At 70.5% G+C, this 115,343-nt stretch carries 74 protein-coding genes, 5 tRNA genes and 50 pseudogenes (1 of these 129 running past the window's edge); 36 read left to right on the top strand and 93 right to left on the bottom strand.

Translation table 11 applies throughout. From position 1 onward, the window contains the following. Positions 1-116, bottom strand: the beginning of a protein-coding gene (locus L2X98_RS00605) for an HdeD family acid-resistance protein (RefSeq protein WP_259612016.1). 448 nt of this gene lie to the left of the window's left edge; only the first 116 of its 564 coding nucleotides appear in the window; it begins with the start codon at positions 114-116; its stop codon lies off the left edge, out of view. A gap of 108 nt (positions 117-224) precedes the next feature. Between L2X98_RS00605 and L2X98_RS00600 the strand changes: the two are divergent. The 5 genes and pseudogenes from L2X98_RS00600 to L2X98_RS00580 all read left to right on the top strand — a co-directional run bounded on the left by L2X98_RS00600 (position 225) and on the right by L2X98_RS00580 (position 4,066). Beyond that, positions 225-2,571: pseudogene (locus tag L2X98_RS00600) on the top strand (ATP-binding cassette domain-containing protein). Positions 2,572-2,688: 117 nt separating this feature from the next. Continuing rightward, a pseudogene (locus L2X98_RS00595) lies at positions 2,689-2,874 on the top strand (type II toxin-antitoxin system VapB family antitoxin); the annotation flags it as partial. Between the two features lie 67 nt (positions 2,875-2,941). After that, positions 2,942-3,349, top strand: coding sequence for a type II toxin-antitoxin system VapC family toxin (locus L2X98_RS00590; RefSeq protein WP_259612015.1), 408 nt, complete (start codon positions 2,942-2,944; stop codon positions 3,347-3,349). A gap of 196 nt (positions 3,350-3,545) precedes the next feature. Continuing rightward, positions 3,546-3,809, top strand: a complete 264-nt coding sequence (locus L2X98_RS00585; RefSeq protein ID WP_259612014.1) for a type II toxin-antitoxin system Phd/YefM family antitoxin — start codon at positions 3,546-3,548, stop codon at positions 3,807-3,809. Next, entirely contained in the window at positions 3,806-4,066 is a 261-nt protein-coding gene (locus tag L2X98_RS00580; RefSeq protein WP_259612013.1) for a type II toxin-antitoxin system RelE family toxin, read from the top strand. Before L2X98_RS00585 ends, L2X98_RS00580 begins: the two co-directional genes overlap by 4 nt. Positions 4,067-4,111: 45 nt before the next feature. Here the strand turns inward: L2X98_RS00580 and L2X98_RS00575 are convergent, their stop codons facing one another. Continuing rightward, positions 4,112-4,846: an SDR family NAD(P)-dependent oxidoreductase gene (locus tag L2X98_RS00575; protein WP_259612012.1), complete on the bottom strand. Its 735-nt coding sequence runs from the start codon at positions 4,844-4,846 to the stop codon at positions 4,112-4,114. A gap of 120 nt (positions 4,847-4,966) precedes the next feature. Between L2X98_RS00575 and L2X98_RS00570 the strand changes: the two genes are divergently transcribed. The 5 genes and pseudogenes from L2X98_RS00570 (at position 4,967) to L2X98_RS00550 (ending at position 11,229) form a co-directional block, all read left to right on the top strand. Then, positions 4,967-5,533: a TetR/AcrR family transcriptional regulator gene (locus L2X98_RS00570; RefSeq protein ID WP_259612011.1), complete on the top strand. Its 567-nt coding sequence runs from the start codon at positions 4,967-4,969 to the stop codon at positions 5,531-5,533. Positions 5,534-5,843: 310 nt separating this feature from the next. Beyond that, the gene (locus tag L2X98_RS00565; RefSeq protein ID WP_435526230.1) at positions 5,844-7,907 is read left to right on the top strand and encodes a heavy metal translocating P-type ATPase; all 2,064 of its coding nucleotides are present in this window, start codon (positions 5,844-5,846) and stop codon (positions 7,905-7,907) included. A gap of 144 nt (positions 7,908-8,051) precedes the next feature. Next, positions 8,052-8,378 (top strand): annotated as a pseudogene (locus L2X98_RS00560) (FBP domain-containing protein); the annotation flags it as partial. Between the two features lie 843 nt (positions 8,379-9,221). After that, positions 9,222-10,527, top strand: a pseudogene (locus tag L2X98_RS00555) (MFS transporter). A 9-nt stretch (positions 10,528-10,536) separates the two neighbouring features. Next, positions 10,537-11,229, top strand: coding sequence for a class I SAM-dependent methyltransferase (locus L2X98_RS00550; RefSeq protein WP_259612010.1), 693 nt, complete (start codon positions 10,537-10,539; stop codon positions 11,227-11,229). Here the strand turns inward: L2X98_RS00550 and L2X98_RS00545 are convergent. Continuing rightward, complete coding sequence (locus tag L2X98_RS00545) at positions 11,200-11,733, bottom strand: SGNH/GDSL hydrolase family protein (RefSeq protein WP_259612009.1); 534 nt, start codon at positions 11,731-11,733, stop codon at positions 11,200-11,202. The two genes, L2X98_RS00550 and L2X98_RS00545, sit on opposite strands and share 30 nt — an antisense overlap. 53 nt (positions 11,734-11,786) lie before the next feature. Between L2X98_RS00545 and L2X98_RS00540 the strand changes: the two genes are divergently transcribed. Next, positions 11,787-12,410, top strand: coding sequence for a phosphoribosyltransferase (locus L2X98_RS00540; protein ID WP_259612008.1), 624 nt, complete (start codon positions 11,787-11,789; stop codon positions 12,408-12,410). A 3-nt stretch (positions 12,411-12,413) separates the two neighbouring features. On the opposite strand, the pseudogene L2X98_RS00535 reads toward L2X98_RS00540, so the two are convergent. Together L2X98_RS00535 and polA are read right to left on the bottom strand one after the other, a co-directional pair. Beyond that, positions 12,414-14,112 (bottom strand): annotated as a pseudogene (locus L2X98_RS00535) (DUF885 domain-containing protein). A gap of 40 nt (positions 14,113-14,152) precedes the next feature. Further along, positions 14,153-16,786 (bottom strand): annotated as a pseudogene (polA, locus tag L2X98_RS00530) (DNA polymerase I). Between the two features lie 49 nt (positions 16,787-16,835). Between polA and L2X98_RS00525 the strand changes: the two are divergent. After that, positions 16,836-17,298 (top strand): annotated as a pseudogene (locus L2X98_RS00525) (hotdog fold thioesterase). Positions 17,299-17,348: 50 nt separating this feature from the next. Here the strand turns inward: L2X98_RS00525 and L2X98_RS00520 are convergent. Beyond that, a pseudogene (locus L2X98_RS00520) lies at positions 17,349-17,966 on the bottom strand (ANTAR domain-containing response regulator); the annotation flags it as partial. A 55-nt stretch (positions 17,967-18,021) separates the two neighbouring features. On the opposite strand from L2X98_RS00520, the gene L2X98_RS00515 reads away from it, so the two are divergent. Beyond that, positions 18,022-18,107, top strand: a tRNA-Leu gene (locus L2X98_RS00515). A 48-nt stretch (positions 18,108-18,155) separates the two neighbouring features. On the opposite strand, the gene L2X98_RS00510 is transcribed toward L2X98_RS00515, so the two are convergent. The 40 genes and pseudogenes from L2X98_RS00510 to L2X98_RS00325 form a co-directional block, all read right to left on the bottom strand. Further along, positions 18,156-19,031, bottom strand: coding sequence for a transposase (locus tag L2X98_RS00510; RefSeq protein WP_259612007.1), 876 nt, complete (start codon positions 19,029-19,031; stop codon positions 18,156-18,158). Positions 19,032-19,472: 441 nt separating this feature from the next. Continuing rightward, entirely contained in the window at positions 19,473-20,633 is a 1,161-nt protein-coding gene (locus L2X98_RS00505) for a low temperature requirement protein A (protein WP_259612006.1), read from the bottom strand. Next, positions 20,630-21,313, bottom strand: a complete 684-nt coding sequence (locus L2X98_RS00500) for a pyruvate kinase (RefSeq protein ID WP_259612005.1) — start codon at positions 21,311-21,313, stop codon at positions 20,630-20,632. Before L2X98_RS00500 ends, L2X98_RS00505 begins: the two co-directional genes overlap by 4 nt. Before the next feature lie 118 nt (positions 21,314-21,431). Beyond that, positions 21,432-22,057 (bottom strand): annotated as a pseudogene (locus L2X98_RS00495) (pyruvate kinase); the annotation flags it as partial. A 135-nt stretch (positions 22,058-22,192) separates the two neighbouring features. Next, positions 22,193-23,656 (bottom strand): annotated as a pseudogene (locus L2X98_RS00490) (glutamate synthase subunit beta). Further along, positions 23,649-25,618 (bottom strand): annotated as a pseudogene (locus L2X98_RS19570) (glutamate synthase-related protein). The pseudogenes L2X98_RS00490 and L2X98_RS19570 overlap by 8 nt, the downstream one beginning before the upstream one ends. Positions 25,619-26,018: 400 nt before the next feature. Next, a pseudogene (locus tag L2X98_RS19565) lies at positions 26,019-27,257 on the bottom strand (glutamate synthase central domain-containing protein); the annotation flags it as partial. 74 nt (positions 27,258-27,331) lie between these two features. Continuing rightward, a complete protein-coding gene (locus tag L2X98_RS19560) occupies positions 27,332-28,222 on the bottom strand; it encodes a hypothetical protein (RefSeq protein WP_354002858.1) in 891 nt (296 codons plus the stop codon). Positions 28,223-28,295: 73 nt separating this feature from the next. Continuing rightward, a complete protein-coding gene (gene lgt, locus L2X98_RS00480; protein ID WP_259612004.1) occupies positions 28,296-29,264 on the bottom strand; it encodes a prolipoprotein diacylglyceryl transferase in 969 nt (322 codons plus the stop codon). 10 nt (positions 29,265-29,274) lie between these two features. After that, a complete protein-coding gene (trpA, locus tag L2X98_RS00475) occupies positions 29,275-30,027 on the bottom strand; it encodes a tryptophan synthase subunit alpha (protein ID WP_435526291.1) in 753 nt (250 codons plus the stop codon). A 6-nt stretch (positions 30,028-30,033) separates the two neighbouring features. After that, positions 30,034-31,292 (bottom strand): annotated as a pseudogene (trpB, locus tag L2X98_RS00470) (tryptophan synthase subunit beta); the annotation flags it as partial. Continuing rightward, positions 31,289-32,075 (bottom strand): annotated as a pseudogene (gene trpC, locus L2X98_RS00465) (indole-3-glycerol phosphate synthase TrpC). The pseudogenes trpC and trpB, both read right to left, overlap by 4 nt. Positions 32,076-32,077: 2 nt before the next feature. Further along, positions 32,078-32,308 (bottom strand): DUF6704 family protein, encoded by a 231-nt coding sequence (locus L2X98_RS00460; RefSeq protein WP_259612003.1) that lies wholly within the window; start codon positions 32,306-32,308, stop codon positions 32,078-32,080. Between the two features lie 47 nt (positions 32,309-32,355). Further along, complete coding sequence (locus L2X98_RS00455) at positions 32,356-32,955, bottom strand: Trp biosynthesis-associated membrane protein (RefSeq protein ID WP_259612002.1); 600 nt, start codon at positions 32,953-32,955, stop codon at positions 32,356-32,358. After that, positions 32,952-33,311, bottom strand: a complete 360-nt coding sequence (hisI, locus tag L2X98_RS00450) for a phosphoribosyl-AMP cyclohydrolase (RefSeq protein ID WP_259612001.1) — start codon at positions 33,309-33,311, stop codon at positions 32,952-32,954. Before hisI ends, L2X98_RS00455 begins: the two co-directional genes overlap by 4 nt. Further along, positions 33,308-34,092 (bottom strand): annotated as a pseudogene (gene hisF, locus L2X98_RS00445) (imidazole glycerol phosphate synthase subunit HisF). Before hisF ends, hisI begins: the two are co-directional and overlap by 4 nt. Further along, positions 34,092-34,929, bottom strand: a pseudogene (gene hisG / locus L2X98_RS00440) (ATP phosphoribosyltransferase). Before hisG ends, hisF begins: the two co-directional pseudogenes overlap by 1 nt. Before the next feature lie 38 nt (positions 34,930-34,967). Next, on the bottom strand, positions 34,968-35,231 hold the full coding sequence (locus tag L2X98_RS00435; RefSeq protein WP_259613397.1) for a phosphoribosyl-ATP diphosphatase: 264 nt from the start codon (positions 35,229-35,231) through the stop codon (positions 34,968-34,970). Positions 35,232-35,288: 57 nt separating this feature from the next. After that, complete coding sequence (gene rpe, locus L2X98_RS00430; RefSeq protein WP_259612000.1) at positions 35,289-35,957, bottom strand: ribulose-phosphate 3-epimerase; 669 nt, start codon at positions 35,955-35,957, stop codon at positions 35,289-35,291. A 13-nt stretch (positions 35,958-35,970) separates the two neighbouring features. Continuing rightward, a pseudogene (locus L2X98_RS00425) lies at positions 35,971-37,376 on the bottom strand (RsmB/NOP family class I SAM-dependent RNA methyltransferase). After that, positions 37,334-38,255 (bottom strand): annotated as a pseudogene (gene fmt, locus L2X98_RS00420) (methionyl-tRNA formyltransferase). The pseudogenes L2X98_RS00425 and fmt overlap by 43 nt, the downstream one beginning before the upstream one ends. Before the next feature lie 158 nt (positions 38,256-38,413). Next, positions 38,414-40,165, bottom strand: a pseudogene (locus L2X98_RS22590) (primosomal protein N' family DNA-binding protein); the annotation flags it as partial. Between the two features lie 90 nt (positions 40,166-40,255). Next, positions 40,256-41,441 (bottom strand): annotated as a pseudogene (metK, locus tag L2X98_RS00410) (methionine adenosyltransferase). A 96-nt stretch (positions 41,442-41,537) separates the two neighbouring features. Further along, positions 41,538-41,792 carry a DNA-directed RNA polymerase subunit omega gene (rpoZ, locus tag L2X98_RS00405; RefSeq protein WP_259611999.1) on the bottom strand — a complete coding sequence of 85 codons (255 nt, stop codon included), beginning with the start codon at positions 41,790-41,792 and terminating at the stop codon, positions 41,538-41,540. A gap of 86 nt (positions 41,793-41,878) precedes the next feature. Further along, the gene (gene gmk, locus L2X98_RS00400) at positions 41,879-42,775 is read right to left on the bottom strand and encodes a guanylate kinase (RefSeq protein ID WP_259611998.1); all 897 of its coding nucleotides are present in this window, start codon (positions 42,773-42,775) and stop codon (positions 41,879-41,881) included. Then, on the bottom strand, positions 42,768-43,601 hold the full coding sequence (pyrF, locus tag L2X98_RS00395) for an orotidine-5'-phosphate decarboxylase (RefSeq protein WP_274638279.1): 834 nt from the start codon (positions 43,599-43,601) through the stop codon (positions 42,768-42,770). Before pyrF ends, gmk begins: the two co-directional genes overlap by 8 nt. Further along, positions 43,598-46,893: pseudogene (gene carB / locus L2X98_RS00390) on the bottom strand (carbamoyl-phosphate synthase large subunit). The gene pyrF and the pseudogene carB overlap by 4 nt, the downstream one beginning before the upstream one ends. Then, positions 46,893-48,046: pseudogene (carA, locus tag L2X98_RS00385) on the bottom strand (glutamine-hydrolyzing carbamoyl-phosphate synthase small subunit). Before carA ends, carB begins: the two co-directional pseudogenes overlap by 1 nt. Next, positions 48,043-48,276 (bottom strand): PH-like domain-containing protein, encoded by a 234-nt coding sequence (locus L2X98_RS00380; RefSeq protein WP_494337249.1) that lies wholly within the window; start codon positions 48,274-48,276, stop codon positions 48,043-48,045. Before L2X98_RS00380 ends, carA begins: the two are co-directional and overlap by 4 nt. Further along, on the bottom strand, positions 48,185-48,550 hold the full coding sequence (locus L2X98_RS00375; RefSeq protein WP_259611996.1) for a hypothetical protein: 366 nt from the start codon (positions 48,548-48,550) through the stop codon (positions 48,185-48,187). The genes L2X98_RS00380 and L2X98_RS00375 overlap by 92 nt, the downstream gene beginning before the upstream one ends. Continuing rightward, a complete protein-coding gene (locus L2X98_RS00370; RefSeq protein ID WP_259611995.1) occupies positions 48,547-49,860 on the bottom strand; it encodes a dihydroorotase in 1,314 nt (437 codons plus the stop codon). Before L2X98_RS00370 ends, L2X98_RS00375 begins: the two co-directional genes overlap by 4 nt. A gap of 43 nt (positions 49,861-49,903) precedes the next feature. After that, positions 49,904-50,846, bottom strand: a pseudogene (locus tag L2X98_RS00365) (aspartate carbamoyltransferase catalytic subunit); the annotation flags it as partial. Further along, positions 50,843-51,388, bottom strand: a complete 546-nt coding sequence (gene pyrR / locus L2X98_RS00360; protein ID WP_259611994.1) for a bifunctional pyr operon transcriptional regulator/uracil phosphoribosyltransferase PyrR — start codon at positions 51,386-51,388, stop codon at positions 50,843-50,845. The gene pyrR and the pseudogene L2X98_RS00365, both read right to left, overlap by 4 nt. A 65-nt stretch (positions 51,389-51,453) precedes the next feature. Further along, entirely contained in the window at positions 51,454-53,028 is a 1,575-nt protein-coding gene (locus L2X98_RS00355; protein ID WP_259611993.1) for a Rieske 2Fe-2S domain-containing protein, read from the bottom strand. Positions 53,029-53,138: 110 nt separating this feature from the next. Further along, positions 53,139-54,548: a DEAD/DEAH box helicase gene (locus L2X98_RS00350; protein WP_259611992.1), complete on the bottom strand. Its 1,410-nt coding sequence runs from the start codon at positions 54,546-54,548 to the stop codon at positions 53,139-53,141. Positions 54,549-55,447: 899 nt separating this feature from the next. Next, on the bottom strand, positions 55,448-56,080 hold the full coding sequence (locus tag L2X98_RS00345; RefSeq protein ID WP_259611991.1) for a hypothetical protein: 633 nt from the start codon (positions 56,078-56,080) through the stop codon (positions 55,448-55,450). Positions 56,081-56,090: 10 nt separating this feature from the next. Continuing rightward, a complete protein-coding gene (gene nusB, locus L2X98_RS00340; protein ID WP_259611990.1) occupies positions 56,091-56,501 on the bottom strand; it encodes a transcription antitermination factor NusB in 411 nt (136 codons plus the stop codon). 19 nt (positions 56,502-56,520) lie between these two features. Beyond that, positions 56,521-57,081, bottom strand: a complete 561-nt coding sequence (gene efp, locus L2X98_RS00335) for an elongation factor P (RefSeq protein WP_259611989.1) — start codon at positions 57,079-57,081, stop codon at positions 56,521-56,523. 228 nt (positions 57,082-57,309) lie between these two features. After that, positions 57,310-57,564 (bottom strand): TetR-like C-terminal domain-containing protein, encoded by a 255-nt coding sequence (locus L2X98_RS00330; RefSeq protein WP_259611988.1) that lies wholly within the window; start codon positions 57,562-57,564, stop codon positions 57,310-57,312. Further along, positions 57,561-57,776, bottom strand: coding sequence for a TetR/AcrR family transcriptional regulator (locus L2X98_RS00325; protein WP_259611987.1), 216 nt, complete (start codon positions 57,774-57,776; stop codon positions 57,561-57,563). The genes L2X98_RS00330 and L2X98_RS00325 overlap by 4 nt, the downstream gene beginning before the upstream one ends. Positions 57,777-57,832: 56 nt before the next feature. Here L2X98_RS00325 and L2X98_RS19550 point away from each other — a divergent pair. Both L2X98_RS19550 and L2X98_RS00320 read left to right on the top strand, forming a co-directional pair. Continuing rightward, a pseudogene (locus L2X98_RS19550) lies at positions 57,833-58,657 on the top strand (MFS transporter); the annotation flags it as partial. Positions 58,658-58,745: 88 nt separating this feature from the next. Continuing rightward, positions 58,746-59,273 carry an MFS transporter gene (locus L2X98_RS00320; protein ID WP_259611986.1) on the top strand — a complete coding sequence of 176 codons (528 nt, stop codon included), beginning with the start codon at positions 58,746-58,748 and terminating at the stop codon, positions 59,271-59,273. A gap of 15 nt (positions 59,274-59,288) precedes the next feature. Here the strand turns inward: L2X98_RS00320 and L2X98_RS00315 are convergent, their stop codons facing one another. The 12 genes and pseudogenes from L2X98_RS00315 to L2X98_RS00260 form a co-directional block, all read right to left on the bottom strand. Next, positions 59,289-59,747: a type II 3-dehydroquinate dehydratase gene (locus L2X98_RS00315; protein WP_259611985.1), complete on the bottom strand. Its 459-nt coding sequence runs from the start codon at positions 59,745-59,747 to the stop codon at positions 59,289-59,291. Positions 59,748-60,535: 788 nt separating this feature from the next. Then, positions 60,536-61,619 (bottom strand): annotated as a pseudogene (gene aroB, locus L2X98_RS00310) (3-dehydroquinate synthase). Positions 61,620-61,862: 243 nt separating this feature from the next. Further along, positions 61,863-62,132: pseudogene (locus L2X98_RS00305) on the bottom strand (shikimate kinase); the annotation flags it as partial. A gap of 29 nt (positions 62,133-62,161) precedes the next feature. Next, entirely contained in the window at positions 62,162-63,379 is a 1,218-nt protein-coding gene (gene aroC / locus L2X98_RS00300; RefSeq protein ID WP_259611984.1) for a chorismate synthase, read from the bottom strand. A 30-nt stretch (positions 63,380-63,409) separates the two neighbouring features. Beyond that, positions 63,410-63,742 carry a hypothetical protein gene (locus tag L2X98_RS00295; protein WP_259611983.1) on the bottom strand — a complete coding sequence of 111 codons (333 nt, stop codon included), beginning with the start codon at positions 63,740-63,742 and terminating at the stop codon, positions 63,410-63,412. Beyond that, on the bottom strand, positions 63,691-64,122 hold the full coding sequence (locus tag L2X98_RS00290) for a hypothetical protein (protein WP_259611982.1): 432 nt from the start codon (positions 64,120-64,122) through the stop codon (positions 63,691-63,693). The genes L2X98_RS00295 and L2X98_RS00290 overlap by 52 nt, the downstream gene beginning before the upstream one ends. Positions 64,123-64,239: 117 nt before the next feature. After that, positions 64,240-65,277 (bottom strand): endolytic transglycosylase MltG, encoded by a 1,038-nt coding sequence (mltG, locus tag L2X98_RS00285; RefSeq protein WP_259613395.1) that lies wholly within the window; start codon positions 65,275-65,277, stop codon positions 64,240-64,242. Positions 65,278-65,774: 497 nt separating this feature from the next. After that, positions 65,775-66,152, bottom strand: a pseudogene (gene ruvX, locus L2X98_RS00280) (Holliday junction resolvase RuvX); the annotation flags it as partial. Between the two features lie 17 nt (positions 66,153-66,169). Next, positions 66,170-68,831: pseudogene (gene alaS / locus L2X98_RS00275) on the bottom strand (alanine--tRNA ligase). Between the two features lie 72 nt (positions 68,832-68,903). Next, positions 68,904-69,206, bottom strand: a complete 303-nt coding sequence (locus L2X98_RS00270; protein WP_259611981.1) for an ATPase — start codon at positions 69,204-69,206, stop codon at positions 68,904-68,906. Between the two features lie 116 nt (positions 69,207-69,322). Then, positions 69,323-69,952, bottom strand: a complete 630-nt coding sequence (rpsD, locus tag L2X98_RS00265; RefSeq protein ID WP_259611980.1) for a 30S ribosomal protein S4 — start codon at positions 69,950-69,952, stop codon at positions 69,323-69,325. 171 nt (positions 69,953-70,123) lie between these two features. Then, a pseudogene (locus L2X98_RS00260) lies at positions 70,124-71,402 on the bottom strand (replication-associated recombination protein A). A gap of 162 nt (positions 71,403-71,564) precedes the next feature. On the opposite strand from L2X98_RS00260, the gene L2X98_RS00255 reads away from it, so the two are divergent. The 4 genes and pseudogenes from L2X98_RS00255 to L2X98_RS22585 all read left to right on the top strand — a co-directional run. Further along, positions 71,565-71,855, top strand: coding sequence for a dioxygenase (locus tag L2X98_RS00255; RefSeq protein WP_259611979.1), 291 nt, complete (start codon positions 71,565-71,567; stop codon positions 71,853-71,855). 271 nt (positions 71,856-72,126) lie between these two features. Then, positions 72,127-73,317: pseudogene (locus L2X98_RS00250) on the top strand (DUF349 domain-containing protein). A gap of 67 nt (positions 73,318-73,384) precedes the next feature. Further along, complete coding sequence (locus L2X98_RS00245) at positions 73,385-73,573, top strand: hypothetical protein (protein ID WP_259611978.1); 189 nt, start codon at positions 73,385-73,387, stop codon at positions 73,571-73,573. A gap of 29 nt (positions 73,574-73,602) precedes the next feature. Then, a pseudogene (locus tag L2X98_RS22585) lies at positions 73,603-73,722 on the top strand (hypothetical protein); the annotation flags it as partial. Between the two features lie 198 nt (positions 73,723-73,920). On the opposite strand, the pseudogene L2X98_RS00240 reads toward L2X98_RS22585, so the two are convergent. The 11 genes and pseudogenes from L2X98_RS00240 to pdxS form a co-directional block, all read right to left on the bottom strand. Beyond that, positions 73,921-76,173: pseudogene (locus tag L2X98_RS00240) on the bottom strand (RelA/SpoT family protein). 70 nt (positions 76,174-76,243) lie between these two features. Next, positions 76,244-77,233, bottom strand: coding sequence for a protein translocase subunit SecF (secF, locus tag L2X98_RS00235; protein WP_259611977.1), 990 nt, complete (start codon positions 77,231-77,233; stop codon positions 76,244-76,246). A 61-nt stretch (positions 77,234-77,294) separates the two neighbouring features. Beyond that, positions 77,295-78,988 (bottom strand): annotated as a pseudogene (gene secD, locus L2X98_RS00230) (protein translocase subunit SecD); the annotation flags it as partial. A 33-nt stretch (positions 78,989-79,021) separates the two neighbouring features. Further along, entirely contained in the window at positions 79,022-79,447 is a 426-nt protein-coding gene (locus L2X98_RS00225) for a preprotein translocase subunit YajC (RefSeq protein WP_259611976.1), read from the bottom strand. Positions 79,448-79,524: 77 nt separating this feature from the next. Then, a pseudogene (gene ruvB / locus L2X98_RS00220) lies at positions 79,525-80,547 on the bottom strand (Holliday junction branch migration DNA helicase RuvB). Beyond that, a pseudogene (ruvA, locus tag L2X98_RS00215) lies at positions 80,540-81,157 on the bottom strand (Holliday junction branch migration protein RuvA). Before ruvA ends, ruvB begins: the two co-directional pseudogenes overlap by 8 nt. A 49-nt stretch (positions 81,158-81,206) precedes the next feature. Next, positions 81,207-81,775, bottom strand: a pseudogene (gene ruvC / locus L2X98_RS00210) (crossover junction endodeoxyribonuclease RuvC). 66 nt (positions 81,776-81,841) lie between these two features. Further along, entirely contained in the window at positions 81,842-82,600 is a 759-nt protein-coding gene (locus L2X98_RS00205) for a YebC/PmpR family DNA-binding transcriptional regulator (RefSeq protein WP_259611975.1), read from the bottom strand. 20 nt (positions 82,601-82,620) lie between these two features. Then, positions 82,621-83,172: a DUF1697 domain-containing protein gene (locus L2X98_RS00200; RefSeq protein ID WP_259611974.1), complete on the bottom strand. Its 552-nt coding sequence runs from the start codon at positions 83,170-83,172 to the stop codon at positions 82,621-82,623. Positions 83,173-83,182: 10 nt separating this feature from the next. Then, positions 83,183-83,785: a pyridoxal 5'-phosphate synthase glutaminase subunit PdxT gene (gene pdxT, locus L2X98_RS00195; RefSeq protein ID WP_259611973.1), complete on the bottom strand. Its 603-nt coding sequence runs from the start codon at positions 83,783-83,785 to the stop codon at positions 83,183-83,185. Next, a pseudogene (gene pdxS, locus L2X98_RS00190) lies at positions 83,782-84,679 on the bottom strand (pyridoxal 5'-phosphate synthase lyase subunit PdxS). Before pdxS ends, pdxT begins: the two are co-directional and overlap by 4 nt. Positions 84,680-84,766: 87 nt before the next feature. Here pdxS and L2X98_RS00185 point away from each other — a divergent pair. The 6 genes and pseudogenes from L2X98_RS00185 to thpD form a co-directional block, all read left to right on the top strand. After that, positions 84,767-86,109 (top strand): annotated as a pseudogene (locus L2X98_RS00185) (aminotransferase class I/II-fold pyridoxal phosphate-dependent enzyme). Next, positions 86,106-86,958, top strand: a pseudogene (gene pdxY / locus L2X98_RS00180) (pyridoxal kinase PdxY). The pseudogenes L2X98_RS00185 and pdxY overlap by 4 nt, the downstream one beginning before the upstream one ends. Before the next feature lie 129 nt (positions 86,959-87,087). Next, on the top strand, positions 87,088-87,645 hold the full coding sequence (gene ectA, locus L2X98_RS00175; RefSeq protein ID WP_259611972.1) for a diaminobutyrate acetyltransferase: 558 nt from the start codon (positions 87,088-87,090) through the stop codon (positions 87,643-87,645). A gap of 11 nt (positions 87,646-87,656) precedes the next feature. Next, positions 87,657-88,922 (top strand): diaminobutyrate--2-oxoglutarate transaminase, encoded by a 1,266-nt coding sequence (ectB, locus tag L2X98_RS00170; protein WP_435526229.1) that lies wholly within the window; start codon positions 87,657-87,659, stop codon positions 88,920-88,922. Positions 88,923-88,961: 39 nt separating this feature from the next. Then, positions 88,962-89,357, top strand: coding sequence for an ectoine synthase (locus L2X98_RS00165; RefSeq protein ID WP_259611971.1), 396 nt, complete (start codon positions 88,962-88,964; stop codon positions 89,355-89,357). A 25-nt stretch (positions 89,358-89,382) separates the two neighbouring features. Next, positions 89,383-90,249 (top strand): annotated as a pseudogene (gene thpD, locus L2X98_RS00160) (ectoine hydroxylase); the annotation flags it as partial. A gap of 41 nt (positions 90,250-90,290) precedes the next feature. Here the strand turns inward: thpD and L2X98_RS00155 are convergent. From L2X98_RS00155 to L2X98_RS00125, 8 genes and pseudogenes are all read right to left on the bottom strand, one after another. Beyond that, positions 90,291-90,848: an HIT family protein gene (locus L2X98_RS00155; RefSeq protein WP_259611970.1), complete on the bottom strand. Its 558-nt coding sequence runs from the start codon at positions 90,846-90,848 to the stop codon at positions 90,291-90,293. Then, positions 90,845-92,828, bottom strand: a pseudogene (gene thrS, locus L2X98_RS00150) (threonine--tRNA ligase). The gene L2X98_RS00155 and the pseudogene thrS overlap by 4 nt, the downstream one beginning before the upstream one ends. Before the next feature lie 28 nt (positions 92,829-92,856). Beyond that, positions 92,857-93,228: an ACT domain-containing protein gene (locus tag L2X98_RS00145; RefSeq protein WP_354002857.1), complete on the bottom strand. Its 372-nt coding sequence runs from the start codon at positions 93,226-93,228 to the stop codon at positions 92,857-92,859. After that, entirely contained in the window at positions 93,194-93,367 is a 174-nt protein-coding gene (locus L2X98_RS19545) for a hypothetical protein (protein ID WP_354003093.1), read from the bottom strand. Before L2X98_RS19545 ends, L2X98_RS00145 begins: the two co-directional genes overlap by 35 nt. A gap of 10 nt (positions 93,368-93,377) precedes the next feature. Then, positions 93,378-94,079 (bottom strand): acyltransferase family protein, encoded by a 702-nt coding sequence (locus L2X98_RS00140; RefSeq protein ID WP_259611969.1) that lies wholly within the window; start codon positions 94,077-94,079, stop codon positions 93,378-93,380. A 67-nt stretch (positions 94,080-94,146) separates the two neighbouring features. Further along, positions 94,147-94,584 (bottom strand): annotated as a pseudogene (locus L2X98_RS19540) (acyltransferase family protein); the annotation flags it as partial. 124 nt (positions 94,585-94,708) lie between these two features. After that, positions 94,709-94,855, bottom strand: a complete 147-nt coding sequence (locus L2X98_RS00130) for a hypothetical protein (protein ID WP_259611967.1) — start codon at positions 94,853-94,855, stop codon at positions 94,709-94,711. Then, positions 94,852-95,364: a hypothetical protein gene (locus L2X98_RS00125; protein ID WP_259611966.1), complete on the bottom strand. Its 513-nt coding sequence runs from the start codon at positions 95,362-95,364 to the stop codon at positions 94,852-94,854. Before L2X98_RS00125 ends, L2X98_RS00130 begins: the two co-directional genes overlap by 4 nt. A 195-nt stretch (positions 95,365-95,559) precedes the next feature. Between L2X98_RS00125 and L2X98_RS00120 the strand changes: the two genes are divergently transcribed. The 3 genes from L2X98_RS00120 (at position 95,560) to L2X98_RS00110 (ending at position 97,357) form a co-directional block, all read left to right on the top strand. Next, positions 95,560-96,291: a histidine kinase dimerization/phosphoacceptor domain-containing protein gene (locus L2X98_RS00120; protein ID WP_259611965.1), complete on the top strand. Its 732-nt coding sequence runs from the start codon at positions 95,560-95,562 to the stop codon at positions 96,289-96,291. A gap of 242 nt (positions 96,292-96,533) precedes the next feature. Continuing rightward, positions 96,534-96,692: an ATP-binding protein gene (locus L2X98_RS00115; protein WP_259611964.1), complete on the top strand. Its 159-nt coding sequence runs from the start codon at positions 96,534-96,536 to the stop codon at positions 96,690-96,692. Further along, complete coding sequence (locus L2X98_RS00110) at positions 96,689-97,357, top strand: response regulator (protein ID WP_259611963.1); 669 nt, start codon at positions 96,689-96,691, stop codon at positions 97,355-97,357. The genes L2X98_RS00115 and L2X98_RS00110 overlap by 4 nt, the downstream gene beginning before the upstream one ends. A 36-nt stretch (positions 97,358-97,393) precedes the next feature. Here the strand turns inward: L2X98_RS00110 and L2X98_RS00105 are convergent. The 3 genes from L2X98_RS00105 to L2X98_RS00095 form a co-directional block, all read right to left on the bottom strand. Beyond that, positions 97,394-97,466 (bottom strand) — tRNA-Val (locus tag L2X98_RS00105). Between the two features lie 39 nt (positions 97,467-97,505). After that, positions 97,506-97,579 (bottom strand) — tRNA-Cys (locus L2X98_RS00100). A 66-nt stretch (positions 97,580-97,645) separates the two neighbouring features. Further along, positions 97,646-97,717, bottom strand: a tRNA-Gly gene (locus L2X98_RS00095). 147 nt (positions 97,718-97,864) lie between these two features. Between L2X98_RS00095 and L2X98_RS00090 the strand changes: the two genes are divergently transcribed. Further along, a tRNA-Val gene (locus tag L2X98_RS00090) sits at positions 97,865-97,937 on the top strand. A gap of 60 nt (positions 97,938-97,997) precedes the next feature. On the opposite strand, the gene L2X98_RS00085 is transcribed toward L2X98_RS00090, so the two are convergent. The 6 genes and pseudogenes from L2X98_RS00085 to zapE (L2X98_RS19530) form a co-directional block, all read right to left on the bottom strand. Next, complete coding sequence (locus L2X98_RS00085; RefSeq protein WP_259611962.1) at positions 97,998-98,969, bottom strand: aldo/keto reductase; 972 nt, start codon at positions 98,967-98,969, stop codon at positions 97,998-98,000. Continuing rightward, entirely contained in the window at positions 98,966-99,658 is a 693-nt protein-coding gene (locus L2X98_RS00080) for a TetR/AcrR family transcriptional regulator (RefSeq protein WP_259611961.1), read from the bottom strand. Before L2X98_RS00080 ends, L2X98_RS00085 begins: the two co-directional genes overlap by 4 nt. Before the next feature lie 52 nt (positions 99,659-99,710). Then, complete coding sequence (locus L2X98_RS00075) at positions 99,711-100,328, bottom strand: type II toxin-antitoxin system PemK/MazF family toxin (RefSeq protein WP_259611960.1); 618 nt, start codon at positions 100,326-100,328, stop codon at positions 99,711-99,713. A 22-nt stretch (positions 100,329-100,350) separates the two neighbouring features. After that, the gene (locus tag L2X98_RS00070) at positions 100,351-101,658 is read right to left on the bottom strand and encodes an ammonium transporter (protein WP_259611959.1); all 1,308 of its coding nucleotides are present in this window, start codon (positions 101,656-101,658) and stop codon (positions 100,351-100,353) included. 97 nt (positions 101,659-101,755) lie between these two features. Continuing rightward, positions 101,756-102,076, bottom strand: coding sequence for an AFG1/ZapE family ATPase (gene zapE / locus L2X98_RS19535; RefSeq protein WP_354003087.1), 321 nt, complete (start codon positions 102,074-102,076; stop codon positions 101,756-101,758). Positions 102,077-102,167: 91 nt separating this feature from the next. After that, a pseudogene (zapE, locus tag L2X98_RS19530) lies at positions 102,168-102,722 on the bottom strand (AFG1/ZapE family ATPase); the annotation flags it as partial. A gap of 214 nt (positions 102,723-102,936) precedes the next feature. Between zapE (L2X98_RS19530) and L2X98_RS00060 the strand changes: the two are divergent. Together L2X98_RS00060 and L2X98_RS00055 are read left to right on the top strand one after the other, a co-directional pair. Further along, positions 102,937-103,841, top strand: a pseudogene (locus L2X98_RS00060) (sulfurtransferase). Positions 103,842-103,863: 22 nt separating this feature from the next. After that, positions 103,864-104,310: a SufE family protein gene (locus L2X98_RS00055; RefSeq protein WP_259611957.1), complete on the top strand. Its 447-nt coding sequence runs from the start codon at positions 103,864-103,866 to the stop codon at positions 104,308-104,310. Here L2X98_RS00055 and L2X98_RS19525 read toward each other — a convergent pair. The 3 genes and pseudogenes from L2X98_RS19525 to L2X98_RS22580 form a co-directional block, all read right to left on the bottom strand. Beyond that, the gene (locus L2X98_RS19525) at positions 104,307-104,636 is read right to left on the bottom strand and encodes an alpha/beta hydrolase family protein (protein WP_354003092.1); all 330 of its coding nucleotides are present in this window, start codon (positions 104,634-104,636) and stop codon (positions 104,307-104,309) included. The two genes, L2X98_RS00055 and L2X98_RS19525, sit on opposite strands and share 4 nt — an antisense overlap. Before the next feature lie 49 nt (positions 104,637-104,685). Then, positions 104,686-104,958, bottom strand: a pseudogene (locus L2X98_RS19520) (alpha/beta hydrolase); the annotation flags it as partial. 232 nt (positions 104,959-105,190) lie between these two features. After that, positions 105,191-105,388 (bottom strand): annotated as a pseudogene (locus L2X98_RS22580) (DUF8805 domain-containing protein); the annotation flags it as partial. A gap of 157 nt (positions 105,389-105,545) precedes the next feature. Here L2X98_RS22580 and L2X98_RS00045 point away from each other — a divergent pair. The 4 genes and pseudogenes from L2X98_RS00045 to L2X98_RS00030 all read left to right on the top strand — a co-directional run bounded on the left by L2X98_RS00045 (position 105,546) and on the right by L2X98_RS00030 (position 110,765). Further along, on the top strand, positions 105,546-106,124 hold the full coding sequence (locus L2X98_RS00045) for a DUF3000 domain-containing protein (RefSeq protein WP_259611956.1): 579 nt from the start codon (positions 105,546-105,548) through the stop codon (positions 106,122-106,124). Then, positions 106,117-107,314, top strand: a pseudogene (locus L2X98_RS00040) (HRDC domain-containing protein). The gene L2X98_RS00045 and the pseudogene L2X98_RS00040 overlap by 8 nt, the downstream one beginning before the upstream one ends. Before the next feature lie 73 nt (positions 107,315-107,387). Next, positions 107,388-108,593, top strand: coding sequence for a thiolase family protein (locus L2X98_RS00035; protein WP_259611955.1), 1,206 nt, complete (start codon positions 107,388-107,390; stop codon positions 108,591-108,593). Positions 108,594-108,598: 5 nt separating this feature from the next. Continuing rightward, positions 108,599-110,765: pseudogene (locus L2X98_RS00030) on the top strand (3-hydroxyacyl-CoA dehydrogenase NAD-binding domain-containing protein). 9 nt (positions 110,766-110,774) lie between these two features. Here L2X98_RS00030 and L2X98_RS00025 read toward each other — a convergent pair. After that, positions 110,775-110,972: a hypothetical protein gene (locus L2X98_RS00025; protein ID WP_259611954.1), complete on the bottom strand. Its 198-nt coding sequence runs from the start codon at positions 110,970-110,972 to the stop codon at positions 110,775-110,777. Beyond that, the gene (locus L2X98_RS00020) at positions 110,972-111,241 is read right to left on the bottom strand and encodes a hypothetical protein (RefSeq protein ID WP_259611953.1); all 270 of its coding nucleotides are present in this window, start codon (positions 111,239-111,241) and stop codon (positions 110,972-110,974) included. Before L2X98_RS00020 ends, L2X98_RS00025 begins: the two co-directional genes overlap by 1 nt. Before the next feature lie 97 nt (positions 111,242-111,338). Here L2X98_RS00020 and L2X98_RS00015 point away from each other — a divergent pair, with 97 nt between their 5' ends. Continuing rightward, positions 111,339-111,809, top strand: coding sequence for a hypothetical protein (locus L2X98_RS00015; protein WP_259611952.1), 471 nt, complete (start codon positions 111,339-111,341; stop codon positions 111,807-111,809). Positions 111,810-111,843: 34 nt separating this feature from the next. Here L2X98_RS00015 and dxs read toward each other — a convergent pair. Together dxs and L2X98_RS00005 are read right to left on the bottom strand one after the other, a co-directional pair. Beyond that, positions 111,844-113,801, bottom strand: a pseudogene (gene dxs / locus L2X98_RS00010) (1-deoxy-D-xylulose-5-phosphate synthase). A 126-nt stretch (positions 113,802-113,927) separates the two neighbouring features. Continuing rightward, positions 113,928-115,231: pseudogene (locus tag L2X98_RS00005) on the bottom strand (IS30 family transposase). Positions 115,232-115,343: the final 112 nt, after the last annotated feature.

Below are 115,343 nucleotides of genomic sequence, written 5' to 3'. Positions count from 1 at the left end.
CCGGGCCAGACGAGAATGAGGATTCCGACGATCAGCGCGATGACGCCGCCGACACCGAACGCCGTCCGGATGCCGTTGACGGCCGTCTTGCCGGCGGAGGATTCTGCGGTGGACATTGGGCTCACCTTTCTGAGAGATTCCTGTGAAGTTGTGCGTCTCACAGGTTAGACCGATCGCGGGGCAGCGGCCCACCCGACACGCGGGCGCCCTCTAGGCTGATCGCCATGCGTGACGCAGACCGACATGACCTGATCCGTGTGCGCGGTGCACGGGAGAACAACCTCAAGAACATCGACGCGGACATTCCGAAGCGCCGGCTGACGGCGTTCACGGGCGTGTCCGGATCCGGGAAGAGCTCGCTGGTCTTCGGCACCATCGCCGCAGAATCGCAGCGCATGATCAACGAGACGTACAGCGCGTTCGTGCAGGGTTTCATGCCGGCTCTGGCACGCCCCGACGTCGATGTGCTGGAGGGGCTGACCACCGCGATCGTGGTGGACCAGGAGCGCCTCGGGGCCAATCCGCGCTCGACCGTAGGCACCGTGACCGATGCCAACACGATGCTGCGGATCCTGTTCTCGAAGCTGGGGGAGCCGTACATCGGCGGCCCGACCGCCTTCTCTTTCAACATCCCCACGCAGAAGGCCAGCGGCATCATGACCTCGGCCAAGGGCGAGAAGAAGATCGTCCGCGACGCGATCTACCTCGGCGGAATGTGCCCGCGCTGCGAGGGGCGCGGGCAGGTGTCGGACATCGATCTCAGTCAGGTCGTGGACGAGTCGCTGTCACTGGCCGACGGCGCGATCCTGGTGCCGGGATACACGGCCGACGGCTGGATGGTGCGGGGGTTCGCCGAGTCCGGGTTCTACCCGGCCGACCGGCCGATCTCGACCTTCACCGAGAAGGAGCGGCATGCGTTCCTGTACAGCGAGCCCACCAAGGTCAAGATCCAGAACATCAACATGACCTATGAGGGTCTCATCCCGAAGATCACGAAATCGATGCTGTCGAAGGATCTGGATGCGCTCCAGCCGCATATCCGCCGGTTCGTGGAGCGGGCGGCGACGTTCGCGGTCTGCCCGGAGTGCGACGGGACCCGCCTGACCGAGGGGGCCCGGTCGTCGAAGATCGACGGGGTGAGCATCGCGGACGCCTGTCGGATGCAGGTCACGGATCTGGCCGAGTGGGTGCGCGCGTTGGACCGGCCGGGGGCCGGCCCGCTGCTGGCCGGGCTGGGCGCGAATCTGGACGCGTTCGTGACGCTGGGCCTCGGATATCTGAGCCTGGACCGCCCGTCCGGGACGCTGAGCGGGGGAGAGGCACAGCGGATCAAGCTGCTGCGCCACCTCGGGTCGTCGCTGACCGATGTGACCTATGTGTTCGACGAGCCCACGATCGGCCTGCACCCGCACGACATCCAGCGGATGAACACCCTGCTGCTCCAGCTGCGCGACAAGGGCAACACCGTGCTGGTCGTCGAGCACAAGCCCGAGACGATCGCCATCGCCGACCACGTCGTCGACCTCGGGCCGGGCGCCGGCACCGCGGGGGGCGAGATCTGCTTCGAGGGCACCGTCGACGGTCTGCGGGCCAGCGACACGATCACCGGCCGGCATCTGGACGATCGTGCGCGGCTCAAGGAGTCGGTGCGGGCCGGATCCGGGGTGCTGTCGGTCCGGGGGGCGAGCGCGCACAACCTGCAGGACGTCGATGTCGACATCCCACTCGGCGTGCTCGCCGTGATCACCGGCGTCGCCGGGTCGGGAAAGAGCTCGCTGATCCAGGGCTCGGTGGTGCCGCGAGACGGGGTCGTGTCGGTGGACCAGAGCGCGATCAAGGGTTCGCGGCGCAGCAACCCGGCGACGTACACCGGGATGCTCGAGCCCATCCGCAAGGCCTTCGCCAAGGCGAACGGGGTCAAGCCGGCACTGTTCAGCGCGAACTCCGAGGGCGCGTGCCCGTCGTGCAAGGGGTCAGGCGTGATCGTCACCGAGCTCGGCTTCATGGACACCGTCGAGACGCCGTGTGAGGACTGCGGCGGCAAGCGGTTCCAGGCCGCGGTGCTGGACTACACGCTCGAGGGCAAGGACATCACCGAGGTGCTCGACATGGCCGTGTCCGAGGCGCAGGAGTTCTTCACCACCGGACAGGCGAAAATTCCCGCGGTGGCGACGATCCTGAATCGACTGGCGGATGTCGGACTCGGATACCTGACACTCGGTCAGCCGTTGTCGACGCTGTCCGGAGGGGAGCGGCAGCGGGTCAAGCTCGCGATCCAGATGGCCGACGACGGAGACGTGTATGTGCTCGACGAGCCGACCACCGGACTGCATCTGGCCGATGTCCAGAACCTGCTCGGGCTGCCTGGACCGGCTCGTGGATGCCGGCAAGAGCGTGATCGTCATCGAGCACCATCAGGCGGTCATGGCGCACGCGGATTGGATCATCGACCTCGGTCCGGGCGCCGGCCACGACGGGGGCCTGATCGTCTTCGAGGGAACGCCCGCCGACCTCGTCGCCGACGGCTCGACGCTGACCGCTCAGCACCTGGCGCAGTACATCGGAGGGTGAAGCGTGGGGGATGGGACTCGAGGCACCGATGTGACTGTGGCTGTCGGTTTGTCTGACTGTCCGTAGGCCCGAAGTGTATATACGATGCGGTAGTCTTATATATGCGAGGAGGCCCGCATGGCATTGAGCATCAAGGATCCGGAGGCGGATCGGCTCATCCGCGAGTTGGTCGCCGAGACGGGGGAGAGCATCACCGAGGCCGCGCGAAAGTCCTTCGAGGAGCGGTTGCAGCGGGTTCGCAGTCAGCCGGGTTCGGCGTCACAGCGGCGCAAGCGCATTCAGGCGATCATCGACGCCGCACGCCGCGAGCCGATGCTGGATGACCGCACACCCGACGAGATCCTGGGCTACGACGAGTCGGGCTGCCGACGTGACCGAGCGCATCGCCGTGGACACGTCCGCAATCGTCGCGGTCGTCTTCGGAGAAGAGGATGCCGGTCTCTACGCCGATGCGCTCGCTTCGCACGCCGGTGGTCTCATGTTGTCGGAGGTGACCCGGTTCGAGTTGGGCGTGGTCGTGGAATCCAAGCAGGGCGCGCCCGGCGTACTGCGGCTGAGCGCGCTTTTCGACGACCTGGATGTCGAGTGGGCCACGGTCGATGCGAGCATCACCGGTGGTGCGCTCGCTGCGTGGCGCGAGTTCGGGAAGGGGCGTCACCCTGCGCGTCTCAATCTCGGTGACTGCTTCTCGTACGCGCTCGCAATGCAGCTGGACGCTCCGCTGCTGTACAAGGGTGACGACTTCGCGCTTACTGATGTCCGCTCTGCCCTGGAGTGAACAAGCGTCAGTTGCCGCCGCGGTCGACCGATCCTTTGCATTCGATCAGTCTCGCATTCGTGGGTAAACCTGATCGATGTGGGCCGGTAGAAGAACTGCCGATAATGCCCATTATGTCAGCTCGAAGCTGAGACACCTGAGTTGCGAGACACATCGCGTGCATCCCACATGTGTACACAAGTGCTACCATTACTGCATGGACACTTTGACGAGCGAGGTCTCGACGCGTGAGCTGCGAAGCCAGCTCTCGGATGTGCTTGGACGAACGATGTACGCGGGCGAGCGCATCGGTGTCACCCGCAATGGGAAGCTCGCCGCCGTGATGGTGAGCGTGGCCGATCTTGAAGCACTTGAAGAGTTCGAGATGGCACAGGACGTGGCCGCCTACCGTGAGGCCAAGACATCCGACGATGGCACCCGGGTCACGCTTGACGAGTTGCGTGCCGACCTCGCTTCGTGACCTATAGCGTCGAATTCACTGCGGCCGCGGCCAGGCAGGTGAAGAAGCTCCCCCGCCCAGCGCGCGATCGCGTACTCGATGCGATCGATGGCCTCACTGATGACCCTCGGCCGCACGGAGCGAAAATGCTCGTCGGTGAGCAGACGGCCTGGCGCATCCGCATAGGTGACTACCGAGTGATTTATGACGTGTTCGACGTGGAGCTGACGGTCAGCGTCGTGCGGGCTGCACACCGCCGCGAAGTTTACGACCGGTAGCACCCGGACTCCGGACGAGATTTCACCAGTGGGGTGTCGGCCAGTTCAGGGGGCGATGGGTTGCGCGGGGTAGCTGGCCTCATTGTGGGCTTTCGTGCTGTGCATGCTCCAGAGCAGCTCGGCGAGTTTGTCCGGGTGTACGTTCGGAAAATCGGGCACCGACGCGCCCGCAGCCTTGGCGGCCTCGCGCTGAAGGTAGAACGGCGTGTTCTCAATCGCGGCGGCAATGTAAAGGCGGCCCACGTAGACGCCGCGGTCGGCTACCTCGGCTTGTAAAGACTGTAGGTAGTTGCGCTGTGCCGCGAGGGCAAGCCCCGGGCCGCTCATCCCGGGTCGACCCTGCAGAGCCGCGGCCCCTACTGCGGCGAGGATGCCTCCTTCTCCTTGCTCGAGCATATGTGGGAGAAACTCCTGCACCAGCGCTATGAGCGTGTAGACAGCCAAAGGCATCGAGTTCCGCACTGGCTCGGGGGTGAGAGCGCTGGCCGCTGTGAACCCCGCGTTCTGGCCGCCGGGCTGCGACGCATAGTAGAACGCGTCGAGAGGCCCAACAGCAGTGCGGATCTGTGCCGCGATTCGAGGCACGCTTTCGGTGTCGGCGAGGTCGGCAACCACCGGGTACGCGACCGCGCCGCTATTCGCGAGTCTCGTTGCGAGGTCTTTGAGCGGTTCGGGACGTCGGCCAACGAGCACTATTTCGTAGCCTTCACGGGCGTAGCGGTGGGCTACCGCTTGGCCGAGGCCGGGTCCGGCGCCGAATATAGCGAGAGAAGGTGACACGGTTTCTCCTAATTCGTTGGGCTAGTGAGGACAGGCAACTTGACGTTACCGTCAATTTGACGCATGGGTCAAGTTGATAGGCTCGCTGCATGACGAACGCAACTCCGTTGGCTCGCCACGATGTCGACGCACCGCTTCGGGCGGATCGCAGCTCGCAACGTCGAGCAGATTCGACGCGCGGCCATCTCGGCATTCCACGGCAGGGGCCTTGACACCCCACTAGAACAGATCGCTGCCTCGGCTGGGGTAAGCAAGGGCACCATCTACCACCGCTTCGGTGGCCGCTCCGGTCTCATTGATGCCGTCATCGGCGAGTTGGTCGGAGTCGAAATGCACAAGATCATCAACCGCGCCCTCCAGACAATTGACCCCTGGGCAAGCGTTGCCACCTATATCGCCGACCGCCGCGCCCTGCACTACCGCGAACCAGCGGCAGTAGATTCGCTGATCATGGCCTACCCGCAATCCGAGCAACTGGCGCTGCTGGCCGCGGCCGCCACAGAAGCGACGGACAAGTTGCTGCAGCGAGCCAAAAACGCGCACACCCTCCGCAACGACTTCACAACATCGGATCTCTTCTACGCCGACGCGGGCAACGGGCTCGCGATGCGGCAATTCGGTAGGCCGTCGCTGCCCGACTATAACCGCCGGACCGCGCTCTTCATTGAGAGCCTCCGAGAGCGCTGACGCAGGCCCGGCGGGAGTCTCGCGAATCATCGCCCGAACTGTCCGCCTCCGACGAGTTCTCGGAGCTCAAGCTCGGGCGCCGCCCGATCACTCACTATCCTCACGACGATGCCGGCACGTCCCAGATCGGCGACCCGCCACAGCATCCTCGACCCCCTGTCTGACAGGCGCTTCGCACACCGAGTGGAATACCCCTAGGGGGTATATGGTTGCGAGTGGTGGACATCCACAGGCCGCAACGGCAGCACGCCGCGTCGACGCTTCGAAAGGGATCGAGACCATGGACAGCCATTCCGCGCATCACGAGCCAATGACCGACCACGAAGATGCGGCACACCTCGAACACGCTGCTCACGGAAATCATCACGACGACCACGGCGACCATGCCGGCCACGGTGACCACGTCGCCCAATTCCGGCGACTGTTCTGGATCATGCTGGTCCTGGCCGTCCCGACGGTCGCGCTGTCGGGGATGTTCTCGACGATCCTCGGGTACCCCCTCCCCCAGGTCCCCGGGCTGACATGGGTCTCGCCGGTGCTCGGCACCATGATGTACGTGTGGGGCGGCCAGCCGTTCCTCGCCGGCGGAGCGGCGGAGCTCCGGTCGCGTCGTCCGGGAATGATGCTCCTGATCGCCCTCGCGATCACCGTCGCCTTCGTCGCCTCGTGGGGCGCCAGCATCGGCCTCCTGCATCACGAACTGGACTTCTGGTGGGAGCTGGCGCTCCTGATCGTGATCATGCTGCTCGGCCACTGGATCGAGATGCGTTCGCTGGCCCAGACCACGTCGGCTCTCGATTCACTGGCTGCACTGCTGCCGGACGAGGCCGAGCGACTGGAGGATGGGCAGGTCGTCACCGTCTCCCCCGCCGACCTGGTCGTCGGCGACACCGTCGTGGTGCGGCCGGGCGGCAGCATCCCGGCCGACGGCCGCGTCATCGAGGGACGCGCCTCGATGGACGAATCGATGGTGACAGGCGAGTCCCGTACGGTCTCGCGGACGGCGGGCGAGACGGTCACCGCCGGCACCGTCGCGGTGGACTCAGGGCTTCGCGTAGAGGTCACGGCGATCGGCCAGGACACGGCGCTCGCCGGAATCCAGCGCCTGGTGACCGACGCGCAGAGCTCGTCGTCGCGCGCGCAGCGCCTCGCGGACACCGCAGCGGGCTGGCTGTTCTGGTTCGCGCTCGGGGCCGCCGCGATCACGGCTGTCGTGTGGACCGTCATCGGGCTTCCCGACACCGCGGTCGTCCGCACCATCACCGTCCTGGTCATCGCCTGCCCGCATGCGCTCGGCCTGGCCATCCCCCTGGTCGTCTCCATCGCGACCGAGCGTGCCGCGCGCGGCGGCGTCCTGGTCAAGGACCGACTGGCCCTGGAGAGCATGCGGACCGTGGACACCGTGCTGTTCGACAAGACCGGCACCCTCACCAAGGGCGAACCCGTCGTCTCCGCAGCGTCAGCGGTCGACGGCTACGACGTGGATCGGGTTCTCGCCGTCGCCGCGGCCGCCGAGGCGGACAGCGAGCATCCGCTCGCACGGGCCATCGTGCGAGCGGCCGCCGCCAAGCACCTCACGATTCCGCAGAGTCGCGACTTCTCATCGTCGCCGGCGGTGGGCGTCACCGCCTCCGTGAACGGGTCCATCATCCGCGTGGGCGGACCGCACCTGCTGACCGAGGAGAACGCACAGGAGCTCCCCGCCGCCCAGCAGTGGCGTGCCGACGGGGCGATCATCCTCCACGTGCTCGAAGATGACCGCGTCGTCGGCGCCCTCAAGCTCGCCGACGAGGTCCGTCCGGAGTCTCGAGACGCGGTGGACGCGCTGCACGCGCTCGGCCGGCAGGTCGTGATGATCACCGGCGACGCGGAAGCCGTCGCACAGGGGGTCGCCCGCGAGCTCGGAATCGACCGCTACTTCGCCGGCGTGCGCCCCGAGGACAAGTCCGCCACGGTCCGTCAGCTCCAGCAGGAAGGGCACAAGGTCGCGATGGTGGGCGACGGGGTGAACGATGCCCCGGCCCTGGCGCAGGCGGACGTCGGTCTCGCGATCGGCGCCGGCACCGATGTCGCGATCGCGTCTGCCGGCGTCATCCTCGCCGGCGACGACCCCCGCTCCGTGCTCTCCGTGATCGAGCTGTCCCGGGCCGCCTACCGCAAGATGAAGCAGAACCTGTGGTGGGCGGCCGGGTACAACCTGTTGTCGGTCCCTCTCGCGGCCGGCGTGCTGGCCCCCGTGGGATTCGTGCTGCCGATGTCGGTGGGGGCGATCCTGATGTCGCTGTCCACGATCGTCGTCGCCGTCAACGCGCAGGTGCTGCGACGGCTGGACCTGCGCCCCGAGGTGACGGCGCGGACGATCCTCGGGCGGTGACGGGCCGTGGATCGTCAGCGGGCGATCACCGGCACTCCCCCGGACGGTTCGGCGCCGTTTCACGAGCGACTACGCTCGAGGACGGGCAGGATGTCGCGTGCCTGTGCGGCCCGGCCCGATCAGTGAACGACTGAAGGACCTCTCATGTACGCCCTGACCGCCGCCGACATCCGCGGCTCCTTCGTGAACGCGTCGGTGCGCGAACGCAACGGCCTTGCCCTGCCCGCGGACCTGGACGACCTGGACTGGGAGCGCCTCGACTTCCTCGGCTGGCGTGACCCGAAGATCGCTCCCCAGGGCTGCGTCGTGGTGCCCGTCGACGACGATGTGGTCGGCATCATGCTGCGGGAGGCCACCCAGCGGGCGCGGACGCGTCCCCAGTGCTCGTGGTGCGAGGATGTCACGCTGCCCAATGACGTCGTGTTCTTCGCCGCCAAGCGCGCCGGACGTGCCGGCCGCAACGGCGACACGGTCGGCACCCTCGCGTGTGCGCGGTTCGAGTGCTCGCAGAACGTCCGCAAGCTTCCCCGTTGGCCTACCCGGGCTTCGATCGCGAGGCCGCACGGCAGCGGCGGGTCGCCGCCCTGCAGGCGAACGTCGCCGGGTTCGCGCGCGACATCCGCGACAGCCGCTGAGACCCGACGTTCGCCGGGCCCGCCGCCGCCGTCCCGGCTGTGCCACGCTGTCAGGGTGAGAGAACAGCCGCTCCGGCCGCCGACCCGTTGGGGTGGTGTGCTCGTCTCCGAAGAGGCGGTCTACGGTCTCATCCTCGTGACCGGCATGATCATCGTCGGTTCGAGCCACACAGACGAGCCCTGGGAGACGCTGCTCACGGTGCTCACCACCGTCGTGGTGTTCTTCGCCGCGCACGTCTACGCCGGAACGGTGTCGCGGATGGCGGGCGGGAGCCGACCGTCGATCCCGGCCGCGCTTGCGCGGGGCGCTGCAGCACTCGATAGGCCTGCTGGCCGTCTCCGTGCTCCCCCTCGCCGCCCTGCTGCTGGGCGGGTTCGGAATCCTCAGTCCGCGCACCGCGGTGTGGGCGGCGCTGGTCGTGGACGTGGTCCTGCTCGCGCTGGTCGGCTGGCTGATGGCCGTCGTGCGCAAGCCCATCCTTCTGGGTCCGCATCTGGGGCGCGGTCATCACGGGTGCGTTCGGAGCGGTTCTCGTCGCTCTCAAAGTGCTCATCCACGGCTGACCGCGCTCACCGCGTCGCCCGGGTGCAGGAACGCGCCATGACCGGGGCTACGCTGGGAGGCGCCTCATCCTGCGAACGGAATCATCGCGTGACCACTCCCTTCTCCCCGGCACCCATGTGGCGCGCGTGGCTGATCTGGGGCGTGGCCGTCGCCGCCTATGTGCTCGCCGTGATGAACCGCACCTCGCTCGCGTCGGTCGGCGTGGATGCTGCTCATCGATTCGATGCGGATGCCTCGACCCTGTCGATGTTCGCGGTCCTGCAGCTGGCGGTGTACGGCTTCATGCAGCTGCCGGTCGGCATGCTTCTCGACCGCGTGGGCACCCGCCCGATCATCGTGACCGGCATGGTGCTGATGGCCGCGGGACAGCTCGTCATGGCGTTCTCCACCGATGTCGGCATCGCGATCGGCGCGCGCATGCTGATCGGCGCGGGCGACGCCGCGATCTTCCCGAGCGTGCTGCGCGTGGTGGCCACGTGGTTCCCCGCCCAGCGCGGCTCGATCATGGTGCAGCTCACCGGGATCGTGGGACTGTCCGGGCAGCTGCTGGCGCTGATCCCGCTGGCCGCCCTCGTCCATTCCACCACCTGGACGATCGCCTTCGGGGCCGTGGCGGGCCTGGGCGTGCTGTTCGCCGTCCTGCTGCTGGCGATCGTGCGCAATCATCCGCCGGGTGTGCCCGCGGATGTCTCGATCAACACCGACACCGGCGCCATCCGGGTCGTCACCTCCGCCGTCGACACCCGGGTCGGGGTGCGCGCGACCTGGAGCCACCCGGGGACGCGCCTCGCGTTCTGGTCGCATTTCACCACGCCGTTCGCCGGCACCGCGTTCATCATGCTCTGGGGCATCCCGTTCCTCACCGCCGGCGAGGGCCTCTCGCCCGCACAGGCGGCCGGCGTGACGGCGGTGTACGTCGTCGTCGGAATGATCCTCGGGCCGGTGATGGGGCTGCTGTCGGGCAGACTGCCGAATCACCGCTCCCGCGCGCTCGTCTTGCCGACCGTCGCCCTGCAAGCTCATCGCCTGGCTGACTGTCATCGCGTGGCCGGGCCCCGCCCCGCTGTGGCTGCTGTTCCTCCTGGCGATCGCCATGGGCACGGGCGGGCCGGCGTCCATGGTGGCCTTCGACCACGCGCGCACCCACAATCCCAGTCACCGGCTCAGCACCGCGACCGGCATCACGAACACCGGCGGGTTCCTGGCCGGCCTGATCGCCATCTTCCTCATCGGCGCCGCGCTCGACCTGCTGGGCGCGGGCACGCCCGAGACGTACAGCCTCGAGGCGTTCCGCATCGCGTTCCTGACCCAGGTGCCGCTGTGGCTGGTCGGCGCGTTCTTCATCGTCTACGAGCGCAAGCGCACCCGCGTCCTGCTCGGGATGGACCCAGCCCGCCCGCGCAGAGTGCCACGCGCGTAATCTGAGGGCATGTCGCGACTCCGTCCGTACGGCTCCTACGGCACGGACGCCCCCTGGGTTCCCTGGCTGTGGCTTGCGATCGGAGTGCTGTACGTCGTCCTCGCGGTGTGCGGCATCGTCTGGTGGAACGTCTCCGCATGGGGAAACGCGATCGTCGCGATCGTGGCCGTGGTGTTCGTGGCGGGTGCCGGCGTGTACTGGCACACGACCCTGCGCGGCAAGTTCGCCGTGTGGCGAGACATCCTCGAGCAGCCTCGGCCACCGTCCCGAGTCCTCGACATGGGCTGCGGTCGCGGCGCCGTCGCGATCATGACGGCGCTCCCCTCCCCCGATGCCGCGTTCGAGCTGGTGACGGCGAGCATGTCCATCCACAACATCCACAGCGCGGCCGGGCGCGCACGGGCCATCGACCAAGCCGGTCACCTGACACGCGGTGCGCGTCAGCCCTCGCGAGGGGCGATCGGCACCCAGTCCGGGTACTTCGTGCCCGACCGTCACCCGAGGACGTGTGCGTCATCCGCCGCTGCACCCACGGCAGCACATGCGAGCGGTAGTACGCGGCCGTCTTCAGCCGTTCGGCCTCGATCTCGGGGAGGGACCACCAGTCCACCGGCGGGTTCTGTCCGACCGCCGACAGCACCCGCGCCGCGACCCGGTGATGGCCGCGGACGTTCATGTGCAAGCCGGTCCGCAGACCAGTAGGGCGGCGTGCTGAGCTCGTGATCGGGCCAGTTCCACGCGGTGACGACGTCCGGCCGATGCGCCAGCCGCTGCTCGACGGCGGCCGACAGCAGGTCGCCGCGGCGCTGGATGACGCGGCGCAAGCGGCAGCTGACCGGACGGGTTCGCCCCCGACAGGGCCAGAAGGGTCACGCCCTCCTCGTCGCAGCGCCGCAGCACGTGCGCGAACAGATCCGCGACCTGCGCGATCGACGTGCGCGGGCGGAGCATGTCGTTGCCGCCGCCGTTGAACGACAGGTGCGTGGGCTTCAGCGCCAGCGCCGGCTCCAACTGCTCCGCGACGATGGGCTCGATGAGCTTGCCGCGGATCGCGAGGTTCGCGTACTCGATCGGCTCACCTGCGGCATCCGCCCAGCCCTGGGCCGCGATGTCCGCCCAGCCGCGCACGCGCCCGTCCGGCAGCTCGTCGCCCACCCCCTCCGTGAACGAGTCGCCGATCGCCACGAATCGCACCGAGGATGTCACCCTCACAGCCTACGGCCGATCCCGACCGCGCCTGAACGACGTAGGGTGACGTCATGGCGCTGTTCGCCGATCGGTCCCACGCGGGGCGGGAGCTCGCCGGCTCGCTCGCCGCCTGGCGCAGCCAGGATGCCGTCGTCGCCGGGATCGCCCGCGGCGGCGTCGCTGTGGCCGCCGCCGTGGCCGACAAGCTCGCCCTCCCGCTGACCGCCGTCGCGGTGCGCAAGCTCGGCGTCCCCGGGCATGAGGAACTCGCCCTCGGCGCGATCGCCGCCGGTGTGCGGATCGTGGACGAGCGGGCGCTGCGCGCGACCCGCACCTCCGCGCGCGAACTCGACCAGGTCGAGAAGCGCGAGCGCGAGCGCCTCGCTCGCCGACACGCGCTCCTCGACGCGGATGCGCCCACGGTCGGCGGCCGCGCCGTGCTCCTCGTGGACGACGGCATCGCCACCGGCGCGACCGCGAACGCCGCCGCCCGCGCCCTGCGTCGCGACGGCGCATCCCGCATCGTCCTGGCCGTGCCGGTCGCGCCGACGGGATGGACGCCGGAGCCGGATGCGGTGGACGAATACGTCTGCCCGCACCCGATGGACGACTTCTGGGCGGTCGGCAGGTTCTACGACGACTTCACCCAGACCTCGGACGACGACGTCATCGCCCTCCTCGCCCGCGGTCGGTGACGATCAGATCCCCGCCACCAGCGCGCTGCGCAGGGTGTCCAGTCCGACGCCGCCGATGTCCAGCGCGCGCCGGTGGAACTCCTTGATGTCGAAGGCGTCCCCCTGAGCGACGCGGCACTCGTCGCGCAGCCTCCCAGATCCGTTGCCCCACCTTGTAAGACGGCGCCTGCCCCGGCCAGCCGAGATAGCGATTCACCTCGAACTGCACGAACTCGTCCGACATGTTCACGTTGTGGCGCATGAACTCGAGGGCGAAGCCGGCGTCCCAGGTCGCCCCGTCGTCCCCGAGGTGGGCCCAGGCGGCGGGTCGGGGCTTGCCGAGATGCACCCCGATGTCCAGCACCACCCGCGCCGCACGCATCCGCTGACCGTCCAGCATCCCCAGCCGATCCGCCGGGTCGTCCAGATAGCCGAGCTGCTCCATCAGGCGCTCCGCGTACAGCGCCCAGCCCTCGGCGTGGCCGGACGTGCCCGCCAGCAGCCGCCGCCACGAGTTGAGCTCGCCACGGTTGTACACCGCCTGCGCGATCTGCAGGTGATGGCCCGGCACGCCCTCGTGGTAGACCGTGGTCAGCTCGCGCCAGGTGTCGAAGTCCTCGACGCCTTCGGGCACCGACCACCACATCCGCCCGGGGCGGGAGAAATCGTCCGTGGGTCCCGTGTAGTAGATGCCGCCTTCCTGGGTCGGCGCGATCATGCACTCGATCCGGCGCACCGGCTCCGGGATGTCGAAATGCGTGGCGCCGAGCTCGGCCACGGCACGGTCGGCCGTGGCCTGCATCCACTCCTGCAGCGCCTCGGTGCCGTGCAGACGACGCGACCCATCCGCCTCCAGGTGCGTGATGGCCTCTTCGACCGTGGCACCGGGCAGGATCTCCGCGGCGATGGACTCCTGCTCGGCGACCATCCGCGCCAGCTCTTCCAAGCCCCACTCATAGGTCTCGTCCAGGTCGACCGTGGCGCCCAGGAACTGACGCGAGTACAGCGCGTACAGCTCGCGCCCGACGCCGTCCTGGTCGATGGCTGCGGGGGCGAGCTCGGCGCCGAGGAACGCGGCGAGCTTGTCATACGCGACGCGGGCACCGCCGGCGGCATCCGCGAGCGCGCGGGCGAGGGATGCCGGCAGCTGGCCCTCCGCGGGCGCCGCCTCTCCGGCGAACGTAGCGAAGAAGCCGTCGTCGGCGGTGTAGCGAGCGATCTGCGTCGCGACCTCGCGCACCTGGCGGCGGGCGGGCACGACCCCCTCCGAAATGCCGGTGCGCAGGGTCTCGATGTAGCCGTCGATCGCGCCGGGCAGCGCACCCAGCCGCGCGGCGACCGTCTCCCAGTCCTGCACCGTGGCGGTCGGCATCAGATCGAGCACATTGCGGATCTCCTGCGCCGGCGACGCGATCACGTTCAGATCGCGCAGGTGCGCCCGCGCCTCATACACCTCGAGGGTGAGCTCGAGCTCGCGGGTCAGGTCTTCCTTCGTGACCGCGTCGATCGCGTCGACCGGCTCGGCGGCGCGCAGCTCGCTCAGGCGGGCGCGTGCCCGGGCGGCCGCTTCGTCCGCGCCGTCCGGAGACAAGTCCCCATAGCGGTCGTTGTACTCGTCGCGGCCGATGTAGGTCGCGATCGTGGGGAACAGCTCGGCGATGTCGTCCACCCACGTCTCGGCGATCGTGTCGACGGGCGTGGGCGTGCGTTCGGAATCGGTCATGGGGTCGAGCCTACGAGTGCCGCGAGTGCCGGGCAATCCGTCAGTGCGCGGCCTCGTCCCAGTTCGCGCCGCGACCGATCTGCACGTCCAGCGGGACGGAGAGGTCTGCGGCATCCCCCATCCTGCCGCGGACGATGCTCTCCGCGGCATCCCACTCCCCCGGCGCCACCTCGACCACCAGTTCGTCGTGGATCTGCAGCAGGATGCGGGAGGCCAGCCCCTGCGTGCGCAGCTCACCGTGGATGCGGAACAGCGCGATCTTCATGATGTCGGCGGCGTTGCCCTGGATCGGGGCGTTCAGCGCGGCGCGCTCGGCGTTCTCGCGCAGCACCCGGTTGGGGCTGGTGAGATCCGGGAACGGACGCCGGCGCCCGAAGATCGTGGCGGTATACCCGTCCACGCGCGCCTTCTCGACCGAGGCGCGCAGGTAGTCCCTCACCGCGCCGAAGCGGGCGAAGTACTCGGTCATCAGCTGCTTCGCCTCGGACTGCTCGATGCGCAGCTGCTTGGACAGACCGAACGCGCTGAGCCCGTAGACCAGGCCGTACGACATCGCCTTGACCTTCGTGCGCATCGCCGGGGTGACGTCTGCCGGCTCGACGCCGAACACCCGGGCACCGACGAAGCGGTGCAGGTCCTCGCCCGAGCGGAAGGCCTCGATCAGCCCCGGGTCCTCGGACAGGTGCGCCATGATCCGCATCTCGATCTGCGAGTAGTCCGCGGTCAGCAGCGTCTCGTAGTCGGCACCGACCTCGAACGCGGCGCGGATGCGCCGGCTCTCCTCGGTGCGCACCGGGATGTTCTGCAGGTTCGGGTCGGTGCTCGAGAGCCGTCCGGTCTGGCTGCCCGTCTGCAGGTAGGTGGTGTGCACGCGGCCGTCCGCGGCGATCGCCACATCCAGCGACTCGATGATCTGGCGGAGCTTGGTCGCCTCGCGGTGCTGCAGCAGCAGGTCCAGGAACGGGTGCGGACTCGATTCCTGCAGCGCCGCCAGGGCCCCGGCATCCGTCGAGTAGCCCGTCTTCGTCTTGCGCGTCTTCGGCAGCCCGAGTTCCTCGAACAGGACCTCCTGCAGCTGCTTGGGCGAGCCGAGGTTGACCTCGCGCCCGATCGCGGCGAAGGCGTCCTGGGCGATGCCGTCTGCCCGGATCGCGAGCTCGCCGGAGAATCCGCTGAGCTTCTCGTGCGAGACCGCCACTCCCGCCAGCTCCATGTCGGCCAAGGCGATCAGGGTGGGCAGCTCGATGTCGCCGAGCACGGCGGCGACCTCGTCCGGCAGCTGTGCGCGCTGCGCCTCGGCGACGCGCACCGCGTACCAGCTGAACTGGCCCGGCGTCGCACCCTCGGTCTCGGGAACGAGCTGCGTGGGGTCGGCCTCGGGCATCTTCTCGTCGAGGTAGCGCTCCACCAGGTTGCCGAGCGACTTGTCCGGGAAGCTCGGCCGCGCCAGCCACCCGGCGATCAGGACGTCGTAGCCGATTCCCGCGACCGTCATCCCCGCCCGGCGCAGCGCCTTCAGCTGCGGCTTGGCGTCGGCGAAGACCTTCGCGGCATCCGAGGCGAGCCACTCCCCGATCGCCGCGCCGACCTCGGGCGACCAGGTGGCCTCGGCTTGCGGCATCCGCGGTCGCGAACCCGACCCGATGCGGCAGCCCGCCCTCGATCGTGACGGTCACCCCGACCTCGCCGGCCGCGCCGCTCAGCCACGAGGCGAGTTCGTCGGCCGACAGCTGGGCGGCGGTCGGAGCGGTCGCGGCGGGTGCGGCATCCTCGGCGGCCTCGACGGTGCCGGTGGCCTCGAACACCCGCGGCAGCAGCGTGCGGAATTCCAGGCGGGAGAAGATGTCGCGGACGGCCTGCGCATCGATCGGCTTGCGCTCGAGATCGGCCGGCCCGAGCGGCAGCGCGACGTCCTGCAGAAGCCGGTTCAGCGTGCGGTTGCGTCGCACGTCCTCGATGTGCTCGCGCAGGTTGCCGCCCACCACGCCCTTGATCTGGTCGGCGTTGTCGAGGATGCCCTCCAGCGAGCCGAACTGGTTCAGCCACTTGACCGCGGTCTTCTCCCCACCTTGGGCACCCCGGGCAGGTTGTCGCTGGTCTCGCCGACCAGCGCGGCGATGTCGGGGTACTGCGCGGGCTCCACGCCGTACCGCTCCCGCACCGCGGCCGGGTCGTAGCGCTTCAGCTGCGACACGCCCTGCACGCTCGGATACAGGAGCGTCACCCGATCGGTGACCAATTGGATGCTGTCGCGGTCGCCGGAGCACACCAGGACGTCGAAGCCGGACTCGACGCCCTGCCGGGCGAGGGTGGCGAGGATGTCGTCGGCCTCGATGTCCTCTTGGGACAGCACCGGGATGCTCATGGCCGCCAGGCACTCCTGCAGCAGCGGGATCTGCCCGCGGAATTCGGCGGGGCTCTCCGAGCGATTCGCCTTGTACTCCGGGTATTCGCGGGTGCGGAACGACACCCGCGAGGTGTCGAACGCCACTGCCATGTGCGTCGGGTTCTCGGCCTTGATCAGGTTCACCAGCATGGACAGGAACCCGTAGATGCCGTTGGTGTGCTGCCCGTCCTTGGTGGAGAAGTTCTCCACCGGGAGCGCATAGAAAGCCCGGTAGGCCAGCGAGTGGCCGTCGACGACCAGGAGGGTAGGCTTTTCGGTGTCCGTCACCCTGTCAGCCTATCCAGCGGCGCGGACACCACGTCGCGGAAGGAGCCCCATGCCCGCCGACTCGTCCACCGCCGCACACGCCCTGGCCTGGGATGCGCGACCTGCCGATCCGCTGGAGTGGGCGCGGCTGCGCGGCAACGGCGCGCTCGCCGACAAGATGGGCTTCACCTGGATCGAGTTCACAGACGAACGGTGCGTCGCCTCGATGCCGGTGGCGGGCAACACGCAGCCCGTGGGACTGTTCCACGGGGGCGCATACGTGGTGCTGGCGGAGTCGCTCGGGTCGATGCATGCGAACTGGCATGCCGGGCCGGGACGGCTGGCCGTCGGCGTGGACGTGAACGCCACGCACACCCGTTCGGCGACCTCGGGTCTGGTCACCGGCGTCTGCACGCCCGTGCACCTGGGGCGCAAGCCTCACCGTCCACGAGATCGTGGTCAGCGACGATCAGGGACGACGCTGCTCGACCGTGCGCATCACGAACCACATCAAGGACGCCCCGCGGGGCTGAGGCATCCGCCTCTCCGGCTCGGTCGTCGACGCGAGCCGGCCGCGCTCAGGCCTTCTTGGGGCGAGCTGCTCGATGATCGCCTTCGCGACATCCTGCATGGTGAGGCGCCGATCCATCGACGCCTTCTGGATCCAGCGGAACGCCTCGGGCTCGGTCAGGCCCATCTTCTCGTTCAGCAGGCCCTTCGCGCGGTCGACGAGCTTGCGTGTCTCGAACCGCTCGACCATGTCGGCGACCTCGGCTTCGAGCGTGATGATCTGCTCATGCCGCGCCAGCGCGATCTCGATCGCAGGCAGCAGGTCGTTCGGGGTGAACGGCTTGACGACGTAGGCCAGTGCGCCGGCCTCGCTGGCGCGCTCGACGAGCTCCTTCTGGCTGAACGCGGTCAGCAGCACCACCGGGGCGATGTTGTCCTTGCTGAGCTTCTCGGCCGCGGAGATGCCATCCAGCTGGGGCATCTTCACGTCCATGATCACGAGGTCCGGACGCAGTTCGGTCGCCAGCTGGACGGCGGTCTCACCGTCGCCGGCCTCGCCGACCACGTCGAAGCCGTTGTCGCGCAGGATCTCGACGATGTCCAGCCGGATCAGCGATTCGTCCTCGGCGACCACGACCCGACGGGGTGCGGATGCGGATGTCGACCCGGGGTTCTGTTCCTGCTCAGTCACCCTAAGATCCTACGGTATCGTCAGTGTTCGGCGTGCGAGCCGCACATCCACGTGCGCCGGTGTGGCGGAATGGCAGACGCGACCGACTCAAAATCGGTTGCCCGCAAGGGCGTGTGGGTTCGAGTCCCACCACCGGCACCAGATTTCTTCTCCCGAGTCGGCGGACGTGGCGCGAAGCGTCCACCGGGCTCACTGGGTCTCCCCACTGCTTCCCTCGAGCCTCGCGAGCGCGCCGCGGGCGGTTTCGAGCGCGCGACTCGCCTTCTCGGCTGCCAGCTCCGCCGCGGCATGCTGCTCGTCGGCATCCACGACATCCTCCCGTGCGCTCTGCAGGCGGGCCTGCACGTCCACGAGGTCTGCCTTCAGCTTCCTCTCCCGCTCGCCGAGCTGTTCGCGGCGTCGTGTCGCCGTGCTGAGCTCGCGCTCGGCCTTGTCGAGCTCGCGCTGTGCTCGGATGACATGCTGCTCCGCGTCGTGCACGGCACGTTCCGCTGCCCGACGCTCGCGTCGCGCCTTCACCTCGTCGACAGGTGGTGGAGCTGTGGCTGGCGAGGGCGCGCCCAGTCCGCCGCCCACGGCGTCTTCGATGTCTGCAGGGCCATCGGCGGACGGCTCGAGCTCACGGATCAATCGCCCGGAGGCGACGGCGATCGCGGCCTCGGCGTTGAAGAACGCGGCGGCGATCGTCTGCTGCACCGCCTCGATCGTGGATGCGGTGACACGTTCGCCGCGTGCGGTCGCCAGCTGGGCCGCTTCCTGAGCGAGCCGCGCAGTGAGGGCACGACGCTGGCGACCGAGCGTCGCCAGAGCGGGCGCGTCCAGCTCTGCCTGCGCCTCCCGAAGCTCGTCCGCAAGCCGCAGCGCCTGGCCGAGTTCGTCGCGGCGTTCGCGGGCGAACACGTTCACCACCCATGCGGCGACCGACGGCTTCCGCAGCGCACGGATCTGCTCCCCGACATCCCGCTCCCCCGCCTGCTTCGCGCGCGCGTTCCGCTGCGCGACGAAGGCGTCGAGCGGCCCTGCGTACAGCTCGGCCGCGACCTCCTCCAGTGACGACTCAGACATCCGAACCGCCCATCGCGACGCATCCATGCATGCGTCGGAGCCTACGCCGGACGCCCGGGTGACCCGGAAAGCTGAGCGTTTGCTGAAGACTCGGTGGTTGTCCCCAAAAGGGGGACAACGACCCGCTATGGTGAGTCCTGTTCGAACGCTCTGGGGGCGGGAGGACGATGGCATCCGAGACCGGTCCGGCTTCTGGGGAGCGAGACCGGGGATGTCCATCAGTCGGACCCTTGTCATGGAGTGGGTGCCGCGAGCAGAGGCCCGGAAAGCAACGGCTCGCGACACCCACCGGGTAGAACCACGCAGCACGGCACGTCTGGGGAACGGCGCAACCCGAGCTGGGGACTCGGTGTGCTGCGGGTGTCGACCTCTACAAGAGTACCCGTTCAGCGCCGCTTCCGGGACGGATGAGGGACGTCTCACCTCGGCATCGGCCGACGATCAGCGGCGTGCTCGCGGTTCGGCGCGCCGCACCCGGACGAGCCGGGCGTTCACCGCGACCAGCACGGCATAGGCGACGACCACCACCAGCAGCGTGACCAGCACGGGGACGGCGGTCCAGAAGCTGCCGACGGCGACCATCACCCAGGGCAGGACCATGCCCAGCGGCGCCCAGGGCGCGACATCCCGCCACGGCGCACCGTAGCGGAGGGACTCCGCGGCGCTGGCCAGCGCCAGCAGACTGACACCCGCCGCGAGACAGATCACCGCACCGAGCGGGAGGACTGCGGCGCTGTCCGCGATCGCGGTGCCGATTCCGGCAGAGAGCATCACGAGCCCCGCGATCAGCAGGAACGGCAGGTACATCACCGCATCCCGCAGCCGGCCGATCCGCCCCTGCTGCGCCAGCCGGTGCAGGCCGCGCTCGACGGACTCGGGGACGTGCGCGAAGAATGTCCAGGCCAGCACGACGGTGGCCGCGAATCCCAGCCCAGCGGCCACGAGCGGGCGCGGTGCCCAGTGCGCGCCGAGCGTGACGATCACCGACAGCAGCACCTCGCCGAACGCGATCACCACGACGAGGGTCACCCGCTCGATGATGTGGTCCAGGTCGAGCTGGTCCACCATCGTTCCACCCCGGGCGCCGATGCGCGCCAGCAGGGCGATCTCCACCGCGATCGCCAGCAGCCACAGCCCGGTGCGCACCGGGGCCGGAAGCGGGATCGATGCGAGCCAGATCGCCGCCGGCAGCGCGCAGTAGACCACCGGCCGCCACCACGGCACCCGCACTTTGCGCCGCCCGAGCAGCCAGGGCACCATCCACACCAGGCGGATGGCCGCATTGCCGATCGCGAACCCCGCCGCACGGGCGCCGAACGCGTCCGGGGCGGCCGCCGCCATCAGCCCGACGGCCGCCATCGCGAGGCCCACGCAGACCCAGATCAGCGGCGTGACCCGCGCGCCGAAGAGGTTCATCGTGAGACTGGCATTGATCCACGCCCACCAGACCGCGGCCAGCAGCGCGGCCGCCGCGGCGAACTGCGCCGGACCGGGTGCGCCGTGCAGCCCGCGGGCGATCTGGCCGACGGCCGTCACCAGGACCAGGTCGAACAGCAGCTCGACCCAGTGCACGCGCCTGCCCACGGCCGCCGGCGTGCTCATCCGGCATCTTCCACGCCGGCGCCCGTGGGACTACTTCTCGTCGCGGTAGATCGGTGCGGCGCCGTCGCGGGCGTCGCCGACCTTGTGGATGCGGATGTCGTTGGTCGAGCCGATGATCCCGGAGGGGATCCGGAGATCACCACGACCTTGTCGCCGACCTCGGCCAGGTTCCTGCCGAGCAGGTAGTCATCGACCTGGATGAACATCCGGTCGGTGTGCGGCACGTGCTCCACGAGCGTCGAGTGGATGCCCCAGGTCAGCGCCATCCGACGGCGGATGGCCGGGTCGGGTGTGAAGGCGATCATCGGCATCTTCGGGCGCAGCCGCGACATGCGCCGCGCCGTGTCGCCGGACTCGGTGAAGATGCACACGTACTTCGCGTCGATGAACTCGGCGACCTCGAGGGCGGCGGCGGTGATCGCCCCACCCTGGGTGCGCGGCTTCGTGCCGAGCGGCAGGATGCGCTCCAGGCCGTGCTCCTCGGTCGATTCGATGATCCGGGCCATCGTCTGCACGACGACGACGGGGTACTCTCCCACGCTCGTCTCACCGGAGAGCATCACCGCGTCGGCGCCGTCGAGCACGGCGTTGGCGACGTCGCTGGTCTCGGCGCGGGTCGGCACCGGGTTGCTGATCATCGTCTCGAGCATCTGGGTGGCCACGATCACGGGCTTGGCCATCCGCCGGCACAGCTCGACCGCGCGCTTCTGCACGATCGGCACGGCCTCCAGCGGCAAGCTCGACGCCGAGGTCGCCGCGGGCGACCATGATGCCGTCGAAGGCGTCGATGATGGCCTCGAGATGGTCCACCGCCTGCGGCTTCTCGATCTTCGCGATGACGGGGACCCGCCGGCCCTCCTCCGCCATGATCTCGTGCACGCGGGTGACGTCGGCGGCATCCCGCACGAACGACAGTGCGATGATGTCGGCTCCAGTGCGCAAGCCCCAGCGCAGATCCGCCTCATCCTTCTCGCTCAGCGCCGGCACGTTCACGGCGACACCGGGCAGATTGATGCCCTTGTTGTTCGAGACCGGCCCGCCCACGATGACGCGCGTGGTCACGACCGGTCCGTCCACGGACTCGACCTGCACCCGGACCTTGCCGTCGTCGATGAGCAGGAAGTCGCCGGGCTTGGCGTCCTCGGGCAGCCCTTGAAGGTCGTCGAGACGATGTCCTTCGTCCCCACGATGTCTTCGGTCGTGATCTTGAAGACATCGCCTTCGGCCAGGTCGTGCGGACCGTCGGCGAATCGGCCGAGCCGGATCTTCGGGCCCTGCAGGTCGACCAGCGCGGCGACGGCGCGCTTCGCGTCCTCGGCGGCCTTGCGCACATTGGCGAAATTGTTCTCGTGCACGGAGTAGTCGCCGTGGCTGAGGTTGAAGCGGGCCACATCCACACCGGCGTCGATGATCGCGCGGACCATCTCATACGACGACGTGGCGGGGCCGAGGGTAGCGACGATCTTCGCGCGTCTCATACCGGGTTGTACTCCGCGTTTCGTTTTGTTGGGCTTGGGTTTTGTTAAGGGGTTTGGCAAAGAATGGCGCCGCCTGCCAGCCTACGCGGGGCGCACACCGATTGCGACTTCGTCGGGCCCGATGGGAACGGGCAGCGCGGACTCGCCGGCCAGGTAGCGATCGACCTCCGCGGCGGCGGCTCGCCCTTCGGCGATCGCCCACACGATCAGGGACTGCCCGCGACCGGCGTCGCCGGCCACGAACACGCCCTCCTGCGCCGTCTGGTAGTCCTGGGCACGGTCCAGGGCGCCTCGTCCGGTCAGCGGCAGCTCGAGCTCTTCGGCGGCACCGGGCTCGGGGCCGGTGAAGCCCATCGAGATGAGGACGAGGTCGGCGGGAATCTCCCGCTCCGTGCCCGCGCGCGGGACGCGCGAGCCGTCGACGTATTCGGTCTCGGCCACGCGCAGGGCGCGCACCGCACCCGACTCGTCGGTGAGGAACTCGACGGTCGAGGCGAGATAGGCGCGCTCGCCGCCCTCCTCGTGGGAGGACTGCACCTCGAACACCGTCGGGAACATCGGCCAGGGCTGATGCTCGGGCCGGTCGGAGGAGGGCTGCCGTCCGATGGCGAGGTTGGTCACCGACCGCGCCCCCTGGCGGTGGGCGGTGCCGATGCAGTCCGAGCCGGTGTCGCCGCCGCCGATCACGATCACGTGCTTGCCTGCTGCCGTGATCTGGTCGGCGACCTGGTCACCGGCGACCACCCGGTTGGCCTGCACGAGGTAGTCCATCGCGAAGTGGATGCCGTCGGCATCCCGCCCGGGAAGGGGCAGCTCGCGCGGCACGGTCGATCCGGTCGCGATGACGACGGCGTCGTACCGCGCCCGAGCTCGGTCCAGGAGATGTCCCGGCCGATCGCCACGCCCGGACGGAACTTGGTGCCCTCCGCGGTCATCTGCCGCAGGCGGGCATCCAGCACCTCCTTCTCGAGCTTGAAGTCCGGGATGCCGTAGCGCAGCAGTCCGCCAATACGGTCATCCCGCTCGAAGACGGCCACGGTGTGCCCGGCGCGCGTGAGCTGCTGAGCGGCGGCGAGGCCGGCCGGCCCCGATCCGACGACCGCCACGGTCTTGCCGCTGATCCGCCCGGGAAGCTCGGGCTCGATCCAGCCGTTGGCGAACGCCTCGTCGGCGATCGTCTGCTCGATCCGCTTGATCGTGACCGCGGGCTGGTTGATGCCCAGGACGCACGCGCTCTCGCACGGGGCCGGGCAGAGGCGCCCGGTCAGCTCGGGGAAGTTGTTGGTCGCGTGCAAGCCGTTCGCTGGCGGCATGCATCTCGTCCCGGCGGGTCAGGTCGTTCCACTCGGGAATGAGGTTTCCCAGCGGGCAGCCCTGGTGGCAGAACGGGACGCCGCAGTCCATGCAGCGGGTGGCCTGGCGCTGCACCATCGGCAGATCGGTGGGCTGGTAGACCTCCTTCCAGTCCATGATGCGCACCGGCACCGGGCGCCGGGGCGGCAGCTCGCGCTCGGTGATCTTCAGGAATCCCTTCGGGTCAGCCATGGGTCACCTCCAGAATGCGTCCCCAGACGACGTCGCCGTCGGGGTCGAGCCCCTCTTCCATCGCGTCGCGGCGCGTCTGCAGCACCGCGGCGAAGTCGCGCGGCAGCACCTTGACGAACTCGCCGACCACGTCCTCGAAGTCGTCCAGGAACGCGGCGGCGAGGGTCGACCCGGTCTCGGCGCGATGACGTTCGAGCAGATCGCGCAGCATCTCGGCATCCGCCGATCCCAGCTCGGACAGCGAGAGCTCCCCGGTCGCCAGCGCCTCGCGGTTCACATCGTCCGCGCTCAACCGGTGGACGTAGGCGGCGCCGCCGGACATGCCGGCGCCGAGATTGCGCCCGGTCCGGCCCAGGATCACGGCCAGGCCCCCGGTCATGTACTCCAGCGCGTGGTCGCCGACGCCCTCGACGACGGCGGTCGCGCCCGAATTGCGCACCAGGAACCGCTCGCCGACCACGCCCCGCAGGAACATGCTGCCGCTGGTCGCGCCGTAGCCGATCACGTTGCCGGCGATCACGTTCTGCGCGGCGTCGAAGATGGCCGCGCGCGGCGGCCGGACCACGATCTGCCCACCGGACAGGCCCTTGCCCACGTAGTCGTTGGCATCGCCCTCCAGACGCAGGCTGATCCCGGCGGGAAGGAAGGCGCCGAGCGACTGCCCGGCCGAGCCGGTCAGGTCGACCTCGATGGAATCCGTCGGCAGCCCGTTCTCCAGGTGCGCCTTGGTCACCTCGTGCCCGAGCATCGTGCCCACCGCGCGATCGGTGTTGCGGATCGGCCGTGCGATGCGGATGTGACCGCCGTGGGCGATCACGTCGCGTGCCTGCTCGATCAACTGCACGTCGAAGTGGGCGCCGATGTCGTGCTGCTGGTCGCGCAGGTGACGTCGGGGCACGTCGTCGGCGAACGCGGGGCCGTGCAGGATCGGACTGAGGTCCAGCCCCTCGGTCTTGAAGTGGTGCACGGCGTCGTCGACGTCGAGCAGCTCGCTGTGGCCGATCACCTCCTCGATCGACCGGAAGCCCAGCGCCGCCAGGTGCTCGCGCACCTCCTCGGCGATGAACTCCATGAAGTTCACGACGAACTCGGGCTTGCCGCTGAACCGTTCGCGCAGCAGCGGGTTCTGGGTGGCCACGCCGACCGGGCACGTGTCCAGGTGGCAGACGCGCATCATGACGCACCCGGAGACCACCAGCGGGGCCGTGGCGAAGCCGAACTCCTCGGCGCCCAGGAGCGCCGCGATGACGACGTCGCGCCCGGTCTTCAGCTGCCCGTCGGCCTGCACGACGACCCGGTCGCGCATGCCGTTGAGCATGAGCGTCTGCTGCGTCTCGGCCAGGCCCAGTTCCCAGGGCGTGCCGGCGTGCTTGAGGGAGTTCAGCGGGCTCGCGCCGGTGCCGCCGTCGTGACCGGAGACGAGGATGACGTCGGCCAGGGCCTTGGCGGTGCCGGCGGCGACCGCACCGATCCCGGACTGGCTCACGAGCTTGACGTGCACCCGCGCCCGCGGGTTGGCCCGCTTGAGGTCGTAGATGAGCTGCTTGAGGTCCTCGATCGAGTAGATGTCATGGTGCGGCGGCGGCGAGATGAGGCCGACGCCGGCTGTGGCGTGCCGGGTGCGGGCGATCCAGGGGTAGACCTTCGCCGGCGGCAGCTGGCCGCCCTCCCCGGCTTGGCCCCCTGGGCGAGCTTGATCTGGATGTCGTCGGCCTGCGTCAGATACAGGCTGGTCACGCCGAACCGCCCGGAGGCGACCTGCTTGATGGCGCTGCGCCGCCGAGGATCCAGCAGCCGGTCGACATCCTCGCCGCCCTCGCCCGTGTTCGACTTGCCGCCGATCGAGTTCATCGCGATGGCGAGGGTCTCGTGCGCCTCGCGCGAGATCGAGCCGTAGCTCATCGCGCCGGTCGAGAAGCGCGTGACGATGGACGAGACCGGCTCGACCTCTTCCAGCGACACCGGCGGGCGCTGCCCGCGCGCAGCCGGAACATCCCCGCAGCGTCTTCAGCTCGTGCGCCTGATCGTCCACCAGGCGGGTGTACTCGCGGAAGATGTCGTAGCGGCGGGTGCGAGTGGAGTGCTGCAGGCGGAACACGGTGTCGGGGTTGAACAGGTGCGGCGGGCCGTTGCGACGCCACTGGTACTCGCCGCCGGTCCACAGGCGCTCGTGTGCCCGGGCGGCGTCGTCCTCGGGATACGCGTAGTCGTGCCGCACCTGGTTCTCGGCCTCGATGTCCTCCAGCGTGATGCCGCCGATCTTCGACTCGGTGCCGGTGAAGTACCCGTCGATGACCTCGTGGCTGAGCCCGACGGCCTCGAACACCTGTGCGCCGGCATAGGACGAGACCGTGGAGATGCCCATCTTGGACATGATCTTCAGCACGCCCTTGCCCAGCGCGTAGATCACGTTGGCGACGGCCTTCTCGGCCTCGAGTCCCGCGATGGCGCCGGACCGGACGAGGTACTCCACCGTCTCCATGGCCAGGTAGGGGTTCACCGCGGATGCTCCATAGCCGAGCAGCGTGGCCACGTGGTGCACCTCGCGCACGTCGCCCGCCTCTACGACGAGCCCCACCTTCATCCGGTTCTCGTTGCGGATCAGGTGATGGTGGATGGCCGAGACCATCAGCAGCGACGGGATCGGGACGAGGTCCTTGTTCGAGTCGCGGTCCGACAGGATGATGAACTCCGCACCGGCGGCGATGGCGGCATCCACCTCGTCGCACATCTCGGCGAGCCGTCGGCGCATGGTGCCGGGCCCGGCGTCGAAGTGGTACAGCCCGCGGATGGTGACCGCGCGGCGTCCCGGCATGGACCGTTCGATGTTCTGGATCTTGGCCAGCTCGTCGTTGTCGAGCACCGGGAAGTCGATGGTGATCTGCCGGGCGTGGTCCGGCCCCCAGGCCAGCAGGTTCCGCTCCGGTCCGATGCCGGTCTGCAGGCTGGTCACCACGGTCTCTCGGATCGAGTCCAGGGGCGGGTTGGTCACCTGGGCGAACTGCTGGGTGAAGTAGTCGAACAGCAGGCGCGGGCGGTCGCTGAGGACGGCCAGCGGCGTGTCGGTGCCCATGGCGCCGATCGGCTCCGCACCGTGCTGGCCCATCGGGGTGAGAAGGATGCGGACCTCCTCCTCGGTGTACCCGAACGTGCGCTGACGGCGGGTGATCGAGGCGATCGGGTGCACGATGTGCTCGCGCTCGGGCAGCTCGGACAGGGCGAGCTTCTGCCGCAGCCACAGCCCCCACGGGTCGAGCCCCGCCAGCCCGGACTTGATCTCCTCGTCCTCGACGATGCGACCGGCCGCGGTGTCGACCAGGAACATGCGCCCCGGCTCGAGCCGCCCGCGGCGCTGGATGCGCTCGGGCTCGAACTCGAGCACGCCGGTCTCGCTGCCGATCACGACCAGGCCGTCGGTGGTCTGGGTCCACCGGCCGGGCCGCAGTCCGTTCCGGTCGAGTGTGGCGCCCACCAGCGTGCCGTCGGTGAAGATCATCGCGGCGGGGCCGTCCCAGGGCTCCATCTGCAGGTCGTGGTACTCGTAGAACGCGCGCAGGTCCGGCGACAGGTCGGTGCGCCCCTCGTACGCCTCGGGCACCATCATGAGCATGGCGTGCGGCAGGCTCCGGCCGGTGAGCGTCGAGCAGCTCGAGCACCTCGTCGAAGGATGCCGAGTCACTGGCGCCGTCGGTGCAGATCGGCAGCAGCGGGCCGATGTCGCCGAGCAGCTCCGACTCGAGCCTGCGACTGGCGCGCCCGCATCCAGTTGCGGTTGCCGCCGACGGTGTTGATCTCGCCGTTGTGCGCGAGCATCCGCAGCGGCTGGGCGAGCTGCCAGGACGGGAAGGTGTTGGTGGAGTAGCGGGAGTGCACGACGGCCAGCTCGGATGCGAACCGCTCGTCCTGCAGATCCGGGTAGAAGGGCTCGAGCTGCAGGGTGGTGACCATTCCCTTGTAGCCGAGCGTGCGGCAGGACAGGGAGACGAAATACGCGCCCAGCTCATGCTGGGCGCGCTTGCGGACGCGGTACACGCGTCGGTCGAGGTCGAGCCCGGACATCGCCGGTGCACCGCCGATGGCGGGGCGGGACAGGAACAGCTGCTCGAACGCGGGACGGGCGTCCAGCGCCAGCTTGCCCAGGTGCGCGTCGTCGGTGGGCACCGCGCGCCAGCCGAGCACGACGAGGTTCTCGCTGCGCGCGATCTGCTCGATGCCGGCCTTGTGCGCGGCGCGCTCGTCGCGGTCGCGCGGCAGGAAGACCATCCCGGCGGCGTACTCGCCGACGGCCGGCAGGGCGAAGTCGGTCTCGGCGCGAAGGAACGCATCCGGCATCTGGGTGAGGATGCCGGCGCCGTCGCCGGTGCCGGCGTCCGATCCGATGGCGCCGCGGTGCTCGAGGTTGCGCAGCGCCGTCAAGGCGAGCTCGATGATGTCGTGTCCCGGCTCGCCGCGCAGGGTCGCGACCATCGCCAGGCCGCAGGCATCCTTCTCGAATGCCGGGTTGTACATTCCCTGCCGGGGCGGAAGAGCACCCCCTGGGGTGTGCTCGCGTGGGATCGCGGACATACTTGTCGTCCTCACATGAGATCAGGATGGGACGACGTCGGCCCAGAGACAGAGGAGAATTCTGCGCGCAGGACTACTTCACTGCGACTGCGGGGTCGGACGCGGCGTTCGTGGCGCCGGCCGGGGAATCCTCGTCGGCGTCAGGTGCGCTGAGATCGACGAAGTCGAGGGTGTTCCCCGATTGTACAGCCCCCGAGCCCTTCCACTCCCGTCCCGGTCGATACGGCGAAGGCTCGAAGCCCGGATGCCGTCGCGTCTGGACGATCATGATCACCAGACCGACCACGACGCCGACGATCGCCGCCCACACGTTCGTGCGCAGACCGAGGAAGACATCGCTCGGATCGATCCGGATCGACTCCCACACGATCCGACCGGCGCTGTACCAGATCAGGTAGAGGCCGAACAGGCGCCCCCACTGCAGCCGGAACCGCTGACCGGCCCACAGCAGCACGGCCGCACCCAGCAGGTTCCAGATCATCTCGTACAGGAACGTGGGGTGGAACAGCGTGCCCGCCGGCAGACCGGCCGGGAACGCGGGGTTCGTGGCCTCGATCTGCAGGCCCCAGGGCAGGTCGGTGGGCAGCCCGAACAGCTCGTGGTTGAAGTAGTTGCCCAGCCGGCCCATCGCCTGCGCGATGATCAGGCCCGGGGCCAGCGCGTCGGCGAAGGTCCAGAAGCGGATGCCGGTCCACCGGCAGCCGAGGTAGGCCCCGACGGCGCCGCCGATGAGGGCACCGTAGATGGCGATCCCGCCCTCCCAGATGAACAGCGCGCTCCAGGGGTTCTGACCCGGGCCGAAGTAGAACGACCAGTGCGTGAGCACGTGGTAGATGCGCGCGCAGATGATCGCCAGCGGCACGGCCAGCAGCGCGATGTCGATGACGACCCACGGTTCCGCGCCCCGCTTGGTGAGCCGGCGATTCGTCAGCAGCGTGGCCACGATGATGCCCGCGATGATGCACAGCGCGTAGAAGTGGATGCGCAGCGGCCCGACGTCGAAATAGCTGACGGAGGGGCTCGGGATGCTGGCGAACGTCATGGTCTCGAGTCTAAGCGCTCGTCCGTCCGGCCCTGAGCGCGGTGCCGCCGGCCAAGGCGCGCGCGGTGGCCGCGAGGCCGTCCAGGCCGCCGTCGCGCAGCGCACGGACCAGGGCGGTGCCCACGATGGCGCCGTCGGCGTACTCGAGCACGTCCGCGACGTGATCGGCCGTGGAGACGCCGATGCCGACGCAGCAGTGCCCGGCCCCGTGGGCACGCAGGCGCGCCACGAGCGTGCGGGCCGCGGCATCCAATTCCGCTCGCTCCCCCGTGGTGCCCATCGTGGAGACGGTGTAGATGAAGCCGGTGGAGTTGCGCACGATCAGGTCGAGGCGCTCGTCCGTCGAGGTCGGCGCGGCGAGGAAGACCCGGTCCAGTCCGGTGCGCTCGCTGGCCGCGATCCATTCGGCCGCCGCGTCCGGGGTGATGTCGGGCGTGATCAGGCCGGCGCCGCCGGCGGCGGCCAGATCGTCCGCGAACCGGTCGACGCCGTGCTGGAGCACGAGGTTCCAGTAGGTCATGACCAGCACCGGCACGCCGGTCCGCTCGGTGATCTCACGGATGGCCGGGAACAGGTCGCGCACTTTGAACCCGGCCGACAGCGAGGCCTGCGCGGCCTCCTGGATCACGGGCCCGTCCATCACCGGGTCGGAGTACGGCGGGCCGAGCTCGAGGATGTCGGCACCGTTCTCGGCGAGGGTCACCGCCGCCTCGATACTCGTGCGCAGGTCGGGGTAGCCGACCGGCAGGTAGCCGACGAACACGCCGCGTCCGGCCGCCTGGGCGGCGTCGATGGCGGCGGCGACACGCGAGGTCATCCGGCTTGCTCCTTCGTCGTAGAGCTCGAAGTAGCGAGCGGCGGTGTCCATGTCCTTGTCGCCGCGGCCGCTGAGCGAGATCGCCAGCACGGCGTCGGGGCCGAGTTCACGGCCGATCCGGATCGCCCCGGCCAGGGCGTGCGCGGATTCGATGGCGGGGATGATGCCCTCGGTGCGGCTGAGCAGGCGCAGCGCCTGCATGGCCTCGTCGTCGGTGGCGGGGATGTAGCGGGCGCGGCCGATCGAGGCGAGCCAGGCGTGCTCCGGCCCGACCCCGGGGTAGTCCAGGCCGGCCGAGATCGAGTGGGACTCGACGGTCTGTCCGTCCTCGTCCTGCAGCACGTACGTCTTCGCGCCGTGCAGCACCCCCACGCCGCCGCGTTCGATGGATGCCGCATGCCGGTCGGTGTCGACGCCGTCGCCGGCCGCCTCCACGCCGTACAGGGCCACGCCCTCGTCGTCCAGGAACGCGTCGAACATGCCGATCGCGTTCGACCCGCCGCCGACGCACGCCACGACCGCGTCGGGAAGCCGGCCCACCCGCTCCAGCAGCTGCGCGCGGGCCTCTTCGCCGATGATCTTCTGGAAGTCCCGGACCATGGCCGGGAACGGGTGGGGCCCAGCCGCCGTGCCGAAGATGTAGTTGGTGGTCTCGACGCTGGCGACCCAGTCGCGGTAGGCCTCGTTGATCGCGTCTTTCAACGTGCGCGACCCGGTCGTGACCGCGATCACCTCGGCTCCCAGCAGCCGCATCCGGGCGACGTTCAGCGCCTGCCGCTCGGTGTCGACCTCGCCCATGTAGATGGTGCAGTCGAAGCCGAACAGGGCCGCCGCGGTCGCGGTGGCCACGCCGTGCTGGCCGGCACCGGTCTCGGCGATCACCCGCGTCTTGCCGAGCCGCTTGGTCAGCAGCGCCTGGCCGATCACGTTGTTGATCTTGTGCGAGCCCGTGTGGTTGAGGTCCTCGCGCTTGAGGAACACGCGGCCGCCGCCGGCGTGCTCGGCGAAGCGGCCCACCTCGGTCAGCGGGCTGGGCCGGCCCGCGTACGTGGTCAGCAGGCTCGTCCGAGCTCGGCCAGGAACCCAGGATCAGCCATCGCCGCCTCGTACTCGGCGGTGAGCTCGTCGATCGCCGCGATCAGCGACTCCGGCATGTAGCGTCCGCCGAACTCGCCGAAGAACGGTCCGTGCATCTCGCGCAGGCTGCTCATGCCCGCTCCTCTCCGTGCCCCAGGAATGCGCGCAGCGTGGCCACCGGGTCGCCGGTGACCAGCGCCTCGCCGACGAGCACGACGTCGGCCCCGGCGGCGCGGTAGCGCGCGACATCCTCCGGCTGCTGGACCGCCGACTCGGCGATCTTCACGGCGCCGGCGGGCACGCGCTCCACCAGCCGGCCGAACAGGTCGCGATCGAGCTGGAAGGTCGTCAGGTCGCGGGCGTTGATCCCGATCGCCTGCGCGCCGATGTCGGCGGCCCGATCGACCTCGTCCGCCGAGTGCGTCTCGACCAGCGCCGTCATGCCGAGGTCGCCGATCAGCGTGTGCAGGCGCGACAGCCGATCCTGCGCGAGGGCGGCCACGATCAGCAGCACCAGGTCGGCGCCGGCGGCGCGCGCCTCGAGCACCTGGTACTCGGTGGCGATGAAGTCCTTGCGCAGCGACAGGCAGCGACACCGCCGCGCGCACGGCCTCCAGATCGGCCAGGCTGCCCTTGAACCGGCGCTGCTCGGTCAGCACCGAGATCGCGCTGGCCCCGCCCTCCTGGTAGCGGCGGGCCTGCAACGCGGGGTCGGGGATCGCGGCGAGGTCGCCGCGCGAGGGACTGGCCCGCTTGACCTCGGCGATGATCTTCACCCGGTCGGCGGGCGCCAGCGCCGCGCGCGCGTCGACCGCCGGGCGCTGTGCCAGCGCAGCGGCCTCGAGCACCGCCAGCGGGCGCTCCACTTCACGCGAGCGGGCGTCCTGGACCGAGCCGGCCGTCAGGTCGGCGAGCATGCTCAATGCTCTTTGGGGGCGTACTTCGGACCGTTGATGCCGTAGCCCGCCTTGGACACCACCCAGCCGGCGATCAGGCCGATCACCATCAGCACCACAGCGCTCCAGACCAGCCACGGGACGTCCAGGAAGAACGCCGTCGTGCCGATGGCGGCCCCCACCAGCATGATGATCACGGCGGTCCAGGCGGCCGGCGAGTGTCCGTGGCCGGGGTCGGCGATGGGGTTGCTCATGGGGCTCCTTCGTGTGCAGATGCGGCTGCCCGCATCCTCGGGCAAGTCTAGCGGGGGTCCGCGCCGCCGGTGGGATCCTCGCCCCGGGACAGCTCGTCCCAGGAGTCCACCGCGTCCAGCGGTCCGGCGTCATGCGCCTTTGCGGCATCGGTGCGGTATTTTCGGCCCGAGACCGGCCAGCGACGCGCGGTGACCAGGACGAAGACGCCGGCGACGGCCAGCAGGATCCAGACGACCAGCGTGATCGCCGGCCAGGGGCTGGCGGTGATCGAGGCGACCAGCGCCGAGACCGGCTGCTCGCCGGTGATGCCGGTGGCGTCGGTGACGGTGCGCGCCACGGCCGAGACGGGGTGGGTGAAGACCACCTGGGCCGCCAGCCAGCCCTGTGCGACGGCGATCACCGCCGCCAGCGCGCCGAAGATGTACCGCAGGACGACGCCGGCGATCGACAGCGCGATGCCCAGGGCCAGCACGGCCAGGCTCAGCGGGGCCAGGACCGGGACCGCGGCCGCGCCCGAGACGGTCAGGTCGGCGGCCGCCCCGCCGGACAGCGCCACGGTCAGCCACGTCTGCGTGGATGAGATCACACCGAGGGCACCGCACAGGACGATGACGACGACGACGAGCAGGCGCGCTCTCGCGGTCACGGGCGTCCGCCGATCACGGGATCCAGGTCGTCGGCGTCGAAGCATGTGCGGTCGCCGGTGTGGCAGGCGGCGCCGATCTGCTGCACCGAGATCAGCACGGCGTCGCCGTCGCAGTCCAGGCGCGCACCGCGCACCAGCTGGATGTGCCCGGACGTGTCGCCCTTGCGCCAGTACTCCTGGCGCGAGCGCGACCAGAACGTGACGCGCCCCTCGGTCAGCGTGCGCCGCAGCGCCTCGGCATCCATCCAGCCCAGCATGAGGACCTCGCCGCTGTCCCACTGCTGGATGATGGCGGCCACCAGTCCCTGCTCGGTGAACCGCACGCGGGCGATGCGGTCCTCGACGGTCTCGGTCATCTCGACTCCTCACGTCCGGCGGCGCGCACCGGGATGTCGTCCGCGGCCAGAGCGGTCTTCACATCGTCGACGGTCAGCTGCCCGGAATGGAACACGGATGCCGCCAGCACGGCGTCGGCGCCCGCGTGCACGGCGGGGGCGAAGTGCTCGACGGCGCCGGCACCGCCCGAGGCGATCACCGGCACGGACGAGACCTCGCGCATCAGCGCGATCAGCTCGAGGTCGAACCCGGTCTTGGTGCCGTCCGCGTCGATCGAGTTGACCAGCAGCTCGCCGGCGCCCCGCTCGATCGCCTCACCCGCCCACCGGAGTGCGTCGAGGGATGTCTCGACCCGGCCGCCGTGGGTGGTGACCGCGAAGCCGGATTCGACGGCACCCGATCGCTTGACGTCCAGCGAGAGCACGAGGACCTGCGCCCCGAACCGGTCCGCGATCTCGTCGATCAGGGCGGGCCGCGCGATCGCGGCGGAGTTCACCCCGGTCTTGTCGGCGCCCACGCCCAGCAGCCGGGCGACATCCTCGGCCGAGCGCACTCCCCGCCCACGGTGAGCGGGATGAACACCTCTTCGGCGGTGCGCCGCACCACGTCGTAGGTGGTGGCGCGCTCGTCGACCGTCGCCGTCACGTCCAGGAACGTCAGCTCGTCCGCGCCCTGGTCGAAATACAGGCGCGCCAGTTCGACCGGGTCGCCCATGTCGCGCAGGTTCTGGAAGTTGACGCCCTTCACGACGCGGCCGGCCGCGACATCCAGGCACGGGATCACCCGGCAGGCCAGGCCCATCACAGCCTCGCTGCGTGGATGGCGGTGACCAGGATCGCCCGGGCGCCCAGTGCGTACAGCGCATCCATGACCTGGTTGACACCCTTGCGCGGGCTCATCACCCGCACGGCGACCCACTCGGGGTCGCGCAGCGGCGAGATGGTGGGCGATTCGATGCCCGGGGCCACGGCGACGGCCTGGTCGACGAGGGCCGCGGGCAGGTCGTAGTCGATGAGCACGTAGCGGCGGGCCACCATGACGCCGCGCAAGCCGGCGCAGCGTGTCGGTGCCGTCCGCGTCGCGCGGACCGGCGATGAGCACCGCCTCGGACTGCAGCATGACCGGGCCGAACACCTCCAGGCCCGCCTGGCGCAGCGTCGTCCCGGTGGAGACCACGTCGGCCACGGCATCCGCGACGCCCAGCTCGACCGCGGACTCGACGGCGCCGTCCAGCGGCACCAGATCGACGGCCACCCCCTGCTCGTCGAGGTACGCGTCGACCAGGCCGGGGTAGGCGGTGGCCACCCGCACGCCGTCCAGGTCGGCGACCGACCGGAAGCGCCCGGGAGGGCCGGCGAAGCGGAACGTCGAGTCGCCGAATCCGAGAGCCTCGATCTCGCGCGCCCGGGCCCGGGCGTCCAGCAGCAGGTCACGGCCGGTCAGCCCGACGTCCAGCGCACCGGAGCCCACGTAGGTGGCGATGTCACGGGGACGCAGGTAGAAGAATTCGACCCCGTTCTCGGGGTCGATGACGTGCAGATCCTTGGGGTCGCGTCGGCCGGTGTAGCCGGCCTCGGCGAGCATCTCGGCGGCCGTCTCGGCCAGCGAGCCCTTGTTGGGCACGGCGATTCGCAGCATGGGGAGTCCTTCTGGGCGGGTTCGGGCGGTGGCGGACATCACAGATGTCGGTACACGTCCGCAAGCGTGAGCCCCTTGGCGATCATCATCACCTGCAGGTGATAGAGCAGCTGCGAGATCTCCTCGGCCGCGGCATCCGTCGACTCGTACTCGGCCGCCATCCACACCTCGGCGGCCTCTTCGACCACCTTCTTGCCGATCGCGTGGATGCCGGCATCCAACTCGGCGACGGTGCCGGAGCCGGCGGGTCGGTCAGTCGCCTTCGCGGAGAGCTCCGCGAACAGGGAGTCGAACGTCTTCACCATGCCAGGGTACCGAACCCGGGCCCTCCCCCAGGCCGCGTGACGGGGCGCCGGTCTTCAGTGGCGGTGCCCGGCGGCGGTGCGCCGCAGGGCGGCTATGGCCTGTTCCGGGTCGTCCGCGCCGAACACCGCGGAACCGGCCACGAACGTGTCGGCGCCCGCCTCGGCCGCCTGGGCGATGGTGGATGCCGAGATCCCGCCGTCGACCTGCAGCCACACCGACGAGTCGCGGCGGCGGGCCTCGTCGGCCAGCCGGCGCAGCTTGGGCATCGTCTCGGGCATGAACGACTGGCCGCCGAACCCGGGCTCGACGGTCATCACCAGGATCTGGTCGACATCGTCGAGGATGTCGAACAGCGACTCGACCGGGGTCATCGGCTTGACCGCCAGGCCGGCGCGGGCCCCGATCGCCCGCAGCCGCCGAGCGAGGGCGACGGGCTCGTTCGCCGCCTCGAGGTGGAAAGTGACCGACGCCGCGCCCAGCTCGGCGTACGCGGGCGCCCAGCGGTCCGGGTCGTCGATCATCAGGTGCACGTCCAGCGGGACGGGGCTGGTGTCCTGGATGCGCTGGACCATCTGCGGGCCGAACGTCAGATTCGGCACGAAGTGGTTGTCCATCACGTCCACGTGCACGAAGTCGGCTCCGGCGATGCGGGCGAGGTCTGCCTGCATGTTCACGAAGTCGGCGGCCAGGATGCTGGGGTTGATGCGCGGCTGGTGGGGCACCCTCCCATTATGCTCAGCCCCGCCGCAGCAGGCTGATGAACATCGCGTCGGTGCCGTGTCGGTGCGGCCACAGCTGCGCGCGGCCGGAGCCGTCGGCGGGGGCGGCCAGGTCGATCGGCCCGCGCGCCACGGAACGGACGGCCTCACGGGCATCCAGCTCCTCGAACGTCCCGTCGTGGACGCGGCGGACCTCGGCGAGCACCCCGGTGGTCTCGGCGAGGTGCGGCGAGCACGTGACGTAGGCGAGCACTCCCCGGGCGCAAGCGCGCCGAGCGCGGCCGAGACCAGCTCGATCTGCAGCGCGGTCAGCGCGGGCAGGTCGGCCGGCGACTTGCGCCAGCGCGCCTCGGGTCGCCGGCGCAGCGCTCCCAGCCCGGTGCACGGCGCGTCGACCAGGATGCGGTCGTACGCGCCGGGGGCGGATGCTGCGCGGGTGCGCCCGTCCTCCTCCGAGACCGGGACCTCGCCCGGCACCCCGGCCAGCGCCCGGCGGACGAGGCCGGCACGCGCCGGGACCAGCTCGTTCGCCTCGAGCCGCGCGCCGTGCGCGACCGCTTCGGCGGCGAGGATGGCGGTCTTGCCGCCCGGGCCGGCGCACAGATCGAGCCAGCGCTCACCGTCCTGCACCGGCTGGGCGCGCGTCAGCGCGAGGGCGGCCAGCTGCGATCCCTCGTCCTGGACGCGCAGCACCCCTCCGGACGTGCGGACGAGCGGCTCGGGGTCGCCCGAGCCGGGGACGAAGCCGAACGGCGAGGAGGGCGTGCGCGCGAGCCCGGCCGGGATCTCGGCCAGTCCGGGCAGCGCCACCATCGTGACCCGCGGCGCCAGGTTGTCGGCATCCAGCAGCGCGTCCAGCTCGTCCGCGCGCCCCTCTGCGGCCAGCGCGCGCCGCATCGCCCGGATCACCCACACCGGGTGGGCGGTGCGCAGCGAGAGCCGCTCGTCGTCGGATCGGGCATCCTGTTCGATCCGGGCCAGCCACTCGCCGGGCGTGTCCCGCGAGATCCGCCGCAGCACGGCGTTCGCGAACCCGGCGACGGATCGTCCTCCGCTGGAGCGCACCTGCTGCACGGACTCGTTCACCGCGGCGTGCGAGGCGATCCGGGTCGACATCAGCTGGTGCACGCCGAGGCGCAAGCGCGTCCTGCACGGCCGGGTCGATCTCGCTGACGGGGCGATCGGATGCCGCGGCGATCACGGCGTCGTAGGTGCCCTGTCGGCGCAGCGTCCCGTAGGCCAGCTCGGTCGCGAGGGCCGCGTCCGCCGTGCTCAGCCCCGCGCGGACGATGAGGCGGGCGACAGCAGGTTGGCGTACGCGTCGTCGGCGTGCACGGCCCGCAGCACCTCGTACGCGACGCTCCGGGCGGTCGCGGCGGTCACGAGCCGGCCACCGGCTCGTCGGCCCGCAGTCCGCGCCACCAGTCGGCCGCGCCCATCGCGCCCCGGCCCGCCGGCTGGACCCGCTCGACGAGCACCGGCTCGGAGCCGGTGCCGATGAGGATGTCACGGCCCTCCTGGGCGATCCTCCCCGGGGGCAGGTGCACGTCCCGGTCGGCGGGACGCAGCGCGAGGATCTTCAGCCGGGCGCCGTCGACGGTGGTGAACGCGCCGGGCTCGGGCGTGGTCCCCTGCCAGCGCGCCAGCACGCCCTCGGCCGGTTCGTCCCAGCGCAGGCGCGCGTCCTCCAGCACGAGCTTGGGCGCCAGGGTGACCTCGCCGGTCTGCGGATGCGCCTGCGCGGTGTTGTCGGCCACGGCATCCACCGTCTCGGCGAGCAGATACGAGCCGCGGTGCGCCAGCGCGTCCAGGACGTCGGCGGCCGTAGCCGCCGGCGGGATGTCGTAGTCCAGTCGGCCGAGCACGTCGCCGGCGTCGAGCTCGGGCACGAGCCGGAACACCGCCGCGCCCGTCGTCGGGTCTCCGGCGATCAGCGCGTGCCTGCACAGGGGCGGCGCCCCGCCAGCGCGGAAGCAGCGAGAAGTGCAGATTGAGCCATCCGTGCGCCGGCGCCGACAGCAGCGGCTCGCGCACCAGGCCGCCGTAGGCGACGATCACACCGAGCTCCGGCGCCAGTGCCTGCAGCCGGGCGGTGGCCTCCGCATCCAGGCGGGAGACCTTGACCACCGGCAGTCCCAGCTCCTCGGCCGCAGCCGCCACCGGCGACGGCACGAGCGTCCGTGTGCGGCCCTGCGGGGCATCCGGACGGGTGACCACCGCCACGATCTCGTGCGCGGACTCGGCGAGTCGTCGCAGCGACGGAACGGCGGCTTCGGGGGTGCCGGCGAAGACGAGGCGCATCGGTCTCCTCTCGGATTCACAGCTCGGGATCGAGCACATCCAGGCGCACTTTGAGTGTATTGCGCGGCCCGGGCGGTGTGCCCTTCTTCCGGCGCCGGCTTGCGCAGGGACGCCGTGACCACGGCGCCGCGCAGCGCATGGGCGACCGCGCGGCCCTGGGCGTAGCCGAAGCGCAGCAGCGCCCGGCGGGTCTGTGCGCCCTCCACGACGACCGGCCCGAGGACGGCATCCGCCGCCAGCTCCGGGACCGCCGCCCGCACGGCCGCCAGCGCCGCGTCGAGCTCGAACGCCGTGCCCTCCAGCGTCGCGACGCGGACCGTCGGGGGCATCAGCAGCGGCGCCCGCTCGGCCAGCTCGGCCCGCGCATAGGCGGGCTGGGTCCAGGTCGCGAGGGCCCGCGCGAGCGGCCCGGCCACCCCGACCAGGTGCACGGGGGCGCCGGGAGCGGCGAGGGCGGCCGCGTTCGACCACCAGCGCAGGCAGGACTCGCCGATCCGCAGATCGTCTGTCTGCAGCATCCGGTCCCCGTCCAGCAGGAGGACCGCCCGATAGCCGCCCGCGGCGATCGGCTCGGCACCGCGGGTGGCGATCACCAGCGCGGGGCGGCCGTCGACGGCGGTGACCGGGTGATCGCCGTCGGCGAGGATGACCCGGGTCCCGGGGAAGGCCCGGCCCAGCTCGTCGGCGGTGCGCTCGGTGCCCGAGGATGCCATCCGCACGGCGGATCCGCCGCACGATGCGCAGGTCCAGCCGGTGGCCGAGCGCCCGCACCAGGTGCAGTCCGGGACGGCCCCGTGACGGCGTGCGTGCAGCGGTCCGCCGCAGTGCCGGCATCGCGCCGAGTGCCGGCATGCGGCGCACACGAGCGACGGCGCGTACCCGGGGCGCGCGACCTGCACCAGCACCGGTCCGGCCGTCAGCGCCTCGCGTGCGGCGGCGAACGCCGCCGACGGCACGCGCGCGCCCCGCGATTCGCCCTCGCGGGTCGCCGACAGCACGACCTTCGGCGACGCCCGGCGCGCCGCGGGGACCTCGTGCACCCATCCCGCCTCGACCAGTCGCTGGACATCGGTCGTGCGGGTGTGTCCGGCGAACAGGAGCGCACACGGCTCGAGCTCCTGCCGCACCAGTGCCGCGTCGCGTGCGTGCACGCCCGGGCTCAGCGGCTCGGCCAGCAGCGGATCGCCGTCGTCCCACAGGGCGATCAGCCCGAGCGCGTGGACGGGTGCGTAGACGGCCGACCTGCTGCCGACGACGATGCAGGGGACCTCGGCGAGGATGCGCAGGTACCCGGCGTACCGCTCCGGCCCGGAGCGGCGGGCGTCGGCGCGGACCACGGCTCCTGCCGGAGCCAGCGCCGCCAATGCCGCCAGCAGCTGCTCCTGGTCGCGGTGGTCGGGGGCCACCAGGACCGTGCTGCGCCCGTCGGCCAGTGCGACGGCCGCGGCGGCGGCCAGCAGCAGCGCCCACGCGCCGACATCCGCCCCCGCCGGTGTGCGCACGATGCGCGGCGGCGCGTCCAGCGCGACCCTGCCGCGTTCGTCGAGCCGCGCGCCCAGCCCGGGGAACTCGCCGAGGAGCGTCCGCGCGCGCGTCAGCGCGTCGGCGGCGACCTCGGGGACGCTCGGGGCGGGAGCGGCCAGCCAGGTCTTCTCGGCGCGCACCATGCGCTTGGGGATCGCCAGGCGGAGGATGTCGACGGCACCGCCGGCGGCGCGGTCGGCGACCCGGCGGGCCAGGGTGTAGAGCCGCGCGGGCAGGACCGCGACCGAGGAGAGGACCGAGTCCAGCTCGGACAGCGGGCGGTCGACCGGATCTGCTTCGCCCCGCTCGACGACGTAGGCCTCGACGAGCCGCCCGGCCCCGCGCAGCGGGACGCGGACGCGCGCCCCGACGACGGCATCCGCGATCAGCTCGTCGGGGATCGCATAGTCCAGCAGCCGGTCCAGCTCGGCAGCGGCGAGTCCACGAGCACCCGGGCGACGTGGCGCGCGGGCATGTCAGATCCCGGCGGCGCGGCGCAGCTCGTCGACGCGGTCGGTGCGCTCCCAGGTGAAGTCGGGCAGCTCACGGCCGAAGTGGCCGTACGCGGCGGTCTGCGCATAGATGGGACGCAGCAGGTCGAGCTGCGCGATGATGGCCCGCGGGCGCAGATCGAACACTTCGCGGATGGCGCGTGTGATGTCCTCATCCGGCAGGGTGCCGGTGCCGAACGTCTCGACATAGAGGCCGACCGGGCTCGCCTTTCCGATCGCGTAGGCGACCTGCGAGCTCGAGCCGTTCGGCAAAGCCCGCGGCGACGGCGTTCTTGGCGACCCAGCGCATCGCGTACGCACCGGAGCGGTCGACCTTGGACGGGTCCTTTCCGCTGAACGCGCCTCCGCCGTGCCGTGCCGCACCGCCGTAGGTGTCGATGATGATCTTCCGGCCGGTCAGGCCCGCGTCGCCCTTGGGGCCGCCGATCACGAACGGCCCCGCCGGGTTGATGTAGAACTCGGCGTGCGAGGCGTCCAGACCGGTCGCCTCGAGCACCGGATCGATGACCTCGGCGCGTACCGCCGCGCGCAGCGCGGCCATGGAGATCTCCGGGTGATGCTGGGTGGACAGCACCACGGTCTCGATCGTGCGCGGGATGTCGCCCTCGAAGCCCACCGTCACCTGGGTCTTGCCGTCCGGGCGCAGGAACGGCAGCGCCTCGCTGCGACGCGCGTCGCTGAGCCGCTCGGCCAGCCGGTGCGCGGTCCAGGCCGTGATGGGCATGAGCTGCGGGGTCTCGGTGGTGGCGTAGCCGAACATGATGCCCTGGTCGCCGGCGCCGAGCTCGTCGTTGGGATCGGTCGACCCGTCGTCGCGGTGTTCCAGTGCCCGGTCGACGCCGGCCGCGATGTCGCTGGACTGCTCGCCGATCGACACGCTCACCCCGCACGAGTCGCCGTCGAAGCCGGTCTCGCTCGAGGTGTAGCCGATCCGGTTCACGACCGCCCGCACCGTGCCCGGGACATCCGCCCACGCCTCGGTGCGCACCTCGCCGGCCACGTGCACGAGGCCCGTGGTCACGAGCGTCTCGACGGCGACGCGGCTGCCCGGGTCCTTCGCCAGCAGTTCGTCGAGGATGCTGTCCGAGATCTGATCGCAGATCTTGTCCGGATGCCCCTCGGTGACGGACTCGGACGTGAACAGGCGCAAGCTGCGGCATCATGCTCCAAAGGTGCGAAGGCGGACGGGCATCAGTATGCCCCCGGCCGCGGACACTCCGTGGACCGGGGGCACCGAGACGTCAGACTACTCGGCCTGGCGCAGGCGGAGCTTGTCCTCGTTGATCTCGTGCAGCGCGATGGTCAGCGCCTTGTCCTCGACGGTCGAGTCGACCAGCGGTCCGACGTTGTCGAACAGGTTGCCCTCGTGCAGATCCGAGTAGTAGTCGTTGATCTGGCGCGCCCGCTTGGATGCGTAGATGACCAGCTGGTACTTCGAGTCGACCTTCTCGAGCAGGTTGTCGATGGGCGGGTCGATGATGCCCTGGTTCGTTCCGGCCATGGGGACCTCCTGGTTGAGGGACGGGTGTGCGAAGACGCCATCACCCAGTCTACCGGGTGGCGTCCGGGTGCCGGCGCAGCGGCCGCTCAGCGGGCGAGGGCGGCGACTTCGGCGGCGGCGCGGGCCACATCGTCGTTGACGACGCGGTAGTCGAACTCGGCCTGTGCGGCCAGTTCGCCCTTCGCCGTGCGCAGGCGACGTGCGCGCTCCTCGGCGTCCTCGGTGCCACGGCCGACCAGGCGGTGCACCAGCTCGTCCCAGCTGGGCGGCAGCAGGAACACCAGCGTGGCGGACGGCTCCGCCTCGCGCACCTGACGCGCCCCCTGCAGATCGATCTCCAGCAGCACGGTGCGGCCGGACCGCAGCGCCTCTTCGATCGGGGCGCGCGGGGTGCCGTAGCGGTACTTGTTGTGCACGGTGGCGTGCTCGAGCAGCTCGCCGTCCGCGACCATCCGGTCGAAGGCCGCGTCGTCGACGAAGAAGTAGTGCGTGCCGTCGACCTCGCCCGGCCGCGGCGGCCGCGTCGTGGCCGAGACCGACAGCAGGATCTCGGGGTGGGCCTGCTGGATCTGCGCGGCCACGGTCCCCTTTCCGACCGCGGTCGGACCAGCCAGGACGAGCAGCCGGCTGCGGCCGATGCGCGGCGTCGGCTCCGGGAAGCGGCCCCCGAGCCAGTCGCCGAGCGCGTGACGCTGCCGCACGCCCAGCCCGCCGAGCCGTTTGACCGGCGAGATGCCCAGTTCGGCCAGGATCCGGTCGCGCTTGCCTTCGCCGATGGCCGGCAGTGCGGTGAGGAACTCGGTCACGCGCAGCGTGGCCGCCGGCCCGCCCGTCTCGTGCTGCGCGCGGCGCAGCACATCCTGCCCGGTCACCACCCGGGTGGTCAGGTCGCGCTTCAGGCTCGCCCGGGCGCGCCGCGCCGCGATCGCCTTCTGCGAGGCGGCCAGCCGGTCGACCTCGGGGGGATGCTGGGCGTCAACCACGGAGATACTCCTCTGCGCGCGTGCGGATATGGGCGGCCAGGTCGTCGGGGCCGACGCTCAGGATACTGCGGCTCTCGCTGGCGATGACGGCCGACGCCGCCGAGCCGAAGCGGCCCGCCAGGTCGCCGGGCGCCACACCCTGATGGCCGAACCCGGGTGCCAGGATCGGCGCGAGCGGCGCGGGCACGGCCAGCCCGGCGTCGTCCCAGTCGACGGTCGCGCCGATCACGAAGCCGAGGTCGCCCCACTCCCCCGCGGCCGTGCGCTGCGCGTTGCGGGCGGACACCTCGGCGACGATCCCGCCCGAGACGGTCCGCCCGTCCGCGCGGCGGGAGCGCTGCGGCCCGAACGCGTCCGGATTGCTGGTGGCGGCCAGCACCAGCACCCCCTTGTCACCCGCCTCGGCCAGGGCGAACGCGCCGGACAGCGTCTCCACGCCCAGGAACGGGTTCGCCGTCACGGCGTCGACCTCCAGCGGCGCACCCGGGGTGAGCCAGGCGTCCGCGTAGGCGTCCATGGTCGAGCCGATGTCGCCGCGCTTCGCGTCGCCGATCACGACCAGCCCGGCCTCGCGGCCGGCGTGCAGCACGTCTTCGAGCGCGGCGAAGCCGGTCGACCCGTACCGCTCGAAGAACGACACCTGCGGTTTCACGAATCCGACCCGGCCGGCCGCGGCATCCACCACCCGCAGACCGAAGTCCCGCGCTCCCGCGGCGGTCTGGTCCCGTCCCCATGCGGACAGCAGCGAGGGGTGCGGGTCGATGCCCACGCACAGCGGCCCGAACCGACCGATCGCCGCCCGGGTGCGCTCGCCGAATCCGGTCACGCCCGGACCGCCGCCCGATCGGCGGCGTACTCCTGCAGGCTGCGCACCTCGAATCCGTCGCCGGTCGCATCCAGCGCGCTGACCGCGGCGCCGATGGTCGCGATCGTGGTGAACAGCGCCTTGTCGGCGGCCACCGCCGCGGCGCGGATCTCGTACCCGTCGGCGCGCGCCGACATGCCGCTCGGGGTGTTCACGACGATGTCGATCTCGCCCTCGTCGATCAGGTCGACGATATTGCGCTGGCCGGTGTCCTGGGTCTGGCTGAACTTGTTCACCTCGGTGACCGCGATCCCGTTGCGGCGCAGGATCTCGGCGGTGCCCTCGGTGGCGGTGAGGGTGAACCCGAGCCTGCCGAGCCGGTGGGCGGGAAGGATCACGGCCCGCTTGTCCGAGTCGGCGACGGAGATGAACACCGTCCCGCTTGCGCGGGATCCCGCCGTAGGCCGCGGCCTGGCTCTTCGCGAACGCGGTCGGGAAGTCGCGGTCGAAACCCATCACCTCGCCGGTCGAGCGCATCTCGGGGCCGAGCACCGAATCGACGGTCTTGCCCTCGGCGGTGCGGAACCGCTTGAACGGCAGCACGGCCTCCTTGACCGCGACCGGTGCGGTGATCGGCACGGTCGACCCGTCGCCGGATGCCGGCAGCAGGCCCTCGGCGCGCAGCCCCGCGATCGAGGTGCCCGCCATGATGCGGGCCGCCGCCTTGGCCAGCGGGGTGCCCAGCGCCTTGGAGACGAAGGGAACCGTGCGGCTGGCGCGCGGATTCGCCTCGATCACATACAGCACGCCGGCGCTGACGGCGAACTGCACGTTCAGCAGACCGCGCACCCCGACCCCGGCGGCGATCCCGAGCGTGGCCTGCCGGACCCGTTCGATCTCGGTGCGGCCCAGGCTCATCGGCGGCAGGGCGCAGCTGGAGTCGCCGGAGTGGATGCCGGCCTCCTCCAGGTGCTCCATGATCCCGCCGATGAACAGCTCGTCGCCGTCGTAGAGCGCGTCCACATCGATCTCGACCGCGTCGTCCAGGAAGCGGTCCACCAGCAGCGGCTTGCCTTCTCCGATGATGGCGGCCTCGCCGATGCGCACGAAGTAGTCGCGCACGCTCGGGGTGTCGTAGACGATCTCCATGCCGCGCCCGCCGAGCACGAAGCTCGGGCGCACCAGCACCGGGTACCCGATGTCCTCGGCGACGGCGACCGCCCCCTCGACGTCGATCGCGGTGCCGTGGCGCGGCGCGACCAGCCCGGCGTCGTCGAGGATGCCGCTGAACAGCCCGCGCTCCTCGGCGAGGTCGATCGCGGCCGGGCTGGTGCCCAGGATCGTGTAGCCGGCGTCCTCGATGCCCTGCGCCAGCCCCAGCGGCGTCTGGCCGCCGAGCTGGCAGATGACGCCGAGGATGGTCCCGGACCGGGACTCGGCGTGCAGCACCTCGAGCACGTCCTCCAGCGTCAGCGGCTCGAAGTACAGCCGGTCGCTGGTGTCGTAGTCGGTCGAGACGGTCTCGGGGTTGCAGTTGACCATGATCGTCTCGAAGCCGGCGTCCGACAGCGCGAACGAGGCGTGCACGCAGGAGTAGTCGAACTCGACGCCCTGCCCGATGCGGTTCGGGCCGGAGCCGATGATGACGACCTTCGTCCGCTCGGACGGCGCCACCTCGGTCTCGGTGTCGTAGCTGGAGTAGTGGTAGGGCGTGAGCGCCGGGAACTCGCCCGCGCAGGTGTCGACGGTCTTGTAGACGGGACGCACGTCCAGCGCGTGGCGGACGCCGCGCACCTCGGCCTCGGACACGCCGCGCAGCTCGCCGATCTGCGCGTCGCTGAACCCATGGTCCTTCGCGATGCGCAGGGTCTGGACATCCAGCTCGTCCGCCGCCGCGACGTGCGCGGCGACCTCGTTGATCAGCACCATCTGGTCGAGGAACCACGGGTCGATCTGCGTCGCCTCGAACGCCTCCGCCACCGTCGCGCCCTTGCGCAGCGCCTGCCTGCACGACCACGATCCGGCCGTCGGTGGGCGTCCGCGCGATCTGCAGCAGTTCGGAGACCGACCGCGGCTCGTCGCCCCAGTGGAAGCTGGAGCCCCGCTTCTCCAGCGATCGCAGCGCCTTCTGCAGTGCGGTGGTGTAGTTGCGGCCGATCGCCATCGCCTCGCCGACCGACTTCATGGTGGTCGTCAGCGTCGCGTCGGCGGCCGGGAACTTCTCGAAGTTGAACCGGGGCACCTTCACGACCACGTAGTCCAGCGTGGGCTCGAAGCTGGCCGGCGTCACCCGGGTGATGTCGTTGGGGATCTCGTCCAGGCGGTAGCCGATCGCGAGCTTCGCGGCGATCTTGGCGATCGGGAACCCGGTGGCCTTGGACGCGAGCGCCGAGGACCGCGACACGCGCGGGTTCATCTCGATGACGATGATCCGCCCGTCGGCCGGGTCGATGGCGAACTGGATGTTGCAGCCCCCCGTGTCGACCCCCACCCGCCGGATGATGTCGATCCCGATGTCGCGCAGCTTCTGGAACTCGCGGTCGGTGAGGGTCAGCGCCGGGGCGACCGTGATCGAGTCGCCGGTGTGCACGCCGACCGGGTCGACGTTCTCGATCGAGCAGACCACGACCGTGTTGTCGGCGGTGTCGCGCATGAGCTCGAGCTCGTACTCCTTCCACCCGAGGATCGACTCCTCCAGGAGCACCTCGTGCGTGGGCGAGTCGTGCAGCCCTGCTCCGGCGATCCGGCGCAGGTCGCGCTCGTCGTAGGCGAACCCGGACCCGAGGCCCCCCATGGTGAAGCTCGGGCGCACCACGAGCGGGTAGCCGAGCTCGGCCGCGCCGGCGAGCACCTCGTCCATGGTGTGGCAGATGCGCGAGGCGGCGACATCCGCGCCCGACTCCAGCACGAGCTCCTTGAAGATCTGTCGGTTCTCGCCCTTCTCGATCGCTTCGGGGCGGGCGCCGATCAGCTCGACGTCGTACTTGTCCAGGATGCCGGCCTCGTACAGGGCCATCGCGGCGTTCAGCGCGGTCTGCCCGCCCAGGGTCGGCAGGATCGCGTCGGGCCGCTCCTTCGCGATGATCGTCTCGATCACCTCGGGGGTGATCGGCTCGATGTAGGTGGCGTCGGCGAAGTCGGGGTCGGTCATGATCGTGGCCGGGTTGGAGTTGACCAGGATCACCCGCACCCCCTCGGCCTGCAGCACGCGGCAGGCCTGGGTGCCGGAGTAGTCGAACTCACAGGCCTGTCCGATCACGATCGGACCCGAGCCGATGACCAGGACGGAGGAGATGTCGTCGCGCTTGGGCATCAGTGGGCGTCCTTCTTCGAGTCGAGGTGCGCGGTGACCATCTCCGCGAAGCGGTCGAACAGATAGTTGGCGTCGTGCGGTCCGCCCGCCGCCTCGGGGTGGTACTGCACCGAGAAGGCGGGGATGTCCAGGGCCCGCAGGCCCTCGACCACATCGTCGTTCAGCCCGATGTGGCTGACCTCGACCCGGCCGTACCCGTTCGGGCTGTCCACAGCCCCGTCGCGGGGGACGTCGACGGCGAAGCCGTGGTTGTGCGCGGTGATCTCCACCCGGCCGGTCTGGCGGTCCAGCACCGGCTGGTTGATGCCGCGGTGGCCGAACGGCAGCTTGTAGGTGCCGAAGCCGAGCGCGCGGCCGAGCAGCTGGTTGCCGAAGCAGATGCCGAAGAACGGCAGACCGTCGTCGAGGACGGCGCGCAGCAGGGCGACGTGCTCATCGGATGCCGCGGGGTCGCCGGGCCCGTTGGAGTAGAACACCCCGACCGGGTCGATGGCCGCGATCGCCTCGAACGTGGCGTCCTGCGGGAGCAGGTGCACCTCGAACCCGCGGCGGGCGAGGTTGTCGACGGTGGCCTGCTTGATCCCGAGGTCGAGCACGGCGAGGTTGCCGATCTTCTCCCCCTGCGCGGCGGTCACCGCGCTGGCGGTGATCGAGACCGCGGCGGACAGGTTCTGGCCGGCCATCGCGGGGGCCTCGCGGACGATGCGCAGCTGCTCCTGCGCGTCCAGGACCGCAGCATCCCGGAGAAGATCCCGCCGCGCATGCTGCCGGCGGAGCGGATGTGGCGGGTCACCGCGCGGGTGTCCACCCCGCTGATGCCGACCACGGCATCCTGTTCCAGCGCCGCATCCAGGGACGTGGTCGCGCGCCAGTTGGACACCACCCGGGAGGGGTCGCGGACGATGTACCCGGCGACCCAGATTCGGCGGGACTCGGGGTCTTCGTCGTTCATCCCGGTGTTGCCGATGTGCGGTGCGGTCTGCAGCACGATCTGGCCGGCGTAGGACGGGTCCGTGAGGGTCTCCTGGTACCCGGTCATGCCGGTGGAGAAGACCACCTCGCCCAGTGTCGTGCCACGGGCGCCGTAGGCGCGGCCGCGGTGGCGGGTGCCGTCTTCGAGGACGAGGACGGCGGGGTCGGTGTTCAGTGTCATGCGGCGGATCCTGTCTCGGGAGTCGTGATCAGGGGGCGGATGGCCTCGGTCAGCGCCGTGGCGGAGGCGTCCTGCGGTCTCAGATAGCTGTCCACGACCGGGCCGGCGTCGGTGCGCCAGCTCAGCCGGGTCAGCCCGTCATGTTCGACCACGCGGTCGATGGCGACGGTGGCCCGGCCGACATCGACCAGGCGCGCGGCGGACAGCGCGATGGTGTCCTGCCCGGGCATCTCCAGCGCGACGCCGGCCTCGCCGACCCGGATCACCGCCTTCGAGCGCAAGCCCGAGCCCGCGGATCGCGAGGCGTTCCAGAGGCTGGTCGTGCGCCGTCGTGGCCACGTACAGGCCGTTGTAGGCGGCGAACGTCGCATCGGCGGGCAGCGTGTCGTGCGGGGCGGTCAGCGCGGCGTCGCGCCGCGTACGTCGCCACCAGCCCCACGCCATCAGCCCGATCGCGACGATGGCGATCGCGACCACGATCAGCAGCGCGCCCTCGCGGCTCATGCCGGCACCGATTCCGTCGGCTCGACCGCGATGCCGTCCGCGATGGTCGCGGTGCCCCGGTGGACGGTCCACATGACGCGACCGGGCAGCTCCCGTCCCAGGTACGGGGAGTTGTCGCTGCGCCCGTGCAGGTCGGATGCGGTGAAGACCCCGCCGGCGGCCGGGTCGTACAGGGTCAGCTCGGCCGGCTCGCCGGCCGCGATCGGCCGTCCGTGTCCGGCGAGCCGCCCGATGCGCGCGGGCGTGCGCGACATCACCCGGGCCACGTCCGGCCAGTCCAGCAGCCCGGTCTGGACCATGGCGCTGTGCACGACCCGCAGGGCCGACTCCAATCCGACCATCCCGTTGGCGGCGGCCTGCCACTCGCACGCCTTGGCCTCGGCGGGATGCGGCGCGTGGTCGGTGGCGACGATGTCGATCGTGCCGTCGGCCAGCCCCTCGCGCACGGCCTGCACGTCCTCGTCCCGGCGCAGCGGCGGGTTGACCTTGTACCGCGCGTCATAGCCGCGGACCAGCTCGTCGGTCAGCAGCAGGTGGTGCGGCGTGACCTCGGCGGTCACGGCGATGCCGCGCTTCTTCGCCCACCGGATCAGGTCCACCGACCCGGCGGTGGACAGATGGCACACGTGCAGGCGCGAGCCGACGTGCTCGGCCAGCAGCACGTCGCGGGCGATGATCGACTCCTCGGCCACCGCCGGCCAGCCGGCAAGGCCCAGTTCCGCCGAGACGGTGCCCTCGTTCATCTGGGCACCCTCGGTCAGGCGCGGGTCCTGGGCGTGCTGGGCGATGACGCCGTCGAACGCCTTCACGTACTCCAGGGCCCGGCGCATGATCAGCGGGTCGGCGACGCAGAAGCCGTCGTCGCTGAACACCCGGACCCGGGCGCGGGACGAGGCCATGGCGCCGAGCTCGGCGAGGCGCTCGCCGTTCTGCCCCACCGTGACCGCGCCGATCGGCTGCACCGTGACCAGGCCGGCGGCCTCGCCGAGCGCCAGCTCCTGCTCGACCACGCCGGCGGTGTCGGCGACCGGCGAGGTGTTGGGCATCGCGAAGATCGCGGTATAGCCGCCCGCGGCGGCCGCCCTCGACCCGGTGAGCACCGTCTCGGATGCCTCGTACCCGGGTTCGCGCAGGTGGGTGTGCAGATCGACCAGGCCGGGCAGTGCCAGCAGCCCCGCCGCGTCGATCTCGCGGGCGCCGGCGTGCGTGAGCCCCACGCCGACCTCGGCGATGCGCGCACCGTCGATCAGGATGTCGGCGGTCTCGCCGCCCTCGATCCGTGCGCCGCGGATCAGGAGGACCTCGGTCATCGTGCGTCCTCCTTCTCGTCCGTGCGCGGTTGCGCGTCCTGCGGCGCGTCCCGCTCCCCGCCAGCAGCAGGTACAGCACGGCCATCCGCACCGACACGCCGTTGGTCACCTGGTCGAGCACGGTCGAGCGGGGCGAGTCGGCGGCTTGCGCGCAGATCTCCAAGCCCCGGTTCATGGGCCCGGGATGCATGATCATCGTACCCTCCGGCAGCGCCTCGAAGCGCTCCGGAGTCAGCCCCCATCGCCGGGAATACTCCCGTTCGGTGGGGAAATATGCGGCATTCATGCGCTCGCCCTGGATGCGCAGCATCATCAGCGCGTCCGGGGCCGCGGCCACGGCCTCGTCGAGGTCGTAGCCTACCGTGACCGGCCAGGCCGAGACATCCTGCGGGATCAGGGTGGGCGGTGCCACCAGCGTCACCTGGGCGCCCAGCGTTCGCAGGCCACACGTTCGAGCGTGCGACCCGTGAGTGCAGGATGTCGCCGACGATCGTCACGCGCATCCCCTCCAGGTCGCGGCCCCGGCTGCCGGCGCCGTGCCGGCGCTTGCGCAGGGTGAACGCATCCAGCAGCGCCTGCGTGGGATGCTCGTGCGTCCCGTCGCCGGCGTTGACCACGCCGGCGCTGATCCAGCCGCTGGTGGCCAGCGTGCGCGGTGCGCCCGAGCCGGCGTGCCGGACCACGACGGCATCCGCCGCCATCGCCTGGAGGGTCTGCGCGGTGTCCTGCAGCGACTCGCCCTTGGAGACCGAGGAGCCCTTCGCGGAGAAGTTGATGACGTCCGCGGAGAGCCGCTTGGCGGCGGCCTCGAACGAGATGCGGGTGCGGGTGGAGTCCTCGAAGAAGAGGTTGACGACGGTCTTGCCGCGCAGGGTCGGCAGCTTCTTGACCTCGCGCTGCTGGGTGTCGGCCATGTCCTCGGCGACGTCGAGGATGCGCAGCGCGTCGGACCTGCTGAGCGTCTTGGTGTCCAGCAGATGCCTCATGATCCGATCGTCACCTCCTCGGCGCCGTCGATCTCGACGAGCCGGACGTTGACCCGCTCGTCCCGCGCGCTGGGCAGGTTCTTGCCGACGAAGTCGGGTCGGATGGGCAGCTCGCGGTGCCCGCGGTCGACCAGGATCGCCAGGCGCACGGCGGCGGGGCGCCCGATGTCGCCGACGGCGTCCAGGGCGGCGCGGATGGTGCGTCCGGAGAACAGCACGTCGTCCACGAGCACGACCGTGCGTCCGTCCAGGCCCCCGGGCGGGATCTGCGTGCGCTGCGGGGCGCGGGTGGGATGCCGGTGCAGATCGTCGCGGTACATCGTGACATCCACGGATCCCACCGGGACCGCCACCCCGCCCACCTCGCCCACGAGGGTCGCGATGCGCTCGGCGAGCGTGACGCCGCGGGTGGGGATGCCGAGGATGACGAGGTCCTGTGCGCCCTTGTTCGACTCCAGGATCTCGTGCGAGATCCGAGTCAGTGCGCGTCTGATGTCGGCACTCTGCAAAACGACGCGAGGAGGCACGGTGCGCGTGCTCATCGTCGCTCCCTTCTCCGCCTCACGGGACGGGGTTAAAGGTTGCCGGGTGATCCGAGTCTATCGGCTCAGCCGGCGGGCACCGTCGCTTCGCGGCCCAGCTCGTCCTCGACGTCGCGAGACCGGATGGGATGCCCCTGGGTGGTCAGGCAGCGGCCGCTGGCCAGGTCCCACTTCCAGTCGTGCATGCTGCAGGTCAGGACCCCGTCCTCGATCTTCCCGGTCTTGGACAGGTCCGCGCGCAGGTGCGGGCAGCGACGCTGCACCACCCAGTCGCCCAGCTGCACGTCCTCGCTGGTGTCGGTCTGCTCGGAGTACCAGTTCTCCACATATTCGATGCGGTCGGCCGAGAGGCACTTGAAGAACGTGTAGATGAACTCGTTGAACTTGCCCTTGCGACCGGCGCTGAACTGCATCGACAGGAAGATCGAGTTCGACCAGTCGATCTCGTGATCGCGGATGTTGGTCGAGACCAGGTCGGCGCCGATCGTGTACCAGAACTCGCAGTCCTCGCCGGCGTACTCGCGCACCTTCGCGCGGGGGAAGTCGACCACCAGGTCCAGCTCGCCGATGGTCATCCGCACCGGTCCGCCGACGCCGAGCCGGATCGTGCGGGACTTGCGCAGCAGCGGCTCCCACCACTCCTTCAGCGCGGCGAGCATCTCGGTCGGAGCGAGCACGGCGGCCCGGGAGGCCTGCTCGTCGCGCAGCTCCTGCTGGCGTCCCGCGCGCTGCTCGGCGAGGTAGCCCCACTTGTCCGAGAAGATCCGCTCGATCTCGGCATCCGTGTACAGCGTCTGGGTGACCGCGATATCGCCGTGGTCCAGGTCGACCTGGGTGCCCGGGACGAACAGATGCCCCTTCTGCTGCGGACGCTGCTCGCGCATGTGCTCGAGGAACTGCGCCTGGTCGGTGAAGATCGAGTCGTCCTCGCTCCCCCAGCCGTTGAAGCGGAACAGCTCGTCGCGCAGGAACATCGGCGGGCCCGCCATCGGGAACACATGCTCCGCGTCGACCTTGTCGATGTAGTACATCGCGCGCTTGTTCTGCGCATCGCGCTTGAGTTGCGCGAAGTTCTGCTTGGCCTGAAGCGGCAGGTCGTAGACCATCGGCCACCAGATCGCTCCGGAGGTCTGGGTGAAGTACGCGTCGGGCTTGCTGAAGCTCAGCAGCTTCTCGAGGTCGAGCGGGTGCGAGTCGTTCTGGTTCAGGATGCTGGCGGTGCCGTCATCGAGCGACAGCGACGAGTCGCCGATCGGGCCGTCGCTGGGCGCGCGCAGCGGGGTGACCATCAGATTCAGCTCGCCGAACCGCAGGGGCACGCCGGCCTGCGTGTAGACGATGTTCGTGTAGCCGAGGGCGCGGATGTCGTCCTCGAGGTCGTCGGTCGGGTAGTCCGGCAGGAGCACCGGGATGTCCTTGCGGATGTACGTCTGCAGCAGCCGCGGATCGAAGTGATCGCGGTGCCGATGCGAGATGTACAGGAAGTCGGCCTGTCCGAAGCGCTCCCATTCGAGCCCGCGGTTGTCGGGGAACGGGAACCACGAGCCGTAGAAGCTGGGGCCGAGCACCGGGTCGCAGATGATGCTTCCGCCGGCTGTCTCGATGAACATGCCGGCATGGCCGAGGCCGGTGATCCGCATGACACTCCTCCTGGGTCGTCGCCGTGAAAGTCTACGCGGCGCTCGCTGCTCAGGATTCGAACAGACCGCGGATGTCGTCGGCGCTCAGGGTCTGCGCGAAGGCGTCTCCGTCATCCATCACCGACCGGAACAGGCGCGCCTTGCGCTCGCTGCAGGGCGACCACCTTCTCCTCGATCGTCCCCGCCGCGATCATCTTGTACACGAACACGTTGCGGGTCTGCCCGATCCGGTGCGTGCGGTCCACCGCCTGCGCCTCGGCGGCCGGGTTCCACCAGGGATCCAGCAGGAAGACGTAGTCGGCCTCGGTGAGGGTCAGGCCGAATCCGCCGGCCTTCAGGCTGATGAGGAACACTGGCGCATCCCCGGAGCGGAACGCGTCGATCACGTCGCCGCGGCGGCGGGTCGAGCCGTCCAGGTACTCGTGCCGGATGCCGGCGGTCTGGAGCCGATCGGCGGCCAGCTGCAGGAACGACGTGAACTGGCTGAACACGAGCGCGCGGTGCCCTTCCGAGGCCAGCTCGGCGAGCTGATCGATCAGCGCGTCCAGCTTCGCCGACGGAAGACGGGCGTGCACCGGGTCGACCAGCGCCGGGGCCAGGCTCATCAGCCGCAGCAGGGTGAGCGAGCGGAAGACGATGAACCGGTTGCGGTCCAGGTCGTCCAGCAGGCCCAGCACCTTCTGCCGTTCGCGCTGCGAGCGTCGTGTCGTAGAGCGCACGGTGCGCGGGAGCGAGCTCGACCACGAGCGCTGCTCCTGTCGCGGGCAAGCTCGGCGGCGACCAGCTCCTTCGTGCGGCGCAAGCACGAGCGGGCGGATCCGCCGCCGCAGGCGTGCCAGCCGTGCGGCGCGATACGGCGCCCCCTCCTGGTTCTCGGGCACCTTGCCCTTCTCGATCGGCCCGATGTACTCCTCGCGGAAGCGGCGCGCGGAGGGGAACAGGCCCGGCGCCGTCAGCGACAGGATCGCCCACAGCTCGCCCAGTCCGTTCTCCATCGGCGTGCCGGTGATCGCGTAGACGGCGTCGGCGCGCAGCGCCTTGACCGCCTTGTGCAGTTTGGTGGCCGGGTTCTTCACGAACTGCGCCTCGTCGAGGATGATCCCCGCCCACTCCACGCCGGCGTATGCCGCCTCGTCCAGGCGCAGCAGCGCGTACGAGGTGACCACGACGTCCGCGGCGGGTGCGTCCCGGCCCGGTGGGTCCGAGACGCGCCCTGTGGTCTGAACCAGCCGCACGGTCAGCTCGGGGGCGAACTTCGCCGCCTCGGCGCGCCAGGTGGGCAGCACCGAGGTCGGTGCGACGACCAGGAACGGGCGGCGCTCGCCGGTCTCGCGGGCGTGGGCGAGAAGGGCGAGCGTCTGCACGGTCTTGCCCAGGCCCATGTCGTCGGCGAGGATCCCGCCCAGCCGGTGGCGCCACAGGAAGGCCAGCCAGTCGAAGCCGGCCCGCTGATACGGGCGCAGCGGGGCCTGCAGCATCCGCGGCACCGGCGTCGGCTCGATCCGGTCGACGTCGCGCAACCCTTCGGCGGTCGTCCGCCACGACACGGCGGGCTCGGCGACGTCGGCGAGGTCCTCGAAGTCCTCCCAGAGGGTGGTCTGATACCGGCTGATCCGCGGACCGGTCTCCCATTCGGCGAGGTCCGAGGACTCGTCGATCAGCTCGCGCAGACGATCCAGCGCGGGATGCTTCAGCGAGAAGTAGCCGCCGTCCGACAGCAGCTTGGTCCGTCGGGTCGCCAGCGCCGAGAACAGCGGAGCGAACGGGATGCTTGCGCCCGTCGATGGTCACGATCACGCCGAGGTCGAACCAGTCCGCATCGGTGCTCTCCACCGTCGTGACGGTGATCTGCGGATCGCCGGTGAGCTCGCGGTAGGCGCGACGGCGGCCCGTGGTCCGCACCACCACACCGTCGAGTCCTTCGAGCGCGGGCAGCAGCCGGGACGCGAACTCGGCCGCCTCGATCCCGTCGAAGCTCCCCTGCGCGGCCAGCGGGGCGGATGCCGCGGCCTCGCACGCCTGGGCGACCCGGTCCAGGATCGCCGTCTCTGCCTCGCCGTCCCGGTCGGCCGCGGCATCCTCCCCCGGGCGATGCCGGGTGCCGTCCGGGCAGCGCCATTCCAGTTCGTACTCGACGCGGTCGCGCGGCCGGAAATGCACCGCGATCTCGAGGACGGGCGGTTCGAGCTCGGGCAGCGGCAGGGCGGCGTCGGTCGTGATCGTCGTGCGCCGGGCCAGTCGCGGGTACCCGGTGCGCAGGAACGCGTCCACCTCGTCGCCCGGCACGATCAGCGGCGCCGGCGAGGCCAGCAGCCCGACGACGGGCTCGTCCAGGGCGACCGGCGCGAGGGCGAGAGCGACCGTGGAGCGGACCACGGTGTACGCATACAGTCCCGTCCTCCCGACCGGCCGGACGGTCTCAGGCGTGACCGGCGCGCCGTCGACGGTGATCCGAGGCGACAGGACCAGCGCCTCGCCCTCCCGCGCGATGTGGACGGCCGCCGTCGCCGTGTCGGCCAGCCGCACCTCCTGCCCCTTCGCGGTGGGCACCACGGGGATGCCGAGGGCTGCGGCGGCCGCCAGGTGCGGCCAGAGCAGCGACGAAGCGATCGTGTCCAGCGTCAGCCAGTCGGAGGCGTCTGCCAGCGGCCCCAGCGAGACGGTGTCGTGCGCGATGCTGTGCGAGCTCGGCGAGCCAGCGCGTGTGGGCCGGGTCGAACCCGGGGCCGCCGCGGCGGATCGCGTCCCAGGACGCCTCGCCGCGGATCCAGTTGCCGGTCGCGGTGCTGCGCTCGAGCGGCCGGAGTCCGACCAGCAGCTCGCCGCCGACGGTGGCGATGCTGCGCGCAGTGGCGGTCTCGACGCGGCGCGGCGCCCACTGCGTGCGCCCGCGGGGGTGCCGCTGGCGCAGCTCGACGCCCAGCGCGAGGGCCGTCCCTCGCGACCGGGCCGCCGGGGAGGCTTCGACCAGGTCGCGCCAGCCGGGCGCCACGGGGCGGCCGCGGCGACCGGCGTCATCGGGGGCGAGGGGCGCAGACACTGGCACTGACACCGGCGGAGGCTCAGGACGAGCGGGCGATCCGGGCCAGAACTCCATGGACGAACGCGCCGGACTCCTCGGTGGAGAACTCCTTGGCCAGTTCCACCGCCTCGTCGATCGCGACCGCGGTGGGCACGTGCTCGTTGTACAGGATCTCCCACGAGCCGATGCGCAGCAGCGCACGATCGACCGCCGGCATCCGGGCCAGCGACCAGTCCTTGGCGAAGGTGGTGATCTGCTCGTCGATCTCGTCGCGGTTGTCGATGATGCCGTCGACGATCTCGCGCGCGTACAGCCACGAGGCCTCGCGCGCGGGTTCGCCCGCGGCGCGCTTCGCCTCGGCGGCGAGGATGCTGGCGATCGGCTCGTCGCGGACGTCGGACTGGAACAGGATGTCCAGGGCGCGCTTGCGCGCCTTGGTGCGTGCGCTCATCGGCGGTCGGACCGCCGGTTCAGTTCACACGGCCGAGGTAGTCGCCCGTGCGGGTGTCCACCTTGACCTTCGTGCCGGTCTCCAGGAACAGCGGCACCTGGATCTCGTAGCCGGTCTCGACCGTGGCCGGCTTCGTGCCGGCCGACGAGCGGTCGCCCTGCAGTCCCGGCTCGGTGTAGGTGATCTCCAGGATCACCGAGGCCGGCAGCTCGACGTACAGGGGCGAGCCGTTGTGCAGCGCGATGGTGACCTGCTGGTTCTCCAGCATGAAGTTCTTGGCATCGCCGACCACGGTCGCCGGCACGGTGATCTGGTCGTAGTCGGCGGCGTCCATGAACACGAACCCGTCGCCGTCGCCGTACAGGTACGTGAAATCGCGGCGGTCGACGTTCTCGATCTCGACCTTCGACCCCGCATTGAAGGTCTTGTCGTTCGTCTTGCCGCTGACGACGTTCTTCAGCTTGGTGCGCACGAACGCGCCGCCCTTGCCCGGCTTGACGTGCTGGAACTCCACGACGCTCCAGAGCTGTCCGTCGAGGTTCAGGACCACGCCGTTGCGGATGTCTGCGGTGGATGCCATGTGCCGGGGTTCCGTTCGTCGGGGATTCTCACGTGCGGGCGCAGCGCCGTGTGCGCGCGGCCGACAGTCGATTCTACGGGAAGAGCGGCCGGTGCCGGACTCAGGCCCGCACGAGCGGCAGGAAGACCTCGTCCACGATGGCCACCAGCGCCTCGTCGGACAGCGGGGCGGCCGTCATCAGCAGGTCGTGGCGGAACAGATCGGACGCCACCGACCGCACCCGCGGCGTCAGCCGCGCCGGGTCGACCTCCCCCGCGCGATGGCGCGCTCCAGGACGATGTCCATCGACGTCCCGGCGCGCTCACCGAACGCGCTGCGGCGCACGTCGGCGAACGTGCGGCCCGACTCGGCGTAGTACGACCCCATGAAGACGCTCAGCAGCGGTGCGATCGCGCTGCGGGCGGCGTTGGATGTGCGCAGCAGTGCCAGCACATCGCCGCGCAGGGTGCCCGTGTCGGGGGTGGGCAGCCTGCCCTGGTTCAATCCGAACGAGAGGGTCGCGTCCAGCAGCCTTGCCGGTCGGCCCACCGCCGATAGATCACCGATCGGCTCGTCTGCACCCGCTCGGCGACCGCGTCGATCGTGAACCCCGGGTATCCGCCCTCCAGCAGCTGGTCCCAGCCGGCCTGCAGGATGGCCTGTTCGAGCTCTTCACCCCGGCGGCGGCGGGCCGGGACATCCTGTTCAAGATCCATTTGTGTATCTTATCCGATCGGCGTACACTCCCCTTCTAGATACACTCGCGTATCTTATGAAGGAGTCTCCCGTGTCGGACACATCTGCTCCGGTCGTCCCGCGCCGCGCCATCGTGACCGCTCTGGTCCTGATGGTCGGGGGCCTGGCGGTCATCTTCGACAGCACGATCATGAGCATCGCGCTGAAGACCCTCGCCGTCGACCTCGACGTCCCGGTCAGCACCATCCAGTGGGTGACGACCGCCTACCTCCTCGCCCTCGGCGTAGCCATTCCGGTGGTCGGCTGGGCGCAGGCGCGGATCGGCGGGAAGCGGCTGTGGATGATCGCGCTGACGATCTTCCTCGTCGCCTCGATCGCGTGTTCGCTCGCCTGGGATGCCCCGAGCCTGATCGCATTCCGCGTGCTGCAGGGCATCGGCGGCGGGCTCATGATGCCGCTGATGGCCACGCTGGCCGTCCAGCAGGTGCCCGGTGGAGCCGGCCTCGGCCGGCTGATGGCGATGGTGAGCCTGCCCGCCGCGCTCGGCCCGATCCTGGGACCGACGATCGGCGGTCTCATCCTCAACTTCCTCGACTGGCGCTGGATCTTCTGGGTCAACGTGCCGTTCTGCCTGGTCGGCCTCGCGCTCGCGTGGAAGTTCGTCCCGGCCGACGAGCCGCGCGACCGTCCCGTGCTCGACTGGCTCGGCCTGCTCCTGGTCTCCCCCGCCCTGGTCGGCATCCTCTACGGCCTGTCGAACGTGAGCGGCGACGGCGGATTCACGCGCACCGACGCGTGGCTCCCGGTCACGGCGGGTCTCGCCTTCGCGGCCGCCTTCGTGATCTCGCAGGTGCGCCGCCCGGCCGCGGCCCTGGTCGACATCGGGCTCCTGCGCCGCCGCGCCGTGGCCTCGTCATCCGCCGTGCTCTTCCTGTCCGGGGCCTCGCTCTACGGGGCGATGCTCGCTCCTGCCGCTGTTCTTCCAGATCGTGCGCGGCACGGACGCGCTGACCGCGGCGCTGCTGCCCATCCCGCAGGGGGTCGGCGCCCTGCTCAGCCGCACGCTCGCCGGGCGTCTCACCGACTCGATCGGGGCCCGCGCCGTCTCGATCGGCGGGTTCATCGTGATGGGCGCCGCCACGATCCCGTTCGCGTTGGCCGGCGCCGCCACGAACGACTGGTGGCTGATGGCCGTGCTGCTGGTGCGCGGGTTCGGCATGGGCGCGGTCATGATCCCGGTGATGTCGGTGGCCTTCGTCGGCTTGGAGCGCAGCGAGGTGCCGCACGCGAGCATCATCACCCGTCTCGCCCAGCAGGTCGGCGGCGCGTTCGGGACGGCGGTCCTGGCCGTGATCCTGGAGAACGCGACCGGCGGCGCGACCGACCTGGCGGCGCTGGCGAGCGGGTTCGACGTCGCGTTCTGGTGGGCGGTCGGCTTCACCGTGGTCGCGATCGGGGTGTGCCTGACCCTGCCCGGGCGGCGGGTCGTCGCCGTGCCCGCGCCGCAGCCGGCCTGACCGCGGCGCCGGGCCTCAGCCTTCGGCGCGCCCGGCGATCACGTCGACGAGCAGGTCCACCGCGGTCGCGTACCCCTGAACGCCCTCGCCGATCACGTGCACCGCAGCGACGTCGGCCACGTACGAGAAGCGCCGGAACTCCTCGCGCGCGTTGACGTCGGAGATGTGGACCTCGGCCACCGGCAGCGCGACGCCGGACAGGGCGTCGCGGAGGATGACCGAGGTGTGTGTCAGGCCGCCGGGGTTGATGACGATGCCGGCGCAGTCCTGCCGCGCCGCGTGGATCGCGTCGAGCAGGACACCTTCGTGGCTGCTCTGCACCGCGCGGACCTCGAAGCCGTGCCGGGCCGCGGCATCCGTGGCGATCCGCTCGACGTCGGCGAGGGTGGCCGTCCCGTAGAGGTCCGGCTCGCGCACGCCCAGCAGGTTCAGGTTCGGGCCGTTCACGAGCAGCAGGCGGCGCGCAGTGTTCACGCCATCACCCTAGCGTCGCTTTCGGAGCCGCCGCGCTCGGACGACACCCGCGCTCAGCTGCTCGTCGGTCGGGCCGCGCCCGGACTTCGCGCGTATCCGATCCCGCTCCTTCCTGAGGTGGTGCCATGAACCGCCGGGCGGTACCGGGTCGGCGCTGTGCAGCAGCATCTTGACGGTCGGAGTGTCGGGTCGCGCGTGCACGTCGAGGTGCGCGGGCCGGCGCCGGCCCGCTCGATCGCGGAGCACGTCGGCCGGCATCGGCCGCACCTCGCCGCCCTGTCGGTCGACGACGGCGAGGCGCAGGTTCGCGACGGCGAGGATGCGCGCAAGCGTGCGAACATCGATCTCGCCGCAGGCTCTCCACGCGGGCGATCGTCGACTGGCCGACCGCGACGAGCTGCGCGAGATCCCGCTGGCTCAGGTCGGCGAGGCGCCGCGCACGGCGCACGTAGCCGGACACGTCGATCTCGTCGCCCGACGTCGTCTCGGGGCTGTTCGTCTGCGGCATGCGCACATCCTGCCGCTCGCCGCCGACATCGCTCGGCAACCCCGGCTCGGCATTCCCCAGCGCCACGCGAACGCCGGCGCCGCGCGGCCCGCGTTCGCCGGGTCCGTCATGTCCTGTCCCGAGACTCACCAGTTGATCCGTCCCGCGGATCAACTGGTGAGCCTGCGAGAGGGCAATGACCAGACCATGGCCGAACGACCAGACCAGGGCGAAATTGCGCTGGGACGGGGCAGGAACACAGCCCGGGATAGAGCGCGCCCGCGTCGCGGCCGGCGAGGTGCTACGCGCCGATCTCCTGATAGGCGGCGAACAGCAGAGACTCGTCCGGCGCCTGCATCACGGTCGGTCGCCCGATCTCGTCGAGCACGACGAAGCGCAGCATCGCGCCGCGCGCCTTCTTGTCCCGGCGCATGGTGGCCGGCAGGCTCTGCCACGCGCCCGCCCGGTAGGTGGTGGGCAGGCCGAGGCTGGACAGGATGCTGCGGTGCCGGTCGACCGAAGCATCCGAGAGGCGCCCGGCCAGGCGGGAGAGCTCCGCGGCGTACATCATCCCGACGCTGACGGCCGCTCCGTGCCGCCACTGGTATCGCTCGGCGAATTCGATCGCGTGGCCCAGGGTGTGGCCGTAGTTGAGCACCTCCCGCGGCCCGGCCTCGCGCAGATCCTCGCCGACCACCTGGGCCTTCATCCGGATCGCCAGCTCGATGCACCGACGGAAGGCCTCGGTCGTGGGATCCACGGCCGCCTGCGGATCGGCCTCGATGATCTCCAGGATCTCGGGATGCCGGATGAACCCGGCTTTGACCACCTCGGCGAAGCCGGCGACCCGCTCGTTCGACGGCAGCGAGTCCAGCAGCTTCCAGATCGCAGATCACCGCGTGCGGCGGCCAGAACGCGCCGACGAGGTTCTTTCCCTCGGCGGTGTTGATCCCGGTCTTGCCGCCGATGGCGGCATCGACCATGCCCAGGACGGTGGTCGGCAGCTGGATCACCTCGACGCCGCGCAGCCAGGTCGCCGCGACGAAGCCGGCCAGATCGGTCACCGCTCCCCCGCCGAACCCGATCACGACATCCGTGCGGGTGAAGTCGGCCTGGCCCATGACCTGCCAGCAGAAGGCCGCCACCTCGACGCGCTTGCCGGGCTCGGCATCCGGGATCTCGGCCAGCAGCACCTCGCGTCCGCCCTCGGCGAGTGTCTCGCGCAGCTGCCCTGCGGCGGTCGCCAGCGACGGCTGGTGCACGATGAGCACCTTCCGCGCCGCCTCGGGGATCGCCTGCGGCAGCTGCTCCCGCACGATCCCCCGGCCCACCGTGATGTCGTACGGGAGCTCGCCCGCGACGGTGACCACCGTCTGATCCGTCATGCCGTTCCCTCCTGCGCCGCCGATGCGGCATCGTCTTGGCTCCATCGTGTGCGCACCCACCCGGCCACGTTCGCGACGATGTCGCGGATGTGCCCGGTGGAGGTGTCGATCGCCACGTCCGCCAGCCGCGCGTACAGCTCGGCCCGCTCGGCGGCGACCTGCGCCCAGCGGCCGAGGGCGTCCTCGCCCTGCAGCGAGCGGACGCGATGTCGTGCGGATGCGGCCCGAGACCGTGCGCAGATCGACGGTCAGCAGCACCACGGGATGCTGCGCGAGCTCGGTGCGCGTGTCGGGATGCAGGATCGCCCCGCCGCCGAGGGCGACGATCCCGCCGCCGGCCAGTCCTTCGCGGACCGCGACCCGCTCCAGGTCGCGGAAGCGCTGCTCGCCGCCGGTCGCGAAGATCCCGGGGATCGGGCCGTGCACGCGGGCGACGGCGATGTCGGTGTCGAAGAAGCGCACGCCCAGCTGCTTGGCCGCCTTGCGCCCGATGCTGGTCTTGCCGGCCCCCATCGGGCCGATCAGGACCGCGCTGCGCGCCGTCATGGCCGCAGCAGGTCGGGATCGCTCACATCGCTCGTGCGCAGCGTGGCCGGAATGGCCGCGAGGTACGCCTCGACGTTGCGTCGGGTCTCCTCCACGCTGTCGCCGCCGAACTTCTCCAGGACGACCTCGGCCAGCACGAGCGCGACCATCGCCTCGGCGACCACGCCCGCCGCCGGCACGGCGCACACGTCGGAACGCTGATGGTGGGCCGACGCGGTGTCGCCGGTGGCGACGTCCACGGTGCGCAGCGAGTGCGGCACGGTCGCGATCGGCTTCATCCCGGCTCGGGCGCGCAGCACCGTGCCGGTGGACATGCCGCCCTCGGTGCCGCCCGCGCGGTCCGTGGCCCGGGTGATGCCGGACGCCTCGGCGAACAGCTCGTCGTGCGCGGCCGAGCCCCGTCGCCGGGTGGTCTGGAAGCCGTCGCCGATCTCCACGCCCTTGATCGCCTGGATGCTCATCAGCGCCTGGGCGAGGCGTCCGTCCAGCCGGCGGTCCCACTGCACGTGCGATCCGAGCCCGGGCGGCAGCCCGTACGCGAGGACCTCGACGATGCCGCCCAGGGTGTCGCCGTCCTTGCGGGCCGCGTCCACCTCCTCCACCATGCGTGCGCTGGTGGCGGCATCCCGGCAGCGCAGCGGATCGGCATCCAGGGCGTCCACATCGTCGGGCACCGGCAGCGGTGCCGTCTCGGGCACCTGCACCGTCCCGATCGACAGGGTGTGGCTGACCAGCCGGATCCCCAGCTCGCCCAGGAACGCGCGGGCCACCGCGCCCAGGGCGACGCGCGCCGCCGTCTCCCGCGCGCTCGCGCGCTCCAGGATCGGGCGGGCCTCGTCGAAGCCGTACTTCTGCATGCCGACCAGATCGGCGTGTCCGGGGCGCGGGCGGGTCAGGGGGGCGCCGCGACCGCGTGAGCGGTCGGTCAGCTCCACCGGCTCGGCGCTCATCACCTCGGTCCACTTCGGCCACTCGGTGTTGCCGATGCGCAGCGCGATCGGGCTGCCCAGGCTCAGGCCGAAGCGCACCCCGGTCGAGATGGTCAGCTCATCCTCTTCGAACTTCATCCGCGAGCCGCGCCCGTACCCGAGCTTGCGGCGCGCGAGGTCGGCCTGGATGGCCGCCCGCGAGACGGGGACGCCGGCGGGCAGTCCCTCCATCAGGGCGACCAGTTCGGGGCCGTGCGATTCGCCGGCCGTGAGCACGCGGAGCATTCCCCCAGTCTCCCATGCCGGCGGGCGCGCTCAGACGTCGATGACGGCCGTCCGCATGGCCGTCAGCACCGCGGCCTCGTCCGGCAGCGGCTCGGTCGGCTCGCCGGAGGCGAAGATCCGCACCTGCAGCAGCGCCTGCCCGATGAGCATGCCCAGGCCCGGCACGGCACGCTGACCGCGCCGCTCCCATGCCTGCGCGAGGGCGGTCGGCCAGTGCCCGTACACCACGTCGTACAGGACGCCGCCCCCGCTCGCCAGCGCGTCCGCGGCGGCCTCGTCCAGCGCCGCGCCGCCCGGAAGGGTGGCGAACGTCAGCGGGACCGGCGCGCCCGGCCCGTCCAGCCCGTGCACCAGCACCCGCACGCCGAGGTGCGCGCCCAGTGCCTCCAGCGGCGCCGCCGCGGACGGGCGGCGGGCGGCGACATCCACGTCGCGCACGCCGAGCTCGGCCAGCGCGAGCAGGGCCGAGGTGGCGGTGGCCCCGGCGCCGACGATCCGCGCCCGGCCGATGTCGGCAAGGTCCTGCCCGGACAGCTCGGCGACGATGCCTCCGACATCCGTGTTGAATCCGCGGGGCCCGTCGGGGGCGAGCGCAGCGTGTTCACCGCGCCGGACAGGGTCGCCGCGCGGTCGCGTGCGCGGGCCGCGGCGAAGGCCGCGGCCTTCAGCGGCATCGTCAGCGACAGGCCGCGCCAGCGTCGGTCGAGTCCGGCGAACTCGCCGGCGAAGGATGTCGCGTCCACGCGGCGTCGCCCGTAGGACCAGTCCCGTCCGAGCGCGGCGTAGGCAGCCGTGTGCGAGCGCCGGCGACAGGCTGTGTGCGATCGGGTCGCCCCAGACCTCGAGCCGGTCCGCCTCGCTCAGCATCCCGAGTCCGGGTGGGCCCTGCACCATGTCTGCATCTGGCCGATCGCCTTCTGCTGCTCGGCGTAGGTCGCGCTGAAGACGGTCTCACCGGTGTCGAGGTTCACCGTGACGAAGTACATCCACGGACCGTCGGCGGGGTGCATCGCCGCGTCGATCGCGGTGTCGCCCGGGCTGGAGATGGGGCCGACCGGCAGCCCGGTGTGCACGTAGGTGTTCCACGGGTTGTCGTCGTCCAGCGCCGCCTGGCTCGAGCTGGCGGTGCCGTCGTGCATCTCGCCGTAGCCGTACTGCGCGGTGGAGTCCATCTGCAGCTTGCCGAACGTCTCCTGGTTGTTCGGCCTGAGGCGGTTCTCGATCACCCGCGACACCTTGTAGAAGTCGTCGGACGAGCGCGCCTCCCGCTGGATGATGGAGGCGATGGTGAGGATCCGCTGCCGGTCGCTGTCGGGGACCCCGGCGTCGTTCAGCGATCGCACGGTGCGCGCCACCATGGTCTTGATCACGTCGGTCGCGGTGGCGCCCGGATCGAACGTGTACATGGCGGGGAACAGCCAGCCCTCGAGACTGTCGGCCTTCACCCCGTACTTCGAGGGATCCTTGGTCGCGGCCCGGAAGTCCTCCAGCGGGATCTTCAGCGTCTCGGACAGGTTCTTCAGGATCGTCTCCTCGGTGACGCCCTCGCGGATCAGCGCCGAGTTCTCCAGCTTCGAAGCGGGATCCTCGAGGGTCTTCAGCGCGGCGGCGGAGGTCATCTTCTTCTGCAGCTTGTACACGCCCGGGTAGAAGGTCGGGCTCTGCCCGGTGCTGATGAGCATGCTGTAGAACGCCTCGGGGGTCTTCGTCACCCCGGCCGAGGCGAGCGTCCGCGAGATGGAGCTGCCGTTGTCACCGCTGACGATGGTCACCAGCGCCTCGCCGTCGGCCTGTCCCGCCTCGTAGTCCTTGGGCTCTTCCCATCCCATGATCGAGCGGATGTTGTCCTGATACGTGTCCCACACGTACCAGCCGGCGCCGCCGATGCCGACCAGCACCACGAGGACGACCGCGAACCCGATCCACCGGCCGCGGCGCTTCTGTCGCTTCGACTTCTTCTTCGGGACCGTCCCGAGCGCCTCGGTGCTCGCCGAGCCGGCGAACAGATCGGCCAGCTCGGGCCGGTCCGCCGTCGTTCCGCTCGTCTGCACGCCTGGATCGGGATTGCCCCGACGGACGGGCCCGGGCGCGACATCCGGGTTCTCCCGGCCCTCGTCGGCGGCCGGGGCGTCCTGCCGCGCCGTCGCTTCGCGTGCAGCCGCTTCGCGTGCAGCCGCCTCACGTGCCGCCGCTTCGCGTGCCTCGCGCCGTGACAGCGGCGTCCCGCCCGTGCCGGGCGCCGACGCGCGCCCGGAGCGCGGGTCGGGCAGCCGGCCGTACATCTCGGCGAACGGATCGCCGTCGGATCGGGCGTCGGACATTTCAGGCGGGCTCCTGCGTGGGGGACACGATCACCGGCCGGTCGTCCCGTGCGCTTCTCGATGTCGAGAGCCTGTTGGAGGAAGACGACTGCGGCGACTTGATCCACAATGCTACGAGATGAACGCTGTGTTCTGCCCGATGCCCGCAGAACGGCGTGTGCGCTGACCGTGCTGAGCCGCTCGTCCACGAGACGGACCGGCACGGCGGATGCCGCGGCCAGCCGGGCCGCGACGGCCCGCGCATCCGCGGTCGAGGCCGTGTCCTGGCCGTTCATGTTCAGCGGCAGGCCGACGACGAACTCGATGGCGTCGAACTCGGTCGCCAGCGCGATCAGCCGCGGGAGCGGATCCGGCTCGCGCGGCACGGTTTCCACCGGAACGGCCAGCATGCCGTCCGGATCGCACCGCGCCACCCCGACCCGGGCCCTGCCCACGTCGACGGCCAGCCGCACCCCGCGTCGGAAGTCGATCACACCCTCTCCAGGCCGGAGCGCACCGCCGCCAGCGCCGCCGGCAGGGCCGCGGCGTCCGTGCCGCCGCCCTGGGCCACGTCGTCGCGGCCGCCACCGCCTCCGCCGAGGACGGATGCCGCGGACTTGGCCAGGACGCCGGCGCGGGCGCCGGCGTCGCGCGCGGCCTCGTTCGTCGCGACGATGACCACCGGCCGGCCGCCGGCCACGCCGGCCAGCGCGACCACGGCGGCGTCGGCGCCGAGCCGGTCCCGCACCTGCAGTGCCAGCGACCGGACGTCGTCGGCCGACGCGACCGCACCCACCGACTCGCCCACGACCCGGAACCGGCCCGTGGTCGATGCCTGCGCGGCCAGCTCGGGGACGCGGTCGGCCAGGGCGCGCGCCTCGAACGCAGCGATCTTCTTCTCTGCCGCCTTCAGCTTGCGCGCTGAGGTCGGCGATCCGAGCGGGCAGCTGGTCACGCGGCGTCTTCAGCGACGACGTCAGCTGTGCGACGAGGGCGCGCTCGGCCGCCAGCTCGCGGAACGCGTCCCGACCCACCAGCGCCTCGACACGGCGATTGGAGGCTCCGACCGAGGACTCGCCGACGAGACTGATCAGGCCCACCTCGGCGGACGACGCCACGTGGGTCCCCGCGCACAGCTCGCGCGACCACGGGCCGCCGATGTCGACCATGCGCACCGTGCTGCCGTACTTCTCGCCGAACAGCGCCATCGCGCCCAGTTCCTTGGCCTCGGCCAGCGGGAGCACTCGGGTGGTCACCTGCAGGTTCTCTCGCACGGCGTTGTTGGCGATCTCCTCGATCTCGCTCTTCGTGTCGGTCGACAGCGACGAGCCCCAGGAGAAGTCGAACCGCAGGTAGCCGGCCCGGTTGAGCGACCCGGCCTGCGTCGCGGTGCGACCCAGCGTGTCGCGGAGCGCGGCGTGCACGAGGTGGGTGGCGGAGTGCGCCTGCGCCGCCGCCCGGCGGTTCTCGGCATCCACCACGCTCGTCGCGGGCTGGTCGACTCCGACCTCGCCCTGCGTGACCTCGACGGTGTGACTGACCAGCCCGGGCACGGGACGCTGCACGTCGAGCACCTCGAGCTCGTAGCCGGGCCCCACGATCATGCCCTTGTCAGCCACCTGCCCGCCCGATTCGGCGTACAGCGCGGTCTCGGCGAGGATCACCTCGGCGAGCTGGCCCTGTGTGGCCCGATCGACCGGCAGGCCGTCGACGAGGATGCCGAGCACGCGGGACTCGGTCTCCAGCTCGGTGTAGCCGGTGAAGCCGGTCTCGCCGTGCGCACGGAACTCGCGGTACACGCTCTGGTCGGCCAGCGCCCGCTTGCGCGAGCGGGCGTCGGCCTTCGCCCGCGTCTTCTGCTCCTGCATCAGGGCGTCGAAGGCGGCGCGGTCCACCGTGAGGCCCGCTTCCTGGGCGACCTCGAGGGTCAGGTCGATCGGGAAGCCGTAGGTGTCGTGCAGCAGGAAGGCCTCGGGGCCGCTGATGGCCTCGGCGTGGGCCTTCTTCGTCTCGTCGATCGCCAGATCCAGGATCGTCGAGCCGGCCGCGAGCGTGCGCAGGAACGTCTCCTCCTCGGCGACGGCGTACTGCGACATCCGCTCCCAGTCGGTCTCCACGACCGGGTAGGCGGACTTCATCGCGTCACGGGATGCCGCGAACAGCACCGGGAAGGTCGGCTCGTCCACGCCCAGCAGGCGCATGGCGCGCACCGTGCGGCGCATCAAGCGCCGCAGGATGTATCCGCGGCCCTCGTTGGAGGGCGTGACGCCGTCCGAGAGGAGCATCAGCGAGGAGCGCACGTGGTCGGCGATCACGCGGAACCGGATGTCGTCGCCGTCGTCGGCTCCGTACCGGCGACCGGACAGCTCGACCGCGCGATCCAGCACCGGCCGGACCTGATCGATCTCGTACATGTTCTGCACGCCCTGCTTCATGAAGGCGACGCGCTCCAGCCCCATGCCGGTGTCGATGTTCTTGCGCGGCAGCGGGCCGACCACGTCGAACTCGGTCTTGGAGCGGACGTTGGTGATCCGCTCCTGCATGAACACCAGGTTCCAGATCTCGGTGAACCGGTCGTCGTCGACCGCCGGGCCGCCGTCCCGCCCGTACGCCGGGCCGCGGTCGAAGTAGATCTCCGAGCAGGGACCGCCCGGGCCGGGCTGGCCGGTGTGCCAGTAGTTGTCCTCTTTGCCCAGCCGCTGGATGCGCGAGGCGGGCAGCCCCGCCACCGACTGCCACAGCCGGGCCGCGTCGTCGTCGTCCTCGTAGACGGTCACCCACAGGTCGCGCTCTGCGAAGCCGAGACCGCCGTCCGCCTCGGACGAGGTGAGCAGCTCCCACGCGTAGCCGATCGCCTCTTCCTTGAAGTAGTCGCCGAACGACCAGTTGCCCAGCATCTGGAAGAACGTGCCGTGCCGGGCGGTGTGCCCGACCTCTTCGATGTCGAGCGTGCGGATGCACTTCTGCACGTCGGCGACGCGCGAGAACGGCGCGGGGACCAGACCACTCAGGTACGGGATAAACGGCACCATCCCGGCGATCGTGAACATGATCGACGGGTCGTCGCTGACCAGCGACGCGGACGGCACGATGACGTGGTCGTTCTTCTCGAAGTAGTCGAGGTAACGCTGGGCGATCTCAGCGGTCTTCATTGATGTCTTCCCAGAGGTCGGCGGGGAACGGGGCCGGAACGGTCCCCAGGGCCATGCGAGCGGGGCGGGGGGTCAGGCGTCCGGGCGGGACGCCTCGGCGGCGGCCTCAGCGGCGTCCTTGACCGCGGCGGTCGCGTCGACCGCGGCGTCTTTGACCGCCGCCGCCATGTCGGCGGCGGCATCCTTCGCCTCGCTGACCGCTGCGGTCAGCCGGGACTCCTGCTCGCGGTAGGCGTCGCCGATCCGGTCGGTGAACTCGGAGATGCGGGCGTCGACCTCGGCGAGCACCTCATGGCCGCGCGGGTCCTTGTTCACGTAGTGCGCCAGCACGAATCCGCCGGCGATGCCGAACAGGAACCACAGGAGCTTCTTCATGTCTTCCCTTCCATGCCGCGGCGGCGGCATCCCCATCGTAGGGGAAAAGCCAGGAGGGCGCCGGGATGTCCCGACGCCCTCCGTGCCCGGCCGCTGCGCGGCCGGGTGAGGCCGGATCAGCGGGCCGCGTAGTACTCGACCACGAGCTTGCACTTCGCACACCACGGGCACCTCGGCGCGCTTCGGGCGACGCACGAGGCGGGCCTGCAGCTTGTCGAGGTCGACCTCGAGGTAGGGCGGAACCGGGGCAGCACCTCGGCGTTGCCACCGGCGGCGGCCACCTGGAACGGCTCGGTGCCCTCGCTGCGCTGCTTGACGTGGATCAGCTGGCCGGGCTTGACCCGGAACGAGGGGCGGTCCACGAGCTGGCCGTCGACCATGATGTGACGGTGCACGACGAACTGGCGGGCCTGTGCCATGGTGCGGGCGAAGCCGGCGCGCACCACGAGCGCGTCCAGGCGCTGCTCGAGCTGCTCGACCAGGTTCTCACCGGTCAGGCCGTCCTTGCGGCGGGCCTCTTCGAACTGGATGCGCAGCTGCGCCTCGCGGATGCCGTACTGCTCGCGCAGACGCTGCTTCTCGCGCAGACGGACGGCGTAGTCGCTGTCCTGCTTGCGCTTGGTGCGACCGTGCTCGCCGGGGCCGTAGGGGCGCTTCTCGAGGTAGCGCGCGGCCTTCGGGGTCAGGGCGACGCCGAGGGCGCGGGACAGGCGGACCTTGCGGCGGTCCTGGGACTTCGTAGCCACGAAGTGTTCCTTCCGATGACGCGGCCGTGTCGTTCACGGCTCGCGGACGTATCGCCCGACTCCGCCCGCCAGGTGTGCACGCCGGGGCGCACGAGGCGATGTTCCAGGAGGAGGGGGATGCCCGAAAACTCGGTTTCGAGCCGCTCTAGCTTAGCAGACGGCGTCGGCCGGTCACTGCCCACCGAGGATGCGGCGGATCTTCTCCAGCCGCGCCTGCACATCACGCTCGGCGCCCAGCGCCTTCGGCTCGTAATAGCGGCGCCCGCGCAGTTCGTCGGGCAGGTACTGCTGCGCGGCGAGGCCGATCTCGCTGTCGTGCGGGTAGACGTACCCCTTGCCGTGGCCGAGGCGCTTGGCGCCGGGGTAGTGCGCATCGCGCAGGTGCACCGGCACGCGCCCGAACCCGCCGGCGCGCACATCCGCGATAGCGGCGTCGATCGCCAGGTAGGCGGCGTTGGACTTGGCCGTCGTGGCCAGGTACGCGGTGGCCTCGGCGAGCGGGATGCGGCCCTCCGGCATCCCGATGAAGGCCACCGCGTCGGCGGCGGCCACGGCGATCTGCAGCGCCTGCGGGTCGGCCAGGCCGATGTCCTCGGATGCGGAGATCACCAGTCGGCGGGCGATGAACCGGGGGTCCTCCCCCGCCTCGATCATCCGGGCGAGGTAGTGCATCGCGGCGTCCACGTCCGACCCGCGGATCGACTTGATGAACGCGCTGATCACGTCGTAGTGCTCGTCGCCCTGCCGGTCGTACCGCAGCAGGGCCTTGTCGACGGCCTGGGCGACGGCGTCGGTGGTGACCACGGCCGGGGCCTCGCCCTCGGCGGGGGTGGCCAGGGATGCCGCGGCCTCCAGCGCCGTGAGCGCACGCCGTGCGTCGCCGGACGAGAGCCGGATGAGCGCGGCGCGGGCGTCGGGATCGAGCGAGACCGCATCCCCCAGGCCGCGCGGGTCTGAGACCGCCCGGTCCACGAGCACCCCGAGATCCGCGTCGCTCAGCGGCTGGAGCGTCAGGCAGCAGCGACCGGGACAGCAGCGGTGAGATCACCGAGAACGACGGGTTCTCGGTGGTGGCCGCGATCAGCACCACCCAGCCGTTCTCCACCCCCGGCAGGAGGGCGTCCTGCTGCGCCTTGGTGAACCGGTGGATCTCGTCCAGGAACAGGATCGTGGACTGCCCGTACAGATCGCGCTGGTTCAGCGCCTCCTGCATCACCGTGCGGACGTCCTTCACCCCGGCGGTCACGGCCGACAGCTCGACGAACCGCCGCCCCGACGAGCGCGCGATCGCCTGGGCCAGTGTCGTCTTGCCGGTGCCGGGCGGCCCCCACAGGATCACGGACGCGGATGCTGTGGCCGCGGCATCCGGATCGGCCAGCGTGACCAGGGGCGAGCCGGGCGCAGGCAGATGGCGCTGCCCGGCGACCTCGTCCAGCGAGGTCGGCCGCATCCGCACCGCGAGCGGCGTCTGCCCGGTGAACAGGCCTGGAACGGTGGTCACCCACCCAGGCTATCCGCCGGGGACGACCCCCGTCTTTGTCTGCGGGGCGCCCGCGCCCGTAGGATCGAGCCTGCCCGGGCACGGCCGGGACCGGTGGGCGAAGGAGGCGGCGTGGCGTCGGCGAACAAGAAGGACGCGCGCACCCAGCGCGAGCGGGCGCGGGCATATCGGGCGCGACAGGAGTTGAACGCCCAGCAGGAACGCCGACGCGTGCGCGACAACGTCATCGGGGCCGTGGCCGGCACCGTGCTGCTCCTGGCGATCATCGGCGTGCAGTCCGCGTACTACCTCGCCGGACCCGGCATGCCCGCCCCCGCGACCACCCCGACGCCGACCGCGACCGTCAGTCCCGCTCCCTCGGCGAGCGTCCCGCCCTCGCCCAGCCCGACGCCGTCGGACTGACCCACCAGCGAACCGACCGGGCCCGCTCGTACTAGTCTTGGAAGCCGTCCATCCCCCCGCAGACGGCGCCAGCCGTGATGAGGTGCAACCCGTGACTGCCGACGCAGAGAACACTCCTGTCCGCCCGCCCGTTCCCGGGCCTCGACCCCCCGCCACCCGTGCCGTCCCGGCACCGCCGGTGGGCGCGCCGCCCGTGCCGACGGCGCCCGCCGCCGCCGCCCCTGCCGCCGGCAGCGCGGACGAGCCGTGGGGTCGGGTCGACGAGGCCGGAGTGGTGTCCGTCCGCGAGGGCGATCAGTGGCGCGTCGTGGGCGAATACCCGGACGGCACCCCAGCCGAGGCCCTGGCCTATTTCGAGCGGAAGTTCGCGGATCTGGCCGGCGAGGTCGTCCTGCTGGAGGCACGCCACCGCGGGGGCGGCGCATCCGCCGCCGATCTGCGCGCCACCGCGACCGCGGTCCGCGCCAAGACCGTGGATGCCGCGGCCGTGGGCGACCTGGAGGCGCTCCGACGCCGGCTGGACGCGCTGCTTCTCGATCTGGAGCAGGCCGCCGCCGTGGAGAACGCGGCCGCCCGCGAGGCGGTGGACGCCGCGATCGCCGAGCGCACGGCCCTGGTCGAGCGGGTGGAGCAGCTGGCCGCACGGGACCCGCAGACAGTGCAGTGGAAGCAGACGACCGCCGAGCTGAGCGACCTGTTCGAGCAGTGGCAGACCCAGCAGAAGGACGGCCCGCGCCTGCCGAAGTCGGCCGGCCAGCGCCTGTGGAAGCGGTTCCGGGCCGCACGCGCGACGATCGACAAGCAGCGTCGCGAGTTCTACTCCGAGCTGGACGAGGTGCACAAGTCGGCCCGTGCCTACAAGACGACGCTGATCGAACGCGCCGAGGCGCTCGCTCCGAAGGGCGAGGACGGGATCGGCGCCTACCGCGACCTGCTCGACTCGTGGAAGGCCGCCGGCCGGGCCGGCAAGAAGGCCGACGACGCGCTCTGGGCGCGGTTCAAGGCCGCCGGCGACGCGCTGTACGGCGCGCGCGCCGAGCGGGAGAGCGCCGAGGTCGAGGCATCCAAGGAGAAGATCGACGCCAAGCGCGCGCTGCCGAAGAGGCCGCGCCGATCGTGGACGAGCGCGACCTGACCAAGGCCCGCACCGCGCTCACCGGGATCCAGCGTCGCTGGGACGAGATCGGCCGCGTCTTCCCGCGCGACCGCGAGCGTGCGCTGGATGACGAGCTTGCGCAAGATCGAGCAGAGCGTGCGCACGCGCGAGGACGCGGACTGGAAGCGGAACAAGCCGGAGACGAAGGCCCGCGCCAATGACATGACCCGTCAGCTCACCGACGCCATCGCCAAGCTCGAGCAGGAGCTTGCCGATGCCGAGACCGCCGGCGACGCCCGTGCGATCGCCGCGGCGGCTGAGGCCCTCGAGGCCCGCAGGGCGTGGCTGCGCGCGGTCGGCGGCTGAGAGCGAGTTCTCCACAGATCCCGAGCCGGCGGTGCGCGCGGCCGCGCCGACGCGGCACACTGCCGGTATGGGTTCGCCGTACCTCTACTTCGTCGGTGAGCGGCTGTCGCAGGCCGAGCTGAGCGCGGCGTGCCTGGACGGGCACCTGGTCGAGCTCGGCGACGGATACATGCCCGCCGACGCCGTGGAGACGGTGGCGCTGCGGGCCGGCTCGCTGCCGCCCTGCTGGGTGACACCCTGGCCGCCGTGCATCTGAGCGCCGCGTGGGTCCACGGGGCGCTGGCGATGCCGCCCGGCCGGCATCGCGTGCAGCGCGCCGTGCCGCAGCGTCTGCATCACGTGATCGACCATCGGCTCCGCTACCACGATCGGCGGCTGCCGGCGGACGACCTCATGCGCACCGGCGGGGCGTGGGTGACCACCCCGACCCGGACCCTGGCCGATCTCGCCCGCGACCCGGACGCCGACGCGGTGCGCGCGGCGCGGGCGATGGTGCGGGCGGGGATCGCCGACCCGGATGCGGCGCTGGGGTGGCTCGCGGCGGCGGGACCGGTGCCGCACACGCGGCGCGCCCATGCGCTTGCGCCGGCTGACCGGTACCGGTCAGCCGGAGGTCACCCGGTAGACGTCGTAGACCGCGTCGATCCGGCGCACGGCGTTCAGCACGCGATCCAGGTGCACGGTGTCACCCATCTCGAACACGAACCGGCTGATCGCCAGCCGCACATCGCTGGTGGAGACCGTCGCCGACAGGATGTTCACGTGATGCTCGCTGAGCACGCGGGTGACGTCGCTGAGCAGCCCGGAGCGATCCAGCGCCTCGACCTGGATCTGCACCAGGAACACGCTCTTGGTGGTCGGCGCCCACTCGACGTCGATCAGACGCTCCGGAGAGGCCATCAGCGCCTTCACGTTCGTGCAGTCGGCCCGGTGCACCGAGACCCCGCTGCCCGTGTGACGAAGCCCACGATCTTGTCGCCGGGCACCGGCGTGCAGCACTTGGCGAGCTTGACCAGGATGTCCGGCGCGCCGCGCACGAGGATCCCGGAATCGCTGCCGCCCGCCTCGACCGCGGCTTGCCGCCGTGCGGGGGCAGGTCGATCGGACCGGTCACGGTCTCGTTCACGGTCACCAGCGCGGTGACCTTCTCGAGCACGGACTGCGTGGACACATGCCCTTCGCCCACGGCGGCGTACAGCGCCGAGACATCCTCGTAGCGCAAGCCTGCCGGGCGACCTCGGCGAACGAGTCCTGGCTCATCAGACGCTCGAGCGGCATGTTCTGCTTGCGCATCGCCCGGGCGATGGCCTCCTTGCCCTGCTCGATCGCCTCTTCGCGGCGCTCCTTGGTGAACCAGCCGCGGATCTTGCTGCGGGCCCGGGTGCTCTTCACGAAGCTGAGCCAGTCCTGGCTGGGTCCGGCGTCCGGGTTCTTCGAGGTGAACACCTCGACGACGTCGCCGGAGTGCAGCTCTCGACTCCAGAGGCACCAGGCGGCCGTTGACCTTCGCGCCCATGGTGCGGTGGCCGACCTCGGTGTGCACGGCATACGCGAAGTCGACCGGGGTGGCGCCGGCGGGAAGGCCGATCACCCGCCCCTTCGGCGTGAACACGTACACCTCCTTGGCGCCGATCTCGAACCGCAGCGACTCGAGGAACTCTCCGGGGTCGGCCGTCTCGGCCTGCCAGTCCGAGATGTGCGCGAGCCACGCCATGTCGGCGTCCACGGCACGCCCGTCGGATTTGCCGCTGTTGACCCGCTCCTTGTACTTCCAGTGCGCGGCGACGCCGTACTCAGCCTGCTGGTGCATCTCGTGCGTGCGGATCTGGATCTCCACCGTCCGTCCGCCGGGTCCGATCACCGTGGTGTGCAGCGACTGGTACAGGTTGAACTTCGGGGTGGCGATGTAGTCCTTGAAGCGGCCCGGCAGCGGGTCCAGCGTGCGTGGATCGCGCCCAGCACGGCGTAGCAGTCGCGTACCGTGTTCACGAGCACGCGGATGCCGATGAGGTCGTAGATGTCGTCGAACTCGCGACCGCGGATGACCATCTTCTGGTACACCGAGTACAGCCTCGGGCCGTCCGGCCAGCTGGCCGCGGATCTTCAGCTCGCGCAGATCGGTCTCCACGTCATGGATGACGCTCTGCACGTACTGCTCGCGCTGGGGGTGCGCTGCTGACCAGGCTGTCGATCTCGGCGTAGAGCTTGGGCTGGAGCACCGGCGAAGGACAAGTCCTCCAGCTCGGCCTTGATCGCCTGGATGCCGAGTCGATGCGCGAGCGGCGCGTAGATCTCGAGGGTCTCGGTCGCCTTCTTCTTCGCCTTCTCCGGCGGCACGAAGCCCCAGGTGCGGGCGTTGTGCAGACGGTCGGCGAGTTTGATCAGCAGCACCCGGATGTCGCGGGACATGGCCACGATCATCTTGCGGACGGTCTCGGACTGGGCGCTCTCGCCGTACTTCACCTTGTCGAGCTTGGTGACCCCGTCCACGAGCATGGCGACCTCGTCGCCGAACTCCATCGTCAGCCGGTCCAGACCGTAGTCGGTGTCCTCGACCGTGTCGTGCAGCAGAGCGGCCGCGACCGCGCGCGGCCCCAGTCCGAGGTCGGCGAGGATCTGGGCCACCGCCAGCGGGTGGGTGATGTACGGCTCGCCGCTCTGCCGCTTCTGCCCGGTGTGCGCGGACTCCGCCGTCGAGTACGCGCGCTCGATGATCGACAGATCACCCTTGGGGTGGTGGGTGCGGACGGTGCGAATCAGCTGTTCCACGTCGTCGCGCCGCTGGCTGCGGGAGAAGATCCGCGGCACGAGGCGGCGCAATGACGAACTCTGCCCCGCGGGGACGGCTTCGGCCACGTGTCACCCCCTCCGCATCGCTTCGACAATCCTACGCCGAGGCCCCCGGAGCGGACGCCGGACGACCGGCTCAGGCGGCGACGGCCGCCTGGGCGCGCGCCTTGCGCACCTTGGCATCGTGCGCCTTCAGCGCGGGCTCGTTCTCGCGGAACAGCGAGTACAGCGGCGAGGCCACGAACAGCGTGGAGTACGCGGCCACGATGATCCCCACGAAGATCGACAGCGAGATGTCGCTGAGCGTCTGCGCGCCCAGCCAGAACGCGCCGATGAACAGGATCGCCCCGACAGGCAGGATCGCCACCACCGTGGTGTTGATCGATCGCACCAGCGTCTGGTTCACCGCGAGGTTGACCGATTCCGAGAACGTGCGATTCGCGTGTTCGCCGTCCTCGTGCGTATTCTCCCGGATCTTGTCGAAGACCACCGTGGTGTCATACAGCGCGTACGCCAGGATCGTGAGGAAGCCGATCACCGCCGCCGGCGAGATCTCGAACCCGGCGAGGGCGTAGATGCCGATCGTGATGACCAGCACGTCGACCAGGCCGATGATCGCGGCCGCCGACATCTTCCACGTGCGGAAGTACAGCGCCAGGATCAGGAACGTGAGGGCGAGGAAGATCGCCAGGCCCCACAGGGACTGCCGGGTGACGTCGGCGCCCCAGCTGGGGCCGATGAACGAGGTCGTGACCTCGTTGACGTCCACCTGGTATGCCGCTGCGAGGGCGTCGCGCACCTGCTGCGTCTGGGCCGGGCTCATCTGGTCGGTCTGGACCCGCACACCGTCGGAACCGACGGTGGTCACCTTGGTGGTGGCGTCCGGGACGACCGAGGTGACCGCGGCGGTGGCGGTCTCCTGATCCGGCTGGGATACACCGCTGACGGTGAACTGCGACCCGCCGGTGAACTCGATCGAGAACTGCACCGGACGGAACAGCGGCACCAGGACGGCGCCGAGCACCAGCAGCGCGGCGATGATGAACCACACGCGACGGCGTGCGACGAACGGGAAGGAGACCTTGCCCGAATAGAGGTTGTTGCCGAACCGGCTCATGGCGCCCATCAGCGATCAGCCCCCTTCTTCGACGAGTCGGTACTGCTCCCGGAGGTGCTGCCCGGATCTGGCCTGCCGCCTCGGCGGCGGCCTTGCGCTCGGCGATGGTCTGGCGCCGCTCGGCTTCGCCGCGGGAGCGACCGGTGCGCCGGGCCGCCGAGCCCTTGGTCTCGACCGCGGGGGCGAGGAACTGCGCCCGCCCGCGGTACACCGCGCCCAGTGCGGCGGGGTCCATCCCCGACAGCCGGTGTCCCTCGCCGAAGAAGCGGGTGCGGGCCACCAGCTGCATCACCGGGTGCGTGAACAGGATGAAGATCAGGATGTCGATGGCCGTGGTCAGGCCGAGCGTGAACGCGAAGCCCTTCACCGTGGCATCGGCCAGGATGTACAGCACGACCGCGGCCAGGATGTTGACGGCCTTGGCGATGTAGATCGTCCGCTTGGCGCGCCCCCAGCCGTCCTCGACGGCGCCCGTGATCGATTTGCCGTCGCGCAGCTCGTCGCGTATTCGCTCGAAATACACGATGAACGAGTCGGCGGTGAATCCGATGGTCACGATCAGACCGGCCACACCTGCCAGCGACAGGCGGAATCCCATCCGCCACGCGAGGATGCACAGCATGAACCAGGTGATCACCGCCATCACGGCCAGCGAGGCGATGATCACGAAGCCCAGCGCCCGGTAGCTGATCAGGGAGTACACCGCGACGAGCGCGAGACCGATGAGTCCGGCGATCAGGCCGATCTGCAGCTTGCCGAGCCGAGGGTCGCCGAGATGGTGTCGGAGCTGACGACCGTGAAGCTCAGCGGCAGCGCGCCGTACTTGAGCTGATCGGCCAGCACCTTCGCCGTCTGCTCGGTGAACGATCCGGAGATCGATGGACTGCCGTCGGTGATCACGGCGTTCATCTGCGGCGCCGAGATCACCTTGCCGTCCAGGACGAACGCGAACTGATCGCGCGGCGCCTGGTTCTCCGCCTTCAGCGCGTACAGCCGCTGGCTGACCTCGGCGAACGTCTTGGTGCCGGTCGCGTCGAACTTCAGCTTGCACCTCCCACTGGCCGCTCTGCGAGCTCATGCCGTAAGAGGCGGTCGTGATCGACGAGCCGTCCAGCTCGACCGGACCGAGGATGTACTTCGCCGTCCCGTCGGTGTCGCACGTGATCAGCGGCTCGTCCTTCGGGGCGTCGGCCGGGTCGTTGCTCTTGTCGTTGCAGTCGTAGGCGAGGAACTGGGCCTGGAGCTTCGGCGTGATCCAGCTGGGGTCGCTGCCGTTGCTCGGCGACGCGGTGGGGGTGGCCTGGAGCGTGGGCGCGGGCGTGGGGTACGGGGTCTGCTTGCCGTCCTCGCCGACGAACGACGTCGACGGTGCACCGGTGTAGAGCACGGCGCGCAGCCGATCTGCGCCGAGGCCTCGATGCGCGCCCGGGTCTCATCGTCGGCCGGGCCGGGGATCTGGACGACGATCTGGTTGCCGGCCTGCGTGGTGATGTCGGACTCGCCGACACCCGAGGCATCCACCCGCTGGCGGATGATCGTCGAGGCCTGCTTCATCTGATCGGCGGTCGGCGCGGTGCCGTCGGGCGTCTTGGCCTGCAGAATCATCTGCGTGCCGCCCTGCAGGTCCAGCGCGAGCTCGGGCACCCACGACGCCTGCTTGAAGACGTAGACGCCGAGGGCGTTGATGCCGGCGAGCACGCCGATGACGATGACGAGTCCCAGCAGCGCACGCCAGGCATGCCGAACGGGAGATGAGGAGGCCACAGAGGGTCAGCTTTCTTGCAGAGCGGCCGAAGATCAGGCCTCGGGCGAGTCCTTCTTGTCGTCATCCTGGGACTTCAGCCGGGCGGCCGTCTCGTCGGCGGATTCGATGCGCGGGGCGCCGGCGTCCGCCGCGTTGTCGGGGACGGTGTCCTCGTACTCCGGGACGATCTCGTCGGTCGGGCTGACGACGCGCAGGATCGACTGGCTGTGCACCTTGATGTCCACGCCGGGAGCGATCTCGACCACCGCGGGCTGATCGAGGTTCTCCGGGTCGTACGAGACGATGGTGCCGTACAGGCCGCCCTGCAGGAGCACCTCGGCGCCCGGCACGGTCTGCCGCGCCTTCGATTCCTGTTCGGCCTTCTGCTTGGCCATGCGGCGGCGCGAGCTCCAGAACATGAAGACCAGGAGGACCACCAGCAGGATGATCAGGCCGTACTGCGAGAAGAAATTAGCCATGAAGCAGGTGGCACCTTTCGGATGAGGCGCGCCGCGGCGGCGCTGCCTGAAGGGGATCGGGGGAAAGCCTTCAGCGATTATAGGTCATCAAGGGTGAGCGCCCCGTCCGGATGCGGGATCCCCAGGTGCCGGTATGCCTCCGGCGTCGCGACCCGGCCGCGGGGTGTGCGCCCCATGAAGCCGATCCGGACGAGGTAGGGCTCGACCACCGATTCGATCGTCTCGGCCTCTTCGCCGACCGTGACGGCGAGTGTGTTCAGCCCCACCGGTCCCCCGCGGAAGCGCCGGATGAGCACGTCCAGGACGGCGCGGTCCAGGCGGTCCAGGCCGATCGCGTCGACGTCGTACAGCTCGAGCGCCGCGTCCACGGTGGCGAGGTCCACCGAGCCTGTGCGAGGTCCGTGCACGACGACGTAGTCGCGCACGCGCCGCAGCGCTGGTTGGCGATCCGGGCGTCCCCCGCGACCGCCGGGCGATCTCGGAGCGCGCCTCCTGCGGCAGCGGGATGTCCAGCATCCGCGCGGAGCGGCCGATCACCTGCTCGAGTTCTTCGGGCTCGTAGTACTCCAGGTGGGCGGTGAACCCGAACCGGTCGCGCAGGGGGTTCGGCAGCGTCGCGGACCGGGTGGTCGCGCCGACGAGGGTGAACGGCGAGAGATCGAGCGGGATGCTGGTGGCACCGGCGCCCTTGCCGACCATGATGTCGATCCGGAAGTCCTCCATCGCCAGATACAGCATCTCTTCGGCCGAGCGCGCCATCCGGTGCACCTCGTCGATGAACAGGACCTCGCCCGGGGTGAGGCTCGACAGCAGCGCGGCCAGGTCGCCGGCGTGCTGGATGGCCGGGCCGCTGGACATGCGCAGGGCGCGGCCGCTCTCGTGGGCCACGATCATCGCCAGGGTCGTCTTGCCCAGGCCGGGCGGGCCGGCCAGCAGGATGTGGTCGGCGGGACGCTGCTGGATGCGCGCGGCGTCCAGCAGCGCTCGAGCCTGCCCGCGGACCTTCTGCTGCCCGACGAATTCGGCCAGCGACTCGGGCGCAGCGCGCCCTCGATCGCCAGCTCGGTCTCGTCGATCGCCTCGGGGTCCAGCTCAGCCACGAGCGCCCTCCGCCCGTGCCGGTCCGAGGTGCGCCAGGGCGAGCCGGAGCAGCGCCGGAACCGTCGAGCGGTCGCCGGCCGCGGCATCCGCCATCACCGACTCGACCGCCTCGATGGCCACGCGCTCGGACCAGCCCAGCCCCAGCAGCGCCGCCACCACCTGGTCCGCCGTCGCCCGGGACCCGGCGGCGGGCGTGCCCGACGGGGCCGGCGGGGCGAGCTTGCCGGTGAGCTGGACGACGATCAGCTTGGCGGTCTTCGGGCCGATGCCGGAGACGCGGCGGAAGGGCGCGTCGTCGTCGTCCGCGACCGCCTGGGCGATCTGGTCGACCGACATCGCCGCCAGGACGCCCAGCGCGGACTTCGGCCCGACGCCGGTCACCCCGAGCAGCACCCGAACAGCGCGCATTCCGCGCGACCGGCGAATCCGTACAGCGACAGCGCGTCCTCGCGGACGATCAGGGCCGTGTGCGAGCAGGAGCTGGTCCCCCACGCGCGCCGTGCGGGCCACGTCGGGCGTCACGGCGACCGTGAACCCGACACCGCCGACGCTCACCTCGACGAGGTCGGTCCCGGCGTGCAGGACCGTGCCGTGCAGCGATGAGATCATGACACCAGCCTACGTGAGGGTTCGGACGTTTGTTCGACCGACACGCGCGTCACCGTCGGGCGAGCCGTTCCGCGTCGGCCCAGGCCCGCTTGCGCGGGGTGAGCGCGCCCCCGGTCGCGGACGGCTCCGGCGTGCCGCCGCGCCAGGCGTGGCACAGGGCGAGCGCGAGCGCGTCGGCGGCGTCCGCGGGGTGGGCAGCGCGTCCAGGCGCAGGATGCGGGCCACCATCGTCTGCACCTGCCGCTTGTCGGCTCCGCCGTACCCGGTGATGGCGGCCTTCACCTCGGTCGGGGTGTGCGTGTCGGCCGGGATGCCGTGCTCGGCCGCCAGCAGCAGCGCGATGCCGCTGGCCTGCGCGGTGCCCATCACCGTGTTGCGGTTGTTCTGGGCGAACACCCGCTCCACCGCGACCACATCCGGGTCGTACTCCTCCAGCACCGCGCGGATGCCGGCGGCGATCAGCTTGAGCCGCTTCTCGATCCGGGCATCGGCCGCCGAGCGCACCACGCCCACGTGCACGAGTCGCGCCGAGCGATCCGGCGCGACGTCGACGACGCCGACACCGCACCGGGTCAGGCCGGGGTCGATGCCCAGCACCCGAAGTCGTCGGCCGCCCATCTGCCCAGCCTAGGAGCGACCAGGGCGTGCGCCGGGCACCGACGCGCGCCTTCGCCGCCGGTCGGCTCAGTCGTCCTGCTCGAGCTCGGCCTGCACCGCCGCCGACAGATCGAAGTTGCTGTACACGTTCTGCACGTCGTCGCTGTCCTCGAGCGCATCGATCAGCCGGAAGACCTTGCGGGCCGTGTCGGCGTCGACCTCGACCTTCAGCGACGGCACGAACTCGACGTCGGCGGACTCGTAGTCCAGCCCCGCCTCCTGCAGCGATGCGCGCACCGTGACCAGGTCGGAGGCCTCGGTGAGGACCTCGAACCCGGACGGGTGCGCTTCGACCTCTTCGGCGCCCGCCTCCAGCGCCGCCATCATCACGTCGTCCTCGGTGGTGCCCTCGCCGGAGACGACGATGACGCCCTTGCGCGTGAAGTTGTACGACACGCTGCCGGGATCGGCCAGCGTCCCGCCGTTGCGGGTCAGCGCCGTGCGCACCTCGGCCGCCGCACGGTTCCGGTTGTCGGTGAGGCACTCGATCAGCAGCGCCACACCGCTGGGCGCGTAGCCCTCGTACATGATCGTCTGGTAGTCGACCGATTCGCCGCCGACGCCCGCGCCGCGCTTGATGGCGCGGTCGATGTTGTCGTTGGGCACCGACGTCTTCTTCGCCTTCTGGACGGCGTCGTACAGCGTCGGGTTTCCGGCGAGGTCGGCGCCCCCGATCTTGGCCGCGACTTCGATGTTCTTGATGAGTTTGGCGAAGGACTTGGCACGTCGCGCGTCGATGACGGCTTTCTTGTGCTTGGTCGTCGCCCACTTGGAGTGGCCGGACATGCCTTCCAGTGTACGGAATCTCAGCGGATCATCTTCTGCAGGGTCCGCAGATTGCGGGTCGTGGTCCATGACCGGTACCGCGCACGGCCGAGGATCCGACCGAACGGCGCCGTCAGCGTGGTGCCCACCCGCGGGCTCCAATAGACGACGCCCTCGCCGGCACGCACCGGGTCGGCGTCGCCGTCCGCGGATGCCGCGGCCTGAAGCAGTTCGGCACGCACGGCGTCGTCCGGGCAGAACACGACGTACGGCTGGCGCGCGGCATCCGCGTCGTCGAACGGGAAGGCGTCGACGGTGGCCCGCAGCTCCTCGGCGGTGACCAGGACGATCCACGCGTCGTAGCCGAAGCGGTCGCGCAGCGCCTGCTCGATGCGCACCTTCAGGTGCGCCCGGTCGGCCGCGGCATCCGCCTCGAAGCAGACGTTGCCGCTGGCGAGCACGGTGCGCACGGCGCGCGCACCCAGGCCCGCGAACAGCTCGGAGAGCTCGGCGTTCCGGATCGTGATCCCGCCCACGTTCACGCCGCGCAGCAGCGCCGCCCAGCGGGTGACATCCGGTTCCACGCTCGCCATAGGCGCCAATCTAGGCAGCCGCTCGGACACGGACCTCATCCAGCAGCAGGGCGTGGAACCGGGTCTCGCCGTTCATCTCGGGATGGAACGAGGTGCCGATCAGCCCGCCCGCCCGCACCGCGACCACCGTGCCGTCCGCCAGCGCCGCCAGGGTCTCGACCCCCGGCCCCACCTGCTCGACCTGGGGTGCGCGGATGAAGACCGCGTGCACCGGCGGTGCGCCGACCGCCGGCACGTCCAGGTCGGTCTCGAACGACTCGACCTGGCCGCCGAACGCATTGCGACGCACCGTGACATCCAGACCTCCGAACGTCTGCTGACCCCGGATGCCGTCGGTGATCCGGTCCGCGAGCAGGATCAGTCCGGCGCAGGTGCCGTACACCGGCAGGCCGTCGGCGATCGCCGCGCGGATCGGGCCGGCCAGGCCGAACGTGCGCGCCAGCTTGTCCATCACGCTGGACTCGCCCCCCGGGATGACGAGGCCCTGCATCTCGGCCAGCTCGGACGGGCGCCGCACGAGCACCGCGTCGGCGCCCAGCCCGGCCAGGATCCGGACGTGCTCGCGCACATCCCCCTGCAGGGCGAGGACGCCGACGCGCGGCCTCCAGGTCACCAGCCGCGCTCGGCGAGGCGGTGCGGCGCCGGCAGGTCGGACACGTTGATGCCGACCATGGCCTCGCCCAGGCCGCGCGAGACCTCGGCGATCACCGACGCATCGTCGTAGAACGTGGTCGCCTTCACGATCGCCGCCGCGCGGGCGGCCGGGTCGCCGGACTTGAAGATCCCCGAGCCGACGAACACGCCATCCGCGCCCAGCTTGCATCATCATCGCGGCGTCGGCGGGCGTGGCCACTCCCCCGGCGACGAACAGCACGACCGGCAGCGCGCCGGTCTCGGCCACCTCGGCCACCAGGTCGTACGGCGCCTGCAGCTCCTTGGCGGCGACGTAGAGCTCGTCCTTGGTCATCGAGCGGAGCACGTTGATCTCGCCGGAGATCTTGCGGATGTGCTTGGTGGCCTCGGACACGTCCCCGGTCCCGGCCTCGCCCTTGGAGCGGATCATCGCCGCCCCCTCGTTGATGCGGCGCAGCGCCTCGCCCAGGTTGGTGGCCCCGCAGACGAACGGCACGGTGAAGCCCCACTTGTCGATGTGGTTGGCATAGTCGGCCGGCGAGAGCACCTCGGACTCGTCGATGTAGTCCACGCCGAGCTCCTGCAGCACCTGCGCCTCGACGAAGTGCCCGATGCGCGCCTTGGCCATCACCGGGATGGAGACGGCCTCGATGATGCCGTCGATCATGTCGGGGTCGCTCATCCGGGACACGCCGCCTTCTGCGCGGATGTCGGCGGGCACCCGCTCGAGGGCCATCACGGCCACGGCGCCGGCATCCTCGGCGATCTTCGCCTGGTCGACCGTGACCACGTCCATGATCACACCGCCCTTGAGCATCTCGGCAAGCCCCCGCTTGACCCGGCCGGTCCCCGCGGTGCGAGAGTCGTCTGCCATGATTTCCCCTTCGTCGTCGTGCCAATGCCATCCATTGGCATATGCCAAAAAGTACCACGTCCGCGTACAGTCGACTGCGGGGGTGCCATGGACAGCACGATCACCGGCCGGACGGCCGCCGACATCGCCGACAGCGTGCGCGGACTGCACGAGGTCGGCGCGCTGCGGGCCGGCGACCCGCTGCCGCCGGTCCGCGTGCTCGCCGATCGTCTCGGCGTGCATCGCAACACCGTGGCGGCCGCGTACGGACAGCTCTCGCAGGCCGGTCTGGTGCAGACGCTCGGGCGGGGCGGCACCCGCATCGCCGCGGTGACCGCGGTCGCCCAGGAGGGCTTCGCCGCCGGCAGCGTGCTGCGCGACATCGGCACAGGCAATCCCGATCCCGAGCGCATCCCCGACATCTCCTCCGCCCTGGCGGGTCTGGCCGGCCGGCCGGTGCTGTACGGCGAGCCGGTCATCGACCCCGAGCTCGCGCGCTGGGCGACCGCGTGGATGTCCGAGGCGATCGATCCCGCGCTGCCGGTGCGACTGACCATCACCAGCGGGGCCGCCGACGCCGTCGACCGGCTGCTGGCGCAGGCGATGACCCGCGACGACGCCGTCGCCCTCGAGGACCCGTGCTTCCTGGCCAGCCTGAACACGGTGCGGCTGGGCGGCTACCGGCCGGTGCCGGTGCCGGTGGACGGCGAGGGGATGACGGTGGCCGGGCTCGATCCGCCCTGGCCGCCGGCGTGCGGGCGGTGGTGTGCACCCCCGCGCCCAGAATCCCACGGGCGCCGGCCTGACCGCGCGCCGCGCCGCCGCGCTGCGGGCGATCCTGGCCGACCACCCCTACGTCCTGGTGATCGAGGACGACCACTTCTCCATGCTCTCGACGCAAGCCGTACCACTCGCTGATCGGACCGGACCATCGCCGGTGGGCTCTCGTGCGCTCGGTGTCGAAGTTCCTCGGACCCGACATGTGCCTGGCCGTCGCAGCATCCGATCCCGACACGGCGGAGCGTCTCGCCCAGCGGCTCAGTCCAGGCACGACGTGGGTGAGCCATCTGCTCGAGCGGCTCACCGTCGCGCAGATGACCGATCCAGGCGTGCTCGAGCGGATCCGGGCCGCCGCCGCCCACTACGCCGCACGCAATGCCGCGTTCGCGCACGCGCTCACCGCACGCGGGGTGCCGTGCACCGCCGGTGACGGGCTCAACCTCTGGGTGGCGCTGCCGGTCGAGGCGCGCGGCGTGGCCGAGCAGCTCATGCGCCGCGGATGGCTGGCACGTCCGGGTGCCGAGTTCCAGCTCGCGGACGACGCGGCCTCCCGCCATCTGCGCCTGACGGTGCACGATCTGGACGACGCCGGAGCCGTCCGGCTGGCCGACGACGTGGCCGCGTCCGTCGATGCGGTCCGTGCCGTGGGTCGTGCGATGATCGATCGGTGAAGATCCTCTCCATCCAGTCCGCGGTCGCCTACGGTCACGTCGGCAACTCGGCCGCCGTCTTCCCCCTGCAGCGCATCGGCGTCGAAGTGCTGCCGGTGTACACCGTGAACTTCTCCAACCACACCGGCTACGGGGCCTGGCGCGGGCCGATGATCAGCCCGGACGACGTGCGCGAGGTCATCACGGGCATCGAGGAGCGCGGCGTGCTCGGCGAGATCGACGTGGTGCTTTCCGGCTATCAGGGCGGCGAGGGCATCGCCGATGTGATCCTGGATGCGGTGGCCCGGGTGAAGGCCGCGAACCCGGCAGCGGTTTACGCGTGCGATCCGGTGATGGGCAATGCGAAGTCGGGATGCTTCGTCGCACCCGCCATCCCGATCCTGCTGCGCGAGCGGGTGGTCCCGGCCGCGGACCTGATCACGCCGAACCAGTTCGAGCTGGGCTTTCTCACCGAGACCGAACCCGGGGACCTGGAGTCCACGCTCGCCTCCGCCGACAGGGCGCGGCAGATGGGGCCGCGCACAGTGCTCGTCACCAGCGTCGAGCGGCCGGAGCGGCCGGAGGGCACGATCGAGATGCTGGCGGTCACCGACGACGGTGCCTGGATCGTGCAGACCCCGCACATCCCGATCAAGGCGAACGGCTCGGGAGACGTCACCGCGGCACTGTTCAGCGCGCACTTCCGCGCGACCGGCGATGCCGCCGACGCCCTGGCCCGGACCACCTCGAGTGTCTTCGACCTTCTGACCCTGACCCACGGCTCCGGGCAGCGCGAGCTCCAAGCTCGTGGAGGCGCAGGAGTCCTACGCGCACCCCCGGATGCAGTTCGAAGTGACCCGGGTTCGCTGAGCCGCACTCCCTGTTCAACGCGCGTGCGCGTGGTGCGTGCGCGCGATGATGACAACCCCCGGTGGGCCCTCGCAACCTGACACGCCGCGGCTTGGCCAGTCTCTGGCGGCGCGTTAGCGTCGTGGACGCATGACGTATCCCATCGACGCAGGCCATGCCCGTTCCCCGGATCCGACCGGGGTTCGGATCGCCTCCCCTGCCCTGGTGCACGGTGCGGGGATGTGGCGCGTCGCCGCGGACTCCGGTGAGCTCGATCTGAACTCGTCGTACATGTACCTGCTGTTCGCCCGCGACTTCGCCGCGACCTGCCGCGTCGCACTCGTCGAGGATCGTGTCGTCGGGTACGTCCTGGGGTATCGCCGGCCGGACGACGCGCAGTGCCTGTTCGTCTGGCAGATCGCCGTGGACGAAGACCAGCGCGGCCGCGGCCTGGCCGGCCGCCTGCTGGATGACCTCGTCGATTCCGCACCGGACGGATCACCTCCCGTGCGGTTCCTCGAGACCACGATCACCGACGACAACTCCGCATCCCAGCGTCTGTTCCAGCGCCTCGCGCGGACACGCCGGACGTCGCACGAGACGACGCCGCTGCTGGACGCGGGGCACTTCCCCGACCTGCACCATCCCGAACGACTGCACCGGATCGGACCGCTCGTCCCGGCGAGCGATCGACCCGGCCACACCTGAGGAGGACTGCCATGCCCATCACCGACTCCAGCACCGACGTGTTCACCGCGCTCGAATCCGAGGTCCGCAGCTACTCGCGGTCCTGGCCCGTCGTCTTCGACCGGGCGGTCGGCAGCCATCTCTACGACGAGGCCGGCAACGAGTACCTCGACTTCTTCTCCGGGGCGGGCGCGCTCAACTACGGCCACAACAATCCGCTGCTCACCCAGGTGCTGCTCGACTACATCGGCAGCGACCGCATCATCCACTCGCTGGACATGTTCACCACGGCGCGACGCGAGTTCCTGCAGGCCTTCGACTCCACGATCCTGCGCCCGCGCGATCTCGATTACCGTGTCGTCTTCCCCGGTCCCGGCGGGGCGAACGCGGTCGAGGCGGCGCTGAAGCTGGCACGGAAGGTCACCGGGCGGGAGTCGATCGTGAACTTCACCAACGCCTTCCACGGAATGACGCTGGGGGCCCTCTCGGTCACCGGCAACTCGCTCAAGCGGGGCGGTGCCGGCATTCCGCTCGTGCACGCCACTCCCATGCCGTACGACGACTACTTCGACCGGGATTACCCCGACTTCTTCTACTTCGAGCGGCTCCTGACCGACAGCGGCAGCGGTCTGAACACCCCGGCCGCCGTGATCGTGGAGACCGTGCAGGGCGAGGGCGGCATGAACGCCGCCCGCGCCGAGTGGCTGCGCGGCCTGGCCGCGCTGTGCGCCGAGCACGAGATCCTGCTGATCGTCGACGACGTGCAGATGGGCTGCGGACGCACCGGCGGATTCTTCAGCTTCGAAGAGGCCGGCATCACCCCCGACATCGTCTGCCTGTCCAAGTCGATCAGCGGCTCCGGGCTGCCGATGGCGCTGACCCTCATCCGCCCCGACCTGGACGTCTGGGAGCCCGGCGAGCACAACGGCACCTTCCGCGGCATCGCGCCCGCCTTCGCCACCGGAGCCGCCGCCATCCGGGAGTACTGGCAGGATGACGCCCTGGCGCAGTCCACGGTCCGCAAGGGCGCCCGGGTGGAGAGCCGGTTCAACGCCCTCGTCTCGCGTCATGGCGCCGAGACGCTGGTCGCGAAGGGACGGGGACTGGCCCGGGGCCTGCAGACGCCCGACGGCTCGACCGCCGACGCGATCTGCCGCGCGGCGTTCGCCGAGGGCCTGCTGATGGAGACGTCCGGTCCCGAAGGCCAGGTGGTCAAGCGCTGCCGGCGCTCACGATCGCCGACGACGACCTCGACCACGGCCTGGACATCATCGACGCGGCCGTCGCCGACGTCGTGACCGCCCGCTGACACCCACACACCCGCAGGAGAGGAACCCATGCTCGTTCGCACCATCGCCGAGATCACCGACACCGATGCCGACATCCGCACCGAGAACTGGCGCAGCAAGCGCATCGTCCTCGCGCGTGAGGGGGTCGGATTCTCCGTCCACGAGACGACGCTGTACGCCGGAACGGAATCGGAGTTCTGCTATCAGAACCACATCGAGGCCGTCTTCATCGTCTCCGGCGAGGGCGAGATCGAAGACCTGGCCACCGGAGAGGTGCACCAGCTCGGACCGGGCTCGCTCTACCTGCTCAACGACCACGACCGGCACCGGGTGCGACCGCGCACCGACATCCGCACCGTGTGCGTGTTCAACCCGCCGGTGACCGGTCGCGAGGTGCACGACGAGAACGGCGTCTACCCGCTGCTGACCGAAGCCACCGCCTGACCGCACGAAAGAGGAAGGACACACGATGACCACTGCCACCATCGAACAGGATCTGTACCCGACCCGCCTGACCCAGGCTCGGGAGCCGATCGAGCGCGACCAGCCGACGGTGTGGGGCGACGCCGATTCCGGCCCGTTCACCGCGGAAGAGCTCCGCGCGCACGAGTCCCGCGGATTCACCGTGCTGGAGGACTTCATCACCGCCGGAGAGGTCGAGCGCTACTCGGCCGAGCTGCAGCGGCTGTCGACGGACCCGTCGCTGGCCGCCGACCCCCGCGTCGTGCGGGAGCGGGCGACCGGTGCGGTACGCTCGATCTTCGCGGTGCCCGCGCTGAGCGAGGCCCTGCGCGATCTGACGCGCGACCCGCGCCTGCTCGATCGCGCCCGCCAGCTGCTGGGCGGGGATGTCTATCTGCACCAGACGCGGATCAACTACATGCCCGGATTCGGGGGCACCGGCTTCTACTGGCACTCGGACTTCGAGACCTGGCACGCCGAGGACGGGATGCCGATCCCCCGCGCCGTGAGCTGCTCGATCGCGCTCACCGACAACTATCCGTTCAACGGCGGCCTGATGGTGATGCCGGGCTCGCACCGCACGTTCATCTCCTGCGTCGGCGAGACCCCGGAGGACAACCACCGGTCCTCACTGCAGGCGCAGGAGGTGGGAGTGCCCACGGAGGAGGACATCACCCGACTGGCCGAGCGGTACGGGATCGACCAGTTCACCGGTCCGGCCGGCTCGGCGCTGTGGTTCGATGCGAACATCATGCACGGATCGGGCAACAACATCACGCCGTTCCCGCGGTCGAACATCTTCCTGGTCTTCAACAGCGTCGACAACGCGCTCGCCGAGCCCTATGCGGCGTCCGCACCGCGGCCCGAGCACATCGCCCACCGCGAGGACGTCACCCGCTGCGCTGAACCGGGCGCTCACTCCCGCCACGCGTCGGCGACGGCCTGCCGCACCTGCCCCGGCAGGCTCGGCAGCGCCTTCGTCTTCGCGATGATGGGGAAGAAGTTGGCGTCGGTGTCCCAGCGCGGGACGATGTGCTGGTGCAGGTGCTCGTCGACCCCGGCGCCGGCCACCCGCCCCTGATTCATCCCGATGTTGAATCCGTCGCAGCGCGACACACCGCGCAGCACCTGCATCCCACGCTGAGTGAGCGCGGCGATCTCGCCGACCTCCTCGGGAGTGGCCTGATCGTACGTGGCCACGTGCCGATACGGGCACACCAGCAGGTGGCCGGAGTTGTACGGGAAGAGGTTCAGCAGCACGTAGGCGCTGCGTCCGCGGTGCACGATGAGGCCGTCCTCGTCCGACTTGCCCGGCGCCGAGCAGAACGGGCACGCCTCGCGCATGGCGTCGGCACCGGCCTGGATGTAGGCCATGCGGTGCGGCGTCCACAGGCGCTGGAACTCGTCCGGCACCCCGGGCAGCTCGCTGGCGGCGACCAGGCCGGGGACGTCCGCAGACTCGTCGTGGGTCACGCGAGATCCTCGGCCGTGTTGACCAGCGTCTTGTGCTCCACCGCCGCACGGATCAGCCGCACCGCCTCGTCGACCGGAACGCCGTTGCGCTGGGTGCCGTCGCGGAACCGGAACGAGACGGCACCGGCGGCGCGGTCCTGTTCGCCGGCGATCAGCTGGATCGGCACCTTCTGCGTGGTGTGGGTGCGGATCTTCTTCTGCATCCGGTCATCGCTGTGGTCGGCCTCGGCCCGCACCCCTTCGACCTTGAGCCGCGTGATGATGTCCTCGAGGTAGTCGCCGTACTCCTCGGCGACCGGGATGCCGACCACCTGCACCGGCGACAGCCACACCGGGAACGCCCCGGCGTAGTGCTCGAGCAGGATCGCGAAGAACCGCTCGATCGACCCGAACAGGGCGCGGTGGATCATGACCGGCCGGTGTTTGGATCCGTCGGGACCGGTGTACTCCAGCTCGAAGCGCTCGGGCAGGTTGAAGTCGAGCTCCACGGTGGACAGCTGCCAGGTGCGGCCGAGCGCATCCTTCGTCTTCAGGTCGATCTTCGGGCCGTAGAAGGCGGCCTCGCCGGCCACCTCGGTCAGTTCGAGACCGGATGCCTGTGCCACCCGCCGCAGCGCGTCGGTGGCCACCGCCCAGTGCTCCTCGTCGCCGATCCACTTCGACTTCTCGTCGTCGCGCATCGACAGTTCGAGCTCGAACTCGGTCAGGCCGAAGTCGCGCAGCATCGACAGCACGAATTCCAGGACGCTGGACGCCTCGTCCTCGAGCTGATCGAAGGTGACGAACAGGTGCGAGTCATCCTGCGTGAAGCCGCGCACCCGGGTCAGGCCGTGCAGGGCGCCGGACAGCTCGTACCGGTAGACGGTGCCGTTCTCGTAGAGCCGCATCGGCAGGTCGCGATCGCTGCGCGCCCGCTCCCGGTACACCAGGATGTGCATCGGGCAGTTCATCGGCTTGAGGTAGTAGTCGATGCCCTGCTTGGTGATCTCGCCGTTCTCGTCGCGCTCCTCGTCCAGCCGGATGGGCGGGAACATGCCCTCCTTGTAGGTGACGAGGTGGTTCGACTCGAGGAAGAGGTCCTTCTTGGTGATGTGCGGGGTGTAGACGTAGCTGTAGCCGGCCTCGCGGTGACGACGCAGCGCGTCGCTGCTCCATCTCCTGCCGGATGATGCCGCCGCGCGGATGCCACACTGACAGACCGGATCCGATCTCGTCGGGGAACGAGAAGAGGTCCAGTTCCCGGCCCAGACGCCGGTGGTCGCGCTTGGCCGCCTCCTCGAGGCGCTGCTGGTAGGCGCGCAGCTCGTCCTTCGTCGGCCAGGCGGTGCCGTAGATGCGCTCGAGCTCCGGGTTCTTCTCACTGCCCCGCCAATAGGCGCCGGCGACGCGCGAGAGCGCCCATCCGTTGCCGATCAGACGGGTGCCGGGCAGATGCGGGCCGCGGCACAGGTCCTTCCACACGGTCTCGCCGTCGCGATTCACGTTGTCGTAGATGGTGAGCTCGCCTTCGCCGACCTCGACGCTCGCGCCCTCGGTCTTGGCCGCTCCGGGACCCTTCAGCCCGATCAGCTCGAGTTTGAACGGCTCATCGGCCAGCTCCGTGCGTGCCTCCTGCTCGCTGACGACCCGGCGCACGAACCGCTGGTTCTCGCGGATGATGCGCTGCATCTCCTTCTCGATGGCCTTCAGGTCCTCGGGGGTGAACGGCGTCTCGGTGCCGAAGTCGTAGTAGAAGCCGTCGGCGATCGGCGGGCCGATGCCGAGGTCGGTCTGCGGCCTGATCCGCTGGACCGCCTGGGCGAGGACGTGCGCGGCGGAGTGGCGGAGGATGTCGAGCCCGTCCGCGCTGTCGATCGTGACCGGCTCGACGACATCCGTCGTCTGGACGGTGGTGGCCAGATCCTTCAGGTCGCCGTTGATGCGCAGGGCGACGACGGAGCGGTCGGGAAACAGGGCGAAGCCGTCGGTGGTGGTCACCACCCGATTCTATCGACGACCGCCCGCTCGCTCAGGCGAGGGTCAGATCGACCTGGATCTCACCGGCGAGGCGCTCGAGTTCGGCCACGGCGGCCGCCAGCTCGGCGCCGCCGGCGGCGCGGACGGTCACGGTCGCCTCGAAGAGCTCGCCCCCGGCCATGGGCGCAGCCACGGTGCGGCTGGTGAACCGGTCGATGGTCAGTCCGCCGCCGACGAGCGCCCCGGTGATGTCGCGGACGATCCCCGGTCGGTCGTTGCCGAGCACGGTGAACGTCACCTTGTCGCCCGGCGCCGCCTCTGCGGGTTCGACTGCGCGGTACGGCGTGATCGTCAGCAGCCCACTGAGTTCGCGCAGCGCGGCCGTCAGGTCATCGCTGCGGTCGTCGGCCACCTCGATCAGCACGATCCCCGCGAATGCCCCCGCGAGCTCGGCGAGTTCGCTGCGCTCCCAGTTCCCGCCGTGCGCGAGCGACCAGATCCGCCAGCGCCGTCACCAGTCCGGCACGGTCGTCTCCGACGACGGTGAGCACGAGGTGGGCCATGCACGCGAGCCTACTGCGACGGCCGCCCGCTGTGCGTGAGTTCGCGCTCGCCGTGCGTGGGGGGCGCGGCCGGCTCGACCGGGCGATCCGTGACCGCGGCATCCTGGCGCGGCCCCGCGTCCGGCCGCCAGGCGGCCCGCGCGCGCACCGCGCGGGAGATGTGGTGCGCCGGGCGCTCGATGATCAGCCAGAAGACCCAGGCGACCACGAGCGCGAGCGGGACGGCGGTCAGCAGCGTCCAGCGGGATGCGTCCGTGATGTTGGCCATCAGGATGACGATCGGCTCGTGGATCAGGTACAGACTGAACGAGATGCCGCCGAGCCAGGCGATCGGCCGCCAGGTGAGCACCCGCCGCAGCGTCGTGCAGTGCACGGCGGCGATGACCAGGATCGCGGCTCCGATCACGATCGGCGCCTGCGAGAGGGTGACGGCCGGGCCGTGGCCGAGGGGGCCGAGCAGCGAGCCAGTGCATGCTGAGGAGGAGCCCGGCGACGACCAGCACGATCGACCAGACCAGCGCCCCGCACGGCGGGTCAGGCGATCCACTGCCCGGCCGATCCGATCCCATTCGCCCTCGATCGCGACCCCGACTCCGAAGATCGGCAGGTACTGCAGCGCGGCCACGTCCTGGCTGGCGCCGACCGCTGACAGCACGATGCACGCGAGTCCCAGCATCCAGGCCGGGATGAGCCGCACGGCGTATGCGGCCACCGGCAGGCAGCGAGAAGATGACCTCCCACCGCAGCGTCCACAGGGGCGAGACGACGCCGGAGGTCCCGCCGACCAGCGTCAGGTCGCGCAGGATGTCCGAGGGCGAGTAGCCGGGGACCCGGTCCAGCCACGGGCTGGAGGTCGCTCCGTCGTGCGGGAGCATCAGGACGAAGTAGCAGAACGCGACGGCGCCGATGACCGGCAGCCAGAGCCGGAGCACGCGCGACGGGAAGTACGAGAACCAGTCGAACGAGCGCGACCGGACCGCCCGGGCCAGGACGAACCCGGAGAGGACGAAGAAGACCACGACCGCCTCGGCGCCGGCCCAGACCAGGTGCAGCGGCGAGTACACCAGCGCGATGCGCCAGGGGGCGTCCCCGACCGATCCGCCGTAGTAGCCGGATGCCAGCAGCGGCGACACCAGGAGGCTGTGGTGGACCACCACGACGAGCGCTGCGATCCCGCGCAACCCGTCGAGTGCGGACAGTCGTGACGTTGCTGACATCTCCTCAACGTTACGAAGCCGTTATGAACGGAGGCTGAGGATACGCGCCCTGTGAGAGGACTCTCATCGCCGGAGGTTGCGCTGTGAGGCCGGAGACCCTCGCCGAACCGGGGGTTCTCTGGTGTCATGCGTGACGGTCGCGAACGAGCGGCCAGAGGATCATCAGAAATGCGACCAGCCCGACCACGAGGGGCACGACCTCGGGCAACAGACCCGCGAGGTCCAGCGCGGTGTACACCGCCACCATCGCGAACGGGATCCAGCTGGTCACCCGGGCACGCCACGCCGCCGCCGCGAAGACCAGCAGTGCGAGGGGGTCGCGAACAGGCCGAAGAACAGCGCATCCGGCAGTTGCGCCGACAGGATCGAGGTCGCCGCCGCGTCCGGTGCCCCGGTCGTGATGAGCGTGAGGCACACCAGGTGCACCGCAGCGCCTCCCGCACCCGCGACCGCCCCGATCGCGGCCAGCATCGCGCCGAGCGAGGCCAGCCAGACGCCCCGATGCCGCAGGGCGCTGATCAGCGCGAACGCGAGGCCCAGAAGGAACAGCGGCGTGAGGAATTCGAACAGCACCTGCGTGCGGATGCCCGGCAGGTTCGCCTGGATGTGCGCGAGTTGGGCGGAGGGGCTCGCATCGCCGTCCACGGTGCTGACGACGCTTTCGATGAACGACGAGCAGAAGTAGCCGATGGCGCAGAGGATGCCGGCGGCCGAGCGCGTACGCTGCCCGATGCCGGCCTGCGGGGCCGCCACCTGAGTCGGCCAGATGAGGGTGGTCACGATGTTCTCCCAACGTTGTCTGATGAACCGAACCCGTTGAGCGTAGAAATCCGCCGGGCACCCGCGCATCGCCGGTCTGGATGCCGCAGGTCGTCGCACCGGTGGGACCTCCCCGACCCGGGGTCCTCCACACAGAGGATCCGTGTCGTCCGCAGCGACGATGGGCCGCGCCCCGGGCCGCAGTATCGTCAGGGCATGAGATGGCGCGCGGCGTTCATCGCCGACGAACCGCGACCGACGATGGCCGAGATCGTCCTGGCCGGCGCTCTCTGCCTCGCTGCCCTGCTGCAGGCTGCCACCGGCGGCGTGAGCGTCCCGGCTGTCGCCGTCGCGGTGCTGCTCGGCCTTGCCGTGCTCGGGGCGCGGACGATGCCGCTGCCGGCCACGGCGATGCTGTGCGCGGCGATCGCCGTCGCGGCCGGGGCGGGGATGGTGCCCGACGATCAGATAGCGCTGGTCGTGGCATCCATCGTCGTCTGCTATCGCTGCGCGGCCTGGGCTCCGGCGCCGGTCGCGATGATCACGGTCGTGGCCGTGGTGGCATCCATCGTGACGACCACACCGCACACGCCCGCGGACGTGGTGTGGGAGTCGGTCCTGATGGTGCTGCCGGTCGTCGCGGGCTGGGCGATGAAGCGCCACCGCCGCGTGCTGCACGAGCTCGAGGTCGCCTACGCCGAATTGGACGCCTCTCGTGAGGAGCGCGCGGCGGCCGCGGTGGACGCCGAGCGTCTGCGGATAGCCCGCGAACTCCACGACGTCATCGCCCACGGCGTCAGCGTGATGGTGGTGCAGGCCGGTGCCGCGGATGCAGCGCTCGGGAAGGATGCCACGACCGCCCGCCGTGCGGTGCAGGCGATCGAGCGGACCGGCACCGAGGCCCTGCGCAAGCTTGCGCGGACTGCTGGGCGTGCTGCGCAGCAGTGACGGCGATTCGTCGAGGTCGCCGCAGCGCGGGCTCGGAGACCTCGGTGACCTCGTCCGCGAAATCGGTGAGGCGGGGCTGGTGGTGCGCCTGGATCGCGACGGCCCGGAGGTGTCGATTCCGGCGGGAGTGGATCTGGCGGCCTATCGGATCGTGCAGCAGGCGCTCACGAACGCCTTGGCCCACGGCTCGGGGCCCGATGCCGCCGTCCGGGTGCGCACCACCCCACGCACTCGCCCTGACCGTGAGCAACCGGTGCGCCGGCGCCGCGCCGCCGGTGGCCGGCCACGGCATCGCCGGCATGCGCGAACGTGCCGCCGCATTCGGGGGCACCGTCGAGATCCGCACCGATCGGCCAGGCGAGTTCGTCGTCGCGGCACGGCTGCCGTTGGAGGTGCTGTGATCCGGGTTCTCGTGGCCGACGACCAGGTGCTGGTGCGCGATGGACTCGCGACGATGCTCGAAGCCGAGGACGACCTCGACGTCGTCGCGGTCGCCGTCGACGGACGCGAGGCCGTCGAGGGGGTACGCGCACACGCGCCGGACGTCATCCTCATGGACGTGCGGATGCCGGTGCTCGATGGCATCGAGGCCACCCGCCAGATCGTGGCCAGCGGGCAACGGTCGCGGGTGCTGATCCTGACCACCTTCGATCTCGACGAGTACGTCTACGATGCGATCCGGGCCGGCGCCAGCGGCTTTCTCCTGAAGGACGTCGGGCGCGCCGACCTGGTCCACGCGGTGCGCTCGGTGGCACGCGGCGACGTGCTGCTGGCTCCCGCCGTGACCGCGCGTCTCATTGCCGAATATGCTCGCCGACCTCCGCCGGGCGGTACGGCCGATTCCGTGCGAGCGCTCACCGCGCGCGAGCTCGACGTCCTCCGGCTCGTCGGCAGGGGTCTGGGCAACGCCGAGATCGGCGCTCGCCTGTTCATCGCCGAGACGACCGTGAAGACGCACGTCGCCCGGGTGCTGGCCAAGCTCGGGCTGCCCGATCGCATTCACGCGGTGGTCTTCGCCTACGAGACCGGGCTCGTCACGCCGACCCGGGAGTGGGACGATTCGTGACGCAGAAAACCCGCGGGATTCCGCGGGTTTTCCTCGTGCGCGATACTGGGATCGAACCAGTGACCTCTTCCGTGTCAGGGAAGCGCGCTACCGCTTGCGCCAATCGCGCCCACAACGGGCTGTTCACTTGTCCGGCCGGAACCGGGAGTGGAGGTGGCGACGGGATTCGAACCCGTGTAAACGGCTTTGCAGGCCGGTGCCTAGCCTCTCGGCCACGCCACCGTGTGGATCAAAACCATGGGGTTCGAACACCACGGCGTGGTCTTCCGGGAAAGACCCCCGCACTCGAGCGGATGACGAGATTCGAACTCGCGACCCTCACCTTGGCAAGGTGATGCGCTACCACTGCGCTACATCCGCATTGCTCCGGATCTCTCCGGCGCATGGAAAACTCTAGCTGATTCCGGCGGCTGCACCAAACCACCGGGCGCCCGCGCGTGTTCCGTGCGGGCGGTTCGAAGCGGGCTCACAGATCGGGTAACATCGGTACTCGGCCCCACGGGTCATGGGCGATTGGCGCAGCTGGTAGCGCGCTTCCTTCACACGGAAGAGGTCGTCGGTTCGAGTCCGGCATCGCCCACCGAATATCGGATGTTCACACCGCGACATCAGCGGGTTGAGCATCCTCGCCGCTGCCGGCTCAGACGGACGCGCGACGACGTGTCAGGGCGTCGACCATCTGCCTCGACATCGTGTTCAGTGTCGCGGAGCCTTCGTCGTCGACTGCGGTCAGCACCCGGATCTCTTCATCGGTGAGATGTGGCGCGATCTCGGCCGCGCGGACGTTGTCGGCCAGATGCTCCGACGATCTGGTGCCGGGGATCGGGATGATCACCGGTGAACGCCGAAGCAGCCAGGCCAGAGCGACCGTGGATGGGCGGACGTCCAGTCGCCGAGCCGGCTGCGTGAGTGCGTCAGGTTCGCCGAGCGCACCGGAGGCGAGGGGAAAGTAGGGCACGAATGCGATGCCGTCGCGTTCGCAGGCTGTCAGAACCTCGATGCCGCTTCGGTCGATCAGGTTGAAGCGATTCTGCACTGCGGCGATCGTCGTCATCTGCTGTGCGCGCTCCAGCATCTCGGGAGAGGCGCCGGACAGTCCGATATGGCGGATCTTGCCCTCCTCGCGCAGCTCGATGAGGGCGCCGAGCGATTCCTCCAGCGGCACTTCCTCGGCCGGCGTGTTCGCCGGGGCCTGGCTGTCGCCCCAGAGGCGGAGGTAGGTGAGCGCACTGGACTCGGTGCGCATATCGAGCAGAGCGTCTTCGACCTGGGTTCGCACGGTCTCTGGCCGGCTTTCGGTCAGCCATTCGCCGGCGGGGCCGCGCCACGCACCGACCTTGTTCCCGATGACGACGTCGTCAGCGAACGGGCTCAGCGCACGTCCGATGAGCTGATTGACCGTGCGAGGACCGTAGGCGTTGGCGGTGTCGAAGAACCGCACCCCTTTCTCCACGGCTTGTCGCAGGATCTCGATCGCACCGGTGACGTCGTCGGGCAACCCGATCACCCCGGGACCGGCCAGCCGCATGGCGCCGTACCCGAGGCGCGGCACACGATCTCGGCCTCCCAACAGGTGCGTGGCTGCGACATCCTCGGTGGTCGAACTGTTCATTCGTCTCGTCCTTCCTCTCGAGCGTTCCGCATTGGAGAAGAGTGTTCGGTCAGGGTGCGCAACCACTGCCGCAGCAGGGCTTCCTCGGCCGAGGTGAACAGCTCCGAGGCGGAGCTGAGCCTGGCAAGCACCAATCGGGCGGCCTGGCCGGCGTCAGCGGGCTCTGAACAGTGGCCGGTGAGCTCGGCCATCAAGGCCGTGCACATCGAGCGCGCCAGTGGCCCGGTGGCGGTTCCGCCACGGCGATTGAGCTGGGTGACGCATCCGATCGCCATCGCCATCGTCATCGCGACCGCCTCGTCCACGTCCATGCGGAGCAGTCCCGCCTCGGCGAGCGTCTCCAAGCCGAGGCGCAGCTGCTCCTCGGCGATCTGCGCCGTACGAGTGGCACTGCGACCCTCCTCGCGGTCATGCATGAGCGCGTACAGCACCGGGTTCTCCACGCCGAAGCCGACATGCATCTCCCAGCCCGCCGCGAAATCGACCAGCAGATCGCCGGAGCGAGGGACGGCGCGCTTGCGCTCCAGGTAGGCGGCGAAGGCCTCCTCAATGACAGCCTGCAGCAGACCGTCCTTGTCTCCGAAGTGGTGGTACAGCGTGGGCGCCGCCACACCGGCCGCCTCATACAGCTCCCGAGTGCTCGGCTCGCGACGCGGATGCTCAACGAGCAGCGAACGCGCCGCTGCCATCAGACGCTCTTTACCCGAGTCCATATACCGATGGTATATCAGGGAAGGGCGACTAGATCGCCGATATAGCCAACACCGTGTTCACAGGCCGGAGGCTCCAGGATCCCGAGCACTCTGCATCCGATCTCAGACCGCCACGACCCACCCATAGCGCTGATGCGAGCACCGCGGCGACTCGCGCGAACCGCGCGCCGTCCAGCGCGGCCGCCTCGCGGCGCATCCCGTCGTGGTGGACGAGGTAGACCTGATCGATGTCCACCCACGACTCTCGCCCCTGCACGTCCCAGGGACCCGAGCCGATCGACAGGAAGTCGCGGTCGCCGTCGTGCGATCTGCTGGTCAGCTTCACGGCATAGACGCTGTCGGCGTCGTGCCGTCCGATCACCAGCACGGGTCGGTCCTTTCCCCGCCCGTCCCGCTCCTGATAGGGCACCCACGTCCAGACGATCTCGCCCGCGTCGGGGTCGCCGTCCGTCGCCGGCGCATAGGTGATGCGCACCCCGTCGCGTCCCGGCGGTGCGATCTCGACGGTGGCCGCGGGTCCCGCGCCTCCCGGAGACGGCTCGACGCCGTCCGACCCCCGAGGGCTGGGACGGCGTCGAGCGGTGGAGCGCGCGGACGGGCGCAGCAGTCCGAGCAGGCGGGGCAGGATGCCGGGGGCAGCGCTCATCCGGCCACCCTATCCGTCGGTGTCAGCTGAGAACCTTCTCCGGCTCCCGGGTCGGGGCCTGCACCGGGACCGGTCCGGTGCTGATCCCCTCGTCGGGGAACTCGTAGCCGCTCTCGCCGTGCACCACGGTGTCCACCCCGGCCAGCTCGTCTTCGCTGCGGATGCGGAAACCCATCGTCTTCTGGATGGCCCAGCCGATCAGCCACGAGATGCCGAAGGAGAAGACCATCACCGACAGCGCGGCGATCACCTGCACGATCAGCTGGTCGGCGTTGCCGCCGGTGAACAGGCCGGTGCCGGTCGCGAAGAAGCCGAGGTAGATGGTGCCCAGCAGGCCGCCGACCAGGTGGACGCCCACGACGTCGAGCGAATCGTCGATCCGCAGCAGGTACTTCAGCTCGACCGCCTTGGCGCACACCACGCCGGCCAGCAGCCCGAGAACCAGAGACCAGCCGGGGGTGAGGTTCGCACAGGCCGGCGTGATCGCCACCAGCCCGGCCACGGCGCCGGATGCGGCCCCCACCGACGTCGGCTTGCGCCCGGTGATCCGCTCGATCAGCAGCCACCCGAGGATCGCCGCGGCGGTCGCGCCGAGCGTGTTGATCGTGATGAGGCCGATCGGCGACCCGGCGGCGGCGATGCCGTCACCGGCGGCGGCGGCGCCGCCGTTGAAGCCGAACCAGCCGAACCACAGCAGCGCCGCGCCCAGCAGCACGAGCGGCACGTTGTGCGGCCGGTTCATCTGCTTGCTGAACCCGACGCGCTTGCCCAGCACGAGCGCCAGCGCCAGGGCCGCTGCGCCGGCGTTGATGTGCACCGCCGTGCCGCCCGCATAGTCGATGACGTTGGTGCTCAGCCCGAGGTGGGTGCCCAGCGAGGCGATCCACCCGGACGGGTTCCACACCCACCCCGCGACCAGGAAGTAGTCGAGCGTGACGAACAGCAGGACGAACAGCATCCACGACCCGAACTTCGCGCGATCGGCGATCGCGCCCGAGATCAGGGCGACCGTGATGATGGCGAACGTCGCGCCGAACGCCACGCCCACCAGGTCGACGTTCGAACTCGCTCCGGACGCGAGGTCGGCCAGCCCGAAGTCGGCGAACGGGTTGCCGATGAAGCCGACCCACCCGGTGGACACGTTCTGCATGCTGAACCCGTAGAGGATCCACAGCACGGCGACCAGGCCCATCGCCCCGAAGCTCATCATCATCATGCTGACGACGCTCTTGGCCCGCACCAGTCCGCCGTAGAAGAACGCCACGCCCGGCGTCATGAGCAGTACAAGGGCCGTCGCCACGATGTACCACGAGAGGTTTCCGCTGTCCATGCCGGACAGTCTGGGGCCGGCACGTTTCCGCCGGCGCCGCGGTTCGTTTCGCGGGTGTTACAGCACCCGGCCGAATGTGAACATCAGGTTTCGGCGGTCAGGACGCCGTCAGCGCGATCAGCCGCGAGACGGCCCGAAGATACTTCTTCCGATAGCCGCCGGCCAGCATCTCTGCACTGAACGCGTCGCTGAGCGCATGCCCGCTGGCGCGGATCGGGATCTGCGCGTCGTACGCGCGGTCGATGAAGGCGACCAGCCGCAGCGCCTCGGACTGGTCGTCCAGCTTGCACGACGTCGCGCAGTCCGATCTCGTCGACGCCGTCGATGAGCCGGATGTACCGCGACGGGTGCACCCGTGCGAGATGCGCGACCAGCCCCGTGAACGCGTCGTCCGACACGACCCCGGATGCCGCGGCATCCGCGATCGTCCGCTCGTAGTCCGTCTCGCCCAGCACGACGGCCGCGCCGTCCACGGCCCGCTGCCGGTAGTCGGTGCCGTCGATCCGGATGGTCTCGAACGCATCGGCCATGGCCTGGATCTCGCGCAGGAAGTCCTGCGCGGCGAAGCGTCCCTCGCCGAGGGCATTCGGGGGCGTGTTGGATGTCGCGGCCAGCCGCGTGCCCGTGGCGACGAGCTCGCCGAGCAGGCGGGTCATCACCATCGTGTCGCCCGGGTCGTCCAGCTCGAACTCGTCGATGCACGGCAAGCTGCCGAACCCCGGAACAGGTCCACGGTCTTCTGATACCCCAGGGCCCCGACCAGGGCCGTGTACTCGATGAACGAGCCGAAGTATTTCCGCGCCGCGGGCATCGCGTGGTACACGGCTCGCCAGCAGGTGCGTCTTGCCGACGCCGAACCCGCCGTCCAGATACACGCCGGGCTTGGTCGGCGGGGCCTTCTTCGCGCGACGGAACAGTCCGCCCTTGCCGGCGGCCGCCGTCGGATTGCTGAACGCGGCCAGCTTCTCCTTCGCCTCCAGCTGGGACGGGTATGCCGGGTCGGGGCGGTACGAGTCGAAGGTGGCCTCGCGGAACTGCGGCGGCGGAACGAGGGCTGCGACCATCTCGGGTCCCGTCACCTGCGGCAGACGGTCGGTGAGATGCACGATTCCGGTGGTCACGGGCGGCGGCTCCTGCGGGGCGGGCATGTCCGAAGGCGGCCGAACATGACGGAGTGTGAAAGAACGGGGACGACGCCCGAACAGGCGGCTAATGTCGAATCAGACGGCATCCACCCTACGCCGTCACCACCACATCGCCTGATCTGAGGAGACTCCCGTGCCCGTTGCGCTCGACACGTCATCCGCCAAGTTCGCCGAGTACGCCGATCCGGCGCGCCTGGTGACCGCCGACTGGCTCCAGGAGCGGCTGGGTGAACCGGGCCTGGTGGTCGTGGAATCCGACGAGGATGTGCTCCTGTATGAGACCGGCCACATTCCGGGCGCGGTGAAGGTGGACTGGCACACCGAGCTGAACGACCCGGTGGTGCGGGACTACCTCGACGGCGAGGGCTTCGCCCGCCTGCTCTCGCGCAAGGGGATCGCGCGCGATGACACCGTGATCATCTACGGCGACAAGAACAACTGGTGGGCCGCGTACGCCCTGTGGGTGTTCTCGCTGTTCGGCCACGAGGACGTGCGGCTGCTGGACGGCGGCCGCGACCTGTGGATCTCGCAGGGGCGCCCGATCACCACCGAGCGCACGGTGCGCGAGCCCGTCGAGTATCCGATCGTGGAACGCGACGACAGCACGCTGCGCGCCTTCCGCGAAGACGTCCTGGCGCACTTCGGCAACCCGCTGATCGACGTGCGCTCCCCGAGGAGTACGCGGGCGAGCGCACCAGCGCCCCCGACTATCCCGAGGAGGGCGCCCTGCGCGCCGGCCACATCCCCACCGCACGCAGCGTGCCGTGGAAGCGGGCGGTCGCCGACGACGGCACCTTCAAGCCGCGGGCCGAGCTCGAGGCCGTGTACCGCGAAGAGCTGGGCCTGAAGGACGCCGACCCGATCATCGCCTACTGCCGGATCGGGGAGCGCTCCAGCCACACCTGGTTCGTGCTCCAGCACCTGCTCGGCTTCCCGGACGTGCGCAACTACGACGGCTCGTGGACCGAGTGGGGCTCGCTGGTCCGGGTGCCCGTGGCCTCCGGCGCCGAACCCGGGTCCGCGCCGGCCGCCCGCTGACCGGCGTGGGAGAATGGCGGGGATGACCCAGCCACAGCTTCCCGACACGCTCGCCGAGATCCGCGACGAATTCCTCGAACTCGAGGAGTCGGAGCGCCTCCAGCTGCTCCTGGAGTTCTCGCACGAGCTGCCGGCCGTCCCCGAGCGCTACCAGGACCATCCGGAGCTGTACGAGCGCGTGAGCGAATGCCAGTCTCCGGTGTTCATCGCCCTCGAGGTGGATGCGGACCGCACGGTCGCGATGCACGCCACGGCACCGCCGGAGGCTCCCACCACGCGCGGGTTCGCCAGCATCCTCGTCCAGGGGATCACCGGGCTGTCGGCCGCGGAGGTCCTGGCGATCCCGGGCGACTACCCGCAGAGCCTCGGTCTGACCCGCGCGGTCTCGCCGCTGCGCCTGGCCGGGATGACCGGGATGCTGGTGCGTGCGCAGCGTCAGGTGCGGGCGCTCACGGCGATCGCCGGCTAGCGCGATCCGGCGACGGCCGACAGCCCCATGTCGGCCAGCCACGTGCGGATCGTGTCGCTCCATCGCTGCGGGTCGTAATTCCACAGCTTGGTGTGCCGCGCGACCTGGAAGCTCTCCAGCCGGACGAGGTCCGGGCGGGCGGCGGCCAGCCGGTGCGACGCCCCGGACGGCACGAATCCGTCGTCGTCACTGTGCAGGATGAGGATCGGATGCCGCAGCTCGGCGGCCCGGGCCACGATGTCCAGCCGATCCAGCGAGATCGCCCGCGTGCCGGTCAGCCCCGTGGCCCACTCGGACTGCAGCGCTCCCATCGCCAGGTCCGACACCGGCTCGGGCAGCGAGCAGCTGGGCCTGGTAGCTCAGCACGGCGCGCCAGTCCACCACCGGCGATTCCAGGATGATCCCGGCGATCGCGTCACGATGCACCGAGCCGAGCTCGAGCTGCAGGGCGATAGCACCGCCCATCGACCAGCCCATCAGGATCACCCGCTGCGCGCCTCGGCGCAGCGCGAAGCCGACCGCGGCATCCACATCGCGCCATTCCGTCGCGCCCAGCCCGTAGCGGCCGTCGCGGCTGCGGGGAGCGTCGCCGTCGTTGCGGTAGGAGACGACCAGCACCGGGAAGCCGAGCGCGTTCAGCACGGGCACCGCACGCAGGCACTCCTGCCGCCGCGTGCCGCGTCCGTGGATCTGGATGACCCAGGTGTCGGCATCCTCGGCGCCCGGGAACAGCCACGCCGGGCACGGACCGAGCGGCGAGCCGACCAGCTCGGCGCGGAACGGCAGCTCGACCTGCCTCGGGCGCGTCGAAATACCAGCCGCTGAACGCCGCCTCGGCGGCCAGTCGCGACTCCGACCCGATCTCGGTCAGCAGCTTGCGCTTCACGGTCGACGAGTCGGCGCTGAGCACCGTGCCCACCTTGACGTACGACTCGGTCCCGGACGTGAACAGGCCGTACTGACCGGGCAGCTCGGTGTCGGCCGTGCGGCGCAGGGTGATCGTCTGCGACGGCACGTCCAACCCGACGATCGTGGTGTCCGGGACGCGCGCGCTCGGCGTCACCACCTTGCGCGCCATCCGGATCGACAGCAGTCCCCAGGCGGCGAGGGTCACGCCCAGCCCGGGCAGCGAGGCGCTGCGGCTTGCGCGCAGTCCGGAGCGGAGGAGGGGTGAGGCGCCGCTGCGTGCGGCGCGCCTGGAGGGCATCATCGAGCCTTCACTCTAGTCTGTCGCCGTGGCACACCCCCGAGAATCGACGCCGTTCCCGCGCGCCACCGCGCAGCTGCGGGAGGCGACGTTCCGCTCCGACCTGGTGGTTCGCGAGATCCCGGCACCGACCGGCCTGGCTCCGGACGCGTTCGCCCTGGCCGCGGACGTGCGCCCCGGCGAGGACGGCGAATCGCTGTACGGCACCGGCCGGTTCGTGCTGCTGCACGATGCGGACGAGCCGGACGCCTGGCAGGGTCCATGGCGTATCGTGACTTTCGCACAGGCTCCGCTGGAGCCCGAGATCGGGAGCGATCCGCTCCTGGCCGACGTCGCCTGGTCCTGGCTGGTGGATGCGCTCGCATCGCGCCACGCCGGACACCACGCGGTGGCGGGCACGGCGACCAAGACCCTGTCGCGCGGCTTCGGCTCGCTGGCGGCGGAGGGCGACGGCTCGCAGATCGAGCTGCGGGCCTCCTGGTCTCCGGAGGGCGACATGTCGGGGCATGTGCAGGCCTGGGCGGAACTTGTCTGCATGCTCGCAGGCCTCCCGCCGGGGTCGGAAGGGATCGAGGTGTTCACAGCGCGGAGGACGATGCGTGACTGACTACGACGTGCTCAGCGACGGCGACGCGCTGCGGCAGGCGGCGGATGCGCTGGCCGCGGGGACCGGGCCGATCGCGGTCGACGTGGAGCGGGCATCCGGCTATCGGTACTCGCAGCGCGCCTATCTGATCCAGGTGTTCCGCCGCGGTGCCGGCGTGTTCCTGTTCGACCCGCCCGCGATCGGCGACTTCACGCCGCTGCAGGCGGCGATCGGACACGAGGAGTGGGTCCTGCATGCGGCCAGCCAGGATCTTCCGTCGCTGCGCGAGCTGGACCTGCTGCCCCCGGTCATCTTCGACACCGAACTGGCCGCCCGCCTGCTCGGCCACGACCACGTCGGGCTCGGCGCCGTCGTCGCCGACACCCTCGGCATCGAGCTGGCCAAGGAGCATTCCGCCGCGGACTGGTCCACCCGGCCGCTCCCCCAGCCGTGGCTCGAGTACGCCGCGCTGGACGTGCTGCATCTGATCGACGTCCGCGATGCGCTGGCCGCCGAGCTGGCCGACCAGGACAAAGAGGAGTTCGCGGCCCAGGAGTTCGCCGCCGAGCTGGTCCGACTGCCCAAGCCTCCGCGCGAGGATCCCTGGCGGCGCCTGAGCGGACTGCACACCGTCCGCGGGCGCCGCGCGTTCGCGATCGCCCGGGAGCTGTGGACGACCCGCGAGGAATATGCGCGCGGGCAGGATGTCTCGCCCGGCCGGCTCGTCCCGGATCGCGCTCTCGTGGCCGCGGTCCGTGCGGACCCGGGCAGCAAGGGCGAGCTGGCGGCGTTGAAGGAGTTCACCGGACGCGCCAGCCGTACGCAGCTGGATCGCTGGTGGGACGCCATCGTGCGCGGGCGCGCCGCGACCGACCTTCCGTTGGAGCGCGTGCACGGTGATGGGCTTCCGCCGGTGCGCGCCTGGCACGATCGCAACCCGGCCGCCGACCGGCGTCTGAAGGCGGCGCGCCCCGCCGTCGAGGCTCGGGCCGAAGAGCTGCACATGCCGACCGAGAACCTCCTCACCCCCGAACTGCTTGCGCCGCCTCGCCTGGCAGCCGCCCGAGTCGCCCACGCTCGACGCCATCTCCGCCACCCTCGCCGAGCTGGGCGCGCGCCCGTGGCAGATTGGACAGACGGCACAGATCATCGCGGATGCCTTTGTCGCATCCGTGCAAGTGGCCGAGGACCCCTCCGAGGCCGCTTCGTAGGTTCGGCACACCCGATTCCGACCGCCCTCATGCGCCGCTTAGGCTGAGGCCATTCCCTACTTTTGGAGGCAGAGTGGCCGAGCTCTCGGACGTCTTCTTCGTCGATGGCATGCGCACCCCGTTCGGGCGCGCGGGCGAGAAAGGCATGTACTGGAACACCCGCGCCGATGACCTGGCCGTGAAGGCGACCATCGGCGTGATGGAGCGCAACCCCGGCGTCCCGGCGGATCGGATCGACGACGTCGCCGTGGCCGCGACCAGCCAGACCGGCGACCAGGGACTGACCCTGGGCCGCACGGTCGGACTCCTGGCCGGGCTCCCGCAGTCGGTGCCGGGCCTTGCGATCGACCGCATGTGCGCGGGGGCGATGACCAGCGTCGCGCTGATGTCCGCGTCCATCGGCACCGGCATGTACGACTTCGCCCTCGCCGGCGGGGTGGAGCACATGGGCCACCACCCGATCGGCGCCAACGCCGATCCGAACCCGCGCTTCGTCGCCGAGAAGCTCGTCGACCCGGCCGCGCTGAACATGGGCGTGACGGCCGAGCGCATCCACGACCGGTTCCCGCACCTGACCAAGGAGCGCGCCGACCGGTTCGGCATGCTCAGCCAGCACAAGGCACAGGCCGCATACGACGCCGGCCGGTTCCAGCCCGACCTGGTCAGCGTGGCCACCAGGGACGCCTCCGGCGCCTGGGGTCTGGCCACCGAGGACGAGGGCCGACGGCCCGGCACCACGATGGAGGACCTCGCCGGACTGAAGACGCCGTTCCGGCCGCACGGCCGCGTCACGGCCGGCACGTCGTCGCCGCTGACCGACGGGGCGACCATGTCGCTGCTGGCCGGCGGGTCCGCGGTCAAGGAGTTCTCGCTGGCGCCGAAGATGCGGATGGTCTCGTTCGCGTTCGCCGGCGTCGCCCCCGAGATCATGGGCATCGGTCCGATCCCCTCGACCGAGAAGGCGCTGCGCAAGGCGGGGCTGTCGATCGGTGACATCGGCCTGTTCGAGCTGAACGAGGCGTTCGCGATCCAGGTCATCTCGCTGCTGGACCACTTCGGCATCGCCGACGACGACCCGCGCGTGAACCAGTGGGGCGGCGCGATCGCCCTCGGGCATCCCCTCGCCGCCAGCGGCGTGCGACTGATGATCCAACTCGCGGCCCAATTCGCCGAGCGTCCGGACGTGCGCTACGGCCTGACCGCGATGTGCGTGGGCCTGGGCCAGGGCGGCTCGGTCATCTGGGAGAACCCGAACTACGACGGCAAGAAGAAGAAGTGACCGACATGACGAATCCTGTCTCCGAGCAGTACGCCGCCATCGACTTCACCCCGCTGGACGCCTTCGCCGTCGACGAGGTCATCACGCACTCCCCCGTGCAGGACGTGCGCCTGCCCTCGGGCGGCACGCTCGCCCTGATCACGCTGGACAACGGCCGCGATCACCGCCGGCCCAACACCGTGGGGCCGGGCACCCTGACCGAGCTCGCACACGACGCTCACCGGGCTCAGCGGCGTGCCGCGGCGGGCGAGATCCAGGCCGTCGGCATCACCGGCAAGCAATACATCATGGCCGCCGGCGCCGACCTGTCCGACATCTCCAAGGTCGGATCGAAGGCCAACGCGAAGCTCATCGCGCAAGCGCGGGCACCAGGTGTTCGCGATGCTCGGCGAGCTGGGCGTGCCCGCCTTCGCGTTCGTGAACGGCCTCGCGCTGGGCGGTGGACTGGAGATCGCCCTGAACTCCGCCTACCGCACGGTCGACTCCTCGGCCGCCGCGATCGCCCTGCCCGAGGTCTTCCTCGGCATCATCCCCGGCTGGGGCGGCTCGTACCTGCTGCCGAACCTCATCGGCATCGAGAACGCCCTCGAGGTCGTCATCTCGAACCCGCTCAAGCAGAACCGGATGCTGAAGCCGCAGCGGGCCTTCGAATACGGCATCTTCGACGCCATCTTCCCGCCCGCCAACTTCCTCGAGGACTCGCTGCGGTGGGCCGACGGAGTGCTCAACGGCACGATCAAGGTCGAGCGCAAGAACGAGCCGGGGCGCATCGAGCGGTCGGTGAAGTGGCCGGTCGCGATCAAGATGGCCCGGGGCATGCTGGAGAGCCGCATCGGCACGATGCCCCGCTCCCCCTATGTCGCCCTCGAACTGCTCGAGAAGGCCCGCAGCGGCACCTCGCCCAAGGACAGGGCGGAGGGGTTCGCCCGTGAGGACGAGGCGCTCGCCGAGCTGGTGACCGGCGACCAGTTCGCGGCATCCATGTATGCCTTCGACCTCGTGCAGAAGCGCGCCAAGCGTCCCGTGGGCGCCCCCGACAAGGAGCTCGCGCGCAAGGTCACCAAGGTCGGCGTCATCGGCGCCGGCCTGATGGCCAGCCAGTTCGCGCTGCTGTTCGTGCGCAAGCTGCAGGTGCCGGTGCTGATCACCGACCTGGACCAGGCGCGCGTGGACAAGGGCCTCGCCTACATCAACGACGAGATCGACAAGCTGGCGGCGAAGGGCCGGATCGACTCCGACACCGCGAACAAGCTGCGCGGCCTCGTCCACGGCACGACCGACAAGAGCGAGTACGCCGACTGCGACTTCGTGATCGAGGCCGTGTTCGAAGAGGTCGGCGTCGAGCAGCAGGTGTTCGGCGAGATCGAGCAGATCATCGCCGAGGACGCGATCCTGGCCACGAACACCTCGTCGCTGTCCGTCGCCGAGATCGGATCGAAGCTGGCCCACCCCGAGCGGCTGGTCGGCTTCCACTTCTTCAACCCGGTGGCGGTGATGCCGCTGATCGAGGTCGTGAAGACCGACTCGACGACGGATGCCGCGCTCTCGACGGCATTCGTGGTGGCGCGCGGACTGGGCAAGAACGCGGTGCTCACCGCCGACGCGCCCGGATTCGTGGTCAACCGTCTGCTGGCGAAGGTGATGGGCGAGGCGGCCCGCGCCGTCTACGAGGGGACGCCGCTGCTGACCGTGGAGAAGGCGTTCGGGCCCCTGGGGCTGCCCATGACGCCGTTCCAGCTCATCGACCTGGTCGGGTGGAAGGTCGCCGCGCACGTCCAGGACACCATGGCGCACGCCTTCCCGGAGCGGTTCTTCGCCTCCGAGAACTTCCACCAGCTGGCCGAGCTGCCGAGGTCGTGGAGAAGGACAAGTCCGGGCGGGTCACCGGCTGGAGCAAGGCCTGCCCAGAAGGTGCTCAAGGGCGCCGTCGGCCAGACTCCGGCATCCGAAGACAAGATCCTGCGCCGCGTGCAGGACGGGCTCGCGCACGAGGTCCGGCTGATGCTCGACGAGGGCGTGGTGCCCGAGGTCGAGGACATCGACCTGTGTCTCATCCTCGGCGCCGGCTGGCCGTTCATCGACGGCGGCGCGTCGGTCTACCTCGACCGCGAAGGCGCGTCCCAGCGCGTGACCGGTGACACCTTCCACCACCCGGTCATCCGCGGCCTGTGAGGGGGCTGGTCAGTACTCGTCCTCTTCGACGCGCGGCGCGTCCGCGCGTCCCTTCGCGTCGCCGGTGGCCAGCACCAGCGCGATGACCGCGAGAACGAGCATGATCACGCCGAGCGGGTTCGCGAACCCGATGGCGATGCCGCGTCCGGGCTCGGCCGCCCCGGTGAGGATCGTCTGCAGGCCGTCCGGCGTGACATCGGGGATCATCAGGCCCAGGAGCACCGCGCAAGCCCCACGAGGCGAACAGCGTGCCCAGTGTCGCCCCGCGCAGCCGGTGTCCCCGCTTGCGCGGTGCGCGCCACTGACCGTCCGAGGAACACCTGCAGCACGGCGTAGATCACTCCGAGGGTCAGCGCGTACACGAGCGTGAGCTCTCCGGCGATGCCGAACAGCGCGCGCCCGAACGCGATCCAGGCTGCCAGCACGACGCCGCCGATACCGATGAAGATGCCGGGCACCGGCGAGCGAGAGCGCATGACTCCACCGTATCGAAGGCCGTGACGCTAGGATCAAGGCCGTGACGCGGGGATCGAGACCGGGATGAGTGCAGGGGTCCGCGCCTCAGAGCGCCCGATGGCGTTCACGCGCCGCGAGCTCTGGCACGGCGCGTGGGTGGCGTGGCTGGCGTTCGTCACCCTCATGCTCTTCGCCGTCGCCATGGCCACCATCGTCGGAGACCTCATTGCCGGACCGCGACCCGGATGGGGGACGTTCGGACAGACGAGCCTGCTCGTGATCGCGCTCCCCGTCGCCGCCGCGATCGGCGGAGTGGTGGCGGGCCTCGCTGCCCTGCTCCTCCTCCCCGTGGTCGCGGTCCTGGCGCGCCGATTGGAATCGATCGCCGATCTGCGCATCCACGCTGCGATCTATGCGACGTTCGGCGCCGCGATCGGCCTCGCCGCCTGCGCGGTGTTCGTCGTCGCGTCCGGTGCCTCGTTCATCGACCTCCTGGGCGCCTGGTGGTTCGTCGGCGTCACCATGGCGATCTGCGCGGCATCCGTCGTCTTCGGGTGGTGGCGGGCCGTGCGGCGGGCACGGCGCTGATCCGCTGACAGCCGCAGAAGTGCCCGCCCGCGCGTCAGTCGCCGCTGCGCGGCACCCGCGCCCAGTCCACGGCCGCGGCGTCGTCGAGAAGCGGCGGCCGCGCGATCGGGATGCGCGTGCCGAGCACCTGCGCCACGACGTCCTGCGCGATCTTGGCCGCCGTCAGCCCCGCATCGGCCAGGATCTGCTCCCGCGACGCGTGCGGGATGAACTCGTCCGGCAGCCCCAGCTCATCCACCGCCGTGTCCACCCCGGCCTCGCGGAGCACCTGCCGCACGCGCGTGCCGATGCCGCCGACGCGGATGCCGTCCTCGATCGTGATCACCAGGCGGTGGGATGCCGCCAGCTGCGCGACCGACGGCGGGACGGGGATCGCCCAGCGGGGGTCGATGACGGTGGCGCCGATGCCCTGCGCCCGGAGCCTGTCGGCGACATCCATCGCCAGATGGGCCATCGGTCCGATGCCGATCAGCAGCACGTCCGAGGTCTCGCCGCGCGACAGCACGTCGACGCCGTCCTCCAGCCGCTCCAGGGCTGGAAGGTCTGCGGCCACCGATCCCTTCGGGAACCGCAGGACCGTCGGGGCGTCGCCGACGGCCACGGCCTCGCGCAGCTCCTCGCGCAAGCCGGGCGGCGTCCCGGGGTGCTGCGATCCGGATCCCCGGCACGATCTGCAGTGAGGCGAGGTCCCAGATGCCGTGGTGACTGGGACCGTCCGGACCGGTCACGCCCGCCCGGTCCAGCACGAACGTCACTCCCGCGCGGTGCAGGCCGACGTCCATCAGCATCTGATCGAACGCGCGCCCGACGAACGTGGCGTACATCGCGACGACCGGATGCAGGCCCCCGTACGCGAGACCCGCGGCCGACGCGACGGCGTGCTGCTCGGCGATCCCCACGTCGTGCACGCGATCGGGGAATCGCTGGGCGAACGGCAGCAGACCCGTCGGGCGGAGCATCGCGGCGGTGACCGCGACCACGTCGTTCCGCTCGGCACCGATGCCGACGAGCTCGCTGGCGAACGCATCGGTCCAGCTCGTGGCGGCGGCTCCGCCGAGCGCCTCACCGGTGCGCGGATCGATCCGGCCGACCGCATGGAACTGGTCCGCCTCGTCGTGCAGTGCCGGGCCGTAGCCGCGGCCCTTCTCGGTGATCGTGTGCACGATCACCGGTGCTCCGTACTGCTTGGCCAGGCGCAGAGTCTCCACCAGGGCGGGGATGTCGTGCCCGTCCACCGGCCCGAGGTACTTGATGTCGAGGTTCGAGTACAGCGCCTGGTTTCCGGTGAAGCGGGACAGGAACCCGCGGGTGCCGCCGCGCAAGCCCACGATGCATGGCCCGACCGGCCGGCCCGAACCGGTGGAACAGGTGCTGGGAGCGCTCGTCGAGCTGCCGGTACGTCTGCGCCGTGCGGATCCGGTTCAGGTAGCGGGCCATGCCGCCGATGGTGGGCGCGTAGGAGCGTCCGTTGTCGTTGACGACGATGACCAGGTTGCGATCGTTGTCGTCCGAGATGTTGTTCAGCGCCTCCCAGGTCATCCCGCCGGTGAGGGCGCCGTCGCCCACGACGGCGACCACGTGCCGGTCGCGCCGGCCGGTGCGGGCGAAGGCGCGCGAGATGCCGTCGGCCCAGCTGAGCGAGCTGGACGCGTGCGAGGACTCGACCACGTCGTGCGGGCTCTCGGTGCGCTGCGGGTAGCCGGCGATGCCGCCGCGGGCACGCAGGGCGGAGAAGTCCTGCCGGCCGGTGAGCAGCTTGTGCACGTACGACTGGTGCCCGGTGTCGAACACGATCGGGTCGTTCGGCGAGTCGAAGACGCGGTGCAGCGCGATCGTGAGTTCGACCACGCCCAGGTTCGGACCCAGATGCCCGCCGGTGCGGGCTACGTTCTCGATCAGGAACGCGCGGATCTCGGCGGCCAGCTGGGTGAGCTGCGCCGGGCTGAGCGCATCCAGGTCTCGGGGCTCCGAGATCGTGGGCAGAATCGCCATCGTCGCCTCCCCGACCCCGCCGGGCGGCGGGTCCCGGACAAGTTTAGACCGCGAGGCTCGGGGACTCGAAAGGAAAGGCCCCGCCGTCCGAGGCAGATTCCAGGGGTCCTCGCAACACCTGATGACTTAGCTGGTTGTCAGTAGATCACGCAAACGCTCGGCTGGGGTATCCCAGTCGAGCGTTTTGCGTGGTCGGCTGTTGAGCCGGTGTGCGACGTTCTCGAGGTCCTCGGGACCGAATACCGATAGATCGGTGCCTTTGGGGAAGTACTGGCGCAGGCGTCCGTTGGTGTTCTCATTCGAACCGCGCTGCCAGGGCGAGTGCGGGTCGCAGAAGTAGACCGGGACCCCGGTCGCGACGCTGAACTGCTTGTGTGCGGCCATCTCGAGCCCTGATCCCATGTCAACGATCCGCGCAGGTGCTCCGGCAGGGTGCCGATCAACGGGACCAGGACATCACGGACCTCTTCTGCGGTGTGTCCGCCGGGCAGGTGCCCGAGCATCACATACCGGGTGGTGCGTTCCACGAGCGTCACGATCGCGGACTCCGACCGGGTGCCGACGATCAGATCGCCCTCCCAATGCCCGGGCACGGCCCGGTCATCGATCTCCGCCGGTCGGTCCGAGATCATCACCATCTCGTCCACGAACCGGGACGTGCGCTGATCCGGCCGCTTATGCGGTTTCCTTCGGGTGCGTCTGGTGCGCAACGCGTCCGCGACCTCGCGGCGTAGCCCACCACGGGCTTGGACGTAGATCGCCTGGTAGATCGTCTCCGTGCTCACCCGCATGCCCTCGTCGTCGGGGAACTCCTTGATCAGAGAGTTGCGGATCTGCTCCGGCGACCACTGCAATTGCAGCTTCCCCGCAACATAGTCGCGCAGCCGACCGTGCTGCGCGAGTTTCGACGGCTTCGGGCGGGCCCGGCTACCCGCCCATGTACGGTGCGCCGCATGTGGCCGATACGCACCACCCGTGCCGTGCGCGTCGATCTCGCGTTTGATCGTCGACGCGGGCCGGCCCAGCTGCCGCCCGATCGCCCGCAACGAGGCGCCGTGACGGTGCAGATCAGCGATCTGCTCACGTTCGGTGATCGTGAGGAACCGCGGATGCAACACCGCTTCGACAACCGCGAGCGACGGCGACTGGCCCGGAACGACAAGAGAGGTCACACCGGTGTTGTAGTCGATCCGGCGCCCATCGGGATAGATTCGCGCATTGTTCGACCTACGGACGCCGTGGTCCCAGTCTCTCGCTGTGCGCAGGTGGACACCGACCCGTTGAGCAGCATCCCGGCGTGTGACGCCGTCACGCCGAAGCCGCTCATACTCCGCCCGCCCCGGGTGCGGCGGGCGGCCGCCGACACCCGACGCCCGTCGCCCTGCCTTCCGCACCCACCCCGCCGCGGTATGTCGGTTCACACCCACCATGCCCGCTGCGAGCGACGTATTACCCACGCTGTCGAAGACCTCGAAGAACTTCTCCTTCAAACCCTCAGAAACCACGATCCCCGCAACCCCCTGAAATCCAGGGTGTTGCGGG

The organism is Microbacterium elymi, from assembly GCF_021582895.2.
GTDB lineage: Bacteria > Actinomycetota > Actinomycetes > Actinomycetales > Microbacteriaceae > Microbacterium > Microbacterium humicola.
Note: the sequence above shows the minus strand (reverse complement) of the source record. Positions and strands in the feature narration are given on the sequence as shown.

Coding starts and splice junctions, on each gene's coding strand:
- pyrR (WP_259611994.1), bottom strand. CDS start 51,388: ATGAGCACGCGCACCGTGCCTCCTCGCGTCGTTTTGCAGAGTGCCGAC.
- L2X98_RS19560 (WP_354002858.1), bottom strand. CDS start 28,222: ATGTCCGCGATCCCACGCGAGCACACCCCAGGGGGTGCTCTTCCGCCC.
- L2X98_RS00200 (WP_259611974.1), bottom strand. CDS start 83,172: ATGGCGAGCGTGGAACCGGATGTCACCCGCTGGGCGGCGCTGCTGCGC.
- aroC (WP_259611984.1), bottom strand. CDS start 63,379: ATGCTCCGCGTGCTCACGGCCGGCGAATCGCACGGCCCCGAACTGGTC.
- L2X98_RS00080 (WP_259611961.1), bottom strand. CDS start 99,658: ATGGCAGCGGCGCGTTCGCTGCTCGTTGAGCATCCGCGTCGCGAGCCG.
- L2X98_RS00460 (WP_259612003.1), bottom strand. CDS start 32,308: ATGAGCAACCCCATCGCCGACCCCGGCCACGGACACTCGCCGGCCGCC.
- L2X98_RS00375 (WP_259611996.1), bottom strand. CDS start 48,550: ATGAGCCGCGAGGGCGCGCTGCTGATCGTGGTCGCGATCGCCATCGTC.
- L2X98_RS00025 (WP_259611954.1), bottom strand. CDS start 110,972: ATGATCCCCGATGTCACGCCGGACGGCCTGCAGACGATCCTCACCGGG.
- L2X98_RS00565 (WP_435526230.1), top strand. CDS start 5,844: ATGACCGACCACGAAGATGCGGCACACCTCGAACACGCTGCTCACGGA.
- L2X98_RS00020 (WP_259611953.1), bottom strand. CDS start 111,241: ATGCGCTCTCGCTCGCCGGTGCCCGGCATCTTCATCGGTATCGGCGGC.
- rpoZ (WP_259611999.1), bottom strand. CDS start 41,792: ATGGCCGGAACGAACCAGGGCATCATCGACCCGCCCATCGACAACCTG.
- L2X98_RS00380 (WP_494337249.1), bottom strand. CDS start 48,276: ATGCCCGGGCAGGACACCATCGCGCTGTCCGCCGCGCGCCTGGTCGAT.
- L2X98_RS00355 (WP_259611993.1), bottom strand. CDS start 53,028: ATGCGGATCACCGGCCTCGGCCATGCCGGCATGTTCATCGAGACAGCC.
- L2X98_RS00550 (WP_259612010.1), top strand. CDS start 10,537: ATGTCGCGACTCCGTCCGTACGGCTCCTACGGCACGGACGCCCCCTGG.
- L2X98_RS00270 (WP_259611981.1), bottom strand. CDS start 69,206: ATGAAGAAGCTCCTGTGGTTCCTGTTCGGCATCGCCGGCGGATTCGTG.
- L2X98_RS00505 (WP_259612006.1), bottom strand. CDS start 20,633: ATGAGCACGCCGGCGGCCGTGGGCAGGCGCGTGCACTGGGTCGAGCTG.
- L2X98_RS00085 (WP_259611962.1), bottom strand. CDS start 98,969: ATGAACAGTTCGACCACCGAGGATGTCGCAGCCACGCACCTGTTGGGA.
- L2X98_RS00510 (WP_259612007.1), bottom strand. CDS start 19,031: ATGTCTGAGTCGTCACTGGAGGAGGTCGCGGCCGAGCTGTACGCAGGG.
- L2X98_RS00120 (WP_259611965.1), top strand. CDS start 95,560: ATGAGATGGCGCGCGGCGTTCATCGCCGACGAACCGCGACCGACGATG.
- L2X98_RS00075 (WP_259611960.1), bottom strand. CDS start 100,328: ATGAGCGCTGCCCCCGGCATCCTGCCCCGCCTGCTCGGACTGCTGCGC.
- L2X98_RS00370 (WP_259611995.1), bottom strand. CDS start 49,860: ATGACCGAGGTCCTCCTGATCCGCGGCGCACGGATCGAGGGCGGCGAG.
- ectA (WP_259611972.1), top strand. CDS start 87,088: ATGACGTATCCCATCGACGCAGGCCATGCCCGTTCCCCGGATCCGACC.
- zapE (WP_354003087.1), bottom strand. CDS start 102,076: ATGCCGCGGCATCCGGGGTCGTGTCGGACGACGCGTTCACGGGGCTGG.
- ectB (WP_435526229.1), top strand. CDS start 87,657: ATGCCCATCACCGACTCCAGCACCGACGTGTTCACCGCGCTCGAATCC.
- L2X98_RS19545 (WP_354003093.1), bottom strand. CDS start 93,367: ATGGCCCACCTCGTGCTCACCGTCGTCGGAGACGACCGTGCCGGACTG.
- efp (WP_259611989.1), bottom strand. CDS start 57,081: ATGGCATCCACCGCAGACATCCGCAACGGCGTGGTCCTGAACCTCGAC.
- nusB (WP_259611990.1), bottom strand. CDS start 56,501: ATGAGCGCACGCACCAAGGCGCGCAAGCGCGCCCTGGACATCCTGTTC.
- L2X98_RS00245 (WP_259611978.1), top strand. CDS start 73,385: ATGGGTTCGCCGTACCTCTACTTCGTCGGTGAGCGGCTGTCGCAGGCC.
- lgt (WP_259612004.1), bottom strand. CDS start 29,264: ATGACGTTCGCCAGCATCCCGAGCCCCTCCGTCAGCTATTTCGACGTC.
- L2X98_RS00055 (WP_259611957.1), top strand. CDS start 103,864: ATGACCCAGCCACAGCTTCCCGACACGCTCGCCGAGATCCGCGACGAA.
- L2X98_RS00205 (WP_259611975.1), bottom strand. CDS start 82,600: ATGTCCGGCCACTCCAAGTGGGCGACGACCAAGCACAAGAAAGCCGTC.
- hisI (WP_259612001.1), bottom strand. CDS start 33,311: ATGACCGAGACCGTCGAGGACCGCATCGCCCGCGTGCGGTTCACCGAG.
- L2X98_RS00015 (WP_259611952.1), top strand. CDS start 111,339: ATGGCGTTCACGCGCCGCGAGCTCTGGCACGGCGCGTGGGTGGCGTGG.
- L2X98_RS00225 (WP_259611976.1), bottom strand. CDS start 79,447: ATGGCTAATTTCTTCTCGCAGTACGGCCTGATCATCCTGCTGGTGGTC.
- L2X98_RS00500 (WP_259612005.1), bottom strand. CDS start 21,313: ATGGCCAAGCCCGTGATCGTGGCCACCCAGATGCTCGAGACGATGATC.
- L2X98_RS00165 (WP_259611971.1), top strand. CDS start 88,962: ATGCTCGTTCGCACCATCGCCGAGATCACCGACACCGATGCCGACATC.
- L2X98_RS00325 (WP_259611987.1), bottom strand. CDS start 57,776: ATGGATCTTGAACAGGATGTCCCGGCCCGCCGCCGCCGGGGTGAAGAG.
- L2X98_RS00540 (WP_259612008.1), top strand. CDS start 11,787: ATGGCGCTGTTCGCCGATCGGTCCCACGCGGGGCGGGAGCTCGCCGGC.
- L2X98_RS00570 (WP_259612011.1), top strand. CDS start 4,967: ATGTCGACGCACCGCTTCGGGCGGATCGCAGCTCGCAACGTCGAGCAG.
- L2X98_RS00585 (WP_259612014.1), top strand. CDS start 3,546: ATGGACACTTTGACGAGCGAGGTCTCGACGCGTGAGCTGCGAAGCCAG.
- L2X98_RS00070 (WP_259611959.1), bottom strand. CDS start 101,658: ATGGACAGCGGAAACCTCTCGTGGTACATCGTGGCGACGGCCCTTGTA.
- secF (WP_259611977.1), bottom strand. CDS start 77,233: ATGGGCGCCATGAGCCGGTTCGGCAACAACCTCTATTCGGGCAAGGTC.